The sequence below is a fragment of the Microbacterium sp. cf046 genome (genome assembly GCF_900114345.1).
Lineage (GTDB): Bacteria > Actinomycetota > Actinomycetes > Actinomycetales > Microbacteriaceae > Microbacterium.
Window position 1 is genome coordinate 226876 of sequence record NZ_FOZJ01000001.1, and the last position, 113700, is coordinate 340575.

Annotated in this window: 104 protein-coding genes and 3 tRNA genes (2 of these 107 cut by a window edge); 51 read left to right on the plus strand and 56 right to left on the minus strand. The window is 69.6% G+C overall.

Annotated elements, in window-relative coordinates:
• From gyrB to BM349_RS01090, 3 genes are all read left to right on the plus strand, one after another.
• Positions 1 to 1139 carry the 3' portion of a DNA topoisomerase (ATP-hydrolyzing) subunit B gene (gene gyrB / locus BM349_RS01080; RefSeq protein ID WP_091701345.1) on the plus strand. It extends 916 nt beyond the left edge of the window, so the window shows 1139 of its 2055 coding nt (coding positions 917-2055); its start codon lies off the left edge, out of view; the stop codon is at positions 1137 to 1139.
• Between the two features lie 102 nt (positions 1140 to 1241).
• The gene (gyrA, locus tag BM349_RS01085; protein WP_091701348.1) at positions 1242 to 3842 is read left to right on the plus strand and encodes a DNA gyrase subunit A; all 2601 of its coding nucleotides are present in this window, start codon (positions 1242 to 1244) and stop codon (positions 3840 to 3842) included.
• Positions 3839 to 4243 (plus strand): DUF3566 domain-containing protein, encoded by a 405-nt coding sequence (locus BM349_RS01090; protein ID WP_091701352.1) that lies wholly within the window; start codon positions 3839 to 3841, stop codon positions 4241 to 4243. Before gyrA ends, BM349_RS01090 begins: the two co-directional genes overlap by 4 nt.
• A 6-nt stretch (positions 4244 to 4249) precedes the next feature.
• On the opposite strand, the gene BM349_RS01095 is transcribed toward BM349_RS01090, so the two are convergent.
• Positions 4250 to 4972 carry a VIT1/CCC1 transporter family protein gene (locus BM349_RS01095; protein ID WP_091704653.1) on the minus strand — a complete coding sequence of 241 codons (723 nt, stop codon included), beginning with the start codon at positions 4970 to 4972 and terminating at the stop codon, positions 4250 to 4252.
• Positions 4973 to 5105: 133 nt separating this feature from the next.
• On the opposite strand from BM349_RS01095, the gene BM349_RS01100 reads away from it, so the two are divergent.
• From BM349_RS01100 to BM349_RS01110, 3 genes are all read left to right on the plus strand, one after another.
• Positions 5106 to 5179: transfer RNA gene (locus BM349_RS01100), tRNA-Ile, on the plus strand.
• Positions 5180 to 5195: 16 nt separating this feature from the next.
• A tRNA-Ala gene (locus tag BM349_RS01105) sits at positions 5196 to 5268 on the plus strand.
• Positions 5269 to 5476: 208 nt separating this feature from the next.
• Positions 5477 to 5902, plus strand: a complete 426-nt coding sequence (locus BM349_RS01110; protein ID WP_091701357.1) for an NUDIX hydrolase — start codon at positions 5477 to 5479, stop codon at positions 5900 to 5902.
• On the opposite strand, the gene BM349_RS01115 is transcribed toward BM349_RS01110, so the two are convergent.
• Together BM349_RS01115 and BM349_RS01120 are read right to left on the minus strand one after the other, a co-directional pair.
• Entirely contained in the window at positions 5903 to 6322 is a 420-nt protein-coding gene (locus BM349_RS01115; protein WP_254773750.1) for an aminoacyl-tRNA deacylase, read from the minus strand.
• A gap of 59 nt (positions 6323 to 6381) precedes the next feature.
• Positions 6382 to 6966, minus strand: a complete 585-nt coding sequence (locus BM349_RS01120; protein ID WP_091701363.1) for a DNA helicase — start codon at positions 6964 to 6966, stop codon at positions 6382 to 6384.
• 97 nt (positions 6967 to 7063) lie between these two features.
• On the opposite strand from BM349_RS01120, the gene BM349_RS01125 reads away from it, so the two are divergent.
• Both BM349_RS01125 and BM349_RS01130 read left to right on the plus strand, forming a co-directional pair.
• A complete protein-coding gene (locus BM349_RS01125; protein ID WP_091704658.1) occupies positions 7064 to 7636 on the plus strand; it encodes a peptidylprolyl isomerase in 573 nt (190 codons plus the stop codon).
• A gap of 15 nt (positions 7637 to 7651) precedes the next feature.
• Positions 7652 to 8527 (plus strand): rhomboid family intramembrane serine protease, encoded by an 876-nt coding sequence (locus tag BM349_RS01130; protein ID WP_091701367.1) that lies wholly within the window; start codon positions 7652 to 7654, stop codon positions 8525 to 8527.
• A 65-nt stretch (positions 8528 to 8592) separates the two neighbouring features.
• On the opposite strand, the gene BM349_RS01135 is transcribed toward BM349_RS01130, so the two are convergent.
• Positions 8593 to 8832, minus strand: a complete 240-nt coding sequence (locus BM349_RS01135; RefSeq protein WP_091701371.1) for a cell division protein CrgA — start codon at positions 8830 to 8832, stop codon at positions 8593 to 8595.
• Positions 8833 to 8936: 104 nt separating this feature from the next.
• On the opposite strand from BM349_RS01135, the gene BM349_RS01140 reads away from it, so the two are divergent.
• The 3 genes from BM349_RS01140 to BM349_RS01145 are packed head-to-tail and all read left to right on the plus strand — an operon-like array spanning position 8937 to position 10538.
• Positions 8937 to 9731 (plus strand): class E sortase, encoded by a 795-nt coding sequence (locus BM349_RS01140; protein WP_091701376.1) that lies wholly within the window; start codon positions 8937 to 8939, stop codon positions 9729 to 9731.
• Positions 9731 to 9886, plus strand: a complete 156-nt coding sequence (locus BM349_RS18680) for a hypothetical protein (RefSeq protein ID WP_175525146.1) — start codon at positions 9731 to 9733, stop codon at positions 9884 to 9886. Before BM349_RS01140 ends, BM349_RS18680 begins: the two co-directional genes overlap by 1 nt.
• Positions 9879 to 10538 carry an anthranilate synthase component II gene (locus tag BM349_RS01145; protein WP_175525147.1) on the plus strand — a complete coding sequence of 220 codons (660 nt, stop codon included), beginning with the start codon at positions 9879 to 9881 and terminating at the stop codon, positions 10536 to 10538. Before BM349_RS18680 ends, BM349_RS01145 begins: the two co-directional genes overlap by 8 nt.
• Before the next feature lie 45 nt (positions 10539 to 10583).
• On the opposite strand, the gene pknB is transcribed toward BM349_RS01145, so the two are convergent.
• The 7 genes from pknB to BM349_RS01180 all read right to left on the minus strand — a co-directional run bounded on the left by pknB (position 10584) and on the right by BM349_RS01180 (position 19469).
• A complete protein-coding gene (pknB, locus tag BM349_RS01150) occupies positions 10584 to 12284 on the minus strand; it encodes a Stk1 family PASTA domain-containing Ser/Thr kinase (RefSeq protein WP_091701379.1) in 1701 nt (566 codons plus the stop codon).
• Positions 12285 to 12368: 84 nt separating this feature from the next.
• On the minus strand, positions 12369 to 14075 hold the full coding sequence (locus BM349_RS01155) for a serine/threonine-protein kinase (protein WP_091701384.1): 1707 nt from the start codon (positions 14073 to 14075) through the stop codon (positions 12369 to 12371).
• Entirely contained in the window at positions 14072 to 15529 is a 1458-nt protein-coding gene (locus BM349_RS01160; protein WP_091701389.1) for a peptidoglycan D,D-transpeptidase FtsI family protein, read from the minus strand. Before BM349_RS01160 ends, BM349_RS01155 begins: the two co-directional genes overlap by 4 nt.
• A gap of 1 nt (position 15530) precedes the next feature.
• The gene (locus BM349_RS01165) at positions 15531 to 16928 is read right to left on the minus strand and encodes an FtsW/RodA/SpoVE family cell cycle protein (protein ID WP_091701394.1); all 1398 of its coding nucleotides are present in this window, start codon (positions 16926 to 16928) and stop codon (positions 15531 to 15533) included.
• Positions 16925 to 18163 carry a PP2C family protein-serine/threonine phosphatase gene (locus BM349_RS01170; RefSeq protein ID WP_091701399.1) on the minus strand — a complete coding sequence of 413 codons (1239 nt, stop codon included), beginning with the start codon at positions 18161 to 18163 and terminating at the stop codon, positions 16925 to 16927. The genes BM349_RS01165 and BM349_RS01170 overlap by 4 nt, the downstream gene beginning before the upstream one ends.
• 14 nt (positions 18164 to 18177) lie before the next feature.
• On the minus strand, positions 18178 to 18720 hold the full coding sequence (locus BM349_RS01175; RefSeq protein ID WP_091701402.1) for an FHA domain-containing protein FhaB/FipA: 543 nt from the start codon (positions 18718 to 18720) through the stop codon (positions 18178 to 18180).
• Complete coding sequence (locus BM349_RS01180; protein WP_091701407.1) at positions 18717 to 19469, minus strand: FhaA domain-containing protein; 753 nt, start codon at positions 19467 to 19469, stop codon at positions 18717 to 18719. The genes BM349_RS01175 and BM349_RS01180 overlap by 4 nt, the downstream gene beginning before the upstream one ends.
• Positions 19470 to 19630: 161 nt before the next feature.
• On the opposite strand from BM349_RS01180, the gene BM349_RS01185 reads away from it, so the two are divergent.
• Positions 19631 to 19714 (plus strand) — tRNA-Leu (locus BM349_RS01185).
• Positions 19715 to 20056: 342 nt separating this feature from the next.
• Here the strand turns inward: BM349_RS01185 and BM349_RS01190 are convergent.
• Both BM349_RS01190 and BM349_RS01195 read right to left on the minus strand, forming a co-directional pair.
• Complete coding sequence (locus BM349_RS01190) at positions 20057 to 20542, minus strand: GNAT family N-acetyltransferase (RefSeq protein ID WP_091701411.1); 486 nt, start codon at positions 20540 to 20542, stop codon at positions 20057 to 20059.
• A 44-nt stretch (positions 20543 to 20586) separates the two neighbouring features.
• Positions 20587 to 21225 carry a GntR family transcriptional regulator gene (locus tag BM349_RS01195; protein WP_091701414.1) on the minus strand — a complete coding sequence of 213 codons (639 nt, stop codon included), beginning with the start codon at positions 21223 to 21225 and terminating at the stop codon, positions 20587 to 20589.
• Between the two features lie 360 nt (positions 21226 to 21585).
• Between BM349_RS01195 and BM349_RS01200 the strand changes: the two genes are divergently transcribed.
• The 8 genes from BM349_RS01200 to BM349_RS01235 all read left to right on the plus strand — a co-directional run bounded on the left by BM349_RS01200 (position 21586) and on the right by BM349_RS01235 (position 29972).
• Complete coding sequence (locus BM349_RS01200) at positions 21586 to 21792, plus strand: cold-shock protein (protein WP_091485579.1); 207 nt, start codon at positions 21586 to 21588, stop codon at positions 21790 to 21792.
• A gap of 214 nt (positions 21793 to 22006) precedes the next feature.
• Complete coding sequence (locus tag BM349_RS01205; protein ID WP_091701419.1) at positions 22007 to 23248, plus strand: hypothetical protein; 1242 nt, start codon at positions 22007 to 22009, stop codon at positions 23246 to 23248.
• Positions 23249 to 23274: 26 nt separating this feature from the next.
• The gene (locus tag BM349_RS01210; RefSeq protein ID WP_175525148.1) at positions 23275 to 24291 is read left to right on the plus strand and encodes a glycosyltransferase family 8 protein; all 1017 of its coding nucleotides are present in this window, start codon (positions 23275 to 23277) and stop codon (positions 24289 to 24291) included.
• The gene (locus tag BM349_RS01215; protein WP_091701426.1) at positions 24288 to 25520 is read left to right on the plus strand and encodes a polysaccharide pyruvyl transferase family protein; all 1233 of its coding nucleotides are present in this window, start codon (positions 24288 to 24290) and stop codon (positions 25518 to 25520) included. Before BM349_RS01210 ends, BM349_RS01215 begins: the two co-directional genes overlap by 4 nt.
• On the plus strand, positions 25517 to 26107 hold the full coding sequence (locus BM349_RS01220; RefSeq protein WP_091701429.1) for an acyltransferase: 591 nt from the start codon (positions 25517 to 25519) through the stop codon (positions 26105 to 26107). Before BM349_RS01215 ends, BM349_RS01220 begins: the two co-directional genes overlap by 4 nt.
• A complete protein-coding gene (locus tag BM349_RS01225; protein ID WP_091701431.1) occupies positions 26104 to 27300 on the plus strand; it encodes a glycosyltransferase family protein in 1197 nt (398 codons plus the stop codon). The genes BM349_RS01220 and BM349_RS01225 overlap by 4 nt, the downstream gene beginning before the upstream one ends.
• Before the next feature lie 203 nt (positions 27301 to 27503).
• Positions 27504 to 29012, plus strand: coding sequence for a sugar transferase (locus tag BM349_RS01230; protein WP_091701434.1), 1509 nt, complete (start codon positions 27504 to 27506; stop codon positions 29010 to 29012).
• Positions 29013 to 29024: 12 nt separating this feature from the next.
• On the plus strand, positions 29025 to 29972 hold the full coding sequence (locus BM349_RS01235; protein ID WP_091701438.1) for a glycosyltransferase: 948 nt from the start codon (positions 29025 to 29027) through the stop codon (positions 29970 to 29972).
• A 13-nt stretch (positions 29973 to 29985) separates the two neighbouring features.
• Here BM349_RS01235 and BM349_RS01240 read toward each other — a convergent pair whose 3' ends face one another.
• Genes BM349_RS01240 through BM349_RS01265 form a run of 6 tightly spaced genes read right to left on the minus strand, consistent with a single transcriptional unit; the run spans position 29986 to position 36357 of the window.
• Positions 29986 to 30465, minus strand: coding sequence for an acyltransferase (locus BM349_RS01240; RefSeq protein WP_091701443.1), 480 nt, complete (start codon positions 30463 to 30465; stop codon positions 29986 to 29988).
• Between the two features lie 11 nt (positions 30466 to 30476).
• Complete coding sequence (locus BM349_RS01245; RefSeq protein WP_091701448.1) at positions 30477 to 31352, minus strand: SGNH/GDSL hydrolase family protein; 876 nt, start codon at positions 31350 to 31352, stop codon at positions 30477 to 30479.
• The gene (locus BM349_RS01250; protein ID WP_091701452.1) at positions 31349 to 33019 is read right to left on the minus strand and encodes a lipopolysaccharide biosynthesis protein; all 1671 of its coding nucleotides are present in this window, start codon (positions 33017 to 33019) and stop codon (positions 31349 to 31351) included. Before BM349_RS01250 ends, BM349_RS01245 begins: the two co-directional genes overlap by 4 nt.
• Positions 33016 to 33882: a glycosyltransferase family 2 protein gene (locus BM349_RS01255; RefSeq protein ID WP_091701456.1), complete on the minus strand. Its 867-nt coding sequence runs from the start codon at positions 33880 to 33882 to the stop codon at positions 33016 to 33018. The genes BM349_RS01250 and BM349_RS01255 overlap by 4 nt, the downstream gene beginning before the upstream one ends.
• A complete protein-coding gene (locus BM349_RS01260; protein ID WP_091701460.1) occupies positions 33879 to 35474 on the minus strand; it encodes an O-antigen ligase family protein in 1596 nt (531 codons plus the stop codon). The genes BM349_RS01255 and BM349_RS01260 overlap by 4 nt, the downstream gene beginning before the upstream one ends.
• 10 nt (positions 35475 to 35484) lie before the next feature.
• Positions 35485 to 36357: a YveK family protein gene (locus BM349_RS01265; RefSeq protein ID WP_091701464.1), complete on the minus strand. Its 873-nt coding sequence runs from the start codon at positions 36355 to 36357 to the stop codon at positions 35485 to 35487.
• Between the two features lie 264 nt (positions 36358 to 36621).
• On the opposite strand from BM349_RS01265, the gene BM349_RS01270 reads away from it, so the two are divergent.
• The 7 genes from BM349_RS01270 (at position 36622) to BM349_RS01300 (ending at position 45797) form a co-directional block, all read left to right on the plus strand.
• Positions 36622 to 37824, plus strand: a complete 1203-nt coding sequence (locus BM349_RS01270; RefSeq protein WP_091701469.1) for a glycosyltransferase family 4 protein — start codon at positions 36622 to 36624, stop codon at positions 37822 to 37824.
• The gene (locus tag BM349_RS01275) at positions 37808 to 38746 is read left to right on the plus strand and encodes a glycosyltransferase family 2 protein (RefSeq protein WP_091701471.1); all 939 of its coding nucleotides are present in this window, start codon (positions 37808 to 37810) and stop codon (positions 38744 to 38746) included. The genes BM349_RS01270 and BM349_RS01275 overlap by 17 nt, the downstream gene beginning before the upstream one ends.
• A complete protein-coding gene (locus BM349_RS01280) occupies positions 38743 to 40047 on the plus strand; it encodes a wax ester/triacylglycerol synthase domain-containing protein (protein ID WP_175525149.1) in 1305 nt (434 codons plus the stop codon). Before BM349_RS01275 ends, BM349_RS01280 begins: the two co-directional genes overlap by 4 nt.
• Complete coding sequence (locus BM349_RS18875) at positions 40044 to 40598, plus strand: acyltransferase (protein WP_091701478.1); 555 nt, start codon at positions 40044 to 40046, stop codon at positions 40596 to 40598. The genes BM349_RS01280 and BM349_RS18875 overlap by 4 nt, the downstream gene beginning before the upstream one ends.
• Positions 40595 to 42643: a glycosyltransferase gene (locus tag BM349_RS01290; RefSeq protein ID WP_091701480.1), complete on the plus strand. Its 2049-nt coding sequence runs from the start codon at positions 40595 to 40597 to the stop codon at positions 42641 to 42643. Before BM349_RS18875 ends, BM349_RS01290 begins: the two co-directional genes overlap by 4 nt.
• A 46-nt stretch (positions 42644 to 42689) precedes the next feature.
• A complete protein-coding gene (locus BM349_RS18495) occupies positions 42690 to 44411 on the plus strand; it encodes a S8 family serine peptidase (protein ID WP_175525150.1) in 1722 nt (573 codons plus the stop codon).
• An 84-nt stretch (positions 44412 to 44495) separates the two neighbouring features.
• Positions 44496 to 45797, plus strand: coding sequence for a UDP-glucose dehydrogenase family protein (locus BM349_RS01300; RefSeq protein WP_091701485.1), 1302 nt, complete (start codon positions 44496 to 44498; stop codon positions 45795 to 45797).
• A 39-nt stretch (positions 45798 to 45836) separates the two neighbouring features.
• On the opposite strand, the gene BM349_RS01305 is transcribed toward BM349_RS01300, so the two are convergent.
• The 5 genes from BM349_RS01305 to BM349_RS01325 all read right to left on the minus strand — a co-directional run bounded on the left by BM349_RS01305 (position 45837) and on the right by BM349_RS01325 (position 51994).
• Complete coding sequence (locus BM349_RS01305; RefSeq protein ID WP_091701489.1) at positions 45837 to 47909, minus strand: bifunctional lysylphosphatidylglycerol flippase/synthetase MprF; 2073 nt, start codon at positions 47907 to 47909, stop codon at positions 45837 to 45839.
• A gap of 53 nt (positions 47910 to 47962) precedes the next feature.
• Entirely contained in the window at positions 47963 to 49228 is a 1266-nt protein-coding gene (locus BM349_RS01310) for a coiled-coil domain-containing protein (RefSeq protein ID WP_091701493.1), read from the minus strand.
• Positions 49221 to 49904, minus strand: coding sequence for an HAD hydrolase-like protein (locus BM349_RS01315; protein ID WP_091701495.1), 684 nt, complete (start codon positions 49902 to 49904; stop codon positions 49221 to 49223). Before BM349_RS01315 ends, BM349_RS01310 begins: the two co-directional genes overlap by 8 nt.
• Before the next feature lie 112 nt (positions 49905 to 50016).
• On the minus strand, positions 50017 to 50712 hold the full coding sequence (nucS, locus tag BM349_RS01320; RefSeq protein WP_091701498.1) for an endonuclease NucS: 696 nt from the start codon (positions 50710 to 50712) through the stop codon (positions 50017 to 50019).
• Positions 50713 to 50740: 28 nt separating this feature from the next.
• Positions 50741 to 51994: an MFS transporter gene (locus BM349_RS01325; RefSeq protein WP_091701501.1), complete on the minus strand. Its 1254-nt coding sequence runs from the start codon at positions 51992 to 51994 to the stop codon at positions 50741 to 50743.
• Positions 51995 to 52055: 61 nt separating this feature from the next.
• Between BM349_RS01325 and BM349_RS01330 the strand changes: the two genes are divergently transcribed.
• The 7 genes from BM349_RS01330 (at position 52056) to mnhG (ending at position 59668) form a co-directional block, all read left to right on the plus strand.
• On the plus strand, positions 52056 to 53099 hold the full coding sequence (locus BM349_RS01330; protein WP_091701504.1) for a substrate-binding domain-containing protein: 1044 nt from the start codon (positions 52056 to 52058) through the stop codon (positions 53097 to 53099).
• A gap of 142 nt (positions 53100 to 53241) precedes the next feature.
• The gene (locus tag BM349_RS01335) at positions 53242 to 56196 is read left to right on the plus strand and encodes a Na+/H+ antiporter subunit A (protein ID WP_091701508.1); all 2955 of its coding nucleotides are present in this window, start codon (positions 53242 to 53244) and stop codon (positions 56194 to 56196) included.
• Positions 56196 to 56816 carry a Na(+)/H(+) antiporter subunit C gene (locus tag BM349_RS01340; RefSeq protein WP_091701512.1) on the plus strand — a complete coding sequence of 207 codons (621 nt, stop codon included), beginning with the start codon at positions 56196 to 56198 and terminating at the stop codon, positions 56814 to 56816. Before BM349_RS01335 ends, BM349_RS01340 begins: the two co-directional genes overlap by 1 nt.
• Positions 56817 to 56818: 2 nt before the next feature.
• A complete protein-coding gene (locus tag BM349_RS01345) occupies positions 56819 to 58375 on the plus strand; it encodes a Na+/H+ antiporter subunit D (protein ID WP_091701517.1) in 1557 nt (518 codons plus the stop codon).
• Between the two features lie 107 nt (positions 58376 to 58482).
• Positions 58483 to 59040 (plus strand): Na+/H+ antiporter subunit E, encoded by a 558-nt coding sequence (locus BM349_RS01350; protein ID WP_091704670.1) that lies wholly within the window; start codon positions 58483 to 58485, stop codon positions 59038 to 59040.
• Entirely contained in the window at positions 59037 to 59306 is a 270-nt protein-coding gene (locus tag BM349_RS01355; RefSeq protein ID WP_091701520.1) for a monovalent cation/H+ antiporter complex subunit F, read from the plus strand. The genes BM349_RS01350 and BM349_RS01355 overlap by 4 nt, the downstream gene beginning before the upstream one ends.
• Positions 59303 to 59668, plus strand: a complete 366-nt coding sequence (gene mnhG, locus BM349_RS01360; protein ID WP_091701524.1) for a monovalent cation/H(+) antiporter subunit G — start codon at positions 59303 to 59305, stop codon at positions 59666 to 59668. The genes BM349_RS01355 and mnhG overlap by 4 nt, the downstream gene beginning before the upstream one ends.
• Positions 59669 to 59768: 100 nt before the next feature.
• Here mnhG and BM349_RS01365 read toward each other — a convergent pair whose 3' ends face one another.
• The 6 genes from BM349_RS01365 to BM349_RS01390 all read right to left on the minus strand — a co-directional run bounded on the left by BM349_RS01365 (position 59769) and on the right by BM349_RS01390 (position 66509).
• On the minus strand, positions 59769 to 62375 hold the full coding sequence (locus BM349_RS01365; protein WP_091701528.1) for a penicillin acylase family protein: 2607 nt from the start codon (positions 62373 to 62375) through the stop codon (positions 59769 to 59771).
• A 143-nt stretch (positions 62376 to 62518) separates the two neighbouring features.
• Entirely contained in the window at positions 62519 to 63001 is a 483-nt protein-coding gene (locus BM349_RS01370) for an SRPBCC family protein (RefSeq protein WP_091701532.1), read from the minus strand.
• Positions 62994 to 63347 carry an ArsR/SmtB family transcription factor gene (locus tag BM349_RS01375; protein ID WP_091701536.1) on the minus strand — a complete coding sequence of 118 codons (354 nt, stop codon included), beginning with the start codon at positions 63345 to 63347 and terminating at the stop codon, positions 62994 to 62996. Before BM349_RS01375 ends, BM349_RS01370 begins: the two co-directional genes overlap by 8 nt.
• Before the next feature lie 46 nt (positions 63348 to 63393).
• Positions 63394 to 64836: an argininosuccinate synthase gene (argG, locus tag BM349_RS01380; protein WP_091701540.1), complete on the minus strand. Its 1443-nt coding sequence runs from the start codon at positions 64834 to 64836 to the stop codon at positions 63394 to 63396.
• A gap of 94 nt (positions 64837 to 64930) precedes the next feature.
• Positions 64931 to 65668 (minus strand): Pr6Pr family membrane protein, encoded by a 738-nt coding sequence (locus BM349_RS01385; protein WP_091701545.1) that lies wholly within the window; start codon positions 65666 to 65668, stop codon positions 64931 to 64933.
• 139 nt (positions 65669 to 65807) lie between these two features.
• The gene (locus BM349_RS01390) at positions 65808 to 66509 is read right to left on the minus strand and encodes a Pr6Pr family membrane protein (protein WP_254773674.1); all 702 of its coding nucleotides are present in this window, start codon (positions 66507 to 66509) and stop codon (positions 65808 to 65810) included.
• Between the two features lie 122 nt (positions 66510 to 66631).
• On the opposite strand from BM349_RS01390, the gene BM349_RS01395 reads away from it, so the two are divergent.
• Entirely contained in the window at positions 66632 to 67918 is a 1287-nt protein-coding gene (locus BM349_RS01395) for an adenylosuccinate synthase (protein WP_091704676.1), read from the plus strand.
• Positions 67918 to 69159, plus strand: a complete 1242-nt coding sequence (locus tag BM349_RS01400) for a lactonase family protein (RefSeq protein ID WP_091701554.1) — start codon at positions 67918 to 67920, stop codon at positions 69157 to 69159. Before BM349_RS01395 ends, BM349_RS01400 begins: the two co-directional genes overlap by 1 nt.
• A 131-nt stretch (positions 69160 to 69290) precedes the next feature.
• On the opposite strand, the gene BM349_RS01405 is transcribed toward BM349_RS01400, so the two are convergent.
• Positions 69291 to 70481, minus strand: a complete 1191-nt coding sequence (locus BM349_RS01405; protein ID WP_091701557.1) for an AI-2E family transporter — start codon at positions 70479 to 70481, stop codon at positions 69291 to 69293.
• 110 nt (positions 70482 to 70591) lie between these two features.
• Here BM349_RS01405 and BM349_RS01410 point away from each other — a divergent pair, with 110 nt between their 5' ends.
• Together BM349_RS01410 and BM349_RS01415 are read left to right on the plus strand one after the other, a co-directional pair.
• The gene (locus BM349_RS01410; RefSeq protein WP_091701560.1) at positions 70592 to 70915 is read left to right on the plus strand and encodes a chorismate mutase; all 324 of its coding nucleotides are present in this window, start codon (positions 70592 to 70594) and stop codon (positions 70913 to 70915) included.
• A gap of 25 nt (positions 70916 to 70940) precedes the next feature.
• Positions 70941 to 72029, plus strand: coding sequence for an ATP-binding protein (locus BM349_RS01415; protein ID WP_091701564.1), 1089 nt, complete (start codon positions 70941 to 70943; stop codon positions 72027 to 72029).
• 29 nt (positions 72030 to 72058) lie between these two features.
• Here the strand turns inward: BM349_RS01415 and BM349_RS01420 are convergent, their stop codons facing one another.
• From BM349_RS01420 to BM349_RS01435, 4 genes are read right to left on the minus strand one after another with little or no spacing between them, the layout of a single operon-like run.
• Positions 72059 to 72754 (minus strand): hypothetical protein, encoded by a 696-nt coding sequence (locus tag BM349_RS01420; RefSeq protein WP_091701568.1) that lies wholly within the window; start codon positions 72752 to 72754, stop codon positions 72059 to 72061.
• On the minus strand, positions 72751 to 73665 hold the full coding sequence (locus BM349_RS01425; protein WP_091701572.1) for an ABC transporter ATP-binding protein: 915 nt from the start codon (positions 73663 to 73665) through the stop codon (positions 72751 to 72753). Before BM349_RS01425 ends, BM349_RS01420 begins: the two co-directional genes overlap by 4 nt.
• The gene (locus BM349_RS01430) at positions 73662 to 74060 is read right to left on the minus strand and encodes a GntR family transcriptional regulator (RefSeq protein WP_091701577.1); all 399 of its coding nucleotides are present in this window, start codon (positions 74058 to 74060) and stop codon (positions 73662 to 73664) included. Before BM349_RS01430 ends, BM349_RS01425 begins: the two co-directional genes overlap by 4 nt.
• A 59-nt stretch (positions 74061 to 74119) precedes the next feature.
• Complete coding sequence (locus BM349_RS01435; RefSeq protein WP_217645631.1) at positions 74120 to 74695, minus strand: TetR/AcrR family transcriptional regulator; 576 nt, start codon at positions 74693 to 74695, stop codon at positions 74120 to 74122.
• 93 nt (positions 74696 to 74788) lie between these two features.
• Here BM349_RS01435 and BM349_RS01440 point away from each other — a divergent pair, with 93 nt between their 5' ends.
• The gene (locus BM349_RS01440; RefSeq protein ID WP_139230861.1) at positions 74789 to 75220 is read left to right on the plus strand and encodes a tautomerase family protein; all 432 of its coding nucleotides are present in this window, start codon (positions 74789 to 74791) and stop codon (positions 75218 to 75220) included.
• A gap of 2 nt (positions 75221 to 75222) precedes the next feature.
• Here BM349_RS01440 and BM349_RS01445 read toward each other — a convergent pair whose 3' ends face one another.
• The 6 genes from BM349_RS01445 to BM349_RS01465 form a co-directional block, all read right to left on the minus strand.
• Positions 75223 to 76149 carry a hypothetical protein gene (locus BM349_RS01445; protein WP_091701585.1) on the minus strand — a complete coding sequence of 309 codons (927 nt, stop codon included), beginning with the start codon at positions 76147 to 76149 and terminating at the stop codon, positions 75223 to 75225.
• Positions 76150 to 76213: 64 nt separating this feature from the next.
• Positions 76214 to 76969 (minus strand): hypothetical protein, encoded by a 756-nt coding sequence (locus tag BM349_RS01450; RefSeq protein ID WP_091701588.1) that lies wholly within the window; start codon positions 76967 to 76969, stop codon positions 76214 to 76216.
• Between the two features lie 124 nt (positions 76970 to 77093).
• On the minus strand, positions 77094 to 77225 hold the full coding sequence (locus BM349_RS19005) for a hypothetical protein (protein ID WP_302848240.1): 132 nt from the start codon (positions 77223 to 77225) through the stop codon (positions 77094 to 77096).
• A gap of 20 nt (positions 77226 to 77245) precedes the next feature.
• Entirely contained in the window at positions 77246 to 79588 is a 2343-nt protein-coding gene (gene purL, locus BM349_RS01455) for a phosphoribosylformylglycinamidine synthase subunit PurL (protein WP_254773675.1), read from the minus strand.
• 168 nt (positions 79589 to 79756) lie between these two features.
• The gene (gene sufU, locus BM349_RS01460; protein WP_091701591.1) at positions 79757 to 80215 is read right to left on the minus strand and encodes a Fe-S cluster assembly sulfur transfer protein SufU; all 459 of its coding nucleotides are present in this window, start codon (positions 80213 to 80215) and stop codon (positions 79757 to 79759) included.
• Complete coding sequence (locus BM349_RS01465; RefSeq protein ID WP_254773676.1) at positions 80212 to 81519, minus strand: aminotransferase class V-fold PLP-dependent enzyme; 1308 nt, start codon at positions 81517 to 81519, stop codon at positions 80212 to 80214. Before BM349_RS01465 ends, sufU begins: the two co-directional genes overlap by 4 nt.
• A 78-nt stretch (positions 81520 to 81597) precedes the next feature.
• Here BM349_RS01465 and BM349_RS01470 point away from each other — a divergent pair, with 78 nt between their 5' ends.
• Positions 81598 to 82497, plus strand: coding sequence for a TerC family protein (locus tag BM349_RS01470; protein WP_091701596.1), 900 nt, complete (start codon positions 81598 to 81600; stop codon positions 82495 to 82497).
• A 68-nt stretch (positions 82498 to 82565) separates the two neighbouring features.
• Positions 82566 to 83120 carry a hypothetical protein gene (locus BM349_RS01475; RefSeq protein ID WP_091701599.1) on the plus strand — a complete coding sequence of 185 codons (555 nt, stop codon included), beginning with the start codon at positions 82566 to 82568 and terminating at the stop codon, positions 83118 to 83120.
• A gap of 16 nt (positions 83121 to 83136) precedes the next feature.
• On the opposite strand, the gene BM349_RS01480 is transcribed toward BM349_RS01475, so the two are convergent.
• The 5 genes from BM349_RS01480 to BM349_RS01500 form a co-directional block, all read right to left on the minus strand.
• A complete protein-coding gene (locus BM349_RS01480; protein WP_091701602.1) occupies positions 83137 to 83979 on the minus strand; it encodes an esterase/lipase family protein in 843 nt (280 codons plus the stop codon).
• A 52-nt stretch (positions 83980 to 84031) separates the two neighbouring features.
• A complete protein-coding gene (locus BM349_RS01485) occupies positions 84032 to 86149 on the minus strand; it encodes an APC family permease (RefSeq protein WP_091701606.1) in 2118 nt (705 codons plus the stop codon).
• Positions 86150 to 86213: 64 nt separating this feature from the next.
• Positions 86214 to 87428, minus strand: a complete 1215-nt coding sequence (locus tag BM349_RS01490) for an amidohydrolase (RefSeq protein WP_091701611.1) — start codon at positions 87426 to 87428, stop codon at positions 86214 to 86216.
• Positions 87429 to 87493: 65 nt separating this feature from the next.
• A complete protein-coding gene (locus BM349_RS01495) occupies positions 87494 to 88525 on the minus strand; it encodes a LacI family DNA-binding transcriptional regulator (RefSeq protein WP_091701615.1) in 1032 nt (343 codons plus the stop codon).
• Positions 88526 to 88558: 33 nt separating this feature from the next.
• Positions 88559 to 90247 (minus strand): glycoside hydrolase family 13 protein, encoded by a 1689-nt coding sequence (locus BM349_RS01500; protein ID WP_091701619.1) that lies wholly within the window; start codon positions 90245 to 90247, stop codon positions 88559 to 88561.
• A 75-nt stretch (positions 90248 to 90322) separates the two neighbouring features.
• On the opposite strand from BM349_RS01500, the gene BM349_RS01505 reads away from it, so the two are divergent.
• Positions 90323 to 90844, plus strand: a complete 522-nt coding sequence (locus BM349_RS01505) for an adenine phosphoribosyltransferase (RefSeq protein WP_091701623.1) — start codon at positions 90323 to 90325, stop codon at positions 90842 to 90844.
• Between the two features lie 53 nt (positions 90845 to 90897).
• On the opposite strand, the gene BM349_RS01510 is transcribed toward BM349_RS01505, so the two are convergent.
• The 5 genes from BM349_RS01510 to uraD form a co-directional block, all read right to left on the minus strand.
• On the minus strand, positions 90898 to 92061 hold the full coding sequence (locus BM349_RS01510; RefSeq protein WP_091701626.1) for a sugar phosphate isomerase/epimerase family protein: 1164 nt from the start codon (positions 92059 to 92061) through the stop codon (positions 90898 to 90900).
• A gap of 300 nt (positions 92062 to 92361) precedes the next feature.
• On the minus strand, positions 92362 to 93771 hold the full coding sequence (locus BM349_RS01515; protein WP_091701629.1) for an amidohydrolase family protein: 1410 nt from the start codon (positions 93769 to 93771) through the stop codon (positions 92362 to 92364).
• Between the two features lie 411 nt (positions 93772 to 94182).
• Positions 94183 to 95100 (minus strand): factor-independent urate hydroxylase, encoded by a 918-nt coding sequence (pucL, locus tag BM349_RS01520; protein WP_091701632.1) that lies wholly within the window; start codon positions 95098 to 95100, stop codon positions 94183 to 94185.
• Positions 95101 to 95103: 3 nt separating this feature from the next.
• Entirely contained in the window at positions 95104 to 95442 is a 339-nt protein-coding gene (uraH, locus tag BM349_RS01525) for a hydroxyisourate hydrolase (RefSeq protein WP_091701635.1), read from the minus strand.
• Positions 95443 to 95446: 4 nt separating this feature from the next.
• On the minus strand, positions 95447 to 95947 hold the full coding sequence (uraD, locus tag BM349_RS01530) for a 2-oxo-4-hydroxy-4-carboxy-5-ureidoimidazoline decarboxylase (protein WP_091701639.1): 501 nt from the start codon (positions 95945 to 95947) through the stop codon (positions 95447 to 95449).
• Positions 95948 to 96139: 192 nt separating this feature from the next.
• Between uraD and allB the strand changes: the two genes are divergently transcribed.
• The 9 genes from allB (at position 96140) to BM349_RS01575 (ending at position 107042) form a co-directional block, all read left to right on the plus strand.
• Positions 96140 to 97516, plus strand: a complete 1377-nt coding sequence (gene allB / locus BM349_RS01535; RefSeq protein ID WP_091701642.1) for an allantoinase AllB — start codon at positions 96140 to 96142, stop codon at positions 97514 to 97516.
• A 58-nt stretch (positions 97517 to 97574) separates the two neighbouring features.
• Entirely contained in the window at positions 97575 to 98855 is a 1281-nt protein-coding gene (locus BM349_RS01540) for an acetamidase/formamidase family protein (protein WP_091701645.1), read from the plus strand.
• Complete coding sequence (locus BM349_RS01545; RefSeq protein WP_091701650.1) at positions 98848 to 100482, plus strand: AtzH-like domain-containing protein; 1635 nt, start codon at positions 98848 to 98850, stop codon at positions 100480 to 100482. The genes BM349_RS01540 and BM349_RS01545 overlap by 8 nt, the downstream gene beginning before the upstream one ends.
• Before the next feature lie 58 nt (positions 100483 to 100540).
• The gene (locus tag BM349_RS01550; protein WP_091701653.1) at positions 100541 to 101773 is read left to right on the plus strand and encodes a pyridoxal-phosphate-dependent aminotransferase family protein; all 1233 of its coding nucleotides are present in this window, start codon (positions 100541 to 100543) and stop codon (positions 101771 to 101773) included.
• Between the two features lie 4 nt (positions 101774 to 101777).
• Complete coding sequence (locus BM349_RS01555) at positions 101778 to 103124, plus strand: Zn-dependent hydrolase (RefSeq protein ID WP_091701656.1); 1347 nt, start codon at positions 101778 to 101780, stop codon at positions 103122 to 103124.
• A 236-nt stretch (positions 103125 to 103360) separates the two neighbouring features.
• The gene (locus tag BM349_RS01560; RefSeq protein WP_091701660.1) at positions 103361 to 104440 is read left to right on the plus strand and encodes an ABC transporter substrate-binding protein; all 1080 of its coding nucleotides are present in this window, start codon (positions 103361 to 103363) and stop codon (positions 104438 to 104440) included.
• A 31-nt stretch (positions 104441 to 104471) separates the two neighbouring features.
• The gene (locus BM349_RS01565) at positions 104472 to 105323 is read left to right on the plus strand and encodes an ABC transporter ATP-binding protein (RefSeq protein ID WP_254773677.1); all 852 of its coding nucleotides are present in this window, start codon (positions 104472 to 104474) and stop codon (positions 105321 to 105323) included.
• Positions 105313 to 106161: an ABC transporter permease gene (locus BM349_RS01570; RefSeq protein ID WP_091701666.1), complete on the plus strand. Its 849-nt coding sequence runs from the start codon at positions 105313 to 105315 to the stop codon at positions 106159 to 106161. Before BM349_RS01565 ends, BM349_RS01570 begins: the two co-directional genes overlap by 11 nt.
• Positions 106158 to 107042, plus strand: coding sequence for an ABC transporter permease (locus BM349_RS01575; RefSeq protein WP_254773678.1), 885 nt, complete (start codon positions 106158 to 106160; stop codon positions 107040 to 107042). The genes BM349_RS01570 and BM349_RS01575 overlap by 4 nt, the downstream gene beginning before the upstream one ends.
• A 159-nt stretch (positions 107043 to 107201) precedes the next feature.
• Here BM349_RS01575 and BM349_RS01580 read toward each other — a convergent pair whose 3' ends face one another.
• The 5 genes in view from BM349_RS01580 to BM349_RS01600 are tightly spaced (at most 19 nt apart) and all read right to left on the minus strand, a layout consistent with a single transcriptional unit that may run on beyond the window.
• On the minus strand, positions 107202 to 109988 hold the full coding sequence (locus BM349_RS01580; protein WP_091701670.1) for a molybdopterin-dependent oxidoreductase: 2787 nt from the start codon (positions 109986 to 109988) through the stop codon (positions 107202 to 107204).
• Entirely contained in the window at positions 109985 to 110815 is an 831-nt protein-coding gene (locus BM349_RS01585) for an FAD binding domain-containing protein (protein WP_091701674.1), read from the minus strand. The genes BM349_RS01580 and BM349_RS01585 overlap by 4 nt, the downstream gene beginning before the upstream one ends.
• Before the next feature lie 19 nt (positions 110816 to 110834).
• Positions 110835 to 112193, minus strand: a complete 1359-nt coding sequence (locus BM349_RS01590; protein ID WP_091701678.1) for an 8-oxoguanine deaminase — start codon at positions 112191 to 112193, stop codon at positions 110835 to 110837.
• Complete coding sequence (locus BM349_RS01595; protein WP_091701683.1) at positions 112190 to 112696, minus strand: nucleoside deaminase; 507 nt, start codon at positions 112694 to 112696, stop codon at positions 112190 to 112192. Before BM349_RS01595 ends, BM349_RS01590 begins: the two co-directional genes overlap by 4 nt.
• Positions 112693 to 113700: the 3' portion of an XdhC family protein gene (locus BM349_RS01600; RefSeq protein WP_091701687.1), read on the minus strand. 63 nt of this gene lie beyond the right edge of the window; only the last 1008 of its 1071 coding nucleotides appear in the window; its start codon lies beyond the right edge, outside the window — the gene reads right to left on this strand; its stop codon occupies positions 112693 to 112695. Before BM349_RS01600 ends, BM349_RS01595 begins: the two co-directional genes overlap by 4 nt.

The window sequence follows — 113700 nt, forward strand, 5'->3', positions numbered from 1 at the left end:
ACACCGAGAACGTCTTCACCTACGCGAACACGATCAACACGCACGAGGGCGGAACCCACGAAGAGGGCTTCCGTGCGGCGCTCACCACACTGGTCAACAAGTACGCGCGCGCGAACAACCTGCTCAAGGAGAAGGACGAGAACCTCTCGGGCGACGATGTGCGCGAGGGTCTGACGGCGGTGATCTCGGTCAAGCTGTCCGAACCCCAGTTCGAGGGTCAGACCAAGACCAAGCTGGGCAACACCGAGGCGAAGGCGTTCGTGCAGAAGGTCGTCGGGGACCGGCTCGGCGACTGGTTCGACCGCAATCCCGTCCAGGCCAGGAACATCATCCGCAAGGCGATCGACGCCGCGACCGCGCGCCTCGCCGCACGGAAGGCGCGCGAGACGGCGCGACGCAAGAGCGTGTTCGAGAGCGCGGCGATGCCCGACAAGCTCAAGGACTGCACGTCGAAGGATCCGTCGATCAGCGAGATCTTCCTGGTGGAGGGCGATTCGGCCGGCGGCTCCGCCGTGCAGGGTCGCGATCCGCACACCCAGGCGATCCTCGCGCTTCGCGGGAAGATCCTGAACGTCGAGCGCGCGCGGCTGGACCGCGCCCTCGGCAACCGCGAAGTGCAGGCGATGATCCAGGCGTTCGGCACCGGCATCGGCGAGGACTTCGACATCACGAAGGCCCGGTACCACAAGATCGTGCTGATGGCGGATGCCGATGTCGACGGTCAGCACATCACGACGCTCCTGCTGACACTGCTCTTCCGCTACATGCGCGGACTCATCGAGGCCGGCTTCGTCTACCTCGCGCAGCCGCCGCTGTATCGCCTCAAGTGGTCCAACGCACCGCATGAGTACGTCTACAGCGACCGGGAGCGCGACGCGCTGCTGACCGAGGGACTCGCGAGCGGCAAGCGGATCCCGAAGGACAACAGCATCCAGCGATACAAGGGTCTCGGCGAGATGAACGCCAAGGAGCTGTGGGAGACCACGATGGACCCCGAGACGCGCACCCTCCGCCAGGTCACGATCGACGATGCCGCCGCGGCAGACGAGATCTTCACGATCCTGATGGGCGAGGACGTCGAGTCGCGGCGCGGATTCATCCAGCGCAACGCGAAGGACGTCCGGTTCCTCGACATCTGATGCACGATCGGCGTTTCGTCTCGCTTCGCTCGCTCAACGACCAGTGGTTGAGCGAGCAGCACAGCGATGACGCGGCACGCCAGGACGAACGAAAGAACACACATGACTGACGAAGAACGCCCCGCGCCCGTGCACAACCACGGTCACATCGACCAGGTCGACCTCCAGTCGGAGATGCAGCGCAGCTATCTCGACTACGCGATGAGCGTGATCGTCGGCCGTGCCCTGCCCCGGGTCGAAGACGGCCTCAAGCCGGTTCATCGCCGGGTGATCTACGGCATGTACGACGGCGGATTCCGCCCGGACAAGTCGTTCTCCAAGTGCGCACGTGTCGTCGGCGAGGTGATGGGTCACTACCACCCGCACGGCGACGCACCGATCTACGACGCCCTCGTCCGCCTCGTGCAGCCCTGGTCGCTGCGTTACCCGCTCGCGCAGGGCCAGGGCAACTTCGGCTCGCCCGGCAACCAGGGCGCGGCCGCCCCCCGCTATACCGAGACCAAGATGGCCCCCCTCGCGCTCGAGATGGTGCGCGACATCGAAGAAGACACCGTCGACTTCCAGGACAACTACGACGGCCAGACGCAGGAGCCCGTCGTGCTCCCGGCGCGATTCCCGAATCTCCTGGTCAACGGCTCGGTCGGCATCGCGGTCGGCATGGCGACCAACATCCCGCCGCACAACCTGCGCGAGGTGTCCAACGGTGCGCTCTGGGCTTTGGAGAACCCTGATGCGACCAGGGAGGAGCTCCTCGAAGCCCTCATGGAGCGCATTCCCGGGCCCGACTTCCCGACCTACGCGCAGATCCTCGGAACGCGCGGCATCAAGGACGCCTACCGCACCGGTCGCGGCTCGATCACGATGCGCGCCGTCGTCAACGTCGAGGAGATCCAGGGCCGCACCTGCCTGGTCATCACCGAGCTGCCGTACCAGGTCAACCCCGACAACGTCGCGGTCAAGATCAGCGACCTCGCCCGCGAAGGCAAGATCACTGGCATCGCCGACATCCGCGACGAGACCTCCGACCGCACGGGGCAGCGCCTCGTCATCGTGCTGAAGCGGGATGCCGTCGCCAAGGTCGTGCTGAACAACCTGTACAAGCACACCCAGCTGCAGGAGAACTTCGGCGCGAACATGCTCGCGATCGTCGACGGGGTTCCGCGCACCCTGCCGCTCGACGGCTTCATCTCGCACTGGATCGACCACCAGATCAACGTCATCGTGCGCCGCACCCAGTTCCGGCTGCGCAAGGCCGAAGAGCGCATGCACATCCTGCGCGGCTACCTCAAGGCGCTGGACGCACTCGACGAGGTGATCGCCCTGATCCGCCGGTCGCCGACCGTGGATGACGCGCGCGACGGACTGAAGTCGCTCCTGGAGATCGACGACATCCAGGCCGACGCGATCCTCGCGATGCAGCTTCGCCGCCTCGCCGCCCTGGAGCGCCAGAAGATCATCGACGAGGCGGCCGAGCTCGAGTCGCAGATCACCGACTTCAAGGCGATCCTCGCCGACCCGACCCGGCAGCGCTCGATCATCCGCGAGGAGCTCACCTCGATCGTGGAGCGTTTCGGCGATGACCGCCGCACGCAGATCCTGCCCGGCTACGACGGTGACATGTCGGTCGAAGACCTCATCCCCGAAGAGGAGATGGTCGTCACCGTCACGCGCGACGGCTACATCAAGCGCACGCGCAGCGACAACTACCGGCAGCAGCACCGCGGCGGCCGCGGGGTCAAGGGCGCGCAGCTGCGAGCCGACGACGTCGTCGAGCACTTCTTCGTCACGACGACCCACCATTGGCTGCTCTTCTTCACCACGAAGGGCAGGGTTTACCGCGCGAAGGCGTATGAGGTGCCCGAGGCCGGCCGTGACGCGAAGGGACAGCACGTCGCGAACCTCCTCGCACTGCAGCCCGGCGAGGAGATCGCCCAGATCCTCGACATCCGCGACTACGGCGTGGCGACGTACCTGGTGCTTGCCACGCGCAGCGGCCTGGTGAAGAAGACCCGCCTGACCGAGTACGACACCAACCGCCAGGGCGGGGTCATCGCCATCAAGCTGCGCGGCCAGGACGAGGAGGACGGCGACGAGGTCGTGAGCGCCCTGCTCGTGGACGAGGGCGATGACATCCTGCTCATCAGCCGACTCGGCATGTCACTGCGCTTCACCGCGACCGACGACGCGTTGCGACCGATGGGCCGATCGACCGAAGGCGTCAAGGGGATGTCGTTCCGTTCCGGCGACAGCCTGCTGTCGGCATCCGTCGCCCAGAGCGGCGCGTACGTGTTCGTCGTGACCGACGGCGGCTACGCCAAGCGGACCGCGATCGAGCAGTATCGCGGTCAGAGCCGCGGCGGCCTGGGCATCAAGGTGGCGCGCCTGAGCGATGACCGGGGGGTCCTCGCAGGCGGTCTGATGGTGGCCGAGGACGACGAGGTCTTGGTGGTTCTTGCCAGCGGCAAGGTGGTACGCTCTGCCGTGGCCGAGGTCCCCGCCAAGGGCCGCGACACCATGGGCGTCGTGTTCGCCCGCGCCGAAGACGCCGATCGCATCATCGCGATAGCGCGCAACGGAGAGCGCGGCCTCGCCGAGACATCAGAGGCAGCCGACACCGAGCACGATGCAGGGTCGGACACACCCGAGGCCTCCACTGCTGTTGAAAATGACGGCACGATCCCCGAAGAGAGTACTGACGCATGAGCACCGTAGCCGACAAGCTCGCAAAGAAGTCCAGCCACAAGACCAGCGCCAAGCAGGTGCGCCTGCGGCTGGTGTACGTCGACTTCTGGTCGGCGGTCAAACTGTCGTTCCTGGCCGCCGTCGCGCTCGCGATCGTGACCGTCGTCAGCTTCCTCCTGGTCTACCTCATCGTCCAGACGACCGGCCTGATCGGCAAGGTCGACGAGTTCTTCCAGAGCTTCTCGGACGGCGGCGTCTCCATCACGGCGTTCGTCGGCCTCCCGCAGGTCATGGCGTTCGCCGCCATCGTCGCGATCCTCAATCTGGTGGTCGTGACCGTGCTCGGCGCAGTGATCGCGGGCATCTACAACCTGGCAGTGAAGGTCACCGGCGGTCTTCTGGTCGGCTTCACCTCGAACTGACGCGGGTCAGACCGCGCCGGTCGTCCCGAGCAGGGTGCCGATCGCCCAGGTGACGGCCAGCGCGAGCGCGCCGCCGATCACCAGGCGTGCGGTCGCCCGCATCTTGCTGCTGCCGCCGAGGTGCGCCGACACGGTGCCGGTGATGCCCAGGGCGACGAGCACTGCGACGAACGTCACCGGCACGCGCAGCTCCGGCGGCGGCAGCAGGATCGCCAGCAGCGGGAGCATCGCGCCGAGCGTGAAGGCGATCGCCGACGACAGGGCCGCCTGCCACGGGCTGACCAGATCGTGCTGATCGATGTGCAGCTCGACCTCGAGGTGCGCGGCCAGGGCGTCGTGCTCGGTGAGTTCGAGGGCCACCTGCCTCGCAGTGGCCTCGCTCAGCCCGCGCTCGCGGTACAGCGAGGTCAGCTCCTCGAGCTCTTCATCGGGGAGCTCCTTCAGCTCCCTGGTCTCCTTCGCGATGAGGGCTCGCTCGCTGTCGCGCTGACTGCTCACCGACACGTATTCGCCGAGCGCCATCGAGATCGCGCCGCCGACGAGCCCTGCCACTCCGGCGACCAGGAGTGCGGCCGTATCCGTGGTGGCCCCTGCGACGCCGACGACGAGCGATGCGACCGAGACGATGCCGTCGTTCGCGCCGAGCACTCCTGCGCGCAGCCAGTTCAGACGCTGGCCGACGCCTCCCGTATGGGCTTCGCCGGCGTGCGTGGGATCGTCATCGCTCACACCCCCAGTGAACCAACGAAGGATGCGGGCGCGCGACGCCACACCGAGCGAGGCGCCGCTCCCGCGGATTCGTGAATTGCCTGTCGTTCGGGTAAAGTCTTGGAGGTTGACGGCGCTCGCGCCGCCACGAAACGGGGCTATAGCTCAGGCGGTTAGAGCGCTTCACTGATAATGAAGAGGTCCCAGGTTCAAGTCCTGGTAGCCCCACAGATACAACAGCCCCGGGGCCTTAGCTCAGTTGGTAGAGCGCCTGCTTTGCAAGCAGGATGTCAGGAGTTCGAATCTCCTAGGCTCCACAGACGAAGAAGCGCCGGCCCGCAGGGTCGGCGCTTTCTTCGTCATCGGGCACAGTGATTCGAATTCGCGGCGCAGCCGCGTTCGACGGGCCCACGCGGCTCTGCCGCGGGGACTCCTAAGCTCCACAGACGAAGAAGCGCCGGCCCGCAGGGTCGGTGCTTCTCGCATTCCCGGGTGAGCCCTTCGTCCATAGGTAGAGTCGAACGCATGGACACGCGGGTCGCGGCATACGCCGTCATCATCGACGCCGACGACCGCATCCTGCTGGCTCACTGGAACGAAGGGCGCCGCGCCGCATGGACGCTGCCCGGGGGCGGGCTCGAAGCCGGCGAAGACCCCGAGCACGCCACCCGTCGCGAGGTACGTGAGGAGACCGGCTATCGGGTGTCGGTGGGCGACCTGCTCGGCATCCATTCCCGCGTCATCCCCGCCGGGCGTCGGCTCGCGCCCGATGCCACCGGCCCCCTGCACGCCCTGCGGATCGTCTATCGCGCGCGCATCACGGGCGGGCGGCTGCGAAACGAGACCAACGGCTCGACCGATCGGGCGGACTGGTTCCCGCTGTCCGGTGTGTCCGCCCTGCAGCGGGTGAAGCTCGTCGACATCGCGCTGAAGATGGCACGACGGGACTGATCAGCTGATCTCCTGCGAGATGTCGGCCACGGTCGCTCCGTATGCCGCGATCAGATCGTCGGCGCCGACGAAGAGGCTGTATCCGTGGGCGCCGGCGCCCATGGCGATGCGTGCGCCGACGATGCGCTCATCCGCGAAGACCGGCCAGTCGGTCGTGCTGCCCACCGGAACGATCGTGCCCCGCTCGTAGCCGGTGGCCGCAAGCGCGCGGGCCGGATCGGGCAGCTGGAGCTTGTTCACTCCGACCACCGCGCGCAGCTTCGGCCACGAGATCGCGCGATCACCGGGCACGAGCGCGAACAGATAGGTGTCGTCGCTGCGCTTGACCACGAGGGTCTTCACGATTCCCGCGGGCGGGATGCCGAGCAGCGCTGCCGCCTCGTTCAGGCTGTTCGCGGCGGGGCGCTCGCGGATCTCGATGGTCAGACTCCGCGCGGCCGCTGCGTCGCGGACGCGCTGCGTGGGGTCGGACCCCTCGCTCACGCGTCCGGCGCGCGCAGCGGGTCGTCCGCGACCCAGAGCTCGTCGTCGGCCCGGAGCGTCTGCCATGCCGCGTAGAGCACGCCCACTGCCGCGGCGACGCCGAGGATGATCGCGATCACGCCGCCGGCGCCGATCCCCTGCTTGGGCGGGTCGAGGACCGTCAGCTTCTGCGCGAGCTTCTTGGTCGTCTGAGCGCCGTACTTGTCTGCGAGCTTCGCGTACTTGGCGGAGTCGGGCATCGAAAGTCCGCCGCCGGACGCCAGGCGCGCGCGGGTGTCATTGGCGGCGTCCCACACGGACAGCGCGGAGCCGACGACGGCTCCTGCGGTCGGCACGACGCGGTCGGCGAGCACCTGCTTCGAGAACTGCATGCTCTTGTCGACATAGGGTGCGGCGTACTTGCTGTAGCCGGCCTGCACACCGGGGATCACGTGCTCCCGGTTCAGGTGACCGAGCTGTCTGGTCGCTTCGCGGGCGACGTTGGCGGCCTCGCTCACGAGCACCTGCTGCGACTCCCACAGGTTGTTCGCCTGTACCTGGAGTTTGCGGAGTTCCTTCTTGCGCTTGCGGTTGAGGCTCACGTTGCCCTCCCTAAGGCCGGGGGATGTAGTTGTCCCATCTTGCCAGACGGCACCGCAGTCGGGAGGGTTCCCACCGAACTCTGAGAGAATGGACGACATGCCTCAGCACACTGCCGTAGCCACTTTGCACACCAACTACGGGGACATCGTGGTGAACCTCTTCGGAGACCACGCCCCCAAGACCGTCGAGAACTTCGTCGGACTGTCCGACGGGTCCAAGGACTGGACCGACCCGGCGACCGGCAAGCCCGGCGACGGCCCGCTGTACAAGGATGTCGTGTTCCACCGCATCATCTCGGGATTCATGATCCAGGGCGGCGATCCGCTCGGTCTCGGCACCGGCGGCCCGGGCTACAACTTCAACGACGAGATCAACGGCGAGCTGACCTTCACCGCCCCGTACAAGCTCGCGATGGCCAATGCCGGCCTGCGCCGCAACGCCATCACGGGTCGCCCGGAGGGCACGAACGGCTCGCAGTTCTTCATCACCGTTCCCGGCCAGGGCGGCCGTGGACCGGAATGGCTCCAGGGCAAGCACACGATCTTCGGCGAGGTGACCGATGACGCGTCGAAGGCGGTCGTCGACACGATCAGCGAACTGCCCACCGCCGCGGGCGACCGCCCGATCGAGCCCGTCGTCATCGAGTCCATCGACGTCGTCTCGGTCTAGGACGCTCGTGCGTCCGTGAGCTCACCCGACTTCGCCCGCAACAGCGACAACTACTGCTACCGGCATCCGGACCGGCAGAGTTTCGTGCTGTGCCAGCGGTGCCTGCGCACGATCTGCCCCGAGTGCCAGACGCAGGCGGCGGTCGGCGTGATCTGCCCGGAGTGTCTCGGTCAGCAGGCCAAGACGCAGACTCCGGCGCAGCGCAAGGCGGAACGACGCTGGTCCCGGCCGCGAGCTGTCACTGCGACCGACTCGCGGCCGCTGGTCACCTACGGCATCATCGCGGTGACGATGCTGGTGTACCTGACCCAGCTCATCCCGGGATCCCCGGTGCAGGAGCTGCTCGCCTTCAACAGTCTGTACGTCGCGCCAGCATGGGGTTTCGCGCCGTTCCAGCCCTGGCGGCTGTTCACCGTCCTGGTCGTGCACGGCGGGTTCTTCCACGTCGGACTCAACATGCTCGCGGTGTGGATGATCGGCCGGAGCCTCGAGCCCCTGCTCGGGCGGTGGCGATTCCTCGTGCTGTACCTGCTCGGCGGACTGGGCGGTTCGGTCGGGGTCGCGCTCATCGCACCCGGCCTGTGGGTCGTCGGCGCGTCGGGCGCGGTGTTCGGGCTGCTCGGGGCGCTCCTGGTCATCGGACGCCACATCGGCGCGAACATCCGCGGCATCCTTCTCATCCTCGCGATCAACCTCGTGATCGGCTTCGTCCCGGGATTCCAGGTCGCCTGGCAGGCGCACATCGGCGGACTCGCCGTAGGCGCGCTCGTCGGCCTCATCTACGCCCGCACGCGGTCGGTCAGGCGACGGGCGCTGCAGATCTGGCTGCTCGTCGCCGTCGCGGTCGGGCTGTTCGCCCTGCTGCTGCTGCCGCCGCTGATCTATCGCTGACGGAAGTTATCCACAGGTTCATCCACACCTGGGGATGAATCACACGGGTGTAATTCGCGCTGCCGCTATCGCCAGCGGGTCGTCATCAGGAAGCCGATGAAGGCGATCCCGAATCCGATGACCAGGTTCCAGGCGTCGATGCCCGGGATCGGGTACTGCATGCCGCTGAGGTAGAAGACCAGCACCCAGACGAGTCCGACCAGCATGAGGCCGATCATGATCGGCTTGAACCACACCGGGTTCGGTGCGGCCTCGCCTTCGCTGCGCTCCACCAGGGAGTCGTCGTCTTTGCCGGGTCGTGCCATACCCACATCCTACCCCGCGGCCGTGTGCTCGCCCGGCGCGGGCTCCACGGCTGTGGACTGCCCCACAGCCCGAGGTGCGTCAAGACGACACGTAGAATCCAGGTGTGGACGAAGCGAGCGGCGCAGGCCCGGCGGAGGCCGCAGGCCGCAGGCGTCCTCGTCGCCGTACGTCCTTCTTCTCAGTGGTCGGCGAGCTGCTCATCACGGTGGGCGTGCTGACCCTCCTCTATGTGGGATGGCAGCTCTGGATCGGCGACCTCATCTACGGTGCCCAGCGCAACGAGGCCGGCCGCGAGCTGTCGCAGGAATGGGAGCAGGCCGTCAGCTCGCCGTCTCCGACCGCGTCCACCCCGGGTTCGTCGACCCCGTCCGCGACCACTCCGCCCGCGGAACCCGTGATCCTGGCCGAGCCCTCCGACGGGGAGGTGTTCGGCATCATGCACATCCCGCGCTTCGGTGCCGACTACCAGGTCCCCATGGCCGGTGGGGTGAGCCGTTCCGGCACGCTCGACCCGATCGGCATCGGACACTATCCGGGCACGCAGATGCCGGGCGAGGTGGGCAACTTCGCCCTCGCTGCGCACCGCACGACCTACGGAAAGCCGTTCAATCGCATCGCCGAGCTCCGTGTCGGCGACGCGATCATCGTGGAGACGGCCGACGGCTGGTACACCTACAGGTTCCGCACGCTCGAGTACGTGCAGCCCACGGAGGTCGAGGTGCTCCTGCCCGTTCCTCAGGCGCCCGATGCACCAGCCGGCTCCCGCTACATCACGCTCACCAGCTGCAGCCCGATGTTCTCCATCGCCGAGCGCATCGTCGCCTACGGCGTCTTCGAATCGTTCACCCCGCGCGCGTCCGGCCCGCCCGCCTCCCTGACGGACGGCGTGGCCCCCTGATGTACGCAGCACTGTGGCGGATCCTGCCCGGCCCGGTCTGGGTCAGGGTGGTGATCCTGATCGTCCTCGCGGCGGCGGTCCTGTACGGTCTGTTCTTCTTCGTGTTCCCCTGGATCAGTCAGGTGATCAACCCGCAGGAGGTGACCGTTGGCTAGCGCCGCGCCGGGATCGAAGCGCACGGCGCCGATCCTCGTCGTGGACAACCACGATAGCTTCGTGCACACCCTCGTCGGGTATCTCCACGAGCTCGGAGCGGACACCGACCTCATCGAGGCGGACGCGATCGAGCCGGATGCCGCGGCATCCGTCATCGCCGACTACCGCGGTGTGCTGATCTCACCCGGCCCCGGCACTCCCGCACGCGCGGGTGCGTCGATCGCAGTCGTGCGCGCCGCGGCCGCCGCCGGCACGCCTCTGCTCGGGGTCTGCCTCGGGCATCAGGCGATCGGCGAAGCGTACGGAGCCACGGTCTCGCAGGCCCCGGAGCTGATGCACGGCATGACCTCGCTCGTCGAGCATGACGGAAGCGCACTCTACGAGGGCTTGCCCAGTCCGTTCACCGCGACGAGGTACCACTCACTCGCGATCCTCCCCGAGACCATGCCGGTCGAGCTGATCGTGACCAGTCGCACCGCCGAAGGAGTGATCATGGGGGTCGCGCACCGCACCGCGCCGATCCTCGGCGTGCAGTTCCATCCCGAAGCGGTCCTCACGGAGGGCGGTCATCGGCTGCTGGGCAACTGGCTCGCCATGCTGGGATTCGCGGATGCCGCCGCCCGGGGCGCCGCACTCACCCCTCGTCGCTGACGCGCGCGACGCTTCGAAAGGCTCAGCGGTCGGCTGTCCGTCGGGCTATGCGCCGGAGCAGTAGGTGAGGATCACTTCGGAGTGGATCGGCGCCTCACCAGGCGCGATCGACTGGGTCGTGACCACGGGCGGAGACACGGCAGGGCAGCCCGGATCCTCCTGCGGGATCACCAGCAGCTGGGATTCCGGGCCCTCGAGCTCGCGCGTGGCTGCGTCCACGGTGTAGCCGGTGACGTCGATGATCACGACGCGTCCGGTCGCCGCGACCACGTTCACGGTCGCACCCAGCGGCAGCGTGGCGCCGGCGGGCTGATCGGCGGAGATCACGGTGCCGGCCGCGAGCCCGGGGTCGTTCCGTGGCGTCACGGTGCCCATGACCAGGCCCACGGCCTGCAGCGCCGCGGCCGCGGCATCCTGCCCCAGTCCTTCGAGGGTCGGGACCGTGGTGGTCTCCTGGCCGGAGGACACGTAGACGCGCACCTCCTGACCCGGACTGACCGATGCACCGGCCTCGGGGTCGGTGCGGATGACGTTTCCGACCGCGACCTCCGAGTTGGGCTCGTCGACACGGAACGAGACGAGGTCCTGATCGCCGATCTCGGTGTTCGCGCGCTCGTAGGTCATGCCGGTCACGTCGGGGACCAGACGGGCGTTCGTGGGCACGTCGCCGCCCGGGCGGATCGAGAGCACCCAGAAGAGCACCGAGATGAGCAGCACCGCCAGGATCGCCACACCCGCCCAGATCCAGGCGACCGGCGGCCCGGCCTGGGTGCGCTTCATCGTCGTGTCGGTGCTCAGCTGCCGCAGCGAACGCGCAGTCTCGGCCGCCTGCTTCGGGTTGGGACCGTAGAGCTCGCTCGTGAGCGCACCGACGGCGCGCTTGGAGGGGACCTTGCCGCCGACGGTGGCGTCGAGGGACTCCCGGAACGCCGCCGCATCCTGATAGCGCTGGAACGGGTCCTTGGCGAGCGCGCGCAGCACCACCGCGTCCAGTGAGCGCGGGACGGACTCGTTGACCTCGGAAGGCGGGACCGGGGCTTCGCTCACGTGCTGGTAGGCGACCGCCACCGGGGATTCGCCCCGGAACGGAGGGCGGCCCACGAGCAGCTCGTACAGGACGACACCCGCCGAGTAGACATCGGCTCGCGCATCGACCGGCTCGCCCTTGGCCTGCTCGGGTGAGAAGTACGCCGCCGTGCCGATGATCGCGGTCGTCTCTGCGACGGTCGACGACGAGTCCGAGACGGCGCGGGCGATGCCGAAGTCCATGACCTTGACCTGGCCCGCGTCGGTCACCATGACGTTGCCCGGCTTGATGTCCCGATGCACGACGCCCGCACGGTGCGAGTACTCCAGAGCCTCGAGGATGCCGTCGACGTAGCGGACCGAGTCCGCCACCGGCACCGGTCCCGCCGAGATCACGTCTTTCAGCAATGCGCCGTGGACGAGTTCCATGACGATGTAGGGCACGGGACGCACGGTTCCGTCGGGGCTCGTCTCGGTGTCCTCACCCGCGTCGTACACCCGCACGATGGTCGGGTGCGCCATCCGGGAGGCGGCCTGCGCCTCGAGGCGGAAGCGCGTGCGGAACGAGTTGTCGTTCGCCAGGTCGCGGTTCAGCAGCTTGATCGCCACCTGGCGACCGAGCGTCAGGTCGTATCCCCGGAAGACCGTGGCCATGCCGCCGCGCCCGATGAGTTCGTCGACGCGGTAGCGCCCCGAAAGCACGCGCGGCTCAGCTGTCACGGTCACTCCCTGGGTGGAACAGAGTCAGCCTAACGGACGCGAACGCGCTCGCCCGCACGGCACGACTGTCGGGCCCGCGTGGGGCTACGGGGTGGTGGTGGGGTCGGGGGCAGGTGCCGGCGCCTCGATCTGGGAGGTCGCCTCGCCCGAGGGGCCCGAGTCGCGCTGGCCGGCGGTTCCGCCCGAGCACGTCACGGTGTACGTCACGATGATCGTCTGACCGGCGCTGTCGTTGGCCAGCAGCTGAGCGTTGCGGTCGTTCGGTCCGAAGGAGGCCGTGGACTGCCCGGTGCTCGGGAACGTGCCGTTGGTCGCCGAGAAGTTGTAGGCGCTGACCGAACCCGTGCCGGACGGGCACGTGTAACCGGGCCACGAGACCTGCGTCTCCTGACCGGCGACCACCGTGGCCGCCATCGTCGGGGCCGCCGGTGCCGGCATCCCGACCTGGTCCTGGTAGAACGTCAGCGTCAGCAGCTGAGACGGCGGGATGTTGCCCGTCGGGCTCACCCGGTAGACCTTGTTGACATCGCCCGCGGTGGGTGCCGCGTCGCCGCCGACGCAGTCCACAGCCTCGACTCCCGCCGCCTGCGCCGCGGCGGCAGCCTCGGTGCAGTCCATCCCCTCGAGGCCGAGGGAGTTGATCGGGATCGTCGTCGCGGTCGGCGTCGGAGTCACCGAGGGAGTCTGAGACGGACTCGAGGATGAGTTCGTGGGCTCGGGTCCGGGCTGCTGATTCGCCACGAACGCCCAGATCGTCCCGCCGAGCACGAGCAGCAGCAGGATGATCAACGCGATCAGCGGCCACGTCCACGGGCTGCGCTTCTTCTTCTCGGGCTCGTCCTCGACCAGATCATCGGTCGGCAGCAGCACGGTCGCCGTCGCCGTGCCCGCGCCGGTGGTCAGCAGCTGCGTGACGTCGTCGGCGGTCGACCCGGTGGCGATGGCCGGAACCGCGGCCGCGGCTGCCGCGACATCGCCACGGCGCAGGGCGGTGGCGGCGCGCGCGACTGCGGCTGCCGACGCCGGGCGCTCGTCGGGCTTCTTGGCGATCATCGCCATCACGAGGTTCTGCACCGGGACGGCCACGGTCGGCGGCAGCGGAGGCGCCTGCTCGTTGATCTGGGCCATCGCGATCGCGACCTGCGACTCGCCCGTGAACGGACGCTTGCCCGCGAGGGCCTCGTACGCGACGATGCCCAGCGAATACGTGTCAGTTGCGGGGGATGCCGGATGCCCCGACGCCTGCTCGGGTGAGAGGTACTGCACCGTGCCCATCACCTGGCCGGTCGCGGTCAGCGGCACCTGGTCGGCGATGCGCGCGATGCCGAAGTCGGTGATCTTGACCCGCCCGTCGGGGGTGATCAGCAGGTTGCCGGGCTTGATGTCGCGGTGCACGAGACCGGCGGCGTGCGCGGCCTGGAGCGCGGCGGATGTCTGCGCGACGATGTCGAGGGTCTTGTCGGTCGAGAGGGAGCCGTCGCGCTCGAGGATGGTCGAGAGCGCCTCGCCGGGCACGAGCTCCATCACGAGGAAGGCGCTGCCGTTCTCCTCGCCGTAGTCGAAGACGCTTGCGATGCCCTCGTGGTTCACCAGGGCCGCGTGCCGCGCTTCGGCGCGGAAGCGCTCCAGGAAGCCCGGATCGCCCATGTACTCGTCTTTGAGGATCTTGATGGCGACGGTCCGTCCGATGACGTGATCGGTCGCCTCCCACACCTCGCCCATGCCGCCGATGGCGATCCGCGAGTCCAGCTCGTAGCGGCCGCCGAAGGTCACTCCCTGCGTCGGTCTCATCGTCCCAGCACCGCCTCCATGACCTTCTTCGCGATCGGTGCCGCGATCGTGTTGCCGCTGCCCGCCTGACCCTGCCCGCCGCCGTCTTCGACGACGACCGCAACTGCCACCTCCGGGTTCGCTGCGGGCGCGAACCCGGTGAACCACAGTGTGTACGGCTGGCCTGATCCGTTCTCCGCAGTGCCGGTCTTCCCGCCCACATCGACCCCGTCTATTGTTGCACCCGACGCCGCGCCGTCACTGACATTGGCGACCATCATGGCGACCAGTTCCGCGGCGATGTCGGCATCCAGCGCCCGCCCGAACTCGCTGTCCTCGAACGTCTGCTGCACCGACAGGTCTGCGCCGATGACCTGGTCGACCATGCGCGGGTTCATCACCATGCCTCCGTTCGCGATGCCCGCCGAAACCATCGCCATCTGCAGCGGCGTCGCGGTCACCTGGCCCTGCCCGAATCCGGACAGCGCGGTCTGCGGATCATCCAGTGCGCGCGGGTAGCTCGAGGCGGTGGAGACGAGCGGCATCGTGAACTGCGAGTTGAAACCGTACTTCTCCGCCTCTTCGCGGATCGCGGTATCGCCGAGTTCGACCGCGAGCTCTGCGAACGGGATGTTGCAGCTCAGGCGCAGCGCGTCAGCGATCGTGACCGTGGCGCCCGGGCCGCACGCACCGCCGCTCGCGTTGAAGATCACGTTGCTGGACTGCGGCAGCTGGTACGAGGACGGATTGGGCAGCGTCGACTGCGGCGTGTAGTCGCCTGAGGCCAGCGCGGCCGATGCCACGACGAGCTTGAAGGTGGAACCCGGAGGGTTGAGGTCGCCGCCGATCCCGCGGTTGTAGAGCGGATGCGTCGGATCGGCGTCCAATGCGTCGTACACGTCGTTCACCTCGTTCGTGTTGTGCGAAGCCAGCAGGTTCGTGTCATAGCTCGGGCTGGTCACCATCGCCAGGATGCGGCCCGTCGACGGCTCGATCGCGACGACCGCGCCCTGCATATCGCCGAGCGCATCGTAGGCGGCGCGCTGCACCGCGGCGTCCAGGGACAGCTCCACGTTCGATCCGCGCGGCGGCTGGCCGGTGAGGATCCGGTCGATGCGGGCGAGGAACTGCGAGCCCGCCGTCCCGCTGAGCTCCTGGTTCATCGCCTGCTCGATGCCCGTGGCAGCCCCCAGGGCCGGGTTGATGTATCCCGTCACGGGCGCCCACATGTCGCCGTCGACGTAGACCCGTTGCCAGCTGAAGACGTCGTCGGAGGGGACCGAGCTCGCGATCGCCGCGCCGCTCGCGATGATCGAGCCGCGCTGCACCTCGTACGAGTCGTACAGGGCACGCGTGTTGCGCGAGTTCTCGGCGAGGGTCTCGGCCTGCACGACCTGGATCACGCTCGTCGAGGCGAACAGCGCGAGGAACATCAGCAGCATCAGGATGCTGAGACGCCGGAGTTCTTTCGTCATGTCAGCCGATCACCACCCGGGGACGACTGCGGACGGCATCCGAGATCCGCAGCAGGATCGCGACGATCAGCCAGTTGGCCACGAGCGACGAGCCGCCGGCAGCGAGGAACGGCGTGGTGAGGCCGGTCAGCGGGATGAGCCGGGTCACGCCTCCGACCATGATGAACACCTGGAGCGCGATCGTGAACGACAGGCCGGTCGCCAGCAGCTTGCCGAAGTCGTCCTGCCCGGCCAGGCCGATGCGGATGCCCCGGCTCGTGAAGACCATGTACAGGCACAGGATCGCGAACACGCCGATGAGGCCGAGCTCCTCGCCGAGGCTCGGCAGGATGTAGTCGCTCTGCGACAGCGGGGTGATGTACGGCCGACCCTGGCCGAGGCCGGTGCCGATGAGGCCGCCCTGCGCCAGCCCGAAGATGCCCTGGACGAGTTGGTAGCTGCCACCGCTGCGATCGATGACCTCGGGGTTGAAGGCATCCAGCCAGTTCGAGAAGCGGCCGCCGACGTAGGACAGCACGCGGGAGGCGAGGAAGGCGCCGCCGGCGGCCAGCACGACGCCGATGAGCACCCAGCTGGTCTTGCCCGTGGCGACGTAGAGCATCGCGACGAACATGCCGAAGATCAGCAGTCCCGTGCCCAGGTCGCGCTGGAGCACGATGATGCCGAGCGAGATCAGCCAGATCACCAGCAGCGGGCCGAGCTCTCGCGCGCGCGGCCACGTCAGGCCGAGGAAGCGCGTGCCGACCGAGCTGAGGCTCTCGCGCGTGCGCACGAGGTAGCCGGCGAAGAAGATCGCGAGGGCGATCTTGGCGAGCTCACCGGGCTGGAACGAGAAGAAGCCGAGGGAGACCCACACGTCGGCGTTCGCGTCCGTGCCCAGCCCGGGGACGATCGGCAGGATCAGCAGGACGATGCCGGCGAGCCCGAAGATGTACGTGTAGCGGAAGAGGACGCGGTAGTTGCGCAGCAGCACCACGATCGCGATCGCGCCCACGATCGCGATCGCCGCCCACGCCAGCTGCTTCGTGGAGTACGCGTCCCAGCCGTGCAGCTTCACCGCGATGTCGATCCGGTAGATCATCGCGATGCCGAGCCCGGTCAGGATCGTCGCGATCGGGAGGACGAACGGATCGGCGTCGCGCGCCCGGAGGCGCAGCACGATGTGCATCGCCATGACGAGCGCGGTCAGGCCGCCGCAGTATAAGAGGAACGTCGCGTCGATCGCGCCGAGGGCACCGAGCTGCACGAGCGCGATCGCCGAGCCGTTGACCAGGAAGGCGAAGATGAGCAGGAACAGCTCGCGATTGCGCTGAGTCTGCGGGACACGGATGCGCCGCAGGGCGCGGATCACCGCGGTGTCGGCGGCGATCGACTCGGTGCTGTTCGCGGGGGAGGTCATCGGGTCGCCTCCGCCGAACTGCGCAGCCGGTCGACGATCGCCTCGGCGTCGGCGAGCGAGCGCGCCGAGATCGTGCGCTCCACGGTCGCCCGGCTGAAGGACGGCAGGTCGGCGAGCAGGATGCCGGTGTCTTCGTGGGCGGTGGACAGCGCGATCGGCCCGATGTTCTGCTGGATGCCCTGGTAGATCACCACGGTGTCCTCGTCGGCGCCGACGTAATAGCGGGTCTGGGTCCAGTTGTATGCCGCGAACAGACCGGCCGCGATGAGTGCGAGCACGACCACCAGGCCGACGATCCAGCCGATGCGCCGGCGCTTGGCCCTGCGTCGATCCTCCTCGATGAGCTCCTCGAGGAACTCGGCTGCCGGCTCGAAGTGGCTGGGCTCGTTGGCGGCCTGGCGGTTCGGGTGCAGCCACCCTCCGCGTCCGGAACGGGCCGCCGGCACCTCGATGCCGGTCGGGTTCGACGCGGAGCCGACGATCGTCGGTGTGCCGGAGAAGACCGGATGCTGCCCGCCGACGTCGACGAGGACGATCGTGACGTTGTCCGGCGCTCCGGCATCCAGCGCCTGCTTGAGCAGGTTGTCGGCCGTGCGGCCGGGCGCGAGGCCGAGACCGAGCGCCTTCGAGGTGTGCGCATCGTCGACCACACCCGAGAGTCCGTCCGAGCACAGCAGCCAGCGGTCGCCGGGCTGGGTCGGCATGATGAACGTGTCGAGCTCGGGATCGGGATCCATGTCGCCGAGCACGCGCATGAGGACCGAGCGCCGAGGGTGGAACCGGGCCTCCTCGGGCGTGATGCGCCCGGAGTCCACCAGGCGCTGGACGAATGTGTGGTCCGTCGTGATCTGGGTGAGGGTGTCGTCGCGGTAGAGGTAGATGCGCGAGTCGCCGATGTGTGCGATCACGGCATAGTCGTCGACCATCACGAGCGCGCTGACGGTCGTGCCCATCCCGGCGAGCTCGGGTTTGACGTGCACGGTGTCGATGAGTTCGCCCGCCGCGTCTGCGATCGCATCCCGCAGTTCGCGCTCGGCGGCCGAGGTGGACTCGAAGGGGTGATCCAGGCTCTCCAGCCGCGCGATCGCGAGACTCGAGGCGACGTCGCCACCGGCGTGCCCGCCCATGCCGTCGGCGACCGCGAACAGATTCGAGCCCGAATATCCCGAATCCTGGTTGTTGGAGCGCACCTTGCCGGTGTGCGAGATGGCGGCGCTCGAGCCCTGGAAGACCATGTGCGGAGGGTCAGCTACTTCCGCAGCTCGAAGGTCGTCGCGCCGACCTTGATGGGCGCGCCGATCGTGATCGGCACCGGCGCGCTGACGCGCGCGCCGTCGTGCCACGTGCCGTTCGTGGAGTCGAGATCCTGGATCATCCACTGGTCGCCCCACAGCACCAGCCGGGCGTGGTGGCTCGAGGTGTAGTCGTCGCGGATGACGAGACCGGACTCGCTCGAGCGGCCGATCGTGAGCGGCTCGGTGCCCAGTGGCAGCTCGAGACCCGCCTTGGGTCCGCTCGTGATGACGATGCGGGACACGGCGTCGGTCGTGGCAGCACCGCCCTTCGGACCGGCAGGCGCGGGCTTGGACGCGGCGATTGGTGCGGTCGAGGATGCCCGGGCGGCCGGTGCGGATGCCGCGCCGACGGCGGCCGAGCCGGCCGCAGCGTCGGGCATCCGTCGCACCTTCACGCCGAACAGGTCGGCGCGCAGCGAGTAGACGACCGCGAAGACGAAGAACCACAGCAGCACGAGGAACCCGACGCGCAGCAGGAGGAGGGTCAGCTCACTCACGTCGTGCCCCCGTTGCGGCGTTCGAAGTCCCGGAGGTCGAACGCGCGGGTCGCATCCTGCGCCGCCATCGTCGGCTTGGGTGGCGCGGCCTGCGCGATGACGCGGAACACGATGTCGGTGCGGCCGATCGTGACGGTCGAGTCGGGTGCGAGCGCTGCCTCGACGACCTTCTGCCCGTTCAGCAGCGTGCCGTTGGTCGACTTCATGTCGCGCACCATCGCGCGCTCGCCGTCCCAGAGGATCTCGACGTGCTTGCGGCTCGTGCCGGCGTCGGAGATCGTGATGTCCGCGTCGCTTCCTCGTCCGATCACCGTCCGTGATTTCACGATCGGGTGGCGCTTGCCTTCGACGTCGAGGACTCCCCGCCACGCGACGCGGCCCTCGGCCGTCGCGGATTCGACGCGGAGTGTGCCGGTGGAGAGCTGGTCGTCGCGCTCGAGCGTGATCGATACGGGTCCCGCGAACGTGTAGCCCTGCGACTTGGCGTGCGCCTGCACGAGGGTGTCGAGCTCTTCGCCGAGTGCGCCCCCCAGCGTGCGCATGCGCTCGTCGTCGGCCGGTGACAACCGCACGGAGAACGTGTTCGGCGCGAGGATGCGGTCGCGACTGACGATCGCGGCCTTCTTGTCGAGCTCGCTCCGCAGGGCGGATGCGATCTCGACGGGCTGGATGCCGCTGCGGAAGGTCTTCGCGAACGCGCTGTTCACAGCGCGTTCGAGACCCTTCTCGAAGCTGTCAAGTAGTCCCACACGACTCCTTAGGCAGGGGGTGCCAGTCGGTACATGCTAATTGCTTTGTCTGTGCCCGCCGTGGATGCGCCGCACAGCGCCCTGGACGGATTCGAGGGGCGGGATGCTGCGTGATATCCTCGGGAAGTTGAGTTGCACCGCGTCCTCGGATGCCGCATCTCGCGCGAGTGGCGGAATAGGCAGACGCGCTGGCTTCAGGTGCCAGTGCCCGAAAGGGCGTGGGGGTTCAACTCCCCCCTCGCGCACGAAACGAAGAAGGCCCCCGAACGGGGGCCTTCTTCGTTTCACACCGAGGGCGTCTCAGCTGAACGCGACGGTGCCCCTGGCCCACGTGCCGGGGGTGTTACGAGTTCGCGAAGAATCGGGCACCTGCTTGGACCGCATCGTCCACCCCTCATAGCCTCAGGGCAGACCCGCTGCCGAGTCTGCCCCATGTCCCCCCAAGGTCTGGGTGACCCTTCGCACAGCGTCGGGTCCCGGCACGGGTCAGGTCCTCCGAGACCCACGGTCCCCACGCCCGGGTCTCGGGGGGCCGCCCACGCGATCCGGAAGCCGCAGCCCTGTCGCGGCGGTCGCCCCACCGACGACTACTCGAGCGCGGGCACCAGAACCAGGACGATCTCCTCGATGTCGCGTCCGACGCCGGGCGCGTACTCGATGTCACGGGAGACCTCGGTGAATCCGACCTTCGTGAGCACCGCGAGCGAACCCAGGTTGTGCGCCGCGACCCGTGCGAACAGCGGTCGCTCCGCCTCGCGCGAGACGAGGATGTGCAGCGCCTCGGTCGCGACGCCCCTGCCCCACGCGTGGCGCGCGATCCAGTAGGTGACCTCGCGGTCGCCGTCAGCGGAGAACAGGGCGGCCGTGCCGGCGAAGCCGCCGTTCTCGGTGACGACGTAGAGCGCGACCTCGTCCGACCGCCGCTGACGAGCGATCCATTCGTCGAACGCGTCCCGGTCATCCGGGTTCGCGGCGGTGAACGCCGCCATCTCGACCGCTGAGCGGTCGCGCATCATCTCGAAGATCGCGTCGAGGTCGTCCTCGTCCAGGCCCCGCAGTTCGACATGTCCCACACGGTCAACGCTATCGATCGGCGACTGCGCGCAGAAGAGGACGGTCAGGCGACGCCGTGCAGCTCGCGGAGGATCGTCTCGGCCTTCGCGCCGTCACGCAGGGCGACGGCATCCCGGAACTGCTCGTAGCCTGCCGTGCGCTCGACGGGGCATTCCACGAACGGCTGCCACCCCGCGAGATTGCGGCGGATCGCGATCTCGGCCTCGCGCATCACGCGGATGAAGGCCACGTTGTCGGTGTCGTCGACGATGTGATCGAAGAACCGGGCGCTGGCCTCCATGATCGCCGGATGATCGTCGGCACGGGATGCTGCGACGATCGCATCCGCGTGCTCGAGCGCGTGGGCGAGCTCCTCGTCCGAGCACCGTCGAAGGGCGAGGCGCACGGCGCTGCCCATCAGGTAGACGAAGAACTCGTGCGTGTCTGCGTGGACGCGCTCGCTGGGGACGGACACCCGGGTGTATCGATTGGGGGCCACCTCGACGAGGCCGACGCGCTCGAGCCGCTGGAGTGCTTCGCGCACCGGCGTCCGCGAGACGCCGAGGTGCTCGGCGAGCTCCTGGTCGCGCAGTCGCTCACCTGCGCTGAGCCGTCCGTCGAGGATCGCCTTGCCGAGGAGCGCATAGACCTCGTCGCCGAGGACGGCGCCGCGGGGTTCCAGGGGTGCGAAGGGCGTTGCCATGACGGGGTTCAGTCTACGACGGCGGATTCAGCTGCATAGACCTGCGGATCCGGGGCTGCGACATCGGTGTGCCGGGGCGCCGGGCACTCGGCAAACTCACGGATTCGCGGGCGAATCAGCGGCGTGCGAGCCTCGCCGCAGGCCCGATATATCGGTAGAGTATGCGGTGCCACGCCTGGCGTGACATATCCGGGGGGATCCGTCGACGCCCGGGCTTCGAGTGATTGCTCAGCCCGGGCGTGCGATGGTGTGCAACGTTTGTGTCACCATCTCTCAGCAAAATCCTCCGCAGACCGCCGCGGTTCGGTAGCCTGGGTGGGACTCGACGCAGATAGCTCGGGCACAACAGAACGGCAATACATGAGTACCCAGGGCACGGTCAAGTGGTTCAACGCGGAGAAGGGCTTCGGCTTCATCGCTCCTGATGACGGCGGCGCCGACGTCTTCGCGCACTACACCGCGATCCAGTCGGGCGGTTACCGCTCGCTTGAAGAGAACCAGCGCGTCGAGTTCGAAGTAGCCCAAGGCCCCAAGGGCCTGCAGGCTGAGAACATTCGTCCGGTCTGACAAGACCCACCGCGCGGTGCACTGCCCCGCGCGCGGCGAGGCGGGATCCGACCATGTCGGCGCGCCCACTCGCCACTTCTCCACGCGAAATCCGCACGGGCAGTTGCTCGTGCGGATTTTCGTTTCCCGTAACTTGTCGGACTCAATGCCGGTATAGCGTCGATTGCGGGCCGAAGGCGACCCTTCCTGATCGCGGACCGATTGGACCTGCCCGATGCCTCCCATTTCTCGTCGCACCGCACTGGCCGCGCTGCTCTCAGCCGCACCGGTACTGATCGCGGGGTGCGGTCTGGAGAAGAGCGCGGCGACTCCGGGGGCGGCATCCACCGCATCCGCCGGCGCGACCGGGAGTGCCGCCGGTTCACCCGCCACCGCCTCGGTCGGCGCCCTGGGCACCGCGGAGTTCGGTCCGACCGGGCGGCACTGGCCCTCACGGACGCCGGCGCTCACCGACACCTTCGACTTCACGATCGAGGTGAACGCGACCTGGGCGGCGATCGCCGACGGCATCAAGCAGGCGATCGCGAAGGCGCCGAAGGGGAAGACGCGCGTTCTGGTCAAGCCGGGCATCCTGCCGGGCTATGGTGCCGGCTCCAGCAAGACGCCGGTGCTCAAGAACGTCGGCAAGACCGGCCTCGCCAATCGCGTCCTCGTCGCCCCGCGCGACGGCGTCGGGACGGTGAGCTTCTCGGACTCGATCCGGTTCGAACTCGTCGCCGGGGTGAGCTTCGTCGGGTTCTGGATCTTCCCCAACTCGATGGTGCTCAGCGCGGTGCAGGACTTCGCGTGGGCATGGTCGAAGGGGCAGGCGTTCAACATCAGCTCGAACTCGGCCGTTCCGACGAAGGACGTCGAACTCGTCGAGTGCGTGACGCCGGAGGCCCGCCTGATCGATGCCGACACCTGGGCGTTCCGCACCGGCGGCCAGCCGTACGAGAACATCTCCGTGATCGGCTGCTACCTCGCTCCGTCGTACAAGGCGGCGGGCTCGAGCGCTCACTGCGACACCCTCCAGCAGTCGGGCGATGAGCTCAAGACAGGGCTGCTCATCCGCGACTCAGTGGTGTTCTCCTCCACGAACGCCGGGTTCATCCCCTCCGGCGGCGCGAGCGGTGTGATGTTCGACCACAGCCTGATGGTCGGCGGCGACCGGATGCTGCTGCGCTACCCGCTGCCGGCGGGGGCGAACGCCTTCACCTCGGGCCTCCCCGCGGCGATCAACGGCGCAGGCTCGGTCGACCAGATGTCGGCGAAGAACTCCACGTTCATCGGCAATGTGCGCGGCAAGTTCCTGTCCGTCGAGAGCACGACCATCACGGCGACGAACCCGCCCGCCGCAACGGCCGGCAAGTTCACGAGCGATCCTTCGCTGTCATCGATCGACGCCGCGTGGCTCGAGTCGCGCAGCCCGATGCCCACCGACGAGCGACTGCGCGCGGCGTGGGCAGCGCTATAGACGACGGGCTCGGAGAGCGGCCTCTCGTGCAGCAGACGGATCCGGTGCGCGTGCACATCGCGTTCGCCGCGGACAACGTCGTGTCCAAGGGCCTCGCGGCCGCGGTGCGCTCGGTGGACGAGAGCCTCGCGCGCTCCGGACGGACGGGTGCGGTGTACGTCGTCGACTGCGGGCTGACCGCGCGATCGCGTCGCAGGATCACGCACAGCGCCGATCCCACGCGGACCCGCGTCGTCTGGCTCAGCGTGCGCGACCAGGCGCAGGAACTCGTCCGCTCGCTGTCCGCAGGCTCGACCCGGCCCTACCCGCCGGCCGCCTACGCGCGCCTGCTGCTGCCCGCCCTCCTTCCGGAGTCTGTGGAGAAGGTCGTGTATCTCGACGCCGACACGATCGTGCGGGGCGATGTCGCTGCGCTGTGGGACGAGGACATGGGTGAGACTCCCCTCTTCGCGGTCGAGGACCTGCCCCTCGACAACGGCAATGCCGCACGGATCGGCCGCACCGTCGACCAGGACCGCTACCCCTACGATCCGCAGGGCGTGTACTTCCAATCGGGCGTGCTCGTCATGGACATCGCGGCCTTCCGGCGGGAGCAGCTGGCCGAGGCGGCATTCGCCTTCCTGCGCGCGTACCCCACGATGCAGTTCCCCGACCAGGATGCGCTGAACGCGCTCCTGGCCGGCAGGACGCGGATGATGGATCCGCGGTGGAACCAGATGGTCGCCGTCTACCGATATCCGGATGCCGCGGCCAGTCCCTTCGATCCGGAGCAGTTCCGCCTCCTGCGCGAGGATCCGTACGTCGTCCACTACTCCGGGAGGCCGAAGCCGTGGGAGCCGGGGTGCGAGCACCCGTGGCTGGCCGAGTGGTTCGCGACCCTCGACCGCACGCCGTGGGCGGGTTGGCGCCCGACCGCGTGGAACGGATTCCTCGAGCGGCTGCCCCGGATCCCGCGCGTCCTCCAGCGTCGCGCACGGACGATCGTGCGCTCGCTGAAGCCGGGCAAGTCCGCGTCCGACGCGGCGACCGGGGCGGCAGCATGAGGCCGCCGCGCTGGCTGCTGGCACCCCTGCAGTCCGAACGTCTCATCCGCGCGGTCGATCGGCTCGCACTGCGCACGCGCGCCGGGGGCGGCGACACCCATGTGCTGATCGCACCGCCCGGTGGCGGCAACATCGGCGATCAGGCGCTCGTCGAGGCGTTCGTCGAGGCGACGGCCGGCCCGGTGCTGGTCGTGGTCCGCAGATCGGGCGACATCGACATCCCCCGCAGGCTGACCGGACGGATGCGTCTCCTGCCGCTGCCGGCGCTCGTGTACGGCTCCGCGATCGGCCACTGGCGGGACGCCCGCAAGCTGGACCGAGCCCTGCGCACGACGGCGTCGGTGAGCATCGTCGGCGCGGACATCGTGGACGGCGCGTACGTGCTGCGGGCATCCGTCAACCGTGCCGGACTGGCCGAGCGGCTGGCCCGTCTCGGGTGGAGTCCGCGCATCCTGGGCTTCAGCTGGAACGCGCACCCGCACCCGGCCGCGGCGGCGGCGATGCGGCGCGCGTCGGCGGCGGGCGTACGCATGCTGCTGCGGGATCCGCTCTCGGCGGCGCGGGCCCGCGATGACGGGATGACGGTCACCGAAACCGCCGATCTCGTCTTCCTCGCCACCACGCGGGAGGACGCTGCGGTGGCGGAGGTCGCCCCGGGACTGTCCGCGGAGACCCGCCTCGCAGTCGTCAATGCGTCCGGACTCGTCGGGGCGGACGACGGGCAGGTGCGCGACTACGCGAGGATCATCGCCGAGCTCCGCGCGGACGGGATGCGGGTCGTCATCGTCCCGCACGTGTCGCGGCCCGGAGCCGACGACCTCCCGCTGTGCCGTCGCATCGCCGCGGAGTTCGCCGAGGATGCATCGGTGTCGGTCGTGGAGCGGCTGCTCGCACCCGCCCAGATCCGGGCGCTGGCCGCACGGGCGAGCATCGTGGTGACCGGTCGCATGCACCTGGCCGTCATGGCCCTGCTGGCCGGCACCCCGCCGATCACCGTCGCCACACAGGGGAAGGTCGAAGGCCTCATGCGGCTGTTCGACTCGCGCGAGCTGTGCGTGCAGCCAGGCGACGGATTCGCCGAACGGGTCGAACCAGTGCTGCGCGGCATCCTGGACGATCCGCTCGCCGCACGGGCGAGGCTGCTCGAGCGACTCCCCGCGGTCATCGCGCTCGCCACGGCGAACGTCGACGGACTCGGGGCCGTTCGCGAGGAGGTGCTGGTCCAATGAGTTCATCCGACCGGCGGGTCCCGCGCATCAACGGGCTCAAGATGTTCGAGGCCGCGCAGCGGCTGCGCGATGCCGGATTCAGCATGATCGCCGCATCCGGATTCGCGTCGTTCGGCCGCGGGAGTCGCATCATGCTGCCGTTCCGGGCCGGCAATCCGCACAAGGTCGCGATCGGATCTCAGGTGCTGATCGGTCCGTCGTCGTGGTTCATGGTGCCCCGGCTCGATGCCCCGGGCGCGGTGATCCACATCGGCGATCGCGTACGCATGAATCAGACATCGATCTCCGCAGTGGAGCGGGTCTCGATCGGCGAGGCGACCGCGCTGGCCCGCGGTGTGTACATCGCCGACCACATGCACGGATTCCACGACCCGAACCTGGCCGTGCGCGACCAGCCGCTCGAGCGCATCGCACCGGTCACGATCGGGCGGGGTGCGTGGCTCGGCCAGAACGTCGTCGTCCTTCCCGGTGTGACGATCGGGGACGGCGCGGTCATCGGCGCCAACAGCGTGGTCACGCGCGATGTGCCCGCCCGTACGGTCGCCGCTGGGGTTCCGGCGAAGGTGCTCAGGAAGATCGACGGATGAGCGCCATCGCCGACGCGCCGCTCGACCACGTGTTCACGTTCTCGTACGAGACCTATGCCGACGCGCTCCAGCGGGGCATGATGCGGCCGCCCGACCGGATCCTGCAGACGCTCATGACCAGTCCCAGGGTGGGCCGGCTGCTCGTCGCCAATCCGTACCGGTCGTTCGTCAGCGAAGCCGCCCGGCGGGTGCGAGGGCGGGGCGGCATCTCGCCCACGGCCCCGCCCCACATCGTGCAGCCGGTGCGCCTCGCGCGCGCCGATGCACGATCACGTCGCAGCCTCGTCGAGGCGTACCGGCGCTACGACGAGCGGCTGCGCCGTGCCGCCGAAGAGCTGGGACTGCAGTCCCCGCGGGTGATCACGACCAATCCGCTGGTGGCCGGGTTCGCGCCGTTCGCGTGGGCGTCGACGGTCACGTACTTCGGCCGCGACGATTGGCTCAGCTCCGAGGCCCGCCGGGCGTACTGGCCGGCATACCGCGCGGCCTACCGGCAGATGCGCGAGGCCGAGGTCGGCGTCGTGGCCGTATCGGAGCAGATCATCGAACGGATCGCGCCGCTCGGACCGCACGCGGTCGTCCCCAACGGCGTCGAGCCCGCCGAATGGACGGGTCCGGCGCCGGACGCACCCGGCTGGCTCGCGGCGATCCCAGGGCCCCGTGCGATCTACGTCGGCACGATCGACACCCGGCTCGACACCGAAGGCGTCGCCGCGCTCGCCGCCTCCCGCCCCGGCGTGAGCATCGTGCTGCTCGGGCCGGTTCCGGACGCCGACTACATCCGTCCGCTCCGCGCCATCCCGAACGTGCACGTGCACCCCGGGGTCGGCAGGGCCGACCTGGTGGCCGCGCTGCGCAACAGCCACGTGAGCCTCCTGGCCCACCGCCGCACGCCGCTGACCGAGGCGATGAGCCCGCTCAAGGTCTACGAATACCTCGCGGCCGGCATCCCAGTCGTCTCGATCGACCTGCCGCCGGTGCGAAGCCTCGGTGACCGGGTGCTGCTCGCACCGAGCACCGCGGAGATGGGCCCGATGCTCGATCGGGCCATCGAGATGGGCGAGGCGACCGAGGCCGAGCGGTCCGACTTCGTGGACCGGCACAGCTGGGCATCGAGGCATCGCGTGATCCTGGACATGACCTGCCGGAGCGTCATGTTACGCCGAGGTGAAGAGTTCTCTCCATCTGTGTGAAGTCTCGCCGCTGAGCTGTCGCGCCCGCCGCGCCCGCCCGTAGTCTGGGGGCCTGGCCCCGCCTCGCCGAGGCCGATGCACCACGTGCTCCACAGACTCCACCCGCTCCACCGCGACCTGTCGGCACTGGACTGACAGGTCCAGCCCGGGTCACAGCCGCCCCAACAATCGTTTCCCGCTCACAGGGACCTTGGGGGGTCGGAATGAGCTCCGTCAGTCAATCGCTGTCCGCACATCGCACGCAGCCGTGGGACTCCGTGGCGCGCGGGGCCGTGCCTCGTCAGCCGCTGACCCTGGCATGGTTCCAGCGCCTCGTCACGGGCATCGTGATCGGCGACTCGATCGCCATCGGACTGTCGCTGATCGCTGCGACCTTCGTCCGCTTCGGCGTCGGACCGTCCGGTCTGCCCGATGCCGCGCCCGGATACACGATCGCCGCCGTCTGCGTCGCCGCCGTCTGGCTCATCGCGCTGTCCGGCGCCAAGAGCCGGGCCAAGCGGATCATCGGGGAGGGCCTGACCGAGTACCAGCGCGTGACCAATGCCACGCTCGTGGCCTTCGGGATCGTCGCGATCTTCTGCTACCTCGCCCAGATCGACTTCGCACGCGGCTACGTCGCGCTGACCCTCCCGGCCGGATGGCTGCTGCTGGTGTGCAACCGGTTCATCTGGCGCAGAGTCCTCTTGAAGATGCGCCGCGAGGGGCGGTGCCTGACCGGAGCGATCGTGGTCGGCCCGGCAGCCGACGTCGAACGCACCGTGAGCGAGCTGAGACGCAACGTGCGGGCCGGCTACCGCTCGATCGCCGTGGCGCTCACCGACCGCCTCGAGGATGCGCCCGCCTCGACGCAGGACTACCTCGCCGCGGTGCCGCATGTGGCGTTCGACGACGTCGTGTCGGCCACCAAGGATTCCCGGGCACGAGCGCTCATCGTCGCCGGCGACCTGCCGGGCGGTCGCGATCGCATCCGCGAGATGGGCTGGGAGCTCGAGAACTCGCGCGCCGAGCTGATCCTCGTCTCACGGCTGACCGATGTGGCCGGCCCCCGGGTTCACCTGCGCCCCGTCGTCGGGCTGCCGATGGTGCACGTCCAGCTTCCCCAGTACACCGGCGTCGCCCACACGGCGAAGCGGGCGTTCGACGTGTTCGCCTCGGCTTCGGCACTCCTGGTGCTCTCGCCCCTCCTCGGCGGGATCGCACTCGCCGTGCGGATGAGCGACAAGGGACCCGCCCTGTTCCGGCAGGAGCGGGTCGGAGTGGGCGGCTCGACGTTCATGATGCTGAAGTTCCGCTCGATGGTCGTGGATGCCGACGCCAAGCGGGCCGAGCTCCTCGCCCTCAACGAGGGCAACGGGGTGCTCTTCAAGCTCAAGGACGACCCCCGCATCACCCGCGTGGGGCGTGTCCTCAGGCGATTCTCCCTGGACGAGCTGCCGCAGCTGTGGAACGTGCTGCGCGGAGAGATGAGCCTGGTCGGACCCCGGCCGCCGCTGCCGAGCGAGGTCGAGCTGTACGCCGGCCACGAGACGCGGCGCCTGCTGTCCAAGCCCGGCATCACCGGCCTCTGGCAGGTCAGCGGACGCAGCGACCTCAGCTGGGAGGACAGCGTCCGACTGGACCTCTATTACGTGGAGAACTGGTCCTTCACGGGCGATCTGATGCTGATCATGCGCACGGTCGTCCAGATGTTCAAGCACGACGGCGCCTACTAGAGGGAGCAGACGATGGCGAAGACGATGATGGTCTGCTCCGGCGGCGGACACCTGAAGCAGCTGTTCACCCTGTCATCCCGACTGGGTGTCGACCCCGAGGACCAGGTCTGGATCACGTTCGAGAACGGCCTCTCCTCTTCGCTCCTGGAGGGCCGCGAGGTGCACTACGCACCGTTCGTGGCACCGCGCGATCTGCGCAACCTCTGGCGCCTCCGCTCGCTGGCATCGCGCGTGATGCGGGAGCACACGTACGACCGAGCGTTCAGCACCGGGTCGAGCCCCGCCGTCGCCGTCCTGCCCATGGCGGCCGCGCACGGCGCGGAGGCGCACTACATCGAGAGCGCGGCCCGGGCGGACGGGCCGTCGATGTCCGGGCGCATCCTGCAGCGCCGGAGGAACGTCCACACCTACACGCAGTACCCGTCCTGGCAGAGCTCGCGGTGGCAGTACGGCGGATCGATCTACGACGGCTTCACCGCCGGCCCGTCGAGCCCAGTCCCCTCGCGCATCCGCAAGGCCGTGGTCACGGTCGGAACCCAGGAGGGGTACTCCTTCGACCGTCTCTACGACGCCCTGGTGCCGCTGCTCGCGGACTGCGACGAGGTGCTGTGGCAGACCGGCTCGCAGGACATGTCCCGCTGGGGCATCGAGGGCCGGGACCGGGTGCCGCACGCGGAGCTCAACGAGGCCGTCCGGGAGGCCGACGTGGTGATCGCCCACTCCGGCACCGGATCCGCGATCACGGCGTTCGAGCAGGGGAAGTTCCCGATCCTGGTTCCGCGGCTCGCCAAGCACGGCGAGCACATCGACGACCATCAGCTGCAGATCGCAGCCGAGATGCAGCGGCGCGGACTCGCGTTCATGCGCATGCCCGAGGACCTCTACGACGATGTGCTCCTGAGCGCGGCGTCGCGGTCGGTTCAGATGGTGCAGGCGCCGCCGATGTCGATCGCCGCCTAGGGCGACCGGTCGGTCAGAGCCGGCGCAGCAGCTTGGCGGGCACTCCGCCGTACAGCGCGTCGGGCTCGCAGTCCGCCGTCACCACGGCGCCTGCCGCGATCACCGTGCCCGCTCCGACGGTGACGCCGGAGAGGATCGTGACGCCCGCGCCGAGCCAGCATCCGTCTCCGATGAGGATCGGCGCCGCGACCGTGGCACCTGCCCGCGCCGAAGACGGACCGAGTTCATGCGTCGTCGGCACCAGCGCGCAGCGCGGGCCTATCCGCACGCCCGATCCGATCGTCACCTGGGCGTTGGCGCCGACCAGGAGCTCGGCGTTGACGAAGACGCCGTCGCCGATCGTGAGGACTGAGGCATCGCCGATGAAGCGGATGCCGGAGAGCACGCGCGCGCGACCGATGCTCGCCCCCGCGCGTCGGAGCAGCCGCGTCCGGCTGGTCGGCGACCACACGCGGGAAGACGCGACAGCCGCGATGAAGCTCTTGAAGCGCATGCGTGCCCGCCCTAGGGGACGAGCGCCTCTTCCACGACGGTCCACGCGGCCGCGGCGATCGCCGCCTGCCCCGCGACTGAGGGATGGAAATGGTCCAGCGTCGAGACCTCGGCTTTGGTGAACTCGACGGCATTGACGGCTCCGCCGTCGGAGATGCACCCCTCGCTCGCGGCACAGGCCGCTGCGATCGCCGCGTTGTCCGCGTCGATCGTCTCCTGGATGACCGCCCGGCGCGCTTCGTCCTCGGGCGCGTCGGAGGTCGCGTTGTCGAGCATCGAGGTGCACGAGGTGCTCGAGTTCCAGGCCTTCACCGCGGTCGGGTCCGTCCTCCCTACCCGCCACAGCTGCAGAAGGTCGGGGATCGACAGGGCGACGACTGTCGCGTCGGGGAGCGCATCGCGCGTGCGCGCCAGGAGGTCGGCGTACCCCGCGGCGAAGGTCTCGGTCGGCGTGATCGCCGACATGCTCGCGGTGCAGATGTCGTTCGCGCCGACCAGGACCAGCACGAGGTCGGCGTCGGAGTCGGTCAGGGCGCGGATGGCGGCATCCCGCGTTCCGATGCCCGCACCGGGGCGCGCGAGCGCCATCGTCTCTGGCGCCGTGCCGCTGAGCTGACCCCAGCGACTGGCCACCGAGTTCACGGCAGGATCGGTGCCCACCGCCCACGAGACCTGCTCGCACACCCCCTGCTCGGCGCATGCATTCACGCCGAGCGACATCGAATCGCCCACGACGGCGATCGTCGAGATGTCGGGCAGCGTCGCACTGGGGGTGGGGGTCGCGACCTGCTCGGGCTCGGCTGCCGTGCAGCCGGAGACGGCCAGCGCAGCGGCGATCACGACAGCTGCGACCAGCTTCCTGCGGCCGAGCCCTCTCATCGGATTCATGTCGTCCCGCCCTTCGCTGCAGCCTGCTCGGCACGGAGGGTGCTCGAGATCTCGTCCGGGCCGATCTCGGCCACCCCGAGGACCGCGGCGGGCGTGTTCTCGGGGAGGTCGGGATCGGACGCGCTCTGGTGCGGAGCCGGGCGGCGAGCCTTGAGGGCGAAGTCGAGGATCGCCTTCATGTCGCGGCGATACGCCGGGATCACGAGGAACACCGCCATCGCCGCAAGTCCGGCGAGGCCGCCGATGAGCACCTGGAGGAGCGCCGGCCACCCGGTGGTCAGCATCACCGCGCCCCACGATGCGGCGAACGCGAACGGCGTCATGAGCACCGGACGCACCAGCGGCGCGCAGAGGTCGGACCAGCCGCGCAGGAACGTCCCGCGGATCGCGACGATGAAGCCGGGCACCAGCATCACGAGCGTGATCAGGCCGTACAGGAGCGCGAGCCCCTCCATGCCGTTCCACCAGATGCCGACGAAGAACATCGCGATCACGATCGGCCGGGTGATCAGCGAGTAGATCAGCTGCCGGTGCGCGCGCCCGAGGGTGATGAACAACCAGCCCTGGACGTTGCCGATGGCCTGAGCCATCCCGGCGATCGCGAGGAGGCTGAAGATCACTGCGGCCTCCTCCCACCCGGGGCCGAGCAGCACGGCGATCAACGGGCCGGCAACGGCAGCGGCGATCGCATACGTGGGAAGCGAGAGGTAGCCGATGATCGACAGCGACCCGCGGATGTAGCGGCGGTATCGTTCGCCGTCGTCCTGAAGCCGGCTGAGGACCGGCAGGGCGACCCGGCCGAGCGGGCCGTTCAGCTGCTGCTGCGGGAGCAGGAACAGGGCGTATGCGCGCGAGTACTGGCCGAGCGCGGCGGGCCCGAGCTGCTGGCCGATGATGACGTTGTCGAGGTTGCGTGCGGCGTAGTTGAGCAGCTGCACGCCGAAGATGCTGCCGCCGGTGGTGATCAGGGGAATCACGTCGCGCCCGAGCCGCGGCCTGCCCCACTTGGGCTTCGCGGCGATCCAGAGCGCGATCAGGCGGTACACCTGTCCCGCGCCGGCGAGGATGACCAGCGACCACACCCCGAAGCCGAGCACCGCGGCGATCAGCGAGAGCACGACGCCCACGAGCATCGCGACGATGTCGATCATCGCGAGCGTGCCGAAGCGGAGGTCGCGCTGGATCGATGCCTGCAAGGGCATGGCGAGGCCGTTCAGCAGAAGGGTCGGCGCCACGGCCAGGGTCAGCACGAGCAGCTGCGGCTCTCCGTAGAGGGCCGCGATCAGCGGCGCGCAGGCGGCGATGACGACCATCAGCCCGCCCCCGAGGAGGGCGGAGAACCACAGGAGCCCCGACCACTGGCGCTGCGTCAGCGTCCGTGCCTGCAGGATCGCGCCCGTCATGCCGAAATCGCGCACGAGGTCCGCGACGCCGACGATCGCCATGATCATGACGACGAGGCCGAAGTCGCTCGGGTCGAGCAGTCGCGCCAGCAGCATCGTGGAGACGAGCTGGATGAGGGTCTTCAGCCAGAGACCGCTCGCCGTCACTGCGGCACCGCGCGACGCCGTGTGGCCCAGGTTCTTCAGTGCAGGATTCTTCACCGCAGGGCTCTTCGCCGCGGCCTCCGGAGCCTCGGGTGCCGGCGGGGAAGTCGGCGCGGTCATGCGTCCACCAGCGTCCTCGAGGACGCGTCCCGAGACCAGCTGACCGAACGGCCGCGTCGCAGGGCTCGGCGCGCTCGCATCCGCGGCACCGCATAGCCGTACACGTAGAACGGCAGGGCGAACCAGAGCGACGGACGCCGGGCGACACGGCGCAGCAGCTTGCCGTAGCGCGAGCCGGCGGCATCCTGCGTCGCAAGCTGCACTTCCCGGGGAAGGGACTGGTTGCCCACTTCGATGCGTGTCGCGCGTCGCACATGGGTCTTCATGTCCTTCGGGGCATAGATCGTGAAGGTGTGGCCGCTGAGAGTGGTGCGCTCCTCGGGCAGGAACCGCTGCTGAACGAAGCGATCGTCGGCGATGACATCCGGGAACGCCGCCCAACGCTCGCGGCCGGCACCGTTCACCGCGTAGATGCCCGAACCGACATGTGCTGTTCGACGGTAGTCCGACTCCGCCCAGATGCGCTGGAACTGGCGGACCGCGAACGACGACCGCGAACTGTCGACGATCATGCCGGGTGCCGCCACGCGCGGCGTCGAGCTGTCCCCGAGCACGCGCGCGAGCGCGCGCAGGGTGGCCACGTCGATGCGGACGTCCGCGTCGAGGTACACGCGCGGGAGGATGGATGCCGCAGCGTCGCCGGCGTTCAGCGCGGCGATCTTCGAGGCCTCCGCGATCTCGATGACCCGGATGCCGGCGCCCGCCGTCGCGGCGTAGTGCGCGGTGTCGTCGCTGCATCCGTTCGCCACGACGATCACCTCGAACTCCCCTGCGGTGGCCCCATCGAACGTGTGCCTGAGGGTGCGCGCGATGAGCGCACCCTCATCGTGCGCCGGGATGACGATGCTGAGCGTCGGCGTCATGCAGCGACCCGTTCGACCGCGAGCGTCCCCGCCTCCCGCTCAGCCCGTGCCCGCAGCGCGGGCGGACTCGACGTGATCAGCCATGCGCCGATCGCGAAGAGGATGCACAGCACGAAGAACGTCTGGTAGAAGCCGAACGCGTCGTAGAAGAACAGCGCCGCCGTGTACCCGGCGCCCGAGACGACGATCGCGAACCCCAGGAACCCGAATCGCGGGTCGTGCTTCGCGACGGTGACCGTCCACCGCAGGATCATGATGAGCGGGATGAGGGTGAGCGCCGCGACGCCGATGACCCCGACCGCCCCGGTCTCGAGCATCGAACCGAGGATCTGGTTGTCTAGGATGTACGCGTTCTGGTCGTCGCCCACCACGATGCGGCTGCCGACGCCGGTTCCGAAGAACGGTCTCATCACATACAGAGCCAGCGAAGGACCGAGGTCGGCCAATCGGCCGGCACCTCGGAATCCGGGTGAGGTCTGCTGCGAGGCGATGAGCCCGTCGACGTCGAGGAACGAGAGCAGAAGCGTGTCGAAGACCTTCGGCACGGCCAGGAATCCGATGACGAGGGCAGGCAGCCCGAACGCAAGCAGCAGCAGGCCGAGCCAGGGTCGGAGGATGAGCGTCAGGATGAACATGACCGCAAGGACGATGACCGCCGTCCGCGACACCGCCGAGAGCACGCCGCCGAGCAGGAACACGGTCGCGATTCCGTACAGGATGCGCCGGCTGAGCTCGTTCCGGGGCCATTTCCCGTACTTCGCCAGGTAGATCGCCAGAGGGATCAGCATGCAGAGCATCACCGACAGCGCGATCGGGTGCTGGGCGGAGCCGTACGAGCGGTAGCCGCCCGCGCGGAATGCCTCGCCTTCCTCACGCAATGCGATCAAGGGGAGGAACGAATCCAGCCGCAGGAAGATGTTGACGCGGGTCGCGCGCTCCACGATCGCGAAGAACGCGACGAGGGTGCCGCACCACACCAGGCCGGTGACCAGACCCATCACGATCGTCTCTTTGGTCAGCAGCTGCCGTACGACGTAGAACGTCGACAGCAGGATCGCGTAGTTGACGACCGCTCCCACGGCATCCGAGGCGAGTCCCTGCTGGACCAGTTCGGTGCCGTTCATCGGGATGGAGATCACGAGACTCGCGAAGAAGATCCCGATCGGCCAGCCGAATGCCACGGGCTGCCACGTGCGCTTCTTGTCGACCAGGAGCGCGCCGAGGATGACCAGCACGAGCAGCACCAGGATCACGCGGTACGGCTCCAGTGCGAAATCCAGCGGAATCGGCAGCGACCAGCGTCGCACCGGGATGAACATGATGATCGCGACCAGGATCACCAGTCCGCCTGTGAACGAGAAGATCGCCTTGCGCCCGAGGTACAGGATCGCGACGCCGATCATGACGCCGCCCGCGACGATCGGAGGCAGGAAGAGCACGCTCACTGTCGCGATCGCGGCAAGCACGACCACGGCGGCGACCTGCCTCCCGATGGAGAGGGTGGTGCCCTCTCCATCGGGAGCGGCGGCCGGGCGCGTCGGGTCGGCCGCGGTCGCGTCGCGGGTGTCCTCGGTTGAGGGGAGGAGTGTCACGACGCGCCGATCAGCCGACCGGAGCGGGTTCGCGCTCCTCGGAGTCCTCGTCGACGGTCGCCTCCGAGTCACTCCGCTTCGCACGTCGGGTGCGCGTGACGAGCTCCTCAGGAGCCTCGTCGTCGGCTGTGTCCGAGTCCTCGGTCACGGTCGCCTCGGGCTCATCGCCCTTCGCCGCCTTCTTCTTCGCACGGCTGGACTTCGCGCCGGCGATGATGAACGCCGCCGCGACGAAGAGGAAGAAGACGCCCAGGAAGGCGACGACGACCGGGATCATCGGGTTGCTGCCCTCGACCGCCTTCGGCGGCGTGGTGTTGATCACCGTCAGCACGACCCGATCGGTCGGCGGGATCTGCTGCTCATCCTGGTCGGCGACCACCTGCGTGAGGAACGAATCCGTCGCGGTCGTGGCGATGGCCTCGGCGCGATCCGGGATGGTCGACGTTCCGACGACCTCGATGATCGGCAGGCTGTACCTGCCGGGGAACGCCTCGTCCCCGCCGGGCTGCGTCGTGCGCCGCAGCGCGGTGAGCGCCTCGGTGTCATCGAGCTGGCCGACCGCGTCTTCGACAGAGCTGCGCATGTCCGCGCCGCTGACGAGGTACGCGTAGATGATGGCCTTCGAGGTCAGATCGACATCCGTCGGCTGGGTCTGACCTTCGACGAGCGGCTGACCCGGGATGACCGCCTGATACAGCGGCTGGGTCTGACTGCTGATCATGACCGTCGTGCTCGAGTTGTAGGTCTGCTCTGCTCTCGGTACGACTTCGCCGCCCTCGATCTTGAATCCTGCGAAGAAGCCGGCTGTCGCCGCCACCAGGATCCCGATCAGGAGCAGCCACTTGCTGTTCCAGAGGATTTGAAGATACTTAGGAATTTCCATTGTTCACTCCCGTAACGCCCCCACGGGCGAGTGATGGATTCGCCGCCGTGGCGCTGGACGAGAAGAACTCACCTGGTCGGTGAGATTGATCCCCACACTCATGATGAGCGACGAACAATCCGAGCGTGTTGCCGGATTGTTAATGGCTGACGACAATTCGGTGGAAGGATGCCGATCGCCTTGCATCGGCGGCGCCGCCCCGTTCACAGTGGAGGAAAGGGTCACGAGAAGCTCACGTGACCCGATCAGCAGCTGGGGGGCGGCATGAAGATTCTCGTATCGTTTCCGCATGCGCTCGGCGCGCCCGGGATCGGATGGACCGCCTGGAATCAGGTGAACGAACTGGTCCGGCGCGGGCACGACGTCACGGTCGTCGCGGCGAGCACCGCCCGCCCCGTCGCCGGTGCGGACGTCGTTCAGAGCCTCTCCGTCGCGGGGCGACGCATCCCGCACCGCTCGATCGGGCGCGATCGGGCGTTCGCGTGGCACGATCGCGTCGCGCAGCGCACGTATGAGAAGGTGCGTCCCGACGTCGTGCACCTCTGGCCCCTCGCGCCGGGGCTGACCGCGGCCGCCGCGAGCGCCGGCGGCGCCGCCGTGGTCCGCGAGGCGCCGAACACCCACACGGTGCACGCATGGCGGGTCGTCGAGGAGGAGGTCCGCTCCCTCGGGCTCGTAGGCGCGGTCTCCACCGCGCACACCGCCGACGCGTCCCACCTGCGCATGGAGCAGGCGGAGTGGGATGCCGCCACCGGCGTCCTCGCACCGTCCACGGTCGTGGCCGAATCCTTCGTGGCCGAAGGGTTCCCAGCCGAGCGGATCTTCCGCCATCAGTACGGCTTCACCCCGGGCACCCGCCGGATCGAGGCGCGCGGCGCCGGCAACCGCCCGCTGCGCGCCGTCTACGTCGGGCTCGGCGAGCCCAGAAAGGGCCTGCACTATGCGCTGCGGGCCTGGATCGACTCCGATGCGAGCCGCGACGGCACCTTCACGATCGTCGGTCGCATGATCCCCGCCTACGCGGAGCTTCTGGCCGGCGAGCTCGCCCATCCCAGCGTCCGCGTCGTGGGCTTCTCCTCCTCGGTCGGAGCCGCGCTCGCGGCATCCGACGTCCTCCTGCTGCCGACGATCGAGGAGGGCAGCGCCCTGGTCACCTACGAGGCCCAGGGAGCCGGCTGCGTGCCCCTCGTCTCGAGTGCCGCCGGCGCGATGCTGGACGACGGGGTGCACGGCCTCATCCACGAGCCCCGCGACGTCGCCGCACTGACCGGTCACCTCGATCTGCTGTCCGAGGATCGAACGCGCCTCGCCGAGCTCTCCAGCGCGGCGATCGCACATGCCCCGGAGCTGACCTGGGAGGCCGCGGGCGCGCGGCTGGAGGGCGCGTACCACGCGTCCCTCGCGGTTGCCGGCTCGTCCTCCTCCGCCCACCTCGCGAAGGGGGGTGTGGATGCCGTCTCCGTCTGATGTGACCGTCATCGTGTGCACGCGCGATCGCCCTGAGATGCTGCAGGGCGCGCTCGAGGCGATCCATTCATCCACGCCGCCCGAGACCAGCATCCTGGTGGTGGACAGCGCCAGCAGCACGTCCGAGACCCGCGACGTCGCCGCAGCGGCCGGCGTCGGGTACGTGCGCTCCGGCAAAGGCCTTTCGGTCGCGCGGAACGTGGGCATCACCACCGCCGACCGCCCGATCGTGATCTTCACCGATGACGACTGCCGGCCGACCGAGGGCTGGGTCGAGAAGCTCATCGCCCACTTCGACGAGGATGCCGTCTCGGCCGCGACCGGGCGCATGCTCGACCACGCCGTCTCGGCGGATGCCCCCTACCACCGCCAGACGAGGTACACGAGGCCGCTGTCCGGCATCGACGCCGGGCACGGGGCCGTCATGGCGTTCCGGCGCGAAGTGCTCCTGCGGCTGGGCGGCTTCGACGACCTGATGGGGGCGGGGCAGCGGATGGCCGGCGCCGAGGATCTCGACATCTTCATCCGGATCCTGCGCGGCGGAACGGGCATCGTGCACGACGGAACGTGCGTGGTGCTCCACGCGAACACCCGCGTCGGCGACGCGTACGTGGCGTTGCACCGCGGCTACGGGCGCGGACTGGGAGCCCTGGTCTCGAAGTGGCTCCGCACCGACCCCGCGTTCGGCGTGAGTGTCGGATGGCGACTGAGCGGGCGCACGATCGTGCGGATCGCACGGGCGCGGCTGGCCGGCAAGCGGGGCGACCACGACCTGGCGATGCTGATGGGCATGATCGACGGCATCCGCGCCACCTGGCGCACGCCGCTGATCGGCGAGCGTTTCGTGCCTCCATGGCAGAGCGGCGGCATCCCCGCACTTGTGACGATCGCCGCATCCGCGGCGCGAGAGGAGCCCGCATGACGGATACGCAGACCCCACCGGTCAGCGTCGACCTCATGCGCACCCTTGACGAGAAGCACATGGCCACGAGCCTCGCCTTCGAGGCGATGCACACGGCCGGTGTCTTCGTCGTCGACGGCGCGCCACTGACGCAGGCCGACGGAAGCATCGATCGAGACCGCGTGATCGCGGCCGTGACCCAGTCGATGGGGCGCATCCCGGAGCTCGGCAAGCGTCTGATGCCCTCGCCGCTCGGCCTGACGGCGCCCGCCTGGGTGCCCGACGAGGACTACGACATCGCGCAGCACGTGCACTTCGCCGACGGCATCGACGACCTCACCCCGGAGTCGATCAAGCGGCTCGCGGGCGTGAACCGGCCTCCGCTCGCGCGGAACAAGCCGCTGTGGGACATGACCGTCACCCGGCTCAACGACGGCGACATCGCGTGCGGGTTCCGGCTCCACCACGTCGTGGGCGACGCGAAGTGGGCCTTCGACAGTCTCACGCTCGTGACCGATCCCGACCCCGTGCCCGAGCCTACGCCCGAGAGCACTCCGGTGCGGGCGCCACGCACATCCCTGACCATTCCGGTCCACGCGGCCGTCGCCTGGGTCAGGGAGCAGCCCTCTCTGCGCGCCGGATGGGCGGAGTACTGGCGCAAGCCGATCGTCAAGCGCGCCAAGCGGATGGGCGGGCGCAACACCCGATTCCTCAAGGAGTGGGTGATCCGCCGCAAGAACCTGCGCGAGTCGTACCTGCCGCCCACGACGGTCACGTTCTTCTCCCTGGACGCGTCGACCAGCGCCCGCGCGGCGGCCAAGCTGCGCGGATCGCTCAACGACCTCCTGGTCGCCGCGGCGATGCGCGCCGTGGACGACGACGATCTCGGCATCGACGTGTTCGTGCCGGTCTCGCGCCGCACCAAGCATGATCGGCAGATCCGCAATCACGTCCTGCTGACCCGGGTGCACGGCGCCCCGGGCGTCGAGCTGACCGAGCTCGTCCCCGAGGTGCGACGCCAGGTCGTCGCGTTCTCACGCGGGACCGAGATCGAGACCATGCCGGAGGGCCGGGCGATCGGCTACGCGACGATCGTGCCGTGGGCGGACCACAAGCGATATCTCGCCGGTGCCGAAGTGCGCAATCTCATCGCCCTGCCGGCATCCGATCCGCGCGACGAGTTCTCGGTCTTCGCGTCGACGTACGAGGGCGTGCTCAACGTCACCGTGGCCGGCCGTGCCGAACTCGACGTCCAGCGCTCGGCAGATCGCCTGCAGCAGCTGATCGAGGATCTTGCCGCGAATCGGAAGGCTGCCGAGTGAACCGCTATGCCACCGCACTGCTGTCGGTGATCGACCCGCGCGTGTACCTCCACGGGCTCCGCGTGCTGCACTTCTACGGGTACGCGCACGTGTCGCAGGTGCGGAAGCTGGACCGGGGCCCCGACGTCACCTTCGCGCCGAACGTGTCCTTCCGGAACGCGGAGCGCATCACGATCGGCGGCGGCACGCACATCGGCGAGTACTCCACGATCTGGGCGGGCAACTCGGTCGGCCGGATCACGTTCGGCGAGAAGTGCCTGCTCGCTCCGCGGGTGACCGTCACCGCATCGAACTACGGCATCGAGCAGGGCACCCCGGTGATGGACCAGCCGAAGATCGAGAGCGACATCGTGATCGGCTCGGGCAGCTGGCTCGGCGCGGATGTCGTCGTGCTCGCCGGGGTCACGATCGGGGCCGGAGCGATCGTCGCGGCGGGAGCCGTGGTGACCCGCGACGTGCCCGCGAACGCGATCGTGGGCGGAGTGCCCGCGAAGGTGATCGGCACCCGTCCCCTCCCCGAGCAGTCGCTCGCCACGGCAGGGGCTGCATGACCGCCACCGTCGATGTCATCATCGTCAACTACAACACCCGCGATCGCACGCTCGAGTGCATCGGATCGGTCCTGGACCAGCGCCTCCCCGCTCACCGGGTGATCCTCGTCGACAACGGCTCGACCGACGGCAGCGTGGAGGCGATCTCCAGCGCGTATCCCGAGGTGCTCGTGGTCGATGTGGGCGAGAACGTCGGGTTCGCGCGCGGGGTCAACCGCGGGGTCCGTGCCGGTCATGGCGAGTTCGTCCTGCTCCTGAACCCCGACGCGACGGCGTTCCCGGGGTCGCTCGAGGCGCTCCTGCGGTTCGCGCTCGCCCATCCGGAGCACGGCGTCTACGGTGGCCGCACGGTCCGCGAAGATGGTTCGCTCGACCCCTCATCGTGCTGGGGAGCGCCGAGCCTGTGGTCGCTGCTCTGCTTCGCGACCGGCCTGACGACCGTCTTCCGCGGCTCCCGCCTGTTCGATCCGGAATCCCTCGGCGACTGGCGGCGCGACAGCGTCCGCGAAGTGCCGATCGTGACCGGATGCCTGCTGCTGGCCCGCCGCGCGGACTGGGAGCTGCTCGGCGGGATGGATGAGCGGTTCTTCCTCTATGGCGAGGACGCGGAGTTCTCCGCGCGCGCCTGGAAGCGCGGATTCCGCCCGGTGGTCGTGCCGGATGCGGTGATCCAGCACGACGTGGGCGGATCGACCGGATCCAGCGGCCGCAAGATGGCGATGGTCATGGCGGGCAAGGTGACCTACCTGTGGGCGGTGTGGCCGCGACTGCTCGCCGTGATCGGCATCCTGCTGCTGCAGGCGGGATCCGGTGTGCGCGGCGTGCTCGAGATCGCGACCGGCTCACGACGCCGCACCTGGCGCGACGTGTGGGGTCTGCGCGGAGCGTGGCGACGCGGCTACCCGCGCGCCGAGCGCACCCTGTTCGGACGGACCCCGCCGCCGGGCTCCGTCCGCCCCAAGGCTCCTCGTCCCCTTGTGGTCCAGGCTGAGCCCGCGTTCCGCACCCAGCGCGCCAACCCCTACAACCGCGACCTCTACCGCGCGATGCAACGCCGCGGCGCGCGGGTGGGCGACCTGAACTACTGGCACATGCTCTTCCGCCGGACCGACGTCGTGCATCTGCATTGGCCCGACCTGTCCTTCCTCACCGGGCCGCGCCGTCTCATCCACATCACGCGCCTGACCCTCTTCTACGGCACACTGGCACTCTCACGCCCGCGCGGCACGGTCATGGTGTGGACCGTGCACAACGTGTCATCGCACGAGGAGCGCTCCTCCCGCCGTATCCGGTCGGCGGCGCATCGGCTGCTGATGCGCAACATCGACGGCATCCTGGCCCTCACCGAGGGCGGGCTCACGGCCGCTCGCGCCGCGTACCCGGAGCTCGCCGCGACGCCCGGCGCCGTCACCAGGCACGGTCACTATCGCGACGCCTACGACTTCTCGATCTCCCGCGCGGAAGCGCGCGATCGCCTCGGCCTGCCGGCTGACGCGAAGGTCGTCGCGTCGGTCGGGCAGATCCGGGATTACAAGAACGTGCCGCATCTGGTGCGCACCTTCCGGGAGACCGACGCGGATGCCGTGCTCATGGTGTCGGGCAGCGCGCCCAAGCCGCTGGCATCCCAGATCCGCGCCACGGCCGGCGAGGACCCGCGCGTGCGGCTCGATCTGCGGTTCCTCCCCGATGACGAGCTGCCGACGCTGCTCGCGGCCGCCGACCTCGTCGTGCTGCCCTACCGTCGCATCCAGAACTCCGGCTCGGCGATCCTCGCCCTCTCGGCCAACAGGCCCGTGCTGGTCCCGGATCTCGGGGCGATGCGGGAGCTGCAGGCCGACATCGGCGGTGAATGGGTCCGTCTGTACGACGGCGAGCTCGGGGCCGACGACCTGCTCGCGTCCCTGGACTGGGCATGCGCTCCGATCCGCGAGGAATCGGTGGATGTGTCCTCGTACGACTGGGATGCGATCGCGCTCAGCACGATGGACGCGTTCGAGGAGTTTCGCCAAAAGTCACGAGCGCGAAATACAGGCTCCGTACTGTGAACCGAAGGCAACTGAAGAAAGAGAAAGAGTGGGGGCTCTTGTGGGCATGGGGAATCGATCGTCGCTGCGCGGTCGCGCGCTGGGGATCTTCGCGGCGCTCGCGCTCGCGGTCGGAGTGATCGGGGCGGCGACGCCGGCGACGGCAGCACCGCTGCCGGCGGGGAAGTACGTCATCGCACTCGCGGACGGAGTCGACGCCAAGGCGCTCGCATCCCGCGCGGGGGTGAAGATCGAGCGGCTCTACGACAGTGCGCTCAACGGCTTCACGGTCTCGCTGACCTCGGCGCAGGCGACGCGGCTCGCGGCCGACTCCCGGGTGACCGCCGTCAGTCCCGACGTCGCGTTCGAAGGCGCTGCGCAGACGGTGCCGCCGAACATCGGCGCCGTCGAAGCTGACGAAGCGCCCGTGAAGGCGGGCGACGGCGTCATGGCCGCCTGGACCGGTCCGGGCGTCGCCGTGATCGACTCCGGCGTCAACGTGCACCAGGACTACAACCGCGGCCTCGCCGTGAACTGCCTCGGCACCGGCGACGCGAACGACGGGAACGGCCACGGGACCGGCGTCTCCGGGTTCATGGCCGCCTTCGACAACGGGATCGGAACGGTCGGCGTCGCGCCGGGCGCACCGATCTACTCGGTGCGCGCGATGGATGCGGACAACCGGGGCACGCTGTCGACCCTGCTCTGCGCGATCGACTGGGTCGCCGACAACGCCGACACGTACGACATCGAAGTCGCGAACATGAGCCTGAACGCGCCCGGCGCCGACGACGGCAACTGCGGCTATTCGAACGGCGACGCCCTGCACCAGGCCATCTGCGGCCTGGTCGCTCAGGGGGTCCTGGTGGTCGCGGCGGCGGGCAACTCCACCGCGAACATGGCCGGCTACGTGCCGGGGGCGTACGACGAGGTGCTCACGGCCACGAACGTCGCCGACTACGACGGCAAGCCGGGCGGAGTCGGCAGCGCGCCGTGCGCGGTGAGCACGAAGGACGACACCCCGGCCGTCAACTCGAACTGGGCGGTCTCGGCAGCGGATGCGGCGCACACGCTCGCATCGCCCGGCATGTGTCCTTACACGACGCTCAAGGGCAATCGCTTCGGGTACATCCAGTCGGGCACGAGCATGTCGACCGCGGCACTGACCGGCGTGGCACTGAACTGCCTGCTGCCCGGACGCGACTGCGTCGGCAAGTCGCCCGCGCAGATCGCCGCGATCCTGCGCAATCAGGCGGTCGCCGCGGATGCCCGCGGACACTCGTACGCCGGGGACCCGAACACGAGCCCGATCTCGGGCAAGTACTACGGCTACCTCGCATCGACCGTGCCGGCCGGCGGGGTCGTCGAGCCGACGCCGACGCCGACGCCGACCCCGACGCCGACTCCCACGCCGACGCCGACCCCGACGCCGACTCCCACCCCGACCCCGACGCCGACCCCGACCCCGACGCCGACACCGACGCCCACGCCGACCCCTGACCGGACCGCGCCGACCGTGACCATCACGTCACCCGCCTCGGGCTCCGTCGTCACGGGTACCAGCGCGATCGTCGCGACGGCCACCGACGATGTTGCGGTGACCGCCGTCACGTTCTGGTCGGGTACGACCAAGCTCGGCGCCGGAACGAAGCAGTCCGACGGGAGCTGGCGGGCGACGTTCTCGTCGCGGTCATACCCGAACGGCACCTACCCGGTCGTCGCCAAGGCGAGCGATGCCGCCGGAAACGTCGGCACGAGCTCGGTGACGACCATCACCATCCGCAACTGACCAGGGCGCTGGACCCTAGGAGAGGAGACGCGTGATCCGCTGCTTCGTCGAAAATGCGACCGCATGCACACGGGAGGAGAAGCGATGAAGCTGTCAGTGATCGGATGCGGCTATCTCGGTGCCGTCCACGCCTCGGCGATGGCCGAGCTCGGCCACGAGGTCGTCGGAGTCGACGTCGACGCGGGCAAGATCGCGAGTCTCGCGGCGGGCAGGGCCCCGTTCTTCGAGCCCGGGCTTCCGGAGATCCTCGCGTCGGCCCTCGAGACGGGTCGGCTGCGCTTCACGACGGATATGGCGGAAGTCCAGGGAGCGTCGGTGCACTTCGTCGCGGTCGGCACGCCGCAGTCGAAGGACTCGTATGCGGCGGATCTGACCTACGTCGACGGGGCGATCGAGTCGCTGCTGCCCTATCTCTCCGAAGGCGATCTCGTGGTGGGCAAGAGCACGGTGCCGGTCGGCACCGCGGCGCGGCTCGCCGAGATCGTCGACGCGGGCGGATCGGGCGCCATGCTGGCATGGAACCCCGAGTTCCTGCGGGAAGGCTACGCCGTCAAGGACACGATCGAGCCCGATCGTCTCGTCTACGGAGTCGCCGACGACCGGGCCGTGCCGATTCTGGACGAGGTGTACGCGAGCGCGATCGGCGGCGGATCGCCGCGCCTGGTGACCGACTACGCCACCGCGGAGCTGGTCAAGGTCGCGGCCAATGCGTTCCTCGCCACGAAGATCTCGTTCATCAACGCGATGGCCGAGATCGCCGAGGTCACCGGGGCGGACGTCACGCAGCTGGCCGATGCGATCGGCCACGACGCGCGGATCGGCAGGCGATTCCTCAATGCCGGAGTCGGGTTCGGCGGCGGATGCCTCCCGAAGGACATCAGAGCGTTCACGGCACGTGCGGAAGAGCTCGGACGCGGCGAGTCGGTCGCGTTCCTGAAGGAGGTGGATGCCATCAACATGCGCAGACGCGATCGGGTCGCCGATCTCGCGGTCGAGGTGCTCGGCGGATCGGTGTTCGGGCGCAAGGTCGCCGTGCTCGGGGTGTCGTTCAAACCGCACTCCGACGACGTGCGCGACTCCCCGGCGCTGGATGTCGCCGTTCGTCTCAAGGGGCTCGGCGCGGACGTCGTGGTCACCGACCCGGAGGGGCTCGACAACGCTCGTGCGCGGCATCCGCAGCTGCTCTACACCGAGGTGACCGACGAGGCGCTGCGTCACGCGGACCTCACCGTCCTGGTCACCGAGTGGCCGGAGTACACCGCCCTCGATCCGGAGCACGTCGCCTCGATCGTCCGGCAGCCGCTGGTGATCGACGCGCGCAACGCGCTGGACTCCGCGGCGTGGAAGGCCGCGGGCTTCGCCTACACAGGACTCGGGCGCTCGTAGCGGCTCGCGGACGTCATCGCCGTCGGGGATGCCCGGGGCTCAGTCCCGCTCGCCTCGCACCAGTTCCACGCCCGCGCCGGCGAACTGCCGGAGCGTCGCATCGGGGAGGAATGCACGAGTGAGCCCGGCGCCGATGCGGGTGAGATCGCTCTCGTCGCGGAAGAGCAGGTACATCGTCTCGTACCGCGGGTGGAACTTCTCCTTGAAGCGGTGCAGCGATCCGAATCCGTAGACCGGCTCGAGCATGTTCGCGAGCCAGTCCGACAGGCTGGCGATCGCCCCCGCATCCGGTGGATAGTCGTGGGCCAGCGGTGCGCCGGACAGCGACATGACCTCGGCGCCCTCGTCGGAGAAGTGCTTCGCCGACGAGCCGATCAGGAACTCCATCACCGGTCCGAAGCCGCCGTCCCGGCGGCGCATGAGGTCGAGGGTCCACCCGCGTGCCTTGCCGTCGGCGCCGTAGACGGGCAGCCATGACAGGAAGCCGTCGACATCGCCCTCGGCCGAGATCGCGAGCGCGACCCTGACCTCGGGATCCATGGCCTCGTCGAGCGTTCCGAGCGTGAAGCCCATCTCGGGCAGGCCCTTGTCGCCCACCCACATCTCGGAGATCGCGCGCAGCTGCTGCTGGATGCCCCAGGTCTCATCGGACAGGCGGCTCATCCGGAACGTCATCTCCTCGCGACCCGCGCGGTTCAGCGACGTCCGCACCGCCGCCCATGCCTTGCCGGTGAACTCGAGACCCGGCAGGTCGACGATGGTGTCGTCGGCCACGACCAGGCTCCGCCAGGTGGCCGGCACCGCTGCCTTGGTCGCATCGCTCGCGCTGAAGAAGCACGGGATGAGTCCGGCGCGCTCGGCCATCGCGATGAACTCGGCGACCGACTCCGCTCGCGACTCCTCGGGGCCGAGCGGGTCGGCCAGCACGATCGCGACGCCCGCCCGCTTCTGGTACGCGACGATCCCGTTCGAGGTGCGCGCGTAGCTGTTGCCGCCCCACGTGGTCATCCACGAGAGCGTCCCCCCGCCGTGCGCGTGGAGCTGGGCCTTGACGTCGTCGACGGAGGGTTCGCCGCCTGCCCCGATCGTCGCCTTGCGGTGCGCGCGGAACGCGCCGCGCACCCAGATCAGGTACACGAGGAGCACGCTCCACAGCGCCGACTGGGCGATCGCCACGCTCAGGTCACCGACCGAGCTCTCGATCTCGGCGCCGGGCACGATGAAGAGCAGCACCACGAACAGCAGACCCGTGAGCACGTTGAAGACGCCGAGGATGATGCTCAGCACCCACGCCCACCGTCTGCCGCGCCGCAGGCCGTTCGCGAGGATCAGGATCACGACCGCGTCGATCGCGATGTCGATGAACGATCCGTCCGCCGCGTCGGTGTGGCCGAACGGGCCATCGGTCGGCACGAAGAACGTGAGCACTTCTACGGCGAGCAGGGTCAGGATGCTGATGAAGGCGATGAGCCTCTGCTCGCGAAGCGTGGTGCGCGCGATGCGCAGCGGCCGGTCCACGAACAGGACGAGCCCCACCGCCAGCGCATGCTCGAGGTCGGCGAGCGAACCCCAGAAGAACAGCGTGACGAACGTGAAGCCGAGCAGCACCACCAGGGCGCGCACGCGCCAGGGAGCCGCGAGGAGGCCGGCGGCCGCGGCGATGCACGCCATCGTGCCGCCCGACGGGCCGACGTCGAGGGCGAGCGCCTCGGCCTGCGCCCACGGCCAGGGCAGGTATGCGAACAGCCAGAGCAGCAGGGCGCTGCCGAAGATCGCGAACAGCTGGCCCACGCCGAAGTAGGCCAGGGCGACCCGCGACCCGCGGCGGAACTCCAGGTAGGCCATCCCGATGAAGCTCGCGATTGTGAAGATGTAGACGAGCGGATGGTTGACGAAGAAGGTTCCGGTGATCGGCGTCCACCACCGCCCCTCGATGAACGCGGGCAGTCCGTAGGCCACGGTCTCGAACAGCGGCGAGTCTTCGAACGGGCTCCACAGTCCGGCGAACACGACCCCGACGGCGAGCACGACGACAACGAGCGTGAGCGTCGCGGGGATCCTCCCGATGATGCGCAGGACGGGATGCCGCGGCTTGACCTGAACGTCGCTCATGCGTTCACGATAGCGGCGGCGCCCGGCGGGGGCGGAACGATGCGCGGTGCGCCTCAGCGGCCGCCGAGCCGATCGAAGTCCGCGAGCGCCTGGGCGTCCTCGGCATCCCGCATCGCGCGACGGGCGGCATCGAGTGCCTCGACCGGATCCTGCGCCTGCCGTGCCGAAGCGAGCTCGCGCTGCGCCGAGACCAGACGCGACCGGGCATCGGCGCTCGCGCGCGTGTGAGAGACGGAGGACTCGGCGTGCGCGACCGCGTTGCGCGCGGCGGCGAGCGTGCCGGGCAGCGCCGTCCGCGCGCCGCGGATGCGCTGCTGCGCCGTGCGTGCGTCGCCGAGCGCGAGGTCGAGCCGGTCGCGGAGCCGGGCGATGCGATCGATCGTGCGCGTCGGCCGGCGGGCGGCGTCCGCCTCGAGCCCGGTCAGCTCCCCGTCGATCGAGCGCAGCTCGGCGCCGAGTCGGGCCGCGTCGGCCGGATCGAGCTGCTCGCGCGTCACGAACGCCTGCCGGAGCGCGGTGCGCGCCGCTGCCAACTCACCGGGGACGGCCTGGGCCGCCTGCATGACGAGCCGGTGGGTCTCCTCCATCGTGCGCGCTTCGGCCTCCGCTCGACGGAGGGCACGCTCCGCGGTGGCGAGATCGGCGAGTGCGCTGCGGCTCGGATCGTCGACGGTCCTGGCCGCGAGTGCGAGTGAGCGCTCCGCTTCCTCGGCATGGTCCTCGGCGGCGCGGGCGGCACGCGATGCGCCCATCCATTCGTCCTCGGCGAATCGGGCCGACAGCTCCGCGACGAGCGCAGCGGGGTCTCCCATCGACGCGGCGAGCGCGTCCAGGCGCTGACGAGCTGCGGCGAGCTGCGCGGCCGCCGAGACGTTCGTCTGCACCCAGCGCGCATGCTCCGCACGCGCGGCGGTGATCGTGGTGAGCGCCTCGCTGCTGCGCTGCTGGATGCGCGCCGATACCCGTCGGATCTCGGCGGGCACGGCATCCGGAGCGGAGATCAGCCGATACTCCTCGAACGATTCGTCCCGCACATGCTGTGCGGTCAGCCGGGCACGACGGAGGGATGCGGGGGCCCCGCCGCCGTAGAGGGCGCCGGAGAGTCCCACCTCGAGGTCGAGCTCATCGACCGCGTCGTCCAGCTGCACCAGCGTGGCCCCTGCTCGCGCGCGCTGCTGGCCGGCCGCCGCCCGAGCCCGAGGCGAACGTCGGGCCGCTCGGACCGCCCATCCGATCGCGATGATCGCGATCGCCGTCACCCCGAACACGACCAGCGCGGGTACCGCCCACGCCAGCAGTCCGACGGTGAAGTCAGCCATCGGCATCCTCCACGAGGAGCAGGCCGCGCAGCTCTTCGACCGTCGAGACCGCCGCCTGAGCCCCGGAGGCCTCGTGCGGCCAGCTGAACCCCCAGCGGACGAAGATCACCGGGACGCCCTTCGCGGCGCCGCCCTCGACATCGTGATGACGGTCCCCGATGAGGACGGGTCGGCTCGTGTCCACTCCCGCGGCGTCCAGCCGCCGCAGCGCCTCTGCGACGATGTCGGCCTTCGCGGCGAGGGTGCGCTCGTCGGATGTCGCCCCGACGATCGCGGTGAAGCACGGCGTGAGGTCGAAGTGATCCGTGAGCGCGTCCACCTGCACCTCGGGCTTCGAGCTCGCGGTCGCCTGCGGGATGCCGGCCGCTGCCACCTCCGTGATGAGCTCGCCGACGCCTGCGAACAGCTTCGCGCCGGTCGTGTAGCCGTCCGCCTTGCCCAGCACCCGGTAGAACGCGACCGCCTCGGCGGCGCCCTCAGCGCTCATGCCGCCGGTCACCTGGAACGACTCGAACATCGGCGGACCGATCCAGTGCACCAGCTCCGCGCGGGTCGGCGCCTTCTTGCCGAAGTGCTCGAGCGTGATCGTCAGGCGCCGCAGGATGCCGTCCGACGCGTCGACGATCGTGCCGTCGACATCCCACAGGACGCATGTCCACGGCGATCTGCTCCCCATGGCACCAACGCTACCTGGGTATCTGGATGGCACAGGGTCTCGATACGCTCGCTGCTCGACCTTGACCCGGTGCGCATCAACGCGGGCTTCGCTCGCCTTGATCCACACCGCGTCAAAACAGGCGGGGCGCTCCGGAATCGACGCCCTTCATGCCGTCGTAGTCCAGCGTGACGCAGCGGATGCCGCGGTCCGCGGCCAGAACGCGTGCCTGGGGCTTGATCTCCTGCGCTGCGAAGACCCCGGTCACGGGCGCGAGGTGCGGATCGCGGCCGAGCAGCTCGAGATAGCGCGTCAGTTGCTCGACACCGTCGATGTCGCCGCGGCGCTTGACCTCGACCGCGATGGTTCCCCCCGCGGCATCCCGCAGCAGCAGGTCGACGGGACCGATCGCGGTCGGGAACTCGCGGCGCACGAGGGTGAGGCCGTCGCCGATCACGTCGACCTGTTCGGCGAGGAGCCGCTGGAGGTCTGCTTCGACGCCGTCTTTGATGAGGCCGGGATCGACGCCGAGCTCGTGGCTGGTGTCGTGGATGACTTCGTGGATGTGCACGAGGAGGGCATCGCCGCTCTTGGTGTGCGTGACCCGCCATTGCTCGATCACACCGTCCGCAGCGGCGTCCTCGTCGGGCGGCTCGACCGTCAGCGTGCAGGGCGGGCTCATCCAGTTGAGCGGCTTGTAGGACCCGCCGTCGGAGTGGACGAGGAGGCTGCCGTCGCCCTTGTGCACGAGCAGCCGCGTGGCCAGCGGGAGGTGCGCGTTGAGCCGACCGGTGTAGTCCACCGAGCAGCGGGCGATGACGAGGCGCACCCGTCGAGCCTAGCCCGGGCGGGCGGTCTCAGCCCGCGTGCTCGGACTGCTTGTGCGGGCGGCCCGCGCCGACGGTCGAGCCGGCGATCGGGCGAGCGGCCGGGGACGCGAGGCCGGATGCGATGATGAGGGCGACCAGGATGTACAGGGTGTTCAGCAGGCCGATGTGCTCGCTGATCAGTCCGAGCAGCGGGGGGCCGGCGAGGAACGCGATGTAGCCGATCGTCGCGGTGGCGCTCACCCGCGCCGCGGCCTTGGCCGGGTCGTCCGCCGCGGCCGACATGCCCAGGGGGAAGCCGAGCGAGACGCCCGCGCCCCACAGCGCCGCGCCGACGAAGATGAGGGGCACATTCGGCGCGAGGATGAACAGCAGCAGTCCGACCGTCGCGGTGACCGCGAGCACCCGGAGCGTCGCGACACGGCCGAAGCGGTCGACGAGCGGCCCACCGAACGTGCGCACGGCCGTCATGCTGATCGAGAAGACGGCGAGCCCCGCCGCGCCGAGCGCCTTGTCGGCGCCGTGGCCCTCGACGATCCCGAGCGCGAGCCAGTCGTTGGCCCCGCCCTCGGCGAACGCCATGCCGAGGAGGATGACCCCGAGCGCGTAGGTGCGCGGTTCGCGCCACGCCGAGAGGGTGATGCTCAGCCGCTCGCGCATGCCGAGCTTCGGGGCATCGGCCGGGACGTCCAGCGTGATCTCGCGGACCGGCACGTTCGCGATGCTGACGAAGGCGATCACGACGATGATCACGGCCATGATGCTCAGGTGGATGACGACGCTCATCCCGATGGCGATCGCAGCCACGCCCAGCCCGGCGCCGATCACGGTGCCGAAGCTGAAGAACGCGTGGAACAGCGGAAGGATCGTCTTGCCCGACTGCTTCTCGATCGCGGCGCCCTCGACGTTCATCATCACGTCGACGGCTCCGTTGCCGAATCCCCAGAGCAGCAGACCCGCGGTGACGACGTACGGGGATTCGAACACCGTGGCTCCGAAGCCGATCACCGCGACGCCGATCCCGAACAGGATCATCGCGCCCAGCATCCCGCGCCGCGCGCCGAACCGCGCGAGCAGGATCGAGCTCACCGAGACGCCGAGGATCGAGGCGATGCCGCCCGCCAGCAGCATGAGTCCGAGCTGCGCGTTGTCGACGCCGACCGAGTGCTTGATGTCGGGAACGCGCGCCGCCCAGGTCGCGATCGACAGGCCGCTGGCCAGGAAGATCGCGAAGACGGCGGTGCGCCATCGCACCAGCTGAGATCGGGTGAGCACGGAGTCCATGGCGGACAGCCTACCGAATCGATTCGACGCGCGGAAACCGGCGAGGTAGCATCGAGGCGTCATGAGCACACGAAGATCCACGATCACCGACGTCGCGCGGGCGGCCGGTGTCTCCCCCTCGACCGCCTCCGTGGTCTTCAGCGGCAAGACGGCGGTCTCCGATGCCACCCGCAAGCGGGTGCTCGACGCCGCCGGCCTGCTCGGCTACACCGGGCCCGATCCGCGGGCGGCGTCCCTTCGCCGCGGCAGATCCGGAATCGTGGGCGTCGTCTTCGAGGAGCACCTCGGCGCCGCATTCCTCGATCCCGTCAAGACGCTCATGATGGACGGGCTGACCGACGGTGTGGCATCCCTCGGAGCGGGCCTGCTCCTGCTTCGCGATCAGGCCCCGCTGGGCACGGAGCCGACCCTCACGACGGCGCCGCTCGATGCGGCGGTGCTCGTCGGCTGCAGCGGGATGCTGCGCGAATCGCTCGCGGTCGTGACGGCGCGCGGCATCCCGGTGGTGGTCATCGAGGGCGATGCGGGAGAGGGGATCCCGAAGATCGGCCTGGACAACCGGGAGGCGCAGCGCCAGGCGGCCAGCCACCTCCGGGCGCTCGGTCACGAGCGCGTCGCGATCGTGACGCTTCCGGTGAGCGCGGGATGGCAGCGCGGGTGGGTCGGGGCTGACGAGCCCATCACGATCGATGTCACGCGCGAGCGTCTCGCGGGTGCGCGCGAGGTCTTCCCGGATGCCGTCGCCTTCGGCGCGGCCGGGAGCTTCATCGACGAGGGTCTCGCCGCGGGTCGGGCGATCTTCGCGGATCCGGCCGCGCGGCCGACGGCGGTCATCGCGCAGAGCGACCTGCTCGCCGCGGGCGTGATCCGCGCAGCGGAGGAGGCCGGACTGCGGGTGCCGGACGATGTGAGCGTGACCGGCTTCGACGGCGTCGTGGTCGACGGTCTGGCGCCGTACGAGCTGACCACGCTCGTCCAGCCGGCCGCGGAGAAGGGCCGTGCCGCCGGCCAGGCGGTCGCCGCGATGCTCGCCGGCCAGGCCGCGGCATCCATCCGCTTCACCTGCGTGTTCCGCGTGGGCAACACCACCGCGCCGCGCGCCTGAGATCGCCCCGTCGGGTCGGCCCGGGCCGGACGGTGCGCCCTCCGCCCGCCGATAGACTGGATCCGACACCCCGATCGCCCGAGCCGTCGCACAGCGTTCTCTTCGCTGGGCCGTCCGGCCGACGAGCCCGAGGAGGCCGCGCATGCTGCTCCTCCTCGGCGCGTTCGCACTCCTGCCGATGCTCCTGCCGTGGCTGGTCGCACGCATCGGCTCGCGCGCCTTCTACGTCGCGGCCCTGCTGCCGATCGCGGCCTTCGCCTACACCGTGATCCAGACGCCGGCGGTGCTCGCCGGAGAGATCCCGTTCGAGTCATTCGACTGGATCCCACCGCTCGGCGTCGAGCTGTCGATGCGACTGGACACGCTCTCGTGGATCATGGCGCTCATCGTCACCGGCGTGGGCGCGCTGGTGCTGCTGTACTGCCGCTGGTACTTCCGCGGCAAGGACGAGGGGGTCGGGCAGTTCTCCGCGGTCCTGCTGGCCTTCGCCGGCGCGATGTACGGACTCGTGATCACCGACGACCTCGTCGTGCTCGTGATGTTCTGGGAAGTCACCAGCGTGCTGTCCTACCTGCTGATCGGCTTCTACAACCGGCGCGCCGGCAGCAGGCGGGCAGCGCTTCAGGCGCTGCTGGTCACGACGCTCGGCGGACTCGTGATGCTGATCGGCGTGGTGCTCATGGTGGTCGAGACCGGCACGTCGAGCATTTCCGAGATCCTCGCGGCAGCCCCGACCGGCCCGGTCATCGACGCCGCGCTCGTGCTCATCCTCGTCGGCGCACTCAGCAAATCGGCGATCTTCCCCTTCCACTTCTGGCTGCCCGGTGCGATGGCGGCCCCCACGCCGGTCAGTGCGTACCTGCACGCCGCGGCCATGGTCAAGGCCGGCATCTACCTGATCGCCCTGTTCGCCCCCGTCTTCGCCGGGTCGGCGCTCTGGCGGCCGATCGTGATCGGTCTCGGCGTGGTCACGATCCTCCTCGGCGGCATCCAGGCGCTGCGTGAGACGGACCTCAAGCGCATCCTCGCGTTCGGGACCGTGAGTCAGCTCGGCTTCCTCGCCGTCGTGCTCGGGTACGGCATCCAGGACGCCGCCCTCGCCGGACTGGCCCTGCTGATCAGCCACGCCCTGTTCAAGTCGGCGCTGTTCCTCGTGGTGGGCGTGATCGACCGGCAGCTGTCCACTCGCGACATCGGCGAGCTGAGCGGGGTCGGTCGCCAGGCGCCGGTGATGGCGACCTTCTCGGTGATCGCCGTCGCGTCGATGGTCGGCTTCGCGCCCACGATCGGGTTCGTGGCGAAGGAGGGGATCCTCACGGCGTTCCTGCACGAGGCCGCCGGCGGTGCCCTGTGGGGGATCGTCGCCCTCCTCGGCATCGTGCTCGGGTCCGTCCTGACCGCCGCGTACGGCATCCGCTTCCTGTGGGGCGCGTTCTGGACGAAGAAGGACGCCGCCGGCGTCGGGATCGCGCCGACCGAATGGCCTGACCCGCCGATCGGCTTCCTCGGCGCCCCGGTGCTCCTCTCGGGGCTCACGGTCGTCGCCGGAATCGCCGCGCCCCTGCTGGATGTCGTGCTCGCCCCCTACGCGGCCCTGGCACCGGCATCCACCCCCGGCGTCGCGCCGCCCGAGCACCCCGCGCACCTGGCCCTGTGGCACGGACTCGAGCCCGCCCTCTGGATCTCGCTCGGCTCGATTGCGGCGGGGGCGGCCCTGTGCTGGCTCGTCATCGCGACAGGCTGGCACCGGCGCCTGACTCCGTTCACGGCGGCCGGCGCCTACAACGCGACGCTGCGCGGCATCGCACGCCTCGCCGTCATCACCACGAGCTTCACCCAGCGCGGCTCGCTCCCGGTCTACGTCGGCACGATCTTCGTGGTCCTCGTCGCGGCCGAGGGAACCGCGCTGCTGGCCGGTTCGCAGTGGCAGGCGCAGCTGGACGCGTACCAGACGCCGATGCAGCTCGTCGTGGCGCCCATCATGATCGCCGCCGGGCTCGTCGCGGTGCGGGCGCGCAAGCGCTACACCGGTGTCGTGCTGGTCTCCGTGACCGGTTTGGGAATGGTGCTGCTGTTCGCGACGAGCGGTGCACCCGATCTCGCGCTCACCCAGATCCTCGTCGAGACGGTGACCCTCGTCGCGTTCGCCCTCGTCCTGCGGCGGATCCCGTCGCGGATGGGCGAGCACAACGCATCGGTCTGGCCGATCGCACGCGCGGTCCTCGCCGCCGCCGTCGGGGTCACGATGGCGTTCGTCGCGATCGTGGCGACCGCCGCGCGCACGGTGAAGCCGATCTCGGAGCGCTTCCCCGACCTCGCCTACGAACTCGGTCACGGCAAGAACGTCGTCAACGTCGCGCTCGTCGACCTGCGGGGCTGGGACACGATGGGCGAGCTCTCGGTGCTGATCCTCGCGGCGACCGGCGTGGCATCCCTCGTGTTCGTCACGCACCGCGCCGACACGCTGTCCCGCTCCACCGCGCCGCTGCCCCCGGCCGCCGCGCGCACGCGCAGACCGCTGGTGGAGACCGAAGAGGGCGTGCGTCCGCGGAGCGAGGCGTCCGGCAGCCAGCGCATGGCATGGCTCGTCGGCGGTCAGCGCGTGCGCCCCGAGAACCGCTCGATCCTGCTGGAGGTGATCGTGCGGATCCTCTTCCACTCGATCATCATCGTCTCGCTCTACGTGCTGTTCGCCGGTCACAATCTGCCGGGCGGCGGATTCGCGGGCGGCCTCGTCGCCGGAATGGCGCTGGTCATGCGATACGTCGCCGGCGGCCGCTACGAGCTGGGCGCTGCCGCGCCGACGGATGCCGGAAGGCTGCTCGGCATCGGCATGTCGATAGCCGTCGCGTGCGCGGTCGTCCCGCTGTTCTTCGGCGCTCCTCCGCTGACCAGCGCGTTCTTCGAGATCGAGGTTCCGGTGCTGGGGCACCTCGAATTCGTGACCTCCACCCTGTTCGACATCGGGGTGTACCTCGTCGTGATCGGGCTCGTCCTGGACGTGCTGCGCAGCCTCGGCGCCGAGGTCGACCGGCAGACGCAGGAGCTGCGCGATCCGTCACCGCAGGTGAGCGGTGCGAGCGGGGTGAGCGCCTGATGGATGTCTCCCTGGTCCTGATCGTCGTGATGGCAGTGCTCTTCGCGTGCGGCGTGTACGCGATGCTGGAACGCAGCCTGACGCGGGTCCTGATCGGGTTCCTGCTGCTGGGCAACGCGACGAATCTGCTGCTGATGATCGTGATGGGCCAGCCGGGCGTCGCGCCCTTCTTCGGAGCGGCGGCCACGACCGAGGAGATGTCCGACCCGCTCCCGCAGGCCCTCACGCTCACGGCGATCGTGATCACGTTCGCGATCTCAGCCTTCCTCCTGGCGCTCATCTACCGCTCGTGGCAGCTCGGACAGGCCGACACCGTCGAGGACGACGCCGACGACATCGCGGTGCGCGAGCGCGGCGGCGCGGACGAGGACGCGATGGACGAGGAGACGGAGCTGGGCGGCGACGACTCGACGACCGACTTCGTGGGTCTGGAGACGGCTCCGATTACTGTGCTCGGCAGCCGGGACTTCGCCGGCATCCGTGACGACGCGCCGACTGACCGACCCACGCGGAGCGCGCGCGCCGAGGAGCCGCCGCGCCGCATCCGCCCGACCGAGGGGGGCGCGCCGGCGAACCGGGAGTCTGCGGCGGAGCCCCATCAGGACGGTGATGACGCGTGAACATGAGTGCACTCGTCCCGCTCCTGGTGACCCTGCCCCTCCTCGGTGCGGCGATCGCGCTGATCGCGGGGCGCCACCGCAGGACTCAGGTCGCGGTCTCGGTGATCACTCTGACGGTGGTGCTCGTGATCGCGGCGGTGCTGCTGGTGGTCGTCGACGCGGCCGATGCCCCGATCGCCGTCTCGGTCGGCAACTGGCCGATCCCGTTCGGCATCGTCCTGTACGTGGACCGACTCGCGGCGCTGCTGGTCGTGGTCTCCAGCGTCGTGCTGCTCGCCGTGCTCCTGTTCTCCGTGGGCCAGGGCGCGGCCGACAACGACGACGACACCCCGGTCTCGATCTTCCACCCGTCCTACCTGATCCTGGCGGCCGGGATCTTCACGGCGTTCATCGCCGGAGACCTCTTCAACCTCTACGTCGGCTTCGAGATCCTGCTCGTCGCCTCGTACGTGCTCATCACCCTCGGCAGCACCGAGTCCCGCATCCGCACCGGCGTCGTGTACATCGTCGTCTCGCTGGTCTCCTCGATCCTGTTCCTCGCGGCGATCGCCGTGATCTACGGCGCCCTCGGCACGGTCAACATGGTGCAGATCTCGGAGCGGATGACGCAGCTGCCGCAGCAGACCCAGACGGTGCTGCACGTGCTGCTGCTGCTCGCCTTCAGCATCAAGGCGGCCGTCTTCCCGCTGTCGTTCTGGCTGCCCGACTCGTATCCGACCGCGCCGGCGCCGGTCACGGCGGTGTTCGCGGGACTGCTGACGAAGGTCGGCGTGTACGCGATGATCCGCACCGAGACGCTGCTGTTCAGCGAGAACGACGTCAACTTCGTGCTGATGATCGTCGCGCTCGCGACCATGATCGTGGGCGTCCTGGGTGCGCTGGCGCAGGCGGAGCTCAAACGCATCCTGTCGTTCACCCTGGTCAGCCACGTGGGCTACATGGTGTTCGGCCTCGCGATCGCCACGCCCGCGGCGATCGGGGCGACGATTTACTACATGGTCCACCACATCGTCGTGCAGACCACGCTGTTCCTGGCGGTGGGGCTCGTCGAGCGAAGAGCCGGCAGCACGTCGATCCTGCGGGTGAAGGGACTCATGCGCGCCGCGCCGGTGATCGCGGTGCTCTACTTCATCCCCGCCGTGAACCTCGGCGGCCTGCCCCCGTTCTCGGGCTTCATCGGCAAGTACGCGCTGTTCGACGCCGCCGCCGAGGTCGGAACCCCGATCATGATCGTCCTCATCGTCGGCGGCATCGTGACCTCGCTGCTCACGCTGTACGCGCTCATGCGCGCGTGGAACCTGTCGTTCTGGCGGGAGGAGGAGGATTCGGCTGAGACCGAGTCGCGCATCTCCTACCTCGGTGCCGCGCCCGCAGCCGCGGTCGAGACGGAGCGGCGCGTGATCCCGCGCATCATGACCGCTGCGACGGCCGGGATGGTCGCCGTCACCGTCGCGCTGACCGTGTTCGCCGGACCCCTGTACGAGGTGTGCACCCGCATCGGCGCGAGCCTCCTGCAGCCGGTCAGCATCACGCAGCTCGAAGAGGGGGCCGGCCAGTGACCGCGCCGATCCACCACACCTCCCGGCCCCGCCACAGCGCGGGCCACAGCGCCGGCGACCCGGGCCGCGGCACGCGCGTCCCTGAGGGGACCGGCAAGCGCAGCGCGCTGCAGCAGGTGTGGCGCCAGCTGCCGTTCTTCGTGTGGCTCATCGCACTCTGGATGCTGCTCTGGGGCCAATTCACGGTCCTCGCCTTCGTCACCGGGCTCATCGCCGCGGTCGCGGTGACCCGCGTGTTCCGGCTGCCGCCGGTCGAGCTCTCCGGCCGCGTCAACCTCTGGTACGGCCTCGTCTTCGTGCTGAGCTTCCTCGGCGCCGTCGTGCGAGGCTCGCTGACCGTCGCCTGGCAGGTGCTCGACCTTCGGCGCCAGCCGGGCACCGCGATCATCGCCGTCCCGCTGCGCATCGACGACGACCTGATCATGACGCACACCGCGGTGACGGCATCCCTCATCCCGGGCTCCCTCATCGTGGACGCCGACCGTGATCGGCGCGTCCTGTACCTGCACGTCATCGGGGTGCGCGATGCACGCGACGTCGAGGCGCAGCGCGCGAGCGTGCTGCGCTGGGAGCGGCGGATCGTGCGGGCGGTGGGCTCGCGGGCGCAGCTCGCGCTGGTGAATCAGGATGCCGCCCCCTCGGCATCCGAGGGAGGTGCGCCGTGACCGTCCTGCTCATCGCGATCTACATCGTGTTCGGCGCCGCCGCGCTCGTCACGCTCTTCCGGATCGTGGCCGGGCCCTCGATCCTCGACCGCGCCGTCGCCTCGGACGTGCTGCTCACCCTCGTGATGTGCGTGCTCGGGGCCGAGATGGCGATCAACCACCACACCCGCACGCTTCCGGTGCTGCTGATCATCGCCGCCGTGGGAGTGTTCGGCTCGATCTCGATCGCGCGCTTCGTGGCGAGGAAGGACAACGTGGACCGATGATCGATCTGGATGCCGTCCTCGACGGCGCCGCGCTCGTGCTGATCCTGATCGGCGCCCTGCTGTGCCTCACGGCCGCGATCGGCCTGCTGCGCTTCCGCGATGTTCCGACCCGCCTGCACGCGGCCACCAAGCCGCAGGTGCTCGGGCTGATCCTGATCTGCCTCGCCATCGCGCTCTCGCTGCGGTCGTGGCCGGTCGTTGCGTTCCTCGTGCCGGTCGTGCTGATCCAGCTCGCGACCGCCCCGCTGTCGGCCCACATGGTGGGTCGGCAGGCGTACCGCAACGGCACGATCGACGAGCGGTCGCTGTTCGTCGACGAGCTCGCCGAGTCGCGCGAGACCCCGCCCGCCGCCGGCGGCTGACACCTTCCCCCCTCACCGCGAGACCGCATCCGGTTGCCGAGACTGCGGGTGAAACCCCGCCGTCTGGGCGCCCCGGTGCAATCTCGCGGTCAGGGCCGGGTCAGGATGCCGGAACCAGGGTCAGCGTGTGCGTTGTCGCGGCTGCGACCGCGGCACGCGTGAACGGCCACGGAGTCAGCTCGACGCGCTGCCAGGCGGGCGTCTGGTCGACGTAGTTCGGGTGATAGGTGTGCCCGCTCGTGCCGGTCAGGTGGTTCCAGCGCGACGCGTCGAAGTCGGAGAGGTCGACGACCATCCGCATCGACGGCACCGTGATCGTCTCGAACCCGTCGCCGATCTGCCACCCTGTCGCGTCCACCACCGACGAGCCGCCGCCGACCGGGTACGGACCGCGGTTGAAGAGCATCTCGATCGGCGCGATGCCCGAGGAGCCGAACGTGTCGCTCGTGAGCGCGAGCGCGTGCAGGGACCCCCAGTTCCACTTCGACGGATTGTCGCCCTGCAGCGCGACCAGCCGGTCGTACGCTTCATTCGCGGCGTACTCGAGCATCTCGGCCTGCCCGCTCACACCGAGCTCGGAGTTGGTCCACCACTCCGAGTCGGGGTCATCCAGCAACCCGCCGACGACGAGGAACAGGCGTCCCTGCCCGGTGACCGGGGCCGCGTGCTCCCGACCGTTCACGAAGAGGTCCATGACGAGCTCGTCCCACAGCACGTTCGCGAAGGCCGCGGCATCCGAGTCCGCGCTGTTCTGCGCATCCCACGAGCGCAGCATGTCGAGGGCGGCATCCGGTCCCTGCCGACCGGTCGTGACGTCCATGTAGGCGGCCGCCAGGCTCTTGCCCATCGCGAACTCGTTGTCGGCCTGGATGTCACGCATGTCGTCGGCCGTCAGCTTGCCCATCGCCGCCTTGCGCTGCAGCAGGTCGACGATGCGCGCCGCGCGCCAGCCGTAATCCCAGTCCCGCGTGAGCAGATACGGGTACGCGTCAGGGACGATCGCGTTGTTCGCGGTGACGATATAGCCCTCGGGTGGGTTGAACGAGGTCGGCAGCTCGTCGAAGGGGATGAAGCCCTGCCACGCATACGCCGAATCCCACCCGGGCTGAGGCATCGAGCCGTCCCCGGCGCCGCGGATCGGGAGCTTGCCGGGCGTCTGGTAGCCGATGTTGCCGTCGACGTCGGCGTAGACCAGGTTCTGCGCCGGCACATCGAAGAGCTTTGCCGCGGCCTGGAAGTCGTCGAACCCCTCGGCGACGTTCAGGGCGAAGATGGCCGACGCCGCCGTGCCCGGCGTCAGCGCGGTCCACTTCAGGCTGACCGCGTAATCACCAGGGGGCGCTCCGGTCGGCTCGGCGATCGTGCCGTCTGTGCCGGTGTACGGATCGGCCGCGATCGCGTCGAAGTCGTCGGTCAGGCCCGAGAGGATCGGTCCGTTCACCGTCGAGCGGATGCGGAGCTCGACATCGTCGCCGCCTGCGACCTCGATCGTCTCGGTCCGCTGCTCGAGCGGCACCAACTGGCCGTCCCGCCAGTAGTCGTCGCCCTGGATCTTCTCCAGGTACAGGTCGGTGACGTCCGTGGTGAGGTTCGTGAAGCCCCACGCGATGCGCTCGTTGTGGCCGATGACCACGCCCGGGACACCCGAGAAGCTGAAGCCGGACACGTCGAACGGGCAGCTCTTGGTGACCGCGCGGCACTTCAGCCCGACCTGGTGCCAGACGCTCGGCAGCGCGGCGCCCAGATGCGGATCGTTCGCCAGCAGGGGCATGCCGCTCTCGGTGAGGTCGCCGGAGACGACCCACGAGTTCGATCCGATCCCCTCGCCGGCGTCGCCGATCAGCGCGCTGACGGCCTCGATGACGCCGTCGGCCTCGCTCCATTTCACGGACGCCGAGACGATCCCCGGATCGGCCGACGCGCTCGTGCTCGCCGGCTGCTCGCGCACCATCGAGGGGACGATCACCGGATTCCGATCGAACGGGTACCCCGGGTAGAGCTCGTCGATCTGCTCGGAGGTGAAGTCCGCGGCGATGATCGCGCGCTCGGTCTCGTCCTCGATGTTCGTGCGGAGGTCCCAGGCCATCGCCTTCAGCCAGGCGACGGAGTCCTCGGGCGTCCACGGCTCGATCTCGTAGTCGGCGTTCTGCAGCCCGAGCACGGCGTACTCGAACGACGCATCAGGACCGTCGTGGTCGGCGAGGTAGGCGTTCACGCCCTTCGCATAGGCCTCGTAGTACGACGCGGTGACGGGATCGAGCGCCTCGACCTCCTGCGCGGCGACCTCTCGCCAGCCCAGCGTCCGCAGGAACTCGTCGGTCGGCAGCTGCGACTCGCCGAAGAGCTCGGAGAGCCTCCCGCTGGTGACGTGCCGGCGGAAGTCCATCTCCCAGAACCGGTCCTGGGCGTGCACGTAGCCCTGTGCGAAGAACAGGTCGTCGGTGTCGGACGCCGTGATCGTGGGGACGCCGAGCACGTCGCGCTGCACCTGGACGTCGCGGCCGAGTCCCTCCACAGCGACCGTTCCCTCGAGCTGGGGGAAGGAGCGCTGGATCGTCCAGACGACGAAGCCCGCGGCGATGAGCGCAATCACGACGACGCCGGCGACGATGCTGAAGAGCGTGACGCCGATCGCGCGCCCCACGGATCTTCTCCGGGGCTGATCGGGCTCCTGGATCGCCGTGGACGCGGTGGAGGGCTTCGACATTGAAGGACTTTCGAGTGGGATGCCTGGGGACGCGGTTTCAGCGACCACGGTCCTCGGTCCCACGCGTTCGGGTCGCGCGGGTACCGTCAGGCATCGTAACCCGGGGGAGCCTCAACCCCGAACCCCGTTCGGTGTCCGGCGGGTCAGGCCGGCAGCGTGAGGCGCTCGACAGTCGCCCGCCATCCGTTGCCGATGCCCTTGGCGAGCCACTCCCGCACCTCGGGCTCGGCCATGCTCTCTGGCAGCGCCAGCGTCATCGTGGCGCGGGTGGCGGTGGGGTCGCCGTCCAGGTCCTCGAACTCGATCGTCGCGATCGGGCCGACGGTGAGGTCGCCACGGTCGAGCTTCGGCCATCCGACCTCCGCGCCCCACGCGAACACGATCCTCTCGTCGGGGACGATCTCGAGGTAGATGCCTCCCGTCGTGTAGGACGTCTCCTCATCGATCACCATCGGCACGGTCCATGCTCCGCCCACGCGCAGGTCGACCTGGATCGGCTGCTCGGGCCGAGGCTGCTCCGGGTTGAGGAACCACTCCAGCTCGGAGGGGACGGTCCAGGCGCGGAACACCTCTGCGCGGGGGACGGGGAAGTCGCGGACCACGACGATCCGGCGGTTCTCAGACATGGTTGTTCTCCTCTGTCGGACGGGGTGATCTGCGCGGGTCGGCGAGCTGACGCGCGAGCGCGTCGAATCGGCTCTCGAAGAAGCTCCGGTACTCGGCGATCCAGTCCTCCGCCGCCCGCAGCCGATCGGTGTCGAGCGTGCAGGTGCGCTCCTGGCCGCGCCGGCGCTTTCGCACCAGGCCCGCCCGCTCGAGCGCGGCGATGTGCCGCGACACGGTTGGCAGGCTGAGCGCGAACGGCTCGGCGAGCTCGGTCACACTCGCCTCGCCCCGAGCCAGGCGCGCGATGATCGCCCGTCTGGTGGGGTCGGCGAGCGCCGTGAAGGTCTCGCTCAGATCATCCTGCATATTTGCATGCTAGCGTAATTACGCCACCATGCAAATAGCGTTGATGTCAGTCGGTGCCGGCGTCGAACATCGCCGAGTCGGATGCCGCCTCGATCGCCTCGTCGAGCGCTTCGGTCGCCGCATCCGCCGGCTCCGCCGGCTCGGTGATCTCGTCGGCCTCACCCGATGTGATCCGGCCCACCAGTGCTCCGGTCGCCCCTCCGATGAGTCCGAGCCCCGCATACTGTTCGAGACGCGAGCGCGAGTCGGCGATGTCGAGGTTGCGCATCGTGAGCTGACCGATCCGGTCGGTCGGTCCGAACGCAGCATCGCCCACACGCTCCATCGAGAGCTTCTCCGGCGCGTAGGAGAGGTTCGGGCTCGTGGTGTCGAGGATCGTGTAGTCGTCTCCCCGCCGCAGGCGCAGCGTGACCGACCCGTTGATCGTCGAGCCGACCCACTTCTGGATCGACTCCCGCAGCATGAGCGACTGCGGCTCGAGCCAGCGGCCCTCGTACATCAGCCGACCGAGGCGACGGCCCTGCTCGTGGTAGGTCGCGAGCGTGTCCTCGTTCAGGATGCCGTTCACGAGGCGCTCGTACGCGATGAACAGGAGCGCCATCGCCGGCGCCTCGTAGATGCCGCGGCTCTTGGCCTCGATGATGCGGTTCTCGATCTGGTCGCTCATGCCCAGACCGTGCCGCCCGCCGATCCGGTTCGCCTCGTGGACGAGCTCCACCGCGTCGGCGTACTCGACGCCGTTGATCGCGACCGGCCGGCCGAGCTCGAACGTCACCGTCACGTCCTCGGGCGCGATGTGAACCTCGGGGTCCCAGAATCGAACGCCCATGATCGGCTCGACCGTCTCGAGGGACACGTCGAGGTGCTCGAGGGTTTTCGCCTCGTGCGTCGCGCCCCAGATGTTCGCGTCCGTCGAGTACGCCTTCTCGGCGCTGTCCCGGTAGGGGAACCCGTGCTCGACCAGCCACGCCGACATCTCGGACCGGCCGCCGAGCTCCGTGACGAAGTCGGCATCGAGCCAGGGCTTGTAGATGCGCAGGCGGGGGTTGGCGAGCAGCCCGTAGCGGTAGAACCGCTCGATGTCGTTGCCCTTGTACGTCGAGCCGTCGCCCCAGATGTCGACGCCGTCGTCCTTCATCGCGCGCACGAGCATCGTCCCGGTGACCGCGCGACCCAGGGGGGTCGTGTTGAAGTAGGTCTTGCCGCCCGAGCGGATGTGGAATGCGCCGCACGCGAGGGCGCCGAGCCCTTCCTCGACGAGCGGTGTCTTGCAGTCGATCAGACGCGAGATCTCGGCGCCGTACTCGAGCGCTCGGCCCGGGATCGCGTCGATGTCGTCTTCGTCGGGCTGCCCCAGATCACCCGTGTAGGTGCACGGGATCGCGCCCTTGTCGCGCATCCAGGCGACGGCGACGGAAGTGTCCAGCCCCCCGGAGAATGCGATGCCGACGCGCTCGCCGACGGGGAGGGACTGCAGAACCTTCGACATCCCTCGATTCTACTGAGCCCGCGCTTCACGCCCTGTCGGGAGGCGGACGCAGCGATGCCGGGTCGGAAACCCGACCCGGCATCGCCGAGAGTGCTCAGACGTGCAGTGCGCCCGTGGCCGAGGCCGCCCCACCGCGGACCGACGCGCGCTTCTCACGGTGCCGGCCGATCGCGATGATGATCGCCCCGATCGCGAGGAACGCGACCATCATGGCCCCGATGTACGCGAACGCCGACGGGTAGCCCCCGGCGTTGTGCGGGTCCAGGAACGGGTACGGGTACCACCATTCGGTGCTTCCGTCAGGGTTCACGACCCGCAGGCCACGGACCATCGTGTACGCCGTCCATCCCAGCGGGTAGCCGACGAAGACCGCCAGCGACCACCAGGGCAGTCCGCGCCGTCGCGGTGCCCACAGGAGATCGAGGATGAAGTAGATCGGCAGGACCACGTGCAGGACCTCGACCGCATAGGAGTCCAGCAGCCGGATCCCCGCGGTGTCGCCGAGGGCGATGCCGCTGGGGGCGTCCCGGAGCAGGACGTTGTAGACGATCCCGAGCAGCAGGACCGGGCCGGCAACGGCCGCGAGGCCCAGGGCGATGCCCAGAGGCTCCCGCGTCGTTCCCGGGTGCCGCTGCGCCCAGGTCGCTGCCGCCACCAGCGCCACGACGCTCAGCAGCGACGAGACGATCGTGAACAGGCTGAAGTAGTTGACCAGTACGAGCTCGAGATCCTGAGCTTCTCGTGACGCACGGTCGATATTGACGATGAATCCGGCGACGATGCCGGACAGGGCTGTGACCGCCGCAGCGATCCTGAACCATGACCAACGCATTTCGATGACCTTTCCATTTCCCCCGGTGTGTGCCATCCCCATGAGATAAGTGGTAGTGGTCCGCAGGCCACAACGGGTGAATATTGGCACCGCGAACGTCGAAGTAGCCCAAATGGGGGACAGAAAGGTTGTGTGGAATCTACAAAACTGGTCCGCGACGCCGCCCGATCCACACGACCAGCACGCCGACAGCCATGATCGCGATCGCGATCGCGACGATGTAGACGGCCACCCCGAGGTAGCCGTTCGAGAAGTTGTTCGGGTCCATGAAGGGGTACGGGTACCAGTAGGGATTGCCGTTGATCGGATTGGTCACCAGAGGCCCTCGAACCAGGGTGTAGACGGCCCACACGATGGGGAACACGGCGATCGCGAGGACCGCGCTCCAGTTCAGCCTTCTGCGCAGGGGTCCGAGGAACAGATCGAGCAGGAGGAAGATCGGCGCGACGACGTGCAGCGTCTCGTTCGACCACGGGATGGGCTCGCTCCCCTGCGGGAGTTCGATGTTGCGCAGGAGGATGTTGTAGACCAATCCCGTCACGATCATGTAGGTCGTGACGGATGCCAGCGCGATCGCGAGCGCGCGCGGCTCCGCCTCCGATCGTCGCCCGCGGGTGAAGTACCAGATCGCCGCCCACGTGAGCACGACGACCGACGCGGCGTTGGAGAGGATCGTGAAGAAGCTGAAGAAGTTCGCGATGATCGTGGCCACATCATTGCCCCGCTCCACTGCGCGTGAGACCGACAGCGAGAGCTGCGCGACGATCGCCGCGACGATGACGGCCGACATGATCAGCCTCAAGACCGACCAGGTCCGGGTCCATGCAGGGGTGCGGAGCATTCGCCCAGAGTAGTGGCGACCAGGCGGCACGAGGCGCGCACGCGCGCTTGTCAAGCCTCGGGGCGGCCGCACCGCCCTCGATAGGATGGGGTGTACCGTCGGATCCTTCCCGAGGAGTGAACATGCCCGCCATCGTGATCGTCGGAGTCCAGTGGGGCGATGAGGGCAAGGGCAAGGCGACGGATCTGCTCGGTGAGCGCACCGACGTGGTGGTCAAGTTCAACGGCGGCAACAACGCCGGCCACACCGTGGTGATCGGCGACGAGAAGTACGCGCTGCACCTGCTGCCGTCCGGCATCCTCTCTCCCGGGGTCACCCCGGTCATCGGCAACGGCGTCGTGGTGGATCTCGAGGTGCTCTTCGCCGAGCTCGAGGCGCTGAACGCCCGCGGGCTCGACACGAGCAGGCTCAAGATCAGCGCGAACGCCCACGTGATCACGCAGTACCACCGCACGCTCGACAAGGTCACCGAGCGGTTCCTCGGGAAGCGGATGATCGGCACGACCGGCCGGGGCATCGGTCCGGCGTACGCGGACAAGATCAACCGAGTCGGCATCCGCCTGCAGGACCTGTTCGATGAGAACATCCTGCGGCAGAAGGTGGAAGGCGCCCTCGACCAGAAGAACCACCTGCTCGTGAAGGTCTTCAATCGGCGCGCGATCACGGTGGATGAGATCGTCGAGGACCTGCTCTCGTACGCCGACCGGCTCCGCGGCATGGTGTGCGACACGTCGCTGCTGCTCAATCAGGCGCTGGATGCCGGAGAGGTCGTGGTGTTCGAGGGCGGTCAGGCGACGATGCTCGACATCGACCACGGCACGTACCCCTTCGTGACCTCCTCCTCGGCGACCGCGGGCGGCGCGGCGACGGGTGCAGGAGTCGGGCCCAGCCGGCTCGACCGGATCGTGGGCATCGTGAAGGCGTACACGACGCGCGTGGGCTCAGGTCCGTTCCCGACCGAGCTGTTCGACGAGCAGGGCGAATGGCTGCGCTCGCGCGGATTCGAATTCGGCACGACCACCGGTCGCCCGCGACGGGTCGGCTGGTACGACGCGCCGATCACGCGCTACGCGACCCGGATCAACGGGATCACCGACCTCGTGCTCACCAAGCTCGACATCCTCACCGGACTCGACGAGATCCCGGTGTGCGTGGCATACGACGTCGAGGGCACGCGCTTCGACGAGGTGCCGGTGAACCAGTCCGACTTCCACCACGCGACACCCATCCTGGAGTACTTCCCGGGGTGGGAGGAGGACATCTCCGACGCTCGCACCTTCGAGGAGCTGCCGCACGCGGCGCAGGACTACGTCCTGGCCCTCGAGGAGATGAGCGGCACCCGCATCTCGGTCATCGGGGTCGGGGCATCGCGCGATGCGGTCATCGTGCGCCACGATCTCGTCGACTGATGCGGTTCTGGCTGGGCGGCTACACGGCCGACATGGAGGGTGCTGCGTCCGGCATCGGCACGCTCGTCGCCGGCTCCGCCGACGACGGGTCGGCGGCAGGGGCGCTGTCGTTCACCGGGACTGCAGCAGGCGCCGACTCGCCGTCGTGGATTGCGCAGCATCCGTCGCTCGAGGTCGTCTACGCCGCGCTCGAATCGGCGCAGACCGTCGCCGCCTTCGTCCGCACCGGAGAGGGGACGCTCGCACCGCTCGGCCGGCCGGTCGAGGCTGGCGTCGCCGTGTGCCACGTCGCCGTCGCACCCGACGGCGGTTCGCTGATCGCCTGTTGCTGGGGCGACGGGCGCGTCGTCCGCATCCCGCTCGGCGGCGCCGGCCAGCTGCACGAGCCGTCGCTCGGTGCGGCCGCGGCCGACCCGTTCGCGGGACCGGTCGATCCGTTCGCGGACGCCGTCTTCGAGGTCTCGGCCGGCCAGGACGCCGCTGTGGAGTCCGAGCTGGCTGCCGCTGCCCGTTCGCTCAGGTCCGCTGTCGGGGACGAGTTCGCGGCGTACGTTCCGGGCTACGACCTGGATGGTACGGAGGAGCCGACGGGCGGTGTGCTGCTGGGCGGCACGGGATCGGTCGACGACGTCGTCCTGCCGGATCGGGTCTCGCGCGCCCACGCGGCGCTCTTCCTCCCCGACGGGCGGATCGCGACCACCGATCTCGGCTTCGACCTCGTGCGCATCTGGCGGCCCGCCGCGGACGGGCTTCGCCTGGACCATGATGTGGTGCTGCCGCGCGGCACGGGCCCGAGGCACATGGTCCTGCATCCGAGCGGTCATCTGCATGTGGTGACCGAATACACGTGCGAGGTCTTCACCCTGGGTGCGGGAGCAGATGGCCGGTGGCGTCTGCTCGGCGGGATCGCCGCATCCGCTCTCCGCGCGGACGATGACAGCGCGGCCGAACTCGCCCGCTCGCGCGACGGTGAATTCCTCTACGCCGGTCTGCGCGGCAGCAACACGATCGCGACCCTCCGCGTCCGCGGCGCCGGGGAGCGGGTCGAGCAGGTCGGTCTGGCGGATGCCGGAGTGGACTGGCCGCGCCACCACGTGATCGTGCGCGACACCGTGCTCGTCGCCGGCCAGCGCTCGGACGATGTGGTGTCTCTCACACTCGACGCGCGCACCGGCGTCCCCGGCCGCGTGCGCCATCGCACGGAGGCCCCGACTCCGACGTGCATCCTGCCCGTGCGCTGACACGCGGCGCGCGAACCCACGCGCCGCGCGCGAACCCATGCCCTCCCACGCCCTGGAGCGCGTGGGTTCGCGGTGAGTGGGTGGGTTCGCGGTGAGGGTGGGGATCGGCGAAGGGATGCGGACGGGCGCGGCTAGGTCTTCGCGTCCTGCCTCGGAATGAAGACCTGCTTGATGATCAGCAGGATCGACGCCGTCACGGGCACCGCGACGAGGGCGCCGATCAGGCCGAGCAGAGTACCGCCGATCAGCGCGCCGATAACGACCAGCGAGCCGGGAATCGAGATCGCCTTCGACATGACCCGCGGGGTGATCACGTACGCCTCGATCTGGATGTAGATCAGGTAGCAGATGGCGAAGATGAGGGCCGACACCGGGCTCGTGAAGAGGGCGAGCACACTGGCGAAGATCCAGTACAGCACCGGACCGACCAGCGGGATGATCGTGATCGAGAAGGCGAGCACGCCCATCAGCAGCGGATACGGCAGCCCGAGGATCAGGTGCAGAAGGAAGGCCACCACCGAGTTGAAGAACGCCAGGATCACCATTCCCATGAGGTAGCCGCCGACCGACTCGGTGATCTGGTTGGTCATGTCCCGCACCTTCGGCCGGTTGCGCGCCGGTGCGAACTGCATCATCGATTCCTTGATCGCGGGAAGCGATGCGACGAAGTACAGCGTCAGCACGATCACGATCAGGCCACCCGAGACCGCGGCGGCGATGCCGGCGCCGATCTTGAGGAGTCCTCCCGAGATGGCGGCGATGTTCGCCGGATCCGTGATGAACGACTGGACCTCGTTGACCAGGGTGCTCAGGCCAGGACCGAAGATGCCCTCCAGCCACGCGTAGGTGTCGGATTTCTCGAAGTTGGCGATCGAGTCGGGGATGCCGGTGATGAACTCGCTGATCTGATCGATGAGCGTCGGCACCACGAGCCAGAGCAGGCCCACGCCGAGCACGCCGAGGATCAGGAAGACGATCGCGATCGCCCATGGACGCTTGACCTTGTGCCGCTCGAACCACCTCAGAACGGGGTCCAGGCCCAGCGACGCGAACATCGCGAGGGCGATGTACACGATCACCGTCGCGATGTTGGTCAGCGCGATCCCGAGGAGCACGGCCACCAGGCCGCCCAGCGTGAGCAGCAGGCCGGCGGTGAACGGGCTGTCGAGGTGCGTCCAGAACGGCTTGCCCCCGCGATCGCTCGGGACGGTCGCGCCCTCGAGTGCTGCGCTGGCAGAAGCGGAGTCGACCGTCGCCGCGGCGTCGGTCCCGGCGGTGGGGCTGGCCGCGAGGGGCTCGGGCGAGGGGGTGCCATCGGTCATGGCTCACACTCTAGAGCCGAACCTCCTCCGGCACCCTCACCCCGGAGGGATGAATGCGCGGGCTCCTCCGCGCCGCCGCCCGGTATCGTCGGGGGACGAGGAGGTACTCCATGACCGACCACACGTCTGAGCCGGGCGCCGCCGACGCCGAGGCGCTCGACACGCTGCACCGACTGCGCGGAAGCATCGACAACATCGACGCCGCCCTCGTCTACCTCCTCGCGGAGCGCTTCCGTGCCACCAAGCAGGTCGGCAGGCTGAAGGCCGAGCACGGGATGCCGGCATCCGACCCGGCACGGGAAGAGCAGCAGCTGACCCGTCTGCGATCGCTCGCGATCGACGCCGAGTTGGATCCGGAATTCGCGCAGAAGTGGTTCACCTTCGTCGTGGCCGAAGTCATCCGCCACCACGTCGAAGCGGCCGAAGACCGCTGACGCAACCAGAACCGGGGGAGTATCGATGGCCGACGATCTCACGATCGGAACACTGCTCGACTCGGAGAGCGCCGCATCGGCACGCATCCTCGCGAGCAAGCTGAACCGCCACACCTTCTGGTGCGGGCAGAGCGGTTCGGGCAAGACCTACGCGCTCGGCGTCGCGCTCGAGCAGATCCTGCTGCACACCCGCCTGCCGCTGGTGATCCTCGACCCGAACTCGGACTTCGTCCGTCTCCCCGACATGCGCGAGGATGCCCCGGCGGCGGCCGCCGCCGAGCTCGCCTCACGCGACATCCGCGTGCGCCGCTCCACGGCGGGCGAGGGCGAGCCGCTGCGAGCGCGGTTCCTGTCGCTGCCGCTGCGCTCGCGCGCGGCGATCCTGCAGATCGATCCGCTCCTGGATGCCGACGACTACAACACGATGCTGCGCATGGAGACGGACATCCATCTGCTGCCCGATCACGATCTGGTCGCCTTCATCCGCTCCCACCCCGATCGCGTGCGTCACAAGCTCGCGATGCGGCTGGAGAACCTCGGTGTGGCGCAGTGGAAGCTGTGGGCCTGGGGGCAGCGCAGCGTCACCGATGACATCGACGACATGCCGGATGCGACCGTGGTCGACCTCGGCGGATTCGCCACCCCGCCCGAGTCGCGGGCGGCCGCGCTCGCCGTGCTCGATCACCTGTGGGAGAACCGCGAGCAGCGGATCGGCCGGCTCATCGTGATCGACGAGGCCCACAACCTGTGCACCCCCGATCCGGTGACGCCGGTGGAGAAGCTGCTCACCGAGCGGATCGTGCAGATCGCGGCAGAGGGGCGCAAGTACGGGCTCTGGCTCCTGCTGTCCACGCAGCGCCCCTCGAAGGTGCATCAGAACGCGCTGTCGCAGTGCGACAACCTCGCGCTCATGCGCATGAGCTCGCCACGCGACCTCGCCGAGATCGCGGAGGTGTTCGGGTACGCACCCGAGTCGCTCCTCGAGCGGTCGCCGGGCTTCGCGCAGGGCCAGGCCCTGTTCGCCGGCGGCTTCGTGGACCAGCCGAGTCTCGTGCAGATGGGCGCGCGCCTGACCCGCGAGGGCGGCACCGATGTGAAGGTGCCGCTGCGCTGAGCCGGGCGCCGCCCGAGCCGCGATGCGGGTCAGGGGACCGCTCGTCGCAGGGTGAGGAACGCGGTTCCGGCCAGGACCGCGGTCAGCAGCACGCCCCACAGGGTGAGGCCGACCGTGCCCTGCTCGCCGAACCAGGCGAACACCTGCGCCCAGGCATCCAGTCGTCCCACCAGCCACATCGCCCCGACCAGGAGCGCACCGAGACCGACGAGGACCAGGGTGATCGCGATCGTGCCCCAGCGCTTGTAGATCGTCGCCGCCCAGAACCCCACCACGAACATGAGCATCGCGATCGCGAAGTAGGCGAGCAAGGCCGCCCACCATCCGGGTGCCCACATCCAGTCGACGCGGAAGAAGTACCCGTTCATCCCGTAGCCGTTCGTGGCGGTCTCGACGAAGCCGCCCAGCAGGAACACGGTTGCCAGGATCGCGGCGGTGATCGCCGCCGTGAGCAGCGTGCCGAGATAGAACTCGCGCCGGGTGATGCTCATCGCCTGGGAGAAGGGGAATGAGAAGGTCAGGGCCTGGATGCCGACCACCAGGAAGTACCAGAGCGGTGCCTGCGAGCCTCCGTTGTAGAACGGGCCCGCAAGCCCGTTGCCGGAGAGCATCGCGTAGACGCCGAGCGTGAGCACCCACGCGCCCACGAGGATGAGCAGCGGGATCCAGATGTAGGTCATCTTGTTCACCAGCTGCAGCCGGACGACGTTCACGGTGCGATTCATCGGGCCACCTCCTCGATCGGGGTGGATGCTTGGTCTGCGCCGGCGGTGTGCTGCGTGAGCCGGACGATCAGCTGCTGCAGCGACACGGGTGCGGCCTCGAGGCCGAGGGAGCCGAGACGCTCCCGGTCGGCGGCATCCAGGGATCCGAGCATCGTGACCGAGCTCACCCTGCCCAGGTGCTCCCGGTGGATCACCTCGCGGTCGCCGATGAAGCGGTCGACCGCATCCGCGTCGCCGACGATGGTCGACGCGCGGTCGCGCACGGCATCCGTCGTCTCGTCCATGATGATGCGCCCGCGGTCGATCACGAGCACCCGCTCGATCAGGTTCGAGACCTCGTCGATCAGGTGCGACGAGAGGATCACCGTGCGCGGGTGCTCGCTGTAGTCCTCGAGCAGCCGGTCGTAGAAGATCTGCCGGGCGACTGCGTCGAGGCCGAGGTACGGCTCGTCGAAGAACGTGATCTCGGCGCGTGACGCGAGCCCGATGATCACACCGACCGCCGAGAGCTGGCCGCGGGAGAGCTTCTTGATTCGGCGGTCCACAGGCAGCTGGAAGTCCGTGATCAGGCGCTGCGCGAACGCTTCGTCCCAGTCTGGGAAGAAGAGGCGCGCCGAACGGAACGCGTGCAGCGGCTTCGCGTCGTCGGGGTACTTCTGGCTCTCGCGGACGAAGCACATGCGCGAGAGCACGCGGGCGTTCTCGTACGGCTTCTCGCCGAAGATGCGGACACTGCCGCTCGTGGCGAAGTTCTGCGCCGTCAGGATCGACATGACCGTGGTCTTGCCGGCGCCGTTGCGGCCGAGCAGGCCATAGATCGTGTCCTTCTCGATCGTGAACGACACGTCATCGACCGCGACGACGTCGCGATAGCGCTTCGTGAGGCTGCTCACCTCGATGACATCGGTCATCGGGATGCTCCTTCCGTGGTGGAGGACCCGCTTGCACGAGTGCTCGCATGGTCGAGGATCAGGCGGCTGAGGTCGTCGGCCCCGAGGCCGAGCTTGCGGGCTTCGGCGAGCAGCGGCTCGACGAAGCGATCGGCGAATGCGGTGCGGCGCTCGGTGAGCAGGAGCTCGCGCGCACCCGGCGCGACGAACATGCCGATGCCGCGGCGCTTGTAGAGCACGCCCTTTTCGACGAGCATGTTCACTCCCTTGGCAGCGGTGGCGGGGTTGATGCGGAAGAACGCGGCGAGCTCATTCGTGGACGGCGCCTGACCCTCCTCGGGCAGGCTGCCGTCGATGATCGAGTCCTCGACGCCCTCGGCGATCTGGAGGAAGAGGGCTCTGCCTTCTTCGATCACGTCATCCTCCGCTTGTGTGGTTAGTTACTTGACCAACTAACCATACAAGCGAACGTGCGTCAAGCCCGCAGACCCACTGCGCGCCGGCGGAGATCCTCGGCGACCGTGTCGAACGAGCGGATGCTGCGCTCTGCGCGCGCGATCGCCACGGCCCCTTCGCTGGCGGCGATCAACAGTGCCGCGAAGGCCCCGGCATCCGTCGCCTCCGCACCACCCGCCCGGAACAGCTCCGCGAGTCGCGATCGCCACGCGGTGAACACCGCTCCGGCGGTCTCGAGCAGGCCCGACGTCGGAGCGGCCACCGTGACGGCGAGCACCGAGCAGCCGGCGCGCATGTCGGTCGCCACGAGCAGTGCGCGCCACATCTGCAGGAACGCGACGGTGACGGCCGCCGGTTCTTCGCCCTCGAGCGAGTCCAGCAGTGCGATCGCTCGGCCGCCGGCCACTTCGACTGCCGCGGCGATGAGCTGATCCTTGCCATCGGGGAAATGGTGGTAGATCGAACCGCGCGGCGCCCCCGATGTCTCCAGCACCGACGAGAAGGACGTCGCCTGGTACCCGTGGGTGGCGAGCAGGCGCACGGCCGCCTCGATCATCGCGACGCGCGGGTGAGGGGTCGTGCTCGGGCTCGGCATGCGTCATTCTCCCCCGAAGACTTGACTATGACGATCATCATAGTCGATGATGCCGGAGGGCCGCGAAGCGCGCGGCCATTGAAGGGGATCATCATGCCCATGATCGACATCTACGCCACCACCGGCAGATTCGCCGACCCGCACGCCCTTGCACAGGACGCGGCGGCCACGGTGATGCGGATCGAGGCGGTGCCGGCCATCCCCATGTTCCGGCGCAACACGGCGGCCTTCGTGCACGAGCTCGGGGCGGGTGCGCTCTCGAACGCGGACGGCGAGACCGACTACGTGCGCGTGCAGGTGCAGACCAACGCCGGAGCGCTGGACCGGGACAAGCAGCTCGCAGTCGTCGCGGAGCTGACCGCGCTCGTGGCCGCCGCGGCCGGCGACGGGACTCTGGCCGAGCGCACCTGGGTGACCCTGGTCGAGGCCGTCCCGGGCGGCTGGGGGCTCTGGGGCCACGCGCACACGAACGACGAACTCGTGGCCGCGGCGCGCGCCGAGATCGCGAGTCTGAACGGCGGCTGAGGTCAGGGGTGCGACTTCGGGCGGATGACCCGACCCGGCGCGGTGTCCGAGCTTCGCGCCGGCACCGGCCACGGGGCGGCCTGTGAGGGGCGGTCGGCGTCGGGGCGGTCGCGTGCCGGCTCGGCATCCGCCGACCTCGCCTGCGGCTGCTCTTCGACCGGGGGCGTCGCCGGGGTGCTCCCCGTCGTGAGTTCGAGCGACACCTTGGCCTCGAGCACCTCGATCGCCTCGTCGGACAGCGAGATCAGGCCGTCCAGCTCCTCGCGGACGCGGCGATACGCGACCTGCCGCTCGGCGGGGGTCGCCGCTTCGTCGATTGCGATCGTCAGCAGCTGCTTGGCGGTGTCGAGTCGTTTGCGCTCGAGATCGGTGAACGAGGAGTCCTTCAGCCGCCGCGCGTCCCGCTCCGCCACATCGAACGCGACTTCGTAGTCGGCGACGGCGTTGCGGTATTCGGTGATCTGGTCCTTCGTGAGGCGTGCCTTGGCGGATGCCGGACGCAGGCCGTCGGCGACGCGCTTCGCGCGCAGGAAGGCCGCGGTGAGGGGCTGTCGGCCGTCGCTCATCGCAGGGAAGGCGATGAGCTTCGCGACGTCGAGCTCGTAGTCCAGCCAGCGTGCGGTGACGGCGTCGTGGGACGCGAACAGTCGCTCGAGCTGCGTGCCCTGCGTCGTCGCACCGCCCGCGCGTGCAGTCGGCGGGGTGGCCCGCGGCGTGGTGATCGCGGGCAGCGCCTCGGCGCCGGCCTGCGGGGCGCGCGCCGCGGCGGACGCCGCCTTGAGCTCGGCCTTGGCATGCAGAACCTCGAGGCGGCGCTTGTGCCGTCGGCGCGCACCGCGCTCCCAGGCGCTGCCGATTCCGCCCATCACACCCATCAGGGGGAAGATGAGCCACCAGTAGCCGCCGAGGAACGTGAAGAAGGGTTCCACCCTGTCATGCTAACCGTCGGCCGCCGACGCGCGTCCGGCTCGGAGCAGTCTTCCAGCGGCCCGACTAGTCGGAGGTGGGCAGACGCAGGGGGCGCCAGGCGGGCACGGGCCAGATCGATGTCCGCGGTGCGGGTCGGCTCTCCGCCGCGCCGGCCTGTCGCTCGGCCTCGTCGAACGCGGCCTCCAGTGTGCGCACGGCGTCACGGTACTCGAGGAACTGCTCGGGAGGGATGCGGTCACGGGCCGATGCCGGCCGCAGCCGCTGCGCCTCGCGGTACGCGCGGAAGAACGCGAGCGTGGCGGGGTAGCGGGTGTCACTCAGCTGGGGGTAGGCGATGGCCTTCGCGTCGTCGGTCTCGTACGCCATCCACCGCGCGACCACGGCGTCCTGCGTGGCGAAGAGCTTCTCGATCGGCAGCGGATCGGCGGAGGATGCGGCGTGGTACTGGGCCGTCGTGGCCTTCACCCGCGCGCGGCCGGCTCGCAGCGTCATGACTGCCGCCTTCTCCGAGCGCTTGGCCTCCTGCAGCTGCCGCCTGGCTTCGACGGTCGCCGGTGTGCCCATCAGCGCGTCGCCGAGGGCACTCGACCCGGACACCGCGCGAGCGGAGAGGACGTTCGCCTGGGCCTCGCGCACCCGCACGCGCGCCAGGATCAGCGCGTGGTACGCGAGCGACAGCTCGCGCCGCGCCGCATCCAGTTCGAGTCTCCGCGCACGGCGACCCCTGGCGGTCACTCCGGCGTACGTCGCGGCTCCGGCGCCTGCGGCGGCGGGAGCAACCCACCACCAGCTCTCGACGAACAGGAGGATCATCTCCACCCTGTCATGCTAACCGTCGCGGGCCGTTGCGTCCCGGGCGGTCAGCGCACTGGCAGGGTCAGCCGTGTCTCGATACGCGCTGACGCGCTGCTCGACAACCGCTTCGGGTGTCCGCCTTCGGCGGTCAGCCGAAGATCAGTGCGAGGACGGTGGCGCCGCCGCCGACGAGGATCAGCGACACGATGACCACCCATGCGGTGATCTTGACCCGTCGCTGACGTGCCTCGTTGTAGTCGCCGTACTCGTCTTCTGCCATGGAGCAAGTCTAGAGAATCCTCAGGAGGCTTCCGTCACCGTGGGCCCGAAGGCCGCCGGCAGGGTGGCCGCGGACAGTCCGCGGAGCTCGCCGAGCGGCACCGTGAAGACGTCCTGCACCTCGAGCGCGGGCTCGTCTCCCTCGCCCGGGGCATCGCTGACCCCGATGCGCAGCACGGGGTAGCCGCGACCCTCGCACAGTCCGCGGAACTTCACGTCGTCCTCCCGCGGGACCGTCACGATCACGCGACCCGTGGACTCGGAGAAGAGCGCGGATGCGGCATCCACCCCGTCGCGCTCCATGATCTCGCGCAGCCACACCCGCGCGCCGACCCCGAACCTCAGCACGCCCTCCGCGAGCGCCTGCGCGAGGCCGCCGGCCGACAGGTCGTGCGCGCTCGAGACGAGCGACTGCTGCGAGGCCGCATGCAGCAGGTCCGCGAGCTTCTTCTCGTTGCCGAGGTCGACCGCCGGAGGGCGGCCGCCGAGGTGCCCGTGGACGGTGCCCGCCCACGCGGAGCCGCTGAGCTCGGTCGCCGTGACGCCGAGCAGGTAGATGTTCTCGCCGGCATCCTGCCATCCGCTGGGGATGCGGCGCGCGACGTCGTCGATGATGCCGAGCACCCCGACGACCGGCGTCGGGAAGATGGGCTGGTCGCCGGTCTGGTTGTAGAAGCTCACGTTGCCGCCGGTGACCGGGATGCCGAGCTCGAGGCATCCGTCGGCGAGGCCGGCGACGGCCTGCGAGAACTGCCACATGACCTCGGGGTTCTCCGGGCTGCCGAAGTTGAGGCAGTCGGTGACGGCGGTCGGCATCGCGCCGCTCACCGCGACGTTGCGATACGCCTCGGCCAGCGCGAGCTTCGCGCCCTCGTACGGGTCCAGCTGGCAGAAGCGCCCGTTGCAGTCGGTCGCGATCGCGAAACCCAGGCCGGAGTGCTCGTCGACGCGGATCATGCCGGCATCGTCGGGGAACGACAGCGCGGTGTTGCCCATCACGTAGTAGTCGTACTGGTTGGTCACCCACGAGGTGTCGGCGAGGTTCGGGCTCGCGACGAGCTGCAGGAACTGGCGACGCAGGGTGTCAGGGTCATCCGATCGGCTGAGCGCGCTCGCCGAGTCGTCGCGGAGCGCGTCGATCCAGGTGGGGTAGGCGACCGGGCGCTCGTAGACCGGGCCGTCCACGGCGACGGTCGAGGGGTCGACGTCGACGATGACCTCGCCGTGCCACTGGATCACGAGGCGGCCGTCGCCGGTGACCTCGCCGAGCACGCTGGTCTCGACATCCCACTTGCCGACGACCTCGAGGAACACGTCGAGCTTGTCGGGCGCGACGATCGCCATCATGCGCTCCTGGCTCTCGCTCATGAGGATCTCCTCGGGCGTGAGCGTCGGATCGCGCAGGAGCACCTTCTCGAGGTCGACCCGCATGCCGCTGCCGCCGTTGGCGGCGAGCTCGGAGGTGGCGCACGAGATGCCGGCGGCGCCGAGGTCCTGGATCGCCTCGACCAGGTCGTCGCGGTACAGCTCCAGGCAGCACTCGATGAGCACCTTCTCGGCGAACGGGTCGCCGACCTGCACCGCCGGGCGCTTGGTGGGGCCGGTGGAGTCGAAGGAATCGGAGGCGAGGATGGATGCCCCGCCGATGCCGTCGCCGCCCGTGCGGGCACCGAACAGGACGACCTTGTTGCCGGCGCCGCTCGCGTTCGCGAGCTTGAGGTCTTCGTGGCGCAGCACGCCGACCGCGAGCGCGTTCACCAGGGGGTTGCCCTGGTAGACCGCGTCGAAGACGGTCTCGCCGCCGATGTTGGGCAGGCCCAGGCAGTTGCCGTAGAACGAGATGCCCGACACGACCCCGTGCACGACGCGCGCGGTGTCCGGGTTGTCGATGGCGCCGAAGCGCAGCTGGTCCATCACGGCGACGGGGCGGGCGCCCATCGAGATGATGTCGCGGACGATGCCGCCGACGCCGGTTGCCGCGCCTTGGAACGGCTCGATGTAGCTCGGGTGGTTGTGCGATTCGACCTTGAAGGTGACCGCCCAGCCCTCGCCGATGTCGACGACGCCCGCGTTCTGGCCCATGCCGACCATCAGGCGGGTCTTCATCTCGTTGGAAACCTTCTCGCCGAACTGACGGAGGTAGATCTTGCTCGACTTGTAGGAGCAGTGCTCCGACCACATCACCGAGTACATCGCGAGCTCGCCGCTCGTGGGGCGACGCCCCAGGATCTCGCGGATGCGTGCGTACTCGTCGGCCTTCAGGCCGAGCGCCCCGTACGGCTGCTCGCGATCGGGCGTCGCGGCGGCGTTCTGAACGGTATCGGCCACGGCGCGGCCGTGGACGATCGGGGAGGGGGTGGTCACGCGGCTCAGCTCCAGGAATCGGGGACGCCGGACGGTTTCGATCCTACCCGGGCCCGCCCGGTGCCCCGGCCGACGGCCAGATTGCATGAGGACGCCGAGACAGAGGGCGACGCCGGCAGTCTCGGCGCGCGGATGCAATCTCGCGGATGAGGGCGGCGGGTGGCGGGGTCAGGAGGAGCGGGCCAGGGCGTCCTCGAATGCGACCCACGCGAGCATCGCGCACTTCACGCGCGCCGTGTACTTCGAGACGCCGCTGAGGGCCTCGGCATCCCCATACGTCTCCTCGTCGATCGGGATCGTCCCGCGCGAGCGCAGCGCGGTGCGGAAGCCGTCGATCAGCGCTGTCGCCTCGGCCCGCGGCATCCCGTCCTCGCGGTCGTCGACCAGCACGGCGAGCATTGAAGCTGATGCCTGCGAGATCGAGCAGCCCGCGCCGTCCCACGTGACATCCCGAACGGTGTCGTCCGGGTTCATCCGCACCTGGAGGGTGATCTCGTCGCCGCAGATCGGGTTGCGCTGATGCGATGTCGCCGCGCCGCTCGTGGAGTCCGGCGCGAGGCCCTTCCCGTGCGGGCGCTTGGAGTGCTCGAGGATCAGCTCCTGGTACAGCGACTCGAGTCCACTCACGCGCCGGCTCCGAAGAACGGACGCACCTGGTCGAGGGCGTCGAGGAACACGTCGACCTCGTCGACGGTGTTGTAGAGCGCGGTCGAGGCCCGGACGGATGCCGTGAGCCCGAAGCGCGTGTGCAGCGGAGCGGCGCAGTGGTGCCCGACGCGGACCGCGATGCCGCGGGAGTCGAGGAACTGCCCGACGTCGTGAGCGTGCACCCCCGCGACGTCGAACGCCGCGAGCCCGACCCGCTCGACCCCCGCGGGAGCATCGCCGAGCAGGCGGACACCGTCGATCCGGCGCAGGCCGTCGCGAAGGCGTCGCTCGAGGGTCTGCTCGTGCGCGTGGACGGCATCCATCCCGACGGTGTCGAGGTAGCGCACGGCCGCCGCGAGCGCGATCGTCTGGGAGACGGGCTGGGTGCCTGCCTCGAACCGCTGCGGAGGCGGCAGGTACTCGGTGCGCTCCAGCGTGACCTTCGTGATCATCGAGCCGCCGGTGAGGAAGGGCGGCAGCGCCGCGAGCACGTCCGAGCGGCCGTAGAGGGCGCCGATGCCGTAGGGGCCGAGCATCTTGTGTCCCGAGAACACCGCAAGGTCCACACCGAGCGCCGGCAGATCGAGCGGCAGGTGGGGCGCGGACTGGCAGGCGTCCAGCACGGTCAGCGCACCCGCTTCGCGCGCCAGCGCCACGAGCGCGGCGACCGGATTGACGATGCCGAGCACGTTCGAGACGTGGGTGAAGGCGACGACGCGGGTCCGCTCGCCGATGACGGATGCCGCGGCCTCCAGGCCCAGCGTGCCGTCTTCGTGCACAGGGATGAATCGCAGGACGGCCCCCGTACGAGCGGCGAGCTCCTGCCAGGGCACGAGGTTCGCATGGTGCTCGATCTCGGTCACGACGATCTCGTCGCCTGGTGCGAGCGCGAACCGCGCACTGGCCGGCGCTCCGCGGCCGAGCGTCGCGTTGCCGATCGCGTAGGCGACGAGGTTCAGCCCCGCAGTCGCACCACTCGTCCAGACCAGCTGCTCGGGCTCCGCTCCGACGAACCCGGCGACCGTGGCACGGGCATCCTCGAACAGCTCCGTGGCCTCAGCGGCGAGGGTGTGGGCGCCGCGGTGGACCGCCGCGTTCTCATTCGTGAGGAAGGCGACCTCGGCGTCGATCACAGCCCGCGGCTTCTGGCTCGTCGCGGCCGAGTCGAGGTACACGAGCGGGTGCCCGTTCACCAGTCGATCGAGGATCGAGAAGTCGCCGCGCAGCGCGCTCGGATCGAACGCATGCAGCGCGACAGGCCGTGCATCGGTCGAGGGGATCACCCTTCAAGGCTACGCCGCCCGCCTGGGCACGGGGTCGGAGCCTCGTTCACGCGCGCGCGGCCCACCTACGATGGCCGAGTGGACTTCTCCTTCGCCTTCACCCCCGATCTGATCGCCGTCTTCATCACGCTGTTCGTCCTGGAGATCGTGCTGGGCGTCGACAACGTCATCTTCATCTCGATCCTCGCGAGCAAGCTCCCCAAGGAGCAGCAGGCGCGGGCCCGCAACCTCGGACTCACCCTCGCGATGCTCATCCGCGTGCTCCTGGTCTTCTTCGCAGGCTGGATCATCACGCTGAAGGAGGACATCGTCGTCTGGTTCGGCATCGGCTTCTCGTGGAAGGACTTCATCCTCATCGCGGGCGGGATCTTCCTCGTCTACAAGGCCGTCACCGAGATCCATCACAAGCTCGAGGGCGCGGAGGAGGAGCACGGCGGCGGCAGGAAGGTCGCTCAGGTGACGTTCGCGTCCGTGATCGCGCAGATCCTCCTGCTGGACATCGTGTTCTCGCTCGACTCGGTCATCACGGCGGTCGGCATGACCGAGAACCTGATCGTGATCATCACGGTCGTCGTGCTCTCGTTCGGCATCATGCTCTTCGCCTCGCGCTTCATCTTCACGTTCGTGAACAAGCACCCCACGGTGAAGATGCTGGCGCTGTCGTTCCTCCTGCTGATCGGCGTCTTCCTCGTGGCCGAGGGCTTCGGTGTGCACATCGACAAGGCCCTCATCTACGCGCCGATGGCGTTCGCGATCCTGGTCGAGGCGCTGAACCTCACCTACTCCGCGCGCAAGGCGAAGCGCGAGCAGAAGCGTCAGCACGCCGTGCAGCTGCGGCCGACGTATCCGGACATCGACGAGTCGGTGGCAGTCGCCGCGGCGCTCTCGACGGCTCCGGATGCCGGTTCCGTCGGCCTCTCCCGCAAGCCTGTCTCCGGCGCCGGAGCGGCTGACGAGGAGCGCACCGGCCTCGGCTGAGCGCGACGCCGACCGCCGGGTGCATCGGCGCAGCGGCGCCGCTAGCGTTGGATCAGGAGGCTCCCCCCATGCTCGACCTCGCATACGCCCGGGATCTCGTGATGACCGGTGTCATCTTCGGCGCCGCGGCCTTCGTCTGGGCCGGCTGGGCGCACGAGAGACCGCCGAAGGGCGCGCTGTGGCGGATCATCCTGGTCCTGCTGCAGCTGGTCGGCCTCGCCCTGATGGCATGGGGCATCCCCCTGGCCGTCCAGCACTGGAGCACCCCGACCGCACTCGACCCCGGCAGCACCGCCTTCGTGGTGTACGTCGTGGTCTTCTGGCTCGAGGTCATCGCGATCGTGGTGCTGTCGGTCTTCTTCGCGCGCACCGGGCGCGGCGCGCTGATCGCCCCTCTGGTCCTCACGATCGTCGGCCTGCACTTCGTGCCGCTCGCGTTCGTGTTCGGGCAGTCGATCATCATGATCGCGGCGATCCTCATCACTGCCGTGGGCGTCGCCGCAGCCTTCCTCCCGCAGCGCATCGCCGCCCCGAGCTTCTGGTCCGGCATCCTCGCCGCCCCGATCTTCCTGCTCCTGGGAGCGATTGCGCTCGTGGCGGGCGCGAGTGCGCTGAGCGCCTGATCAGGGGTGCCGGCGGTCAGTCCGCCGACAGCATCCGCACCCCGTCGAGCACCGCAGAATGCGTCTGCGGGGAGCCGAGCACGCGGAAGTGCCCCGATGCGGGAACGAGCACGTTCGTCGCGCCGTCGAGGGCGCTGCCGTCCGGGATGTGCGGATCGAACCGCCCGAACACCGACACGATGCGGCCGTTGACCGATTCGTCGCGACCGAGCATCACGATCGTCTCGTCCTCGGGGAGGAACGCGCGGATGCTGGGAACGAAGAACAGCCCGGCCAGGGGCGAGCCGTGGAACGGCGTGCAGACGGCCACGAGCCCGAGCACGCCGAGCGGGGTGCCGCGCGTCGGGCCGCTGTCATCGGGGGCGGTCGCGCCCGCCGCCGCATCCGCCGGATCGCCTCCGGCCGCGGCTTCGATCGCGGCGGCCGCGGCGGCGCCCGATGAGACGAGCAGGTGCTTGCCGATCAGCCCGCCCTTGCTGTGCGCCACGAGCACGCGGCCCGCTCCGGAAGGGGGCTTGCCCGCAAGCGCGCGGCCGAGTCGATCGGCGGTCTCCGCGATGCCGCGCCGATTCATCCCGAGTCCGTGCACGACGTTCACGCGGTGCCCGGCGGCGTTCAGGGCGTTGCCGAGCGGACGCAGGAACGTCCAGTGCTCGTACACCCCGGGCAGCAGGACGATCTCGGCGAGCTCGGCCGATCCGGAGCGCCACGCGCGCGGCGCCGGACGCGGTCGGCCCAGCGTCCACGGGGCGGTCACGATCGCGAACTGGCGGCGTGCGGCGTACGCGTAGTCGAGTGCCCACAGCCAGCCGCGTGCGAGCACGTTGGGCCGTTTCGGCTCCGTCGCACCCGTCGTCATGAGCCGCAGTCTACGAGTCGCCCGCGCGGCCCGCGGACCGGGTCGCGGCCGCTCAGGAGTGGGGCCTCTCGGCCGGCGGACTCGCGCGGGCCTGGTCGGGTGGTCCCGCCGGACGCGTGGCCCGATGGTGGTGTGCGGGCTGAGCGGCGGGGAGCCCCGCACGCTCCTGCCCCGGCAGCGGCCGCGAGCGGCGGCCGTAGATCAGCTCGGAGGAATCCAGCAGCCACGGCACGAGGGTGATCGACACACCGTGGATGAGCATCAGCTGGTTCGCGATGCGCCGGGCGCGCCGGTTGTGCAGGATCGACTCCCACCAGTGCCCGACGATGTACTGCGGCAGGTAGACGGTCACGACGGATGACCCGTGCTTCTGACGCCACTCCTTGATGAACTGCGCGAGCGGACTCGCGAAGGTCCGATAGGGGGACTCGACGATGATCAGCTGCATCGGGATCTTGTGCTCGGCCCACTGCCTCTGGAGCAGCTCGGACTCCTCGGCGTTCACCGCGATGTGCACGGCGAAGGTCTGGTCGTGCTTGGCCGCGAGCGCGTAGTCGAGGGCCTTGATGACCGGCTTCTGGAGGCGTCCGACCAGGACGATCGCGACGTCGCCTTCGGCGCCGAAATGCGTCTGGTCGTCGGGCTCGATCTCGTGCTCGACATCTCGGTAGTACCGGTTCACGCCGATCATGAGCGTCGCCAGGATCGGGATCGCGATGAACACGAGCCACGCACCGTGGGTGAACTTCGTGATCGTGACGATCACGAGCACGAAGACGGTCATGGCCGCGCCGAGGGAGTTGATGATCAGGCCGGTGCGCGCCGATCGTCTCTCGGATGCGGCGGACTGCTGGGCCGCGGCGTCCTTCGGCAGCGCACGCAGGTTGCGCAGCGAGCGGCGCCAGTGGCGCACCATGCCGATCTGGCCGAGGGAGAACGAGACGAAGACGCCGATGATGTAGAGCTGGATCAGGGTGGTGAGGTTCGCCTGATAGACCACGAGCACGCCGATCGCCACGATCCCGAGGATGATCATGCCGTTCGAGTAGACGAGTCGGTCGCCGCGGGTGTTCAGCGCCTTCGGCGCGTACCCGTCGCGGGCGAGCACCGAGCCCAGCAGCGGGAAGCCGTTGAACGCGGTGTTCGCTGCGAGCAGGAGCACGCACGCCGTCGCGGCCTGGACCACGTAGAACGGGATCGATCCCATGCCGAACGTGGCTGCGGCGACCTGCGCCATCAGGCTCGGCTGCGGGTTGTCGCAGTCGAAGCCGATCAGGTGGCACGGGTTCTCGGCGTAATGCACTCCCGAGACGAGCGCCAGGATCGTCAGTCCCGCGAACAGCACGATCGCGATGCCGCCCATGAGCGTGAGGGTCATCTGCGCGTTGCGGATCTTCGGCTTGCGGAACGCGGGCACGCCGTTCGAGACGGCTTCGACCCCGGTGAGCGCCGAGCAGCCGCTGGAGAATGCGCGCAGGACGAGGAGGATGACCGCAGCCTGCGTGAGGCTCTCCGCCTGCACCGCGTACTGTGCGCTCGAGGCGATCGGCGGGTTTCCCAGCGCGGTGCGAGCCAGTCCGACCACGATCATCACGACGACGGAGCCGATGAAGACATAGGTGGGCACCGCGAACAGGAGTGACGCTTCGCGCACGCCGCGGAGGTTCACGATCACGATCACGATGACGAAGCCCACCGCGAGCTCGACCCGGCCGATGTCGAGTTCCGGGATCGCGGAGATGATGTTGTCGACACCCGAGGCGACCGACACGGCGACGGTCAGGACGTAGTCCACGAGCAGCGCTGACGCGACGACCACGCCGGGCACCTCGCCGAGGTTCTTCGACGCGACCTCGTAGTCGCCGCCGCCCGACGGATATGCCTTGATGAGCTGGCGGTAGCTGACGACCACGACGATCAGCAGCACGACGACCGCCGCGGCCACCCACGGGCTGAACGCCAGGAACGCCAGTCCGCCGGTCAGCAGGATCATCAGCAGCTCCTGCGGAGCGTACGCGACCGAGCTCAGCGCGTCCGACGCGAAGATGGGCAGCGCCATCTTCTTCGGGAGCAGCTGATCGTCGAGCTTCTCCGACGTGAGCGGATCGCCGATCAGGAGGCGCTTGGCGATCGGCGAATCCGCGCCCGGCTCGCGACTGTCGTTGCTCACGGCGGGCGAGACTACGCCTGTCCAGGGGCCGGCGCAACGCGGCTCGCCCGGGTGCCTCCCGAGCTCAGCCGAGGAACTCGCGCGCCGCCACGACGAGCGCGTCGACCCCGCGGTCGAGCGTGGGCTGGATCACCGGAGCGAAATACGGAGAGTGATTGGTCGGGATGTCCCGATCGATCGTGTCGCCGGCCTTCGCATCCGCGTACTTCTGCTGGTCGATGCCGCCCCAGAACCAGAACACGAGCGGGGCGCCCGCCTCGCGCGCGAACCAGGACACGTCCTCGCTGCCGGTGAACATCCCGGGGTCGACCACGGTGCCGTCGCCGAACGCGCGATCGAACGCCAGGGTCAGCTGAGCCGTGGCGTGCACGTCGTTGATCGTGGGAGGCAGCGTGTGGTCGATCTCGATGACCGGCTCCTCCTCTGCTCCGGACGCCTGCGCCTCGGCGCGGACGACGCGCTCCACCTTGGCGAGCACCCGAGCCCGGGCATCCTCATCGGGGTATCGCAGGCTCAGCTCGAGCTTCGCCTCGGCGGGGATGATGTTGTTCTTCAGCCCGGCGTGGATCGAGCCGACCGTGACCACGGCGACATCGCGCGGGTCGACCTCGCGCGAGACGATCGTCTGCAGGCGCATCACCGTCGCTGCCGCCATGACGACCGGGTCGATCGTGGAGTGCGGGCGCGAGCCATGACCGCCGCGCCCCAGCAGGGTCACCGTGAGGCCGTCGGATGCCGCCATCTGCGTGCCGGAGCGCACGCCGATGGTTCCCGCGGGGAGCGGTGTGACGTGCTGCCCGAGCACGATGTCCGGCCGGGGATAGCGCTCCAGCACGCCGTCGGCGATCATCGCCTGCGATCCGGCTCCGTACTCCTCCGCGGGCTGGAAGACGGCGACAATCGTGCCTGCCCACTCGTCCTTCGTGGCGACCAGGCGCTCGAGCGCGCCGAGGAGGCACGTGACGTGCAGGTCGTGGCCGCACGCGTGCATGACCGGGACATCGTTGCCCGCGGGGTCGGTGCCGCGCGCCGTGCTGGCGTACTCGAGTCCGGTGAGCTCCTTGACGGGGAGCGCGTCCATGTCGGCGCGCAGCCAGACGACCGGACCCTCGCCGTTCGCGATGACGCCGACGACGCCGGTCTTGCCGATGCCCTCTTCGTATTCGATCCCCAGCTCGCCCAGACGTGCGGCGACGACGCCCCCCGTACGGGTCTCCTGGAACGAGAGTTCCGGGTGCCGGTGCAGGTCGATGTAGAGGGCTTCGAGGTCGATGGTCATGGGCCCGAGCCTATCCGGGCGCGTTTCATCTCGTCGCCGCGCTCCCCGCTCGAGGAGCGAGTGAGTCAGTGGTCGAGGCGGGCCGTGGTGCCTCGGACGATGAGCTCGAACGGCAGGCGCCGGGGCTCCTCGCCCGGCAGGCCGTTCGGGGTTCCCGCATCCTTCGCCTCGAGCTCGTCGAGGATCGCGTCGGCGGCGCGCTCCCCCTGACCGAGGGGGAACTGGTCGACCGTGGTCAGCCGGAAGAACTCGCCGAGCTCGTGGCCGTCGATCCCGACGACCGAGAGGTCTTCGGGCACCCGGTAGCCGAGTTCGCGCGCGGCAAGGAGCGCGCCGATCGCCATCTCATCGGATGCCGCGAAGATCGCCGTCGGCCGCTCGCCGGGGCGGCCGAGGAGCTGCTTGGCCGCGCGGAAGCCGCCCTCGATCGTGAAGTCGGCGGGTTCGTAGAGCGACGGACGGGCTGGGATGCCGGCATCCGCGAGCGCCTGCTCGAAGCCCTGCCTGCGATGCGTGGGGATGTGGAAGTCGATGTCGAACTCGGGGCTGGCGCCGATGTGCGCGATGTCGTGGTGGCCGAGCGTGACCAGGTGCTCGGTCGCGAGGCGCGCGACCGCGACATCGTCGACCGTCAGGGTCGACAGACGCGGGTTCGGGCCGCCGATCGCGATCACCGGCAGGTCGAGCTCGCGCAGGCGCTCCGTCTCCTCGTCGCCGAGCTCGATCGAGATCGCGATGACCCCGTCCACGCGCTGCCGACGCAGGAACGTCTCGAACACGCTGCGCCGCTGCTCGCGATCGGCCGTCAGGTTGTACAGCGTGATGTCGTAGCCGCGGCGCATGAGCGCGGAGGCCGTGCCGCTGAGCACGGTGCTGAAGAACCAGCGATCGAGGAAGGGCACGAGCACGCCGATGTTGCGGGTGCGTCCGGATGCCAGGCTGGATGCCGACGACGACACGACGTAGCCGAGTGATTTCGCCGCGGACTCGACCCTGGCCCGGGTGGAGTCCGAAACGTGGCCACGGCCGCTCAGCGCACGGGAGACCGTCGCGGTCGAGACGCCCGCGTGACGCGCGACTTCATCGATGCTGACCACGTCGTCCCCCTCCCCGGTGCGATCTCGAACCGGTCAGGCCTCGTCGACCTCGAGCCAGATCGCGGTGTCGACCGGCAGCATTCCGTCGTGGATCGGCCCGCTCGTCGCGATCACGTTACCGTGCGGCACCGCGAACGGCGCGGATCCGATGTTCGCGATCACCGTCACATTCCCGTTCTGGAATGCCAGCACTCGGTCGGGGTAGCCCTCCAGCCAGGTGAGGCTGCCGCCGCCGAGCTCGCGCTCGCGTCGTGCCGCCAGAAGCGCGCGGTACAGCGACAGCGTGGAGCCCGGATCGTCGATCTGAGCGTCCCGGGCCAGCGCGGCCCAGGTGGCGGGCTGGGGCAGCCACGAGATCCCGGTCGGGCTGAACCCGTACGCCGGGGCCGACGACGACCACGGAATCGGGACGCGGCAGCCGTCGCGACCGTAGCGCTCGCCGGCGGTGCGGAACCAGGTCGGATCCTGCCGTGCGTCATCCGGCAGATCGACGACCTCGGGCAGTCCGAGCTCCTCGCCCTGGTAGATGTACGCCGAGCCGGGCAGCGCGAGCATGACGGTGGATGCCGCGCGGGCGCGGCGCAGGCCCACGTCGGCGATCGGCTTGCCGACCGACAGCGGGCCGATGCCGTGGCCCTGGGGGTTCACGGCCGTGAGGGCGAGCCGCGACGCGTGGCGCACGACGTCGTGATTGGACAGGACCCACGTGCTCGGTGCGCCGACGGCCGGGAATGCGCGCAGCGACTCTGAGATCACCGTGCGCAGTTCCGCGGCATCCCACTCCGTCTGCAGGTAGGGGAAGTTGAAGGCCTGGTGCATCTCATCCGGCCGCACCCACAGCGCGGTGTCGTCGGCCGTCGGGCGCCAAGCCTCGGCGCACAGCGCGCGGTCGCCGGTGTACTCGTCCAGGATGCGGTGCCAGTCGCGATAGACCTCGTGCACACCGGGCTGACCCCAGTACGGCACGTCCGGCTCTTCGCCGCCCATGGAGTCCGCTTCGGCGGGCGGCGTGTAATCGGGGAGCCCCGCCGCCTTGATCAGGCCGTGCGCGACATCGACCCGGAAGCCGTCGACGCCCCGGTCGAGCCAGAACCGCAGGATGCGGCGGAACTCCTCGCGAACCTCTTCGTTCGACCAGTCGAAGTCGGGCTGCGTCGAGTCGAACAGATGCAGGTACCACTGGCCGGGCGTGCCGTCGGCCTCCACCACACGGGTCCAGGCGGGGCCGCCGAAGACCGACTCCCAGTTGTTGGGGGGCAGCTGGCCGTGCGTGCCCTTGCCTTCGCGGAACAGGTACCTGGCGCGCTCGGGGCTGCCCGGGCCGGCGGCCAGCGCCGCCTGGAACCAGACGTGCTGATCGGAGGAGTGGTTGGGTACGAGATCGACGATGATCCGGATGCCGCGGGCGTGGGTGGCGTCCAGCATCGTGTCGAAGTCGCGGAGGGTGCCGAACAGCGGGTCGACATCGCAGTAGTCGGCGACGTCGTAGCCGGCGTCCTTCTGCGGGGAGCGCTGGAACGGGCTCAGCCACAGCGCATCGACACCGAGCTCGACCAGGTCGTCGATGTGCGCGGTCACACCAGGAAGGTCGCCGATGCCGTCACCCGAGCTGTCTGCGAAGGAGCGCGGGTAGATCTGGTAGATGACGGCGGTGCGCCACCATTCGGCTCCGGGGCGGGAGTCGAGGGCGCCGGGGCGCTCGGCGAGATCGGGCGAGGTCATCCCACCAGAATAGTGCAAGCGCTTGCACCCCCCGGTCGCGGGGGCTCGTCCGCGCGGCGCGGATAGGGTGGGCGCGTGCCCTCCGCCGACGCCCTCGCCCACGCGGAGTCGCTGATCCGCGCGATCCCCGACTACCCCGAACCCGGCATCCTCTTCCGCGACATCACGCCGCTGCTCGCGGATGCGGCTGCCCTGCGCACCACGATCGACGCCCTCATCGCTCCCTTCGACGGCACGTTCGACGTCGTGGCGGGCGTCGAGGCCCGCGGTTTCCTGCTCGCGGGCGCAGTGGCGATCGCGGCCGCCGTCGGCCTGGTGCCGGTGCGCAAGGCGGGCAAGCTGCCGCGGCCGGCGGCATCCGTCTCCTACACCCTGGAGTACGCGGAAGCCGTGATCGAGGTGCACGACGACCTCGCGCCGGGCACCCGCGTGCTCCTCGTGGACGACGTGCTCGCCACCGGCGGGACGCTCGTGGCCGCGCACGCACTGTTCGCCGAACTCGGCCAGGACGTCGTCGGGACCGCAGTCCTCATGGAGATCGAAGGGCTCGGCGGGCGCGCGCTGACGGGCGACGTGCACACGGTCTTCCGCGCCTGACACGCCCTCGGCCGGGCCGCGCCCCAGAGGACGCGACCCGGCCGAGGGGGGCGTCAGCCGCGCAGTGCGGCCAGACCCTGATACGACGTCGCGGCGTTCTGCATCGACAGTGCGGCAGACGCCGGCGCCGGAACGGATGCCGCGTTGTCCTGCTCGTACATCGAGTTGTGCATGCCCTTGGCGCCGATCCGCTGGAAGAACGTCGTGTAATCGATGTTCCCCTGTCCGAACGGAACGATCGTGTAACCCGCCTGGGAGCCCGGGACCGATGCGCCGTCCTTCGCGTGGAAGAGCGGGAACCGCTGGGTCTGCAGGGCGACCAGCCCGGCCGGGTCGAACGGCCTCGAGACGACCGATCCGTCGGTTGCCGTGTACGTCGGGAACCGGTACTGGGCCACATGCGCCCAGTAGACGTCCATCTCGAGGTAGACCGAGTTCGGATCGGTGTTCGCCAGGAACCACTCCAGCTTGCGGATGCCGCTCGAGCGCGTCGGGCGGCCCTGGAGGTCGACGGGGCCACTGTCCAGCAGGAAGTTGTAGGCCGCATCGTGGTTGTGCGTATACAGCTTCAGGCCATGCGTGGCTGCCCGGGCGCCGAGGATGTTCCAGCGCTCGGCGGCCGCCTGCCAGTCGGACAGGTAGTTGCTGCTCGTCGGGTCGTTGCCCGTTCCGATGTGCCCGAATCCGAGGATGTTGGCGACCTCGCACGCGGCGTCGAACTGGGCGAGCGATGCATCCGTGATGCTGTTCGGGATGCTGCCGTGGTTGCCTTCGGCCTCGAGGCCGAACGCGTCCAGCCACGTGCGCAGCAGCTGCGCACCCTCCACCGTGTTGACGTTGCCGCCCTCAGCGTTGGCGTTCTGGCTGAATCCGGCGAACTCGACCTGCTTGTAGCCGATCGCGGCGAGCTGCGCGAGCACGGCCTTGAATCCGGACGGAAGCGCCGGATCGGTGGTCAGCGGATTGCGGCCGATCGCATCGCGCACCGTGTAGAGGATGATGCCGCGCTTGCCGGGGGGAACGAGGACGCCGTTCCCGCCGCCGTTCCCACCGCCGGGGTTGGTCGGTGGCGCCGCGTGGGCGTGGGCGGTGCCCATCCCCATCGCAGCCGCTGCCGCGATGCCGGTCGTGGCCGCCAGCAGCTGGCGCCGCGAGAGGCCGAGGCTGCGTCCGAGGACGCGCGCGTCTTCGTTTGCCTGCTCAGTCAGATCGTCCATTTTGCTCCCTTGCACAAGGTGGATGAATCGGGCAGCGATGCCCGGATCGCAGCACGGAATCACCAGTTGCGGGGAGGCGGAAATCGCCGGGGAACTGGGGGAAACCGAAACTGGGGGACCGACTGCGACTACTCGCAACGTACGCCCGCATCAGGACGTACGTCAACCATATGTAGAGCGTGGAATGTGCATCTTTTGGACTTCTGTCGGCAGAAGATGTGTGAGCGCTCCCACCTGTCGAAAGTCGGCCCGAGAGCGCCGATCCCTATCGACGAAGGGGTCGCGAAACGCGCGCGACCGCTATGCCGAAGCCGAGTCCGGCGGGTTCGCTCGGCGGCCTCGGACGAAGACTCCGGCGACCGATGCCTCGCGCATGCCCATCAGAAGCGTGAACAGGACCGACCGGGCGCCACCCTCGGAGGCGGTCTGGAGCGAGAGCTCGAATCCTGGCTGCGCGCCCGGGTCCAGGATCACGAAATCCGCGTCCTTGCCCGCGTCGAGGTTGCCGAACCGCTGCTCCTGATCGAGCGCGCGCGCTCCGGCCAGCGTCCCGAGGAAGAGCAGCTGCGCGGGGTCGATCGCCACGGACCGGTCGCCGAGTTCGCTCATGTGCACCTTGAAGCAGTCGTTCAGCACGCGCGGGATGAGCCACTCGTCACCGGCGCCGATGTCGGTGCCCATCGCGATCGTCGTGCCGGACGCGACGGTGCGCCGCCACGGCATCGTGCCGCTGCCGAGGAACAGCTGCGAGGTCGGGCAGTGGGCGATCGACGAGCCGGTCGCGGCGAGGCGATGCAGTTCGCCGTCCGTGCAGTGCACCGCGTGAGCCAGGATGCTGCGCCGGCCGAGCAGGCTCTCACCGCTGGTCCGCGATCCGGGCAGGCATCGGCCGTCGTACGTGTCGAGGTACGTGTCGACCCCGTAGGACTCGCGGACCGCGGCGATCTCGCCGTCGCCGGGACGGTCGTTCTCGTTGAGGTGCGAGTGGAAGTACACGCCGTCAGCGCGCGTGCCGGCGTACAGGTCGCCCAGCCGCCGGAGCGTCTCCGGCGTCACCGAGAGGCTGAACCGGGGCACGACCGCCACCTGCGCGAGCGCCGTGCGCGGGTCCGGTGCCCGGCCGCCGGCATCCTGACCATGCCAGCGGTCGATCTCGTCGCGGGTGAGGGCGATCGACGCGTCCTCGGTCGTGAGCAGTGCGGACGCGCTCGCGGGACCGACGGTCTGGATGCCGCGCCCGCTCACGATGCGCAGGCCGGCCTCGAGCGTGCGCGCGTAGAGGGCGTCCTGCGCCTCGGGGAACGCAGAGCCGAACACGAGGGCCGCGGTGGTGCCTGCCGAGATCCGCCGTCGCACGAATTCCGCCGCCACGAGGTCGGCGAACGCGGGATCGCTCAGGCGCGTCTCCGCGGGGAACACGCACCGCTCGAGCCACTCGAGCAGCTCACCGCCGCCGAACTCATCGGTGGTCAGGGTCTGCGGGTAGTGCACATGGGTGTCGACGAAACCGGGCAGCAGGTACCCGGCGGTCGCGACGACCGCGTCGTCCGTGAGGGCTGCCGGGAGCCCGCTCCACGCACCGGAGTAGGCGATCCGCCCGGTGGCATCGACGGCGAGCGCGCCGTCCGGCTCGGAGACCAGCGCCGAGGTCGACTCCTCGAGGGACGGGCTGCCGCTGATGTGGAGCAGATGACCTCGATAGATCGTCACCGTGACTCCTCGTGCTCGGCCCAGCGGCATCCGCAACGGCCGCGGTCCGGTGTCGAGTCTTCGAGTCCGGCGTTGCGGCCGCGTAACAGCGTCATTAAGTCTGCGGAACTCTTGGCTCCGAAACCTGGCTACCGCGTTCCCGGCGAGCATAGTCTGCCGGGACGCGACGGCGCGGTGCCGTTGCCCGCGGTGCCGCCTCGTCGATCACTGGACCTCTCGGACCCGCAAAGCTCACGGACCCTGCCGCCCTCGGAGGAGCGAGGCGCGGGCATCCGGAGAACTGCAAGCGTCCGAGCGGAGTCGGAGGCAGCGCACCGCCCTCCGACCGGACGACGGCGGGCACCCTGGGCGACCGGACAAGCCCAGGCCCCGCCGTCGTCGAAACCCGGGACGATCGGCGCGCGGGAGGGCTCAGACGAACGCGGGCAGGTCGAGCCACGCGTCGGGAGCCGGCGCGGCGCCGTCACGCGTGATCGTGCCCTCGATGAGGCCGTACGGCCGGTCGGCGGCGTAGAAGACCTCGCCGGGGTTCTCGATGCCCAACGGCGCGAGGTCGTAGAGGAAGTGGTGCTTGTTCGGCATCGCGAACCGCACCTCGGCGATCTCCGGGCGCGCCCGGATCGCCGCGGCGCCCATCGCGAAGAGCGTCTGCTGCAGGGCCAGCGAGTGCACCGTCGCGAACGTCGAGAGCAGCACCGCCGAGACCTCCGCGTACAGGCCGTTGTAGTCGATGCCCGCCTCGACTGCCTCGGGCAGGAAGCGCCAGCGCCCGGTGACCGACGTCGCCATGATGCGATCGTGGGTCTCGACGAGGGTCGTGTACCTGTCGCGGGGGAAGCCCGCGAACTCGCTGCCCGTCGACTTGAGCACCGTCAGGTCCTTCACGCCGCCGGTGACGTGCGTGGCACCGTCGACGACCTGCACCGTCGCGAGCCTCGTGCCCTGACCCTTGCGCACGAACGAGTGGTCATGCGGCCGGCCGTCCACGAGGATGCGCTCCCACTCGTACTGCTCGGCCTGCCACAGACCGCCTTCGATCCAGTCGAATCCGCCGACGAAGTGCTCCGCGAGCTTCAGCAGGTACTCCTCCGGCGAGGGCACGCCGTGCTCCTTGGCGAAGGCGAACGCCGTGTTCTTCTGCGTGTCGGTCGCCACGACCAGGGCGTTGTCTCCGGACAGGTACGAGTCCGCCAATGCCGCCCCGCGCAGCTGTGAGGTCACGTTCAGGTCGACGATCTCGTGGCGCGGGGTGTCCCGGTAGATCCGCACCACGCGGTTCTCCGCCTTGCCGTACTTGTTCGCGCCGAGGCTGACGGACACGTCGCTCATGATCTAGCTCCCTCTGTATGTCGAATAGGCGAACGGGCTCAGCAGCAGCGGCACGTGGTAGTGCCGGTCCGATTCTTCGACAGTGAAGGTGACGGTGATGAGGGGGTAGAAGGTCGGGATGCCCCGGTCGGCGAACCAGGCGCCGGTGCCGAAGGTGAGCGCGTACATGCCCGGCTCGAGGTGCTCCGGGCCGAGTGCGAGCCGTCCGTCGGCGTCGGTGAAGCCCTGTGCGACTCCCGTCGTGCCACCCCCCGACATGTGCCGGGCGAGAGAGACGACCACGTTCTTCGCGGGCGTGCCGGTCGCGGCGTCGAGCACATGGGTCGTGAGGTGACTGGTCATGCCCTCATCCTTGCGCGACCGACCCGCGCAGGCGCAAGATCGCGATCTCGGCGAGCTGGCGCAGCGCCTCGGCGGACTCGGTCTCGTCGTCGTCGCCGAGGCGCCGATTCAGCTCCGCCAGGATCTGCTCGGGCGAGCGGCCCGCGGCGCGGATCAGGAACACGCGGCCGAAGCGCTCTTCGTAGGCTGCGTTGCCCGCCGCGATCGCCGCAGTCACCTCGGCGGCGGCATCCGTCATCGCGGCCTGCTCGCGACGGGATGCCGCTGCCTCCGCACCCGATCCCTCGGGGCGCCGGCCGATGCGCGGATGATGCGCGAGCGCTGCGTCGAGGTCGGCGACGGTCCAGGCCTCGGCGCGATCGGCCGCGAGCTCCGCGAGTGCGTCCACCGAGTCGTAGGGGCGCGCCGCGACGACGGCGTCGACCCACTCCGGGATCGCCGCCCACACCGCGACGACGGATGCCGCGTCGGCGGCATCCGCGACGTTGAACTCGTCCAGGAGCATGGCGCCACGGTAGCGCTCCGGCGTTTCGCTGTCGTTACGGCCGTCCATGCCCGGCGATCGGCATTTCGGGGGTGCATACCTGGTCGGGCCAAGGTTTACAGTGCCGTAACGCATTCGCCGCGGTCGGGGACGCGGGTGAGCCAGGCTGTCAGTGCGGCCGGGCGTCCAGCGCCCGGCGAGGAAGGGGGGCTGATGGCGGACAAGCGCCGCGTGATCCGTGCCGGAAGGGCGTTCCTCGAAGGCTCCTTCCAGCCTGCGTCGGTCGTGATCGAGGACGGGCGCATCGTCGACGTCGTCGGCGTCCGTGATCGGGTCGCACACGCGAGCTCGACCCTCGTCCCCGACGACGCGGTGCTGCTGCCCGGACTCGTCGACTCGCACGTGCATGTGAACGAGCCCGGGCGCACCGAGTGGGAGGGCTTCCGCTCGGCGACGCTCGCCGCTGCGGCCGGAGGCGTGACCACAATCGTCGACATGCCGCTGAACTCGCTGCCTCCGACCACCACCGCCGCGGCGCTCGAGATCAAGCGCGCCGCCGCCGCGCCCTCGGCGTTCATCGACGTCGGCTTCTGGGGCGGGGCGGTTCCCGACAACCTGGGTTCGCTCGCGCCGCTGCACGATGCCGGCGTCTTCGGATTCAAGTGCTTCCTGTCACCCTCCGGAGTGGACGAGTTCCCCCACCTGGATCGGAGCGGGCTGGGCGCTGCGATGGAGGAGGTAGCGGCGCTCGGCTCGCGCCTCATCGTGCACGCCGAGGACCCTGCGCTGCTGCACGACGGGGGTGCCCTGGGCCGCCGATACGGTGCGTTCCTCGCCTCCCGCCCTGCCGAGAGCGAGGCGTCGGCGATCGGCTCGGTGATCGACGAAGCTCGTCGCACCGGCGCGCGTGCGCACATCCTGCACCTGAGCGACGCCCACTCGCTGCCGGCCATCCGCGCGGCCAAGGCCGAGGGCGTCGCGCTCTCCGTCGAGACCTGCCCCCACTACCTCACGATCATCGCCGAGGAGATCCCGGACGGCGCGAGCGAGTTCAAGTGCTGCCCCCCGATCCGCGATTCCGCGAATCGCGATCTGCTCTGGGACGGGATCGTCGACGGCACGATCGACGCGATCGTGAGCGACCACTCGCCCTCGACCGTCGACCTCAAGCGCTCGGGCGGCGGCGATTTCGGGCTCGCGTGGGGCGGCATCGCCGGGCTCCAGGTCGGGCTCTCGGCCGTCTGGACGGAGGCGCGCGGCCGCGGCATCCCGTTGGAGCGCATCCTCCCGCTGTTCACGACCGGTCCGGCATCGGTGGTCGGGCTCCCCGGCGCCGGCGTCATCGAGCCCGGCGCGGCGGCGCACCTGACGGTCTTCGGCGTCGACGATCCGTTCCCGATCGATGCCGCCGACCTGCTGCACAAGAATCCGATCACCGCGTACGACCACCGCTTGCTCACCGGCAGGATCCGCCGCACCTGGCTGCACGGCAGGTCGACGTACAACGTCACCGACGGCGGCGCGGGAGAGGCACCGCGGTTCCGCTGCAAGCCCCGCGGGCGGCTGCTCTCGTCCCGCACGACCGCGTGATCGCAGGGCGGTGCGACGGGGACACGCGCGCGAAACCCGGATGCAGTTGGATGGGGGCATGCACACGGTGATGGAGATCCTGCAGCCGGGGCACGGTGAGATCCCGGGAGAGCACTACCTGCGCTCGACGCCCGAGACGGTGCTCTGGGGCCGGCTGCCGTGCGAGGCGGATGCCGCTGTCCTCAGCATCCGCTCGGGCGAGTCCGTCACGATCGACACCGTGAGCCACGAGGGCATCCTCGAGGATCACGGCAAGGATCCGCTCGCCTACTTCACCGGGCAGGGCGTGGATGCCGCGGCCGTGCTCGAGGACGCGATCTCGATCGCCGCGAACCTCTCCCGGGATCCGTCCGCCGACGGACCGCATGTCGTCACGGGCCCGATACACGTCGAAGGCGCGGAGCCGGGCGACCTGCTGCGCATCACCGTCGAGAAGCTCGCGCCGCGCGTGCCGTACGGGGTGATCTCGAACCGCCACGGCAAGGGGGCGCTGGTCGGCGAGCTGCCCCGCGGCGACTATCACGTGAGCGTCTTCACTCCGGTGCAGGAGCGCGAGGGGCGGCTCGTGGGGGTGCTCCCCGTCGTCGATGACGGCGCGCGCGTGATCGCGTTTCCGCTCTCGCCGTTCCTCGGCACGATGGGCGTGGCAGTGTCGGGCGGCGAGCGACCGCACTCGGTGCCGCCCGGCTCGCACGGAGGCAACATCGACATCAACCTGCTCGTCGAGGGGACCTCGCTGTACCTCCCCATCCAGGTTCCCGGCGCGCTCGCGTTCGTCGGCGATCCGCACTTCGCGCAGGGCGACGGCGAGGTCGCCCTGACGGCCCTGGAGGCATCGCTCCGGGCGACCCTGCGCTTCGAGGTGATCCCGCGCGCGGAGGCGCTCGCCGAGTTCGGTGAGGTCACCGGGCCGATCGTGCGCACGAGCCAGTACCTGGTTCCGACCGGGCTGGATCCCGACCTGAACGAGGCGATGCGCAAGTGCGTGCGCTCGGCGCTGAACCTCATCGAGGCCCGCTGGGGAGTGCAGGAGCACCTCGCCTACGCGTATCTCAGCGCCGCCACCGACTTCGACATCTCGCAGGTGGTCGACATCGTGTGCGGCGTGCACGCGCGCATCCGAGAGTCCGACTTCGAGGGAGTGGACCGTGGCGGCATCCGTGTCACCGGGTCCGCGGCATCCGCCGGCCGCACCGATACAGGAGATCGCACCGGCACAGGAGATTCCGCGCCGGCTGGTCCTGTTGCCGAGATCCCTCCTGTCTCGGTGCGTTCCGCTGAAGGCTCGGGGTCGCCCGCGGGAGGCCACGGGTCTGTGCAGGGAGCGACGGATGCCTGAGACCGCAGTCGGGGGCGAGCACTCGGGGCCGGACCCCGCGATCCGCGGCGCCGCGACCCTCCCCGCCGACCTGCTCGAGGCGTTCACCGCCTACGAGCAGGCGATCCTCGCGAACGACCTCGACGTGCTGGACGCGTCGTTCGCGCCGGGGGACGGCACGATGCGGGGGGATGCCGCGGGTCTGCTCGTGGGACACGACGCGATCAGCGCGTTCCGCGGGCTGCGCGGCGGCGTCCCGCCTCGCACGATCGAGCGGATCGAGTACCGCGATCTCGGGCCGGATGTCGCGCTGCTCGTCTCGGTGTCGCGCTTCGTCGGCGGAGGCACGGGCCTGCAGACCCAGGTCTGGGAGCGCATCGACGGCACGTGGCTCATCACCGCGGCCCACGTCAGCCCGCGCGCACAGGCGCTCGACCGGTCGGTGTGGCGCACGGTCGGCGACCCGCTCTGGCAGGGAGCCTGGGAGGGGCCGCTCGCCGGACTCTCGGTGGCCGTCAAGGACCTGTTCGCGATCAAGGGCTACCGCATCGGCGCGGGCAACCCGGCGTTCCTGGCGGACGCGAGAGCGGAGACGACCACGGCCGCCGCGGTCACCGATCTGCTGCGCGCCGGGGCGTCGCTGCGGGGCATCGCGCGCACGGACGAATTCGCGTACAGCATCGCCGGTGACAACGTGCACTACGGCATCCCGCCCAACGGCGCGCTGCCCGGAGCGCTGCCCGGTGGATCCTCGAGCGGTCCGGCATCCGCCGTCGCCACCGGACAGGCCGAGATCGGGCTCGCGACCGACACTGCCGGCTCGGTGCGCGTGCCGGCGTCGTACCAGGGACTGTGGGGCCTGCGCACGACCCACGGACTCGTGCCCCGTCAGGGGCTGCTGCCGCTGGCGCAGTCCTTCGACACGGTCGGCTGGCTGACCCGCGACGGCGCGACCCTGCAGCGCGTCGTCGACTGGTGTCTGAGCTACGACGGGTCGGAGTCGACCGAGAACGTGTTCGGCGAGTCGGACGACGACCTGCCCTGGCGCTTCGTCGTTCCGACCGAGGTGCTCGAATCCGTGGAGCCCGAGACGCGCGCCGCGTTCGACGCGTTCTTGGCGACGCTCGCGGCGTCGACGGATGCCGCACCCGTGAAGCAGGTCTCTATCGGCGATCTGGACGAGTACTTCGTGCCGTTCCGCACCGTCCAGGGTGCCGAGGCCTGGCGCAACAACGGGGAGTGGGTCACCGCCCACCCCGGCGCGCTGGGCGCGGCGGTCGCGGATCGCTTCCGAGCGGCGTCCGAGGTCACCGCCGAGGACGAGCAGGCTGCGCGGCTCGCATTGCCGCCCCTCGCCGACCGCATCGACGCCCTGGTCGCGGATGCGGTCATGCTGATGCCCACCGTGCCGGGCCCGTCGCCCATGCGCACCGCTGAGGGCGAGCGCGTGAACGCCGTGCGGGTCGCGACGCTGCGGATGACCACACCCGCCGCGATCGCGGGGCTGCCGTCGCTGTCGGCGCCGATGCTGACGGTGCGCTCGCACCTCGGCGATGCCCCCGTGGGCGTCTGCGTGACCTCCCGCTCGGGCACCGATGTCGCGCTGGTGCGCCTCGCCCGTCGCCTCGCTGACGCGGTGGCCGCATGATGGCCGTGTCCACGCGGAGCCGCGCACAGCCCGCTTCCCGACCAGGTGAGGATGCCCCATGACGGATCTGCCCGGCCCCATCTCGCCGCCTGCCCGCCTGCTCATGGGCCCAGGGCCGATCTCGGCCTACCCGAGCGTGCTGCGGGCGATGTCGGCCGAGCTCGTCGGCCAGTACGACCCGTTCATGACCGCGACGATGACCGAGACGCAGGAGCTCTACCGCGGAGTCTGGGCGACCGCGAACGATGCCACGCTGCTGATCGACGGAACCTCGCGCGCCGGGATCGAGGCGGCGATGATCTCGCTCATCCGGCCCGGTGACCGCGTGCTCGTGCCTGTCTTCGGGCGCTTCGGCCATCTGCTCGCCGAGATCGCCGAGCGCGCGATGGCGGAGGTCCACACGATCGAGGTGCCCTGGGGTCAGGTGTTCCCCGTCTCGGTCATCGAAGAGGCGATCGTGCGGGTCGAGCCGTCGCTGCTCGCCCTCGTGCAGGGCGACACGTCCACGACGATGCTCCAGCCGCTCGATGAGGTCGGTGCGCTCTGTGCGAAGCACGGTGTGCTCTTCTACAGCGATGCCACCGCTTCGCTGGGCGGCAACGCGTTCGAGGCGGATGCGTGGGGCTTGGATGCCGCGACGGCCGGGCTGCAGAAATGCCTCGGCGGACCGTCCGGCTCCGCGCCGATCACCCTCTCCGAGCGCGCGGTCGAAGTGATCCGATCCCGCAGCAGGGTCGAGGCCGGCATCCGCGAGGAGGGCGACGAAGACGCGGCGGACTTCATCCGCTCCAACTACTTCGATCTCGGCATGATCCTGGACTACTGGGGTCCGCGCAGGCTGAACCACCACACCGAGGCGACCTCGATGCTCTACGCGGCACGCGAGTGCGCCCGCGTGCTGCTGCTCGAGGGTCGTGACGCGGTGATCGAGCGGCATCGCCTCCACGGCGAGGCGATGCTCGCCGGTGTGCGCGGACTGGACCTGGTCGTCTTCGGAGACGTCGCCCACAAGATGTCCAACGTGGTCGCCGTCGAGATCCCCGAGGGAGTGCCGGGGGATGCCGCACGCACGGCGCTCCTCCAGGATTTCGGCATCGAGATCGGCACGTCGTTCGGCCCGCTGCACGGCCGCGTCTGGCGCATCGGGACGATGGGCTACAACGCCCGCAAGGATGCCGTGCTGCAGACCCTGGCCGCGCTGGAGACCGTGTTGCGCCGGTTCGGCGCGTCGGTGCCCGTCGGCGGCGGTGTGGCGGCCGCGACGGACGTGTACGGCCCGGGCGGCGACTGAGCGCATGCGCACCCGACTGCCCGAGCTCTCGCCCGACGTCTTCTCGACGGCGGCGGGTCGGGTGATGGCGAGGTGCGACGAACTCGCTCGGGTGACCGCGACACCGGGTGGGATCGAGCGGGTCTACCTCTCGCCCGAGCACGCCCGCGTGAACCGACTCGCCGCCGAGTGGATGCGCGAAGTGGGCATGGCCACGAGGCAGGATGCCGCGGGCAACCAGATCGGGCGACTCGACCGATCGCCGGACCCACGCTCCGAAGGGCCGGCCGGCCGGTCGCCGAGCCAGGTCGACGCGTCGCCCGCGCTCATGCTCGGCTCGCACCTGGACACCGTGCCCGACGCCGGCCGCTTCGACGGCATCGTGGGAGTGCTGATGGCGCTCGAGGTCGTGCGCCTGCTCCGCGTCCCGAGCCCTGACGGCACGGGCAGCGTCTCACCACTGCCGTTCGCGGTGGAGGTCGTCGCGTTCTCCGACGAGGAGGGCACCCGGTTCGGTAAGGCGCTGCTCGGCTCGTCGGCGGTCGCCGGCACCTGGAGCGACGAGTGGTGGACGCTCGCCGATGCCGACGGGACGACGCTGCGCGAGGCCTTCCGAGAATTCGGACTCGACCCCGGCCGCATCGGCGAGGCCGCGCGGCGTCCCGACGAGCTCGTCGGATACCTCGAGGCGCACATCGAGCAGGGTCCGGAGCTCGACCGCCGCGGCGAATCGCTCGCCGTGGTGTCGTCGATCGCGAGCGCACGCCGCTTCCAGCTGATCATCGAGGGCGAGGCCCGGCATGCGGGCGGCACCCCGTACGACATGCGCCGCGACGCGCTGCTCGGAGCGAGTGAGGCCGCACTCGCGGTGGAGCGCATCTGCCGCGGCGAACACCACATCATCGGCACGGTCGGACAGCTCGAGGCCTTCCCGGGGGCGGTCAACATCGTGCCGGGCGAGGCGCATCTGAGCCTCGACCTGCGCGGGGAGTACGACGGTTCCCGGGATCGCGTCTGGGACGAGATCTCCGCCGAACTCGACGGCATCATGGGCCGCCGCGGACTGCGCTGGCACGCGCGCGAGGTGCACAGCGCCGCCGCCGTGATGTGCGCACCGCTGCTGCGCGACGTCGTGCGCGAAGGCATCCTCGCGACCTTGCCCGGCGGCGCCGACGAACCGGCGACGATCTTCAGCCGCGCGGGTCACGACGGCATGGCGATCGGGGCGATCACCGACGTCGGGATGCTGTTCCTGCGCAACCCGGACGGCATCAGCCACCACCCCGACGAGGCCGTCAGTGCCGGTGACGTCGCGCTCGGCATCCGCGCCCTCGCCGAGTCGGTGCTGCACCTGGCCGCCGAACACCGCTGAGCCCCCGAGGCGTTTCGTCTCGCTTCGCTCGCTCAACGACCGGTCGTCGAGCGACGAGCGCAGCGAGGAGACGAAACGCCTCGGCGGGCCGGAAAACCGTAACGGCGCGGAAACACCACCGCCAGTGTTGGTGAAATCTCCGTCACCTACCGTCAGCATCAGCGCGGTTCGCCGAGCCCCTGGGCGCGCGTGTTCATCCACCCGAATGCATCACACCGCTTCTGGAGACACAGCACATGACCTCTCTTCCCTCTCGGCGCGTGTCCCGCGTCGCGGCAGCCGTCGCAGGATTCGCGATCGCCGCTCTCGCCATCGCCGGGTGCGCCTCCGGCGCCGGCTCCGCTCCCTCCTCGACCGGGGATGCGGCGACCGACGGCTTCGGCGAGCTCACCGTCCAGCTCAGCTGGATCAAGAACGAGGAATTCTCCGGAGAGTTCTTCGCCGACTCCGAGGGCTACTTCACCGACGCCGGCTTCGACTCCGTCACGCTGGTCCCCGGTCCTTCGACCGGTGCCGCCGAGCTCATCTCGGGCAGCGCCGACGTGGCACTCTCCGACGCTGTCTCGATCGGGTCGGTGGTCGCCTCCGAGGGTGCCCCGCTGAAGATCATCGGCACCACCTTCCAGAAGAACCCCTTCACGGTCCTCTCGCTCAAGGACGGCGGCGACATCGCCACCCCCGAGGATCTGATCGGCAAGAAGATCGGCGTCCAGGACTCCAACACCGCGCTCTTCAAGGCGCTGCTCGCCGCCAACGGCATCGACGAGTCGGAACTGACGATCGTCCCGGTGCAGTACGACCCGGCGCCGCTCATCAACGGTGAGGTCGACGGCTTCATCGCCTACCTGACGAACGAGGCCATCACGGTCGAGGCATCCGGCGTCGCCACGACCAACCTCCCGTTCGCCGACAACGGCCTGCCGTTCGTCGCGGAGACCATCACGGTCACCGACGATGCGATCGCCAACGACCGCGAGAAGCTGAAGGCGTTCCTCGTGGCCGAGATCAAGGGCTGGACCGACGCCGTCAACGATCCGGCGGCTGGTGCCGCGCTGGCCGTGAACGACTACGGCAAGGACCTCGATCTCAACCTCGAGAACTCGGTCGCAGGCGCCACGGTTCAGGCCGAGCAGCTCGTCGTCTCCGACGAGACGGTCGAGAACGGCTTGTTCACGATCTCGGACTCGCTGCAGAAGGAGACGGTCAAGAGCCTCGCGGGTGCCGGCATCACGCTGACCGCGGCCGATCTGTTCGACCTGTCGCTGCTCGCCGAGGTCTACGAGGAGAACCCCGACCTGATCGCGTACGCGGGCTGATCGGAAACCGACGATGTCGCAGCCTGCTCTCGTGACGGACGGTGCCATCAAGGGCAGCGCCCTGACGGGGACTGCTGAGTCCGGTGCCCAGGGGGAAGCCCTGGGCACCGGCCTGCAGATCTCCGCACTGAACAAGGTCTTCACCTCGGGTCGCAAGAGCGTCGTCGCGCTCAAGGACGCGAACCTGCACACCGAGCAGGGGTCGTTCCTCGCCCTCCTCGGGCCGTCGGGCTGCGGCAAGTCGACGATCCTCCGCATCCTCGCGGGCCTCGAGCCCGCGACCAGCGGCACCTCGCGCGTGGACGGCAAGAGCCCGAAGGAGCTGCGCAAGCAGAACAAGCTGGGCATCGCGTTCCAGGACTCGGCGCTGCTTCCGTGGCGCAGTGTCCTGACGAACATCCGGCTCCCGTTCGAGATCGCGGGCCAGAGCGTCGACAAGGCCTACGTCAACGAGATGATCTCGCTCGTGGGCCTGAAGGGCTTCGAGAAGGCCAAGCCGGCGCAGCTGTCCGGCGGCATGCGCCAGCGCGTCTCGATCGCGCGGTCGCTCATCCTCAAGCCGGAGGTGCTGCTCTTCGACGAGCCGTTCGGCGCGCTCGATGACATGACGCGCCAGAAGCTCAACCTCGAGCTCCTGCGCATCTGGACCGAGAAGCCCGCGACGACCCTGCTCGTGACCCACGGCATCTCTGAGGCGATCTTCCTCTCCGACTACGTCGCCGTCATGAGCCCGCGGCCGGGAAGGGTCAAGGAGGTCATGAAGATCGACCTGCCACGGCCCCGGACTCCCGAGATGATGCGGACGCCCGAGTTCCACGCGTACGTCGATCAGGCATCCGAGCTGCTGTTCGGCGAGGGCGGAGCCGCCGCCGATGACCACTGACTCACCCGTCGCCCCTCCGGTGGCGCCGAAGGGCCGCCCGATCCAATGGGAGAGCGTCAAGCTCCCCGCCTGGCTCACCGGCCTGATCGGCGGCATCGGGATCATCATCCTGTGGTGGATGGTCGCGACCCTGTACGTGACCTCGACCGGTGCGCACCCGATCCCCACGCCGCTGCAGGTCGTGCAGAGCTACGTCGAGAGCGGCTGGGAGTACTACTGGCGCAACTTCTCCGTCACCCTCGCCGAGGCCGGAATCGGGTATCTGTGGGGCAATGGCATCGCGCTGATCCTCGCCGCGCTCGTCCTGGTCATCCCCCGCCTGGAGGGCGTCGCGACCCAGCTCGCGATCATCACGTACTGCATCCCGATCGTCGCGGTCGGGATGCTGGCGATCGTCGTGATCCCGGCCCCTCAGGTCGGCGAGCCGAGCGGCACCGCCGTGCTGCTCGCCGCGCTGTCGGTGTTCTTCACCACCGTGGTCGGTGCGCTCCTGGGCCTGAAGTCCGCCGACAAGTCGAGTCTCGACCTGGTCGCGGTCTACGGGGGCAGCCGGCTCACGCAGCTGGTGAAGGTCCGCCTGATCGCCGCCCTGCCCGCGATACTCAGTGCGCTGCAGATCGCCGTTCCAGCGGCGTTCCTCGGCGCCGTGCTCGGCGAGTTCTTCGGCAAGATCGAGGTCGGCGTCGGCATCGCGATGATCCTCGCGCAGCAGAACTCGAACGCCCCGCTGGTCTGGGCGCTCGCACTCGCGAGCGGCGCCGTCGCCCTGCTCGGGTTCGCACTCGTCGGTCTGGTCGCCCGCGCGATCGCACCGTGGTCGAAGGGGAAGAGCCGGTGACCACCCTGACCGCCGCCCAGCAGCTGCAGCTGACCGCACCGCCCGAGGCGGATCTCAGCCGGGACGTGCGCCGCGCGGCGACGAACAGCGTGCTGCGCGCCCTGGGCTGGAGCGTGCTCACGTTCCTCCTCACCCTGCTGGCTGCCCTCGCGCTGTGGGTCGGCGTGCTGTGGGTCTTCCAGATCTCGCCGCTGATCGCCAAGGGTCCGATCGACGTCTGGAACTACTTCTTCACCGTCCCCGCCGCCGCCGCGAACCGCGAGCTCATCATGGGCAATCTGATGGTGACGCTCGGTCACGCGTTCATCGGTTTCATCGCCGGTCTCGTCGCTGCGATCCTCGGCGCCGCACTGTTCCAGCTCAGCAAGGGCGCCGAGCACGCGCTCATGCCGATCGCCATGCTGCTGCGCTCGGTTCCGCTCATCGCGATGGCACCGGTCATCATCATGATCTTCGGCCGCGATCTGGTGACCGTCGCCGTCATCGGCGGGATCGTGGTGCTGTTCCCTGCCCTCGTGAACATCTCGTTCGGCTTGAAGTCGGCGACCCCGCAGATGAACGACCTCGTCGAGGTCTACGGCGGCGGATCGTGGTCGAAGCTCAACAAGGTCGCGATGCCGTCGTCGTCGCCGGCCTTCTTCGCCGCCGTGCGCATCTCGGTGCCCGGGGCGATCACCGGTGCGCTGCTGGCCGAGTGGCTCGCGGTCGGCGGCGGGATCGGCGGATCGATCGGCGGCTTCATCCCGCAGGCGCAGTTCACGGCACTCTGGGCCTCGGTCGTCGTCGTCACCGCGACCTCGCTCATCCTGTACAACGTCATCCAGATCGTCGAGGACGTCGTCCTGGCCCGCATGGGTATGCATCCCCAGAAGAGCCTGTAGGCAGGGCGCCGCCTCTTCGCGCGAACCCACACTCCCGCCGCGACCCCATACGCTCAGAGCCCCGAGAACGGGTGGGTTCGCGGGGAAGGTATGGGTTCAGCGAAGTCCGGCACAGAGAGTCCGGCACAGAGAGCCCGGAACGCGAAGGCCGGCTGGAGGTCAGGGCTCTTGCGCGAGCCTCCAGACCCGGTCGCGGGAGAACGGCTGCTCGTAGGGGCGCTTGCCGAGCGCCCGGGCGATCGCGTTTCCGATCGCCGGCGCCACCGGGTTGTACGGCGACTCGCTCATCGACTTCGCACCGAACGGCCCGAGCTCGTCGCTGGTCTCGGCGAACGACACTTCGGTCACCGGGATGTCGGCGAACTGGGGCACGCGGTACGTGCGGAAGACCGGATTCAGCACGGCTCCGGCATCCGTCATCACCTCTTCGTACAGAGCGCTGCCGATCGCCTGGGCCGCCCCGCCCTCGACCTGCCCGATGCACTGCTGCGGGTTCATGACGAATCCGGCATCCGCCGCCTGGACGGACTGCAGAATGCGCACGGTGCCGGTCTCGACGTCGACCGCCACCCGCACTGCGTGCACGTTGAAGGCGAGTGACCGATGCTCGCCGTACTCGCTCCCGTTCGCCGTGAGCCCCTCATCGCTTCGCCATTCGGCCGGAGCCGCCGCGATGAGCTCGTCGAATCCGATCAGGCGATCGCCCACGCGCACGCCGTCGGACTCGAGTGCTCCACGCGCCCCGGCGAGGCGCTCGGCGACCGTGCGCAGGCGGTCGCGGAGTGCGAGGGATGCCGCGTGCAGGGCCTTGCCCGCGACGGTGATGCCCGCCGAGGCGAAGGCGCCCGTGTCGTAGCCGGACGCGTCGGTGTCGGAGCCGCGCAGCTCGATGCGAGCCGGGTCCGCCGAGAGGTCGGTCGCGACGATCTGGGTGTGCACGGTCGTGGTGCCGTTGCCGAACTCGGTCGTGCCGACCGCGGCGAGGTAACGCCCCTCCGGCGTCACGGTGACGGAGGTCTCGGAGATGTGCCCGAACGGCGCCATGGTGGCGATCATCGCGACGGCCATGCCCTCGCCGACCCGCCAGGCAGATCCGGTCGGGGCGTGCACCCCGTTCCCTCGGGTGAGGGCGGCATCCGCCAGGTCGAGGCACTGATCCAGCCCGTAGGAGCCCCAGACCAGGTCGGGCTCCGTCTCGTCGTGCGTCGTCAGCAGGGGGTCGCCTTGACGCACCGCGTTGATGCGGCGCAGTTCGAACGGGTCGATGCCCAGGCGCAGGGCGAGCTCGTCCATCGCCGACTCGACTCCGAGGATCACCTGCCCGAGCCCGTAGCCGCGAAACGCCCCGGACGGGATGTTGTTCGTGTACACCGCTTCGGCATCGATTCGCTTCGCCGGGGCGTTGTACAGGCTGATCGACTCGGCGCAGCCGTGGAAGAGCACCCCCCGCGAGTGGTTGCCGTAGGCACCCGCGTCGCTGAGGACGTCGACCTTCATCGCGGTGAGCGTGCCGTCCGGGTTCGCCCCGAGTGCGACCTTCACCCGCATCGGATGCCGCACCGCCGTGCGCTGGAACTCGTCGGTGCGGCTCATCTCGTACGCGACGGGCCTGCCGGTGCGCAGCACCGCCAGGGCCACGAGGTCTTCGGTGTACATCTCCTGCTTGCCGCCGAACCCTCCGCCGACGCGCGCGGTGAACACACGTACCCGCTCCGGGGGCAGCTCGAGCACGGTGCACAGCGCGTCACGGGTGAGGAACGGCACCTGACTGCTCGTGCGGATCACGAGTCGCCCGTCGTCGTCGAGCCAGCCGATCGAGCCGTGCGTCTCGAGCTGCGCGTGGCTCACGCGGGACGTGCGCCATTCCCCGCTGACGGATGCCGCGCTCGCGGCGAGCGCCGCGTCGACGTCGCCGAACCCGCCGTGGATCGACTGGATCACGTTGCGCTCCGCCTGCTCCACGCGATCCTCCGGCGTGCGGCCGGGATGCAGCACCGGAGCGCCCGGGGATCGCGCGAGCTCGGGGTCGAAGACGGCGGGCAGGATCTCGTACTCGACGCGGATGAGTCGGCACGCCGCCTCGGCGATCGCCGGGGTCTCGGCCACCACTGCGGCGACCCGCTGGCCGATGTGGCGGACCACGTCATCGAGCATGCGCGTGTCGTCGGAATCGTCGGTCGCGTGCTCGTGGCGCGCGGTCGAATAGCGCCGGGCGGGCACATCGCGGTGCGTGAAGACGGCGATGACGCCGTCGAGCGCCTCGGCCCGCGTCGTGTCGATCGTGCTGATGCGGGCGTGCGCGTGCGGACTCGCCAGGACGCGAAGGGTCAGCGCGCCTGCGACCTCGGTGTCGAACGTGTACGGCTCGAGCCCCTGCACCACGCGGCGGGCAGCCGGCGGGTGCGCACTCTCCCCGACGCCGGACGGCGTTTCGTCTCTGCGCTTCCAATCGCCTTCGGCTCGCTCGACGACCGTCGCTCGCTCGACGACCGGAGTGCCGGTCTCACGAACGGGACCGAGCACCGATGCGGTGATCGAGTCGCGGATCGCGCGGTAGCCCGTGCACCGGCACAGGTTGCCCTTCATCCTCCGGTCGAGCTCGGGCAGGTCGTCGGCATCAAGGGTGGAGGCGGTCACGGCCACGCCGGCCGTGCAGAACCCGCACTGGAAGCCGAAGTGCTCGACGAGCGACTCCTGCATCGGGTGCAGCTCAGCGCCCGGCGCCAGACCTGCGGCGGTGGTCACGGTGCGGCCGTCCAAGCGCGCGGCCGGGATGATGCACGAGTGGACGGGATCACCGTCCAGCAGCACCGAGCAGGCACCGCAGTCGCCGGCGTCGCACCCCTTCTTCACCTCGTGATGCCCGTGCTCGCGCAGCAGCGTGCGCAGCACCTGACCGGGGCGCGGGTCCGCCTCGATGCTCCGGCCGTTGACCTGGAATCTCATGCGCCGGCCGCCAGTTCCGCACGCAGCTCCTCGGCGAGCACGATGCTCACCGCGCGGCGCCAGTCCGCCGGTCCCAGCGGATCGGTGTAGTACCCGCGAGCGGCGCCGACGGCCGCGGCCAGCGTCGGGGCATCCGGGAGCGGTGCGTACCGCAGGACAGTGGGCGTGAGGGTCGATGCCGTGACGGTGAAGACCGCGGTTGCATCGGCATCCACCCGCCCCGTCACGACGGCGCCCGAGCGACCGAGCTCTGCGAGCGCGATCTTGCGCATCAGCACCCGCGAGCGCAGCGCGACCGCCGGCAGGTCGATCGCGCGGAGCACTTCTGCGGCGCCGAGACTGTTGGTGCCGTCGCCGGTCATCAACGACGCGACGCTCTGGCGGCGCTCGCCGCCGTCCGGCGTCCAGATGACCGCCTGTCCGTCCAGCGCCGCGGCGAGCGAGACCATCGACGCCGCGCAGTATGACTGGCAGACGTTGCCGCCCACGGTCGCCGTGTTCCAGATCTTGAAGGAGGCCAGCAGCGCGTTCGCCGCGACGGGGAAGACGGATGCCGCCGCCCACCCGCCCGGCACCGCGAGCGGCCCGCGGCCCTCGGCGAACGCCACGAGCGTCGCGATCGTGCACGTGGCCGCGATCCGCAGTCCCGCCTCGGAGACCTCGAGATCGGGCCAGCCCATCGTGGAGAGGTCGACGATGCCGGTGACGTCGGGCCGCGGTTCCGCGAACAGCCCGGTGCCGCCGCCGAGCACCTTCTCACCCGGCGCGAGGATGAGGTCCGCGCGCGAGGTCGCGAAGCGGTAGGACACGACCGTGTTCAGATCCACTCGTCCTCCGTCCGCCCGCTCAGAGCCGCTCGGCCAGCTCGCGCGAGGCGGCGGCGACTTCCTCGGCCAGGATCGGCTCCTCGGCTGTGACGAGCTCGGACTCCTCCACGATCGCACGGCCGCCCACGTAGAGGCGAGCCAGCGGCGGCATCGCGCCGAGGCCGAGCGCTGCGACAGGGTCGAGGATGCCGGCGTGCTCGACGCCGTCGACGCGCCACACGGCGATGTCGGCGAGCTTACCGGGCTCGAGCGAGCCGATCTCGTCCTGACGGCCGAGCACGCGGGCGCCGCCCATCGTGGCGATCGACAGACCCTGCCGCACGCTGAACGAGTCCGCTCCGGTGCGCAGGCGCCCCATCAGCACGGCTTCGCGGATCTCGATGCCGAGTTGTCCCGACTCGTTCGACGCGGCTCCGTCGACACCGAGGCCCACCGGCACGCCCGCGCGCAGCATGTCGCGGACGGGAGCGATGCCCGACGCGAGTCGCGCGTTCGACGACGGGCAGTGCGCGACACCCGTGCCGGTCGCGGCATATCTCTCGATCGCGGTGTCGTCCAGGTGCACGCAGTGCGCCATCCACACGTCGCTGCCGAGCCACCCGACCGACTCCAGGTACTGCGTGGGCGTCATGCCGAACCGCTCGAGGCAGTAGGCATCCTCCTCGACGGTCTCGGACGCGTGCGTATGCAGGCGCACGTCGAGCGAGCGGGCCAGCACGGCGGCTTCGCGCAGCAGGTCGGCGGTCACCGAGAAGGGCGAGCACGGCGCGATCGCGACGCGCACGAGCGAGTCGAACGAGGGGTCGTGATAGCGCTCGACGGCCTCTGCCGACGCGCGGAGGGCGGCATGCGTCGTCTCGACGGCGAAGTCCGGAGGCAGGCCGCCCTGCGACGCACCGAGGTCCATCGAGCCGCGGGTCGCGTGCAGGCGCACGCCGATACGCGCGCCGGCCTCGACGATCGCGCCCACGATGTCACCCGACCCCTGCGGGAAAATGTAGTGGTGGTCGCCCACGGTCGTGCAGCCCGAGCGGGCGAGCACGGCCATCCCGCCCGCGGCGCCGATGCCCGTCAGGCGCGCGTTGATCTGCGACCACAGCGGGTACAGCGCGGTCAGCCAGTCGAAGAGGATCGCATCCTGCGCGTACCCGCGCGTGAGCCATTGGTACAGGTGATGGTGCGTGTTGATCAGGCCGGGCGTGATGAGGCATCCGGTGGCGTCGACGACCTCGGCACCCTCGCGGAGCGGCGCGGGTGCGGGTCCTGCGGCGACGGCGGTGATGCGTCCGTCCTCGATCACCACGTGCCCGGTGGAATGCTCGGTGCCGACGGCGTCGACGGTCGCGATGTAGCCGCCGTCGATGATCGTGCGCGTCACGCGCGCTCCCCGGTCCAGAATTCCTCGTGCACCGCGGCGGCACCGGGAAGGGCGACCGGGCCGATCACGATCGTCTCCCGTCCCCCGCGCGCGAACACCTCGCGGGAGGGCAGGTCCAGCGTCGGCTCCGACGTGTGCACCCGCACGATGCGGATCAGCTCGTCCTCACCGAGGGCATATACCACTCGGGGAATGACCGCCCAGTAGATCGCGGACGCGCACATCGCGCACGGCTCGGTGCTCGTGTACAGGGTGGATGCCGCCACCACGGCGGACGGCAGGGCCGCGGATGCCGCGCGCACGAGGTTCGTCTCGGCATGCCCGGTTGGATCGCGCTCGGTCTCCACCGAGTTCAGTCCCTCGATGATGGTGCCGTCCGGGGCGACCAGGATCGCACCGAACGGATGGTCGCCGCGGTCGCGTGCGACGTACGCCAGCCGGATGGCGTGCTCGAGATGCGGGATGTCCTCGGGCACGAGGCCGTCGACGTCGGGTGCGGTCATGCGCCCTCTCCGATCATTCGCGATCCGGCCGGCGAGGCAACACAGGAATTTCCTCCGACGGCGTCGGCCGGTCGCGAGTCCCCGCCGTGGATGGGAGTGCTCAGCTCCCTCAGGGGCGCACCGGAACCGGCGCGGTGGGTCGCGATGATCTCCGCGAGGATCGAGATCGCGGTCTCCTCGGGGCTCTGCGCTCCCAGGTCGAGTCCGAGCGGCGAGTGGAGCCTGGCGAGCTGAGCGTCGCTCACACCCTGCTCGCGCAGCAGCCGAGCACGTCGGGCGACGGTCGTCCGTGCGCCGAGAGCGCCCACGAACGCGACCGGGAGCCGCAGCGCCTCGCGCAGGGCCGGCACGTCGTGGCGCTCGTCGTGGGTGAGCACGCAGATCGAGGTCCGCGGATCCAGGCGAGCGGCCTCATCGCGCAGGAACTCGTGCGGCAGTCGGGTCACGAGGGTGTCGGCATCCGGGAAGCGCTCGGCCGTGACCAGCAGGCCCCATCCGTCGCACACCGTCACCGCGAAGCCCGAAACGGAGGCCACGCGGCAGAGGGCCGCGGCGTAGTCGCCGGCGCCGAGGATCACCAGCCGAGGTCGTGGGGTGTGGGTCAGGGTGAGGATGCCGAGACCCTGTCCGTCGATCGCGATCGGCACGATGCGACCGAGGGGGGCGGTGCCGCCGCGGTGCTCGACGACGAGCCCGACGGCCACGACCTCGTCGCGGAGCGCAGCCTCGAGCGCTTCGACGGCGAGCACGTCGTCCACCGAGACGGGGTACGCGACCACGTCGATCGCACCGCCGCACGCGAGCCCGGCCGCATGGGCATCCGCGTCGCTGAAACCGAAACTCGCCCGGAGCCCCTCGTGGCCGGCGAGGGCTCGAAGAGCGAGCATCACCGCGTCCTCCTCGACGCACCCGCCGGAAATGGACCCGATCACCTCGCCGGTGGCGGTCACCGCCATGGAAGCGCCCGCTCCGCGCGGTGCGCTGCGGGCAACGCGGGTCACGGT

Excerpts from the sequence above, each read along its gene's own strand:
- gyrA (WP_091701348.1), top strand. The coding sequence starts at position 1,242 with ATGACTGACGAAGAACGCCCCGCGCCCGTGCACAACCACGGTCACATC.
- BM349_RS01090 (WP_091701352.1), top strand. The coding sequence starts at position 3,839 with ATGAGCACCGTAGCCGACAAGCTCGCAAAGAAGTCCAGCCACAAGACC.
- BM349_RS01110 (WP_091701357.1), top strand. The coding sequence starts at position 5,477 with ATGGACACGCGGGTCGCGGCATACGCCGTCATCATCGACGCCGACGAC.
- BM349_RS01125 (WP_091704658.1), top strand. The coding sequence starts at position 7,064 with ATGCCTCAGCACACTGCCGTAGCCACTTTGCACACCAACTACGGGGAC.
- BM349_RS01135 (WP_091701371.1), bottom strand. The coding sequence starts at position 8,832 with ATGGCACGACCCGGCAAAGACGACGACTCCCTGGTGGAGCGCAGCGAA.
- BM349_RS18680 (WP_175525146.1), top strand. The coding sequence starts at position 9,731 with ATGTACGCAGCACTGTGGCGGATCCTGCCCGGCCCGGTCTGGGTCAGG.
- BM349_RS01155 (WP_091701384.1), bottom strand. The coding sequence starts at position 14,075 with ATGAGACCGACGCAGGGAGTGACCTTCGGCGGCCGCTACGAGCTGGAC.
- BM349_RS01160 (WP_091701389.1), bottom strand. The coding sequence starts at position 15,529 with ATGACGAAAGAACTCCGGCGTCTCAGCATCCTGATGCTGCTGATGTTC.
- BM349_RS01165 (WP_091701394.1), bottom strand. The coding sequence starts at position 16,928 with ATGACCTCCCCCGCGAACAGCACCGAGTCGATCGCCGCCGACACCGCG.
- BM349_RS01170 (WP_091701399.1), bottom strand. The coding sequence starts at position 18,163 with ATGGTCTTCCAGGGCTCGAGCGCCGCCATCTCGCACACCGGCAAGGTG.
- BM349_RS01195 (WP_091701414.1), bottom strand. The coding sequence starts at position 21,225 with ATGGCAACGCCCTTCGCACCCCTGGAACCCCGCGGCGCCGTCCTCGGC.
- BM349_RS01200 (WP_091485579.1), top strand. The coding sequence starts at position 21,586 with ATGAGTACCCAGGGCACGGTCAAGTGGTTCAACGCGGAGAAGGGCTTC.
- BM349_RS01205 (WP_091701419.1), top strand. The coding sequence starts at position 22,007 with ATGCCTCCCATTTCTCGTCGCACCGCACTGGCCGCGCTGCTCTCAGCC.
- BM349_RS01215 (WP_091701426.1), top strand. The coding sequence starts at position 24,288 with ATGAGGCCGCCGCGCTGGCTGCTGGCACCCCTGCAGTCCGAACGTCTC.
- BM349_RS01220 (WP_091701429.1), top strand. The coding sequence starts at position 25,517 with ATGAGTTCATCCGACCGGCGGGTCCCGCGCATCAACGGGCTCAAGATG.
- BM349_RS01225 (WP_091701431.1), top strand. The coding sequence starts at position 26,104 with ATGAGCGCCATCGCCGACGCGCCGCTCGACCACGTGTTCACGTTCTCG.
- BM349_RS01230 (WP_091701434.1), top strand. The coding sequence starts at position 27,504 with ATGAGCTCCGTCAGTCAATCGCTGTCCGCACATCGCACGCAGCCGTGG.
- BM349_RS01235 (WP_091701438.1), top strand. The coding sequence starts at position 29,025 with ATGGCGAAGACGATGATGGTCTGCTCCGGCGGCGGACACCTGAAGCAG.
- BM349_RS01240 (WP_091701443.1), bottom strand. The coding sequence starts at position 30,465 with ATGCGCTTCAAGAGCTTCATCGCGGCTGTCGCGTCTTCCCGCGTGTGG.
- BM349_RS01245 (WP_091701448.1), bottom strand. The coding sequence starts at position 31,352 with ATGAATCCGATGAGAGGGCTCGGCCGCAGGAAGCTGGTCGCAGCTGTC.
- BM349_RS01250 (WP_091701452.1), bottom strand. The coding sequence starts at position 33,019 with ATGACCGCGCCGACTTCCCCGCCGGCACCCGAGGCTCCGGAGGCCGCG.
- BM349_RS01255 (WP_091701456.1), bottom strand. The coding sequence starts at position 33,882 with ATGACGCCGACGCTCAGCATCGTCATCCCGGCGCACGATGAGGGTGCG.
- BM349_RS01265 (WP_091701464.1), bottom strand. The coding sequence starts at position 36,357 with ATGGAAATTCCTAAGTATCTTCAAATCCTCTGGAACAGCAAGTGGCTG.
- BM349_RS01270 (WP_091701469.1), top strand. The coding sequence starts at position 36,622 with ATGAAGATTCTCGTATCGTTTCCGCATGCGCTCGGCGCGCCCGGGATC.
- BM349_RS01275 (WP_091701471.1), top strand. The coding sequence starts at position 37,808 with ATGCCGTCTCCGTCTGATGTGACCGTCATCGTGTGCACGCGCGATCGC.
- BM349_RS01280 (WP_175525149.1), top strand. The coding sequence starts at position 38,743 with ATGACGGATACGCAGACCCCACCGGTCAGCGTCGACCTCATGCGCACC.
- BM349_RS01290 (WP_091701480.1), top strand. The coding sequence starts at position 40,595 with ATGACCGCCACCGTCGATGTCATCATCGTCAACTACAACACCCGCGAT.
- BM349_RS18495 (WP_175525150.1), top strand. The coding sequence starts at position 42,690 with ATGGGGAATCGATCGTCGCTGCGCGGTCGCGCGCTGGGGATCTTCGCG.
- BM349_RS01300 (WP_091701485.1), top strand. The coding sequence starts at position 44,496 with ATGAAGCTGTCAGTGATCGGATGCGGCTATCTCGGTGCCGTCCACGCC.
- BM349_RS01305 (WP_091701489.1), bottom strand. The coding sequence starts at position 47,909 with ATGAGCGACGTTCAGGTCAAGCCGCGGCATCCCGTCCTGCGCATCATC.
- BM349_RS01310 (WP_091701493.1), bottom strand. The coding sequence starts at position 49,228 with ATGGCTGACTTCACCGTCGGACTGCTGGCGTGGGCGGTACCCGCGCTG.
- BM349_RS01315 (WP_091701495.1), bottom strand. The coding sequence starts at position 49,904 with ATGGGGAGCAGATCGCCGTGGACATGCGTCCTGTGGGATGTCGACGGC.
- BM349_RS01325 (WP_091701501.1), bottom strand. The coding sequence starts at position 51,994 with ATGGACTCCGTGCTCACCCGATCTCAGCTGGTGCGATGGCGCACCGCC.
- BM349_RS01330 (WP_091701504.1), top strand. The coding sequence starts at position 52,056 with ATGAGCACACGAAGATCCACGATCACCGACGTCGCGCGGGCGGCCGGT.
- BM349_RS01335 (WP_091701508.1), top strand. The coding sequence starts at position 53,242 with ATGCTGCTCCTCCTCGGCGCGTTCGCACTCCTGCCGATGCTCCTGCCG.
- BM349_RS01340 (WP_091701512.1), top strand. The coding sequence starts at position 56,196 with ATGGATGTCTCCCTGGTCCTGATCGTCGTGATGGCAGTGCTCTTCGCG.
- BM349_RS01345 (WP_091701517.1), top strand. The coding sequence starts at position 56,819 with ATGAGTGCACTCGTCCCGCTCCTGGTGACCCTGCCCCTCCTCGGTGCG.
- mnhG (WP_091701524.1), top strand. The coding sequence starts at position 59,303 with ATGATCGATCTGGATGCCGTCCTCGACGGCGCCGCGCTCGTGCTGATC.
- BM349_RS01365 (WP_091701528.1), bottom strand. The coding sequence starts at position 62,375 with ATGTCGAAGCCCTCCACCGCGTCCACGGCGATCCAGGAGCCCGATCAG.
- BM349_RS01370 (WP_091701532.1), bottom strand. The coding sequence starts at position 63,001 with ATGTCTGAGAACCGCCGGATCGTCGTGGTCCGCGACTTCCCCGTCCCC.
- BM349_RS01375 (WP_091701536.1), bottom strand. The coding sequence starts at position 63,347 with ATGCAGGATGATCTGAGCGAGACCTTCACGGCGCTCGCCGACCCCACC.
- argG (WP_091701540.1), bottom strand. The coding sequence starts at position 64,836 with ATGTCGAAGGTTCTGCAGTCCCTCCCCGTCGGCGAGCGCGTCGGCATC.
- BM349_RS01385 (WP_091701545.1), bottom strand. The coding sequence starts at position 65,668 with ATGCGTTGGTCATGGTTCAGGATCGCTGCGGCGGTCACAGCCCTGTCC.
- BM349_RS01390 (WP_254773674.1), bottom strand. The coding sequence starts at position 66,509 with ATGCTCCGCACCCCTGCATGGACCCGGACCTGGTCGGTCTTGAGGCTG.
- BM349_RS01395 (WP_091704676.1), top strand. The coding sequence starts at position 66,632 with ATGCCCGCCATCGTGATCGTCGGAGTCCAGTGGGGCGATGAGGGCAAG.
- BM349_RS01400 (WP_091701554.1), top strand. The coding sequence starts at position 67,918 with ATGCGGTTCTGGCTGGGCGGCTACACGGCCGACATGGAGGGTGCTGCG.
- BM349_RS01405 (WP_091701557.1), bottom strand. The coding sequence starts at position 70,481 with ATGACCGATGGCACCCCCTCGCCCGAGCCCCTCGCGGCCAGCCCCACC.
- BM349_RS01410 (WP_091701560.1), top strand. The coding sequence starts at position 70,592 with ATGACCGACCACACGTCTGAGCCGGGCGCCGCCGACGCCGAGGCGCTC.
- BM349_RS01415 (WP_091701564.1), top strand. The coding sequence starts at position 70,941 with ATGGCCGACGATCTCACGATCGGAACACTGCTCGACTCGGAGAGCGCC.
- BM349_RS01420 (WP_091701568.1), bottom strand. The coding sequence starts at position 72,754 with ATGAATCGCACCGTGAACGTCGTCCGGCTGCAGCTGGTGAACAAGATG.
- BM349_RS01425 (WP_091701572.1), bottom strand. The coding sequence starts at position 73,665 with ATGACCGATGTCATCGAGGTGAGCAGCCTCACGAAGCGCTATCGCGAC.
- BM349_RS01435 (WP_217645631.1), bottom strand. The coding sequence starts at position 74,695 with ATGCCGAGCCCGAGCACGACCCCTCACCCGCGCGTCGCGATGATCGAG.
- BM349_RS01440 (WP_139230861.1), top strand. The coding sequence starts at position 74,789 with ATGCCCATGATCGACATCTACGCCACCACCGGCAGATTCGCCGACCCG.
- BM349_RS19005 (WP_302848240.1), bottom strand. The coding sequence starts at position 77,225 with ATGGCAGAAGACGAGTACGGCGACTACAACGAGGCACGTCAGCGACGG.
- BM349_RS01475 (WP_091701599.1), top strand. The coding sequence starts at position 82,566 with ATGCTCGACCTCGCATACGCCCGGGATCTCGTGATGACCGGTGTCATC.
- BM349_RS01480 (WP_091701602.1), bottom strand. The coding sequence starts at position 83,979 with ATGACGACGGGTGCGACGGAGCCGAAACGGCCCAACGTGCTCGCACGC.
- BM349_RS01490 (WP_091701611.1), bottom strand. The coding sequence starts at position 87,428 with ATGACCATCGACCTCGAAGCCCTCTACATCGACCTGCACCGGCACCCG.
- BM349_RS01500 (WP_091701619.1), bottom strand. The coding sequence starts at position 90,247 with ATGACCTCGCCCGATCTCGCCGAGCGCCCCGGCGCCCTCGACTCCCGC.
- BM349_RS01510 (WP_091701626.1), bottom strand. The coding sequence starts at position 92,061 with ATGGACGATCTGACTGAGCAGGCAAACGAAGACGCGCGCGTCCTCGGA.
- pucL (WP_091701632.1), bottom strand. The coding sequence starts at position 95,100 with ATGAGCGACGTGTCCGTCAGCCTCGGCGCGAACAAGTACGGCAAGGCG.
- uraH (WP_091701635.1), bottom strand. The coding sequence starts at position 95,442 with ATGACCAGTCACCTCACGACCCATGTGCTCGACGCCGCGACCGGCACG.
- uraD (WP_091701639.1), bottom strand. The coding sequence starts at position 95,947 with ATGCTCCTGGACGAGTTCAACGTCGCGGATGCCGCCGACGCGGCATCC.
- allB (WP_091701642.1), top strand. The coding sequence starts at position 96,140 with ATGGCGGACAAGCGCCGCGTGATCCGTGCCGGAAGGGCGTTCCTCGAA.
- BM349_RS01540 (WP_091701645.1), top strand. The coding sequence starts at position 97,575 with ATGCACACGGTGATGGAGATCCTGCAGCCGGGGCACGGTGAGATCCCG.
- BM349_RS01545 (WP_091701650.1), top strand. The coding sequence starts at position 98,848 with ATGCCTGAGACCGCAGTCGGGGGCGAGCACTCGGGGCCGGACCCCGCG.
- BM349_RS01550 (WP_091701653.1), top strand. The coding sequence starts at position 100,541 with ATGACGGATCTGCCCGGCCCCATCTCGCCGCCTGCCCGCCTGCTCATG.
- BM349_RS01555 (WP_091701656.1), top strand. The coding sequence starts at position 101,778 with ATGCGCACCCGACTGCCCGAGCTCTCGCCCGACGTCTTCTCGACGGCG.
- BM349_RS01560 (WP_091701660.1), top strand. The coding sequence starts at position 103,361 with ATGACCTCTCTTCCCTCTCGGCGCGTGTCCCGCGTCGCGGCAGCCGTC.
- BM349_RS01570 (WP_091701666.1), top strand. The coding sequence starts at position 105,313 with ATGACCACTGACTCACCCGTCGCCCCTCCGGTGGCGCCGAAGGGCCGC.
- BM349_RS01580 (WP_091701670.1), bottom strand. The coding sequence starts at position 109,988 with ATGAGATTCCAGGTCAACGGCCGGAGCATCGAGGCGGACCCGCGCCCC.
- BM349_RS01595 (WP_091701683.1), bottom strand. The coding sequence starts at position 112,696 with ATGACCGCACCCGACGTCGACGGCCTCGTGCCCGAGGACATCCCGCAT.